The sequence below is a fragment of the Mesorhizobium sp. M0408 genome, from assembly GCF_040321495.1.
GTDB lineage: Bacteria > Pseudomonadota > Alphaproteobacteria > Rhizobiales > Rhizobiaceae > Mesorhizobium.
In genome coordinates, this window is the sequence record NZ_JAMYRO010000027.1 from 1 (window position 1) to 92536 (window position 92536).

The 92536-nt window shown below is 60.5% G+C and carries 72 protein-coding genes and 1 pseudogene; 39 read left to right on the top strand and 34 right to left on the bottom strand.

Features of this window, described 5'->3' with window-relative positions:
• The 3 genes from NKI67_RS25960 to NKI67_RS25970 all read right to left on the bottom strand — a co-directional run.
• Positions 1-1189, bottom strand: a 1189-nt coding sequence (locus tag NKI67_RS25960) for a calcium-binding protein (protein WP_352647561.1), incomplete at its 3' end; no start/stop codon positions are given.
• Between the two features lie 664 nt (positions 1190-1853).
• Complete coding sequence (locus tag NKI67_RS25965) at positions 1854-2963, bottom strand: acyltransferase family protein (RefSeq protein WP_352455315.1); 1110 nt, start codon at positions 2961-2963, stop codon at positions 1854-1856.
• A 94-nt stretch (positions 2964-3057) separates the two neighbouring features.
• A complete protein-coding gene (locus NKI67_RS25970; protein ID WP_084640985.1) occupies positions 3058-3879 on the bottom strand; it encodes a class I SAM-dependent methyltransferase in 822 nt (273 codons plus the stop codon).
• A gap of 425 nt (positions 3880-4304) precedes the next feature.
• Here NKI67_RS25970 and NKI67_RS25975 point away from each other — a divergent pair, with 425 nt between their 5' ends.
• From NKI67_RS25975 to NKI67_RS26010, 8 genes are all read left to right on the top strand, one after another.
• Positions 4305-5015, top strand: coding sequence for an AAA family ATPase (locus NKI67_RS25975; RefSeq protein WP_023675607.1), 711 nt, complete (start codon positions 4305-4307; stop codon positions 5013-5015).
• A gap of 89 nt (positions 5016-5104) precedes the next feature.
• Positions 5105-6388: a hypothetical protein gene (locus NKI67_RS25980; RefSeq protein ID WP_352635871.1), complete on the top strand. Its 1284-nt coding sequence runs from the start codon at positions 5105-5107 to the stop codon at positions 6386-6388.
• A 292-nt stretch (positions 6389-6680) separates the two neighbouring features.
• Complete coding sequence (locus NKI67_RS25985; protein ID WP_023675609.1) at positions 6681-6914, top strand: Trm112 family protein; 234 nt, start codon at positions 6681-6683, stop codon at positions 6912-6914.
• A 337-nt stretch (positions 6915-7251) separates the two neighbouring features.
• Positions 7252-8475: a glycosyltransferase family 4 protein gene (locus NKI67_RS25990; protein WP_023675610.1), complete on the top strand. Its 1224-nt coding sequence runs from the start codon at positions 7252-7254 to the stop codon at positions 8473-8475.
• A complete protein-coding gene (locus tag NKI67_RS25995) occupies positions 8472-9728 on the top strand; it encodes an O-antigen ligase family protein (RefSeq protein WP_023675611.1) in 1257 nt (418 codons plus the stop codon). Before NKI67_RS25990 ends, NKI67_RS25995 begins: the two co-directional genes overlap by 4 nt.
• 4 nt (positions 9729-9732) lie before the next feature.
• A complete protein-coding gene (gene asnB, locus NKI67_RS26000; RefSeq protein ID WP_023675612.1) occupies positions 9733-11730 on the top strand; it encodes an asparagine synthase (glutamine-hydrolyzing) in 1998 nt (665 codons plus the stop codon).
• A 1-nt stretch (position 11731) separates the two neighbouring features.
• Positions 11732-13951 carry a GumC family protein gene (locus NKI67_RS26005; RefSeq protein ID WP_352647563.1) on the top strand — a complete coding sequence of 740 codons (2220 nt, stop codon included), beginning with the start codon at positions 11732-11734 and terminating at the stop codon, positions 13949-13951.
• Entirely contained in the window at positions 13948-15525 is a 1578-nt protein-coding gene (locus NKI67_RS26010; RefSeq protein WP_352647565.1) for a lipopolysaccharide biosynthesis protein, read from the top strand. The genes NKI67_RS26005 and NKI67_RS26010 overlap by 4 nt, the downstream gene beginning before the upstream one ends.
• 149 nt (positions 15526-15674) lie before the next feature.
• Here the strand turns inward: NKI67_RS26010 and NKI67_RS26015 are convergent, their stop codons facing one another.
• Both NKI67_RS26015 and NKI67_RS26020 read right to left on the bottom strand, forming a co-directional pair.
• On the bottom strand, positions 15675-16787 hold the full coding sequence (locus NKI67_RS26015) for an NAD-dependent epimerase (RefSeq protein WP_352576395.1): 1113 nt from the start codon (positions 16785-16787) through the stop codon (positions 15675-15677).
• A gap of 245 nt (positions 16788-17032) precedes the next feature.
• Positions 17033-17743, bottom strand: a complete 711-nt coding sequence (locus tag NKI67_RS26020; protein ID WP_023675616.1) for a helix-turn-helix transcriptional regulator — start codon at positions 17741-17743, stop codon at positions 17033-17035.
• Positions 17744-18029: 286 nt separating this feature from the next.
• Between NKI67_RS26020 and NKI67_RS26025 the strand changes: the two genes are divergently transcribed.
• Entirely contained in the window at positions 18030-19769 is a 1740-nt protein-coding gene (locus NKI67_RS26025; protein ID WP_023675617.1) for a PAS domain S-box protein, read from the top strand.
• A gap of 183 nt (positions 19770-19952) precedes the next feature.
• Here NKI67_RS26025 and NKI67_RS26030 read toward each other — a convergent pair whose 3' ends face one another.
• A complete protein-coding gene (locus tag NKI67_RS26030; protein WP_023675618.1) occupies positions 19953-20630 on the bottom strand; it encodes a LuxR C-terminal-related transcriptional regulator in 678 nt (225 codons plus the stop codon).
• 511 nt (positions 20631-21141) lie between these two features.
• Here NKI67_RS26030 and NKI67_RS26035 point away from each other — a divergent pair.
• The 5 genes from NKI67_RS26035 to NKI67_RS26055 all read left to right on the top strand — a co-directional run bounded on the left by NKI67_RS26035 (position 21142) and on the right by NKI67_RS26055 (position 26142).
• The gene (locus NKI67_RS26035; protein WP_023675619.1) at positions 21142-21864 is read left to right on the top strand and encodes a nucleotidyltransferase family protein; all 723 of its coding nucleotides are present in this window, start codon (positions 21142-21144) and stop codon (positions 21862-21864) included.
• A 47-nt stretch (positions 21865-21911) separates the two neighbouring features.
• Positions 21912-23048 (top strand): DegT/DnrJ/EryC1/StrS family aminotransferase, encoded by a 1137-nt coding sequence (locus NKI67_RS26040; protein ID WP_023675620.1) that lies wholly within the window; start codon positions 21912-21914, stop codon positions 23046-23048.
• Positions 23045-23719, top strand: a complete 675-nt coding sequence (locus NKI67_RS26045) for a sugar transferase (protein ID WP_023675621.1) — start codon at positions 23045-23047, stop codon at positions 23717-23719. The genes NKI67_RS26040 and NKI67_RS26045 overlap by 4 nt, the downstream gene beginning before the upstream one ends.
• Before the next feature lie 74 nt (positions 23720-23793).
• Positions 23794-24798, top strand: a complete 1005-nt coding sequence (locus tag NKI67_RS26050) for an SDR family NAD(P)-dependent oxidoreductase (RefSeq protein ID WP_352647567.1) — start codon at positions 23794-23796, stop codon at positions 24796-24798.
• An 81-nt stretch (positions 24799-24879) separates the two neighbouring features.
• Positions 24880-26142, top strand: coding sequence for a polysaccharide biosynthesis/export family protein (locus tag NKI67_RS26055; RefSeq protein WP_023675623.1), 1263 nt, complete (start codon positions 24880-24882; stop codon positions 26140-26142).
• Positions 26143-26166: 24 nt separating this feature from the next.
• On the opposite strand, the gene NKI67_RS26060 is transcribed toward NKI67_RS26055, so the two are convergent.
• Together NKI67_RS26060 and NKI67_RS26065 are read right to left on the bottom strand one after the other, a co-directional pair.
• Positions 26167-27465: an HlyD family type I secretion periplasmic adaptor subunit gene (locus NKI67_RS26060; RefSeq protein WP_352455326.1), complete on the bottom strand. Its 1299-nt coding sequence runs from the start codon at positions 27463-27465 to the stop codon at positions 26167-26169.
• 242 nt (positions 27466-27707) lie between these two features.
• Positions 27708-29459 carry a type I secretion system permease/ATPase gene (locus tag NKI67_RS26065; RefSeq protein WP_352576401.1) on the bottom strand — a complete coding sequence of 584 codons (1752 nt, stop codon included), beginning with the start codon at positions 29457-29459 and terminating at the stop codon, positions 27708-27710.
• A 404-nt stretch (positions 29460-29863) separates the two neighbouring features.
• Between NKI67_RS26065 and NKI67_RS26070 the strand changes: the two genes are divergently transcribed.
• Positions 29864-30556, top strand: a complete 693-nt coding sequence (locus NKI67_RS26070) for a N5-glutamine methyltransferase family protein (protein ID WP_023675627.1) — start codon at positions 29864-29866, stop codon at positions 30554-30556.
• Positions 30557-30655: 99 nt separating this feature from the next.
• Here NKI67_RS26070 and NKI67_RS26075 read toward each other — a convergent pair whose 3' ends face one another.
• From NKI67_RS26075 to NKI67_RS26110, 8 genes are all read right to left on the bottom strand, one after another.
• Positions 30656-30922 (bottom strand): acyl carrier protein, encoded by a 267-nt coding sequence (locus tag NKI67_RS26075; protein ID WP_023675628.1) that lies wholly within the window; start codon positions 30920-30922, stop codon positions 30656-30658.
• Between the two features lie 56 nt (positions 30923-30978).
• A complete protein-coding gene (locus NKI67_RS26080; RefSeq protein WP_352569014.1) occupies positions 30979-32535 on the bottom strand; it encodes a class I adenylate-forming enzyme family protein in 1557 nt (518 codons plus the stop codon).
• Positions 32532-34553 (bottom strand): asparagine synthase (glutamine-hydrolyzing), encoded by a 2022-nt coding sequence (gene asnB / locus NKI67_RS26085; protein WP_023675630.1) that lies wholly within the window; start codon positions 34551-34553, stop codon positions 32532-32534. Before asnB (NKI67_RS26085) ends, NKI67_RS26080 begins: the two co-directional genes overlap by 4 nt.
• 3 nt (positions 34554-34556) lie before the next feature.
• Entirely contained in the window at positions 34557-35540 is a 984-nt protein-coding gene (nadE, locus tag NKI67_RS26090; protein ID WP_023675631.1) for an NAD(+) synthase, read from the bottom strand.
• The gene (locus NKI67_RS26095; RefSeq protein ID WP_023675632.1) at positions 35537-38275 is read right to left on the bottom strand and encodes a non-ribosomal peptide synthetase; all 2739 of its coding nucleotides are present in this window, start codon (positions 38273-38275) and stop codon (positions 35537-35539) included. Before NKI67_RS26095 ends, nadE begins: the two co-directional genes overlap by 4 nt.
• Positions 38276-38528: 253 nt before the next feature.
• Complete coding sequence (locus NKI67_RS26100) at positions 38529-38777, bottom strand: hypothetical protein (protein WP_156937305.1); 249 nt, start codon at positions 38775-38777, stop codon at positions 38529-38531.
• 486 nt (positions 38778-39263) lie between these two features.
• The gene (locus NKI67_RS26105; protein WP_023675634.1) at positions 39264-40163 is read right to left on the bottom strand and encodes a proline iminopeptidase-family hydrolase; all 900 of its coding nucleotides are present in this window, start codon (positions 40161-40163) and stop codon (positions 39264-39266) included.
• A 173-nt stretch (positions 40164-40336) separates the two neighbouring features.
• Entirely contained in the window at positions 40337-41062 is a 726-nt protein-coding gene (locus NKI67_RS26110; protein ID WP_245274646.1) for a LuxR family transcriptional regulator, read from the bottom strand.
• Between the two features lie 298 nt (positions 41063-41360).
• Here NKI67_RS26110 and NKI67_RS26115 point away from each other — a divergent pair, with 298 nt between their 5' ends.
• The 7 genes from NKI67_RS26115 (at position 41361) to NKI67_RS26145 (ending at position 49119) form a co-directional block, all read left to right on the top strand.
• Positions 41361-43034, top strand: a complete 1674-nt coding sequence (locus NKI67_RS26115; RefSeq protein ID WP_352635886.1) for an ABC transporter substrate-binding protein — start codon at positions 41361-41363, stop codon at positions 43032-43034.
• 107 nt (positions 43035-43141) lie between these two features.
• A complete protein-coding gene (locus NKI67_RS26120) occupies positions 43142-44170 on the top strand; it encodes an ABC transporter permease (RefSeq protein WP_352635888.1) in 1029 nt (342 codons plus the stop codon).
• Positions 44170-45144, top strand: a complete 975-nt coding sequence (locus NKI67_RS26125; protein WP_023675638.1) for an ABC transporter permease — start codon at positions 44170-44172, stop codon at positions 45142-45144. Before NKI67_RS26120 ends, NKI67_RS26125 begins: the two co-directional genes overlap by 1 nt.
• Positions 45134-46159: an ABC transporter ATP-binding protein gene (locus NKI67_RS26130; protein WP_023675639.1), complete on the top strand. Its 1026-nt coding sequence runs from the start codon at positions 45134-45136 to the stop codon at positions 46157-46159. Before NKI67_RS26125 ends, NKI67_RS26130 begins: the two co-directional genes overlap by 11 nt.
• Positions 46156-47148: an ABC transporter ATP-binding protein gene (locus NKI67_RS26135; protein ID WP_352449665.1), complete on the top strand. Its 993-nt coding sequence runs from the start codon at positions 46156-46158 to the stop codon at positions 47146-47148. The genes NKI67_RS26130 and NKI67_RS26135 overlap by 4 nt, the downstream gene beginning before the upstream one ends.
• Before the next feature lie 110 nt (positions 47149-47258).
• Complete coding sequence (locus NKI67_RS26140; RefSeq protein ID WP_352569024.1) at positions 47259-48140, top strand: branched-chain amino acid ABC transporter permease; 882 nt, start codon at positions 47259-47261, stop codon at positions 48138-48140.
• A 1-nt stretch (position 48141) separates the two neighbouring features.
• Positions 48142-49119 (top strand): branched-chain amino acid ABC transporter permease, encoded by a 978-nt coding sequence (locus NKI67_RS26145; protein WP_352647571.1) that lies wholly within the window; start codon positions 48142-48144, stop codon positions 49117-49119.
• 19 nt (positions 49120-49138) lie between these two features.
• Here NKI67_RS26145 and NKI67_RS26150 read toward each other — a convergent pair whose 3' ends face one another.
• The 4 genes from NKI67_RS26150 to NKI67_RS26165 are packed head-to-tail and all read right to left on the bottom strand — an operon-like array spanning position 49139 to position 53168.
• Positions 49139-50314, bottom strand: coding sequence for an ABC transporter ATP-binding protein (locus tag NKI67_RS26150; RefSeq protein ID WP_352647574.1), 1176 nt, complete (start codon positions 50312-50314; stop codon positions 49139-49141).
• Entirely contained in the window at positions 50307-51449 is a 1143-nt protein-coding gene (locus tag NKI67_RS26155) for an extracellular solute-binding protein (protein WP_023675643.1), read from the bottom strand. The genes NKI67_RS26150 and NKI67_RS26155 overlap by 8 nt, the downstream gene beginning before the upstream one ends.
• A 22-nt stretch (positions 51450-51471) precedes the next feature.
• Entirely contained in the window at positions 51472-52293 is an 822-nt protein-coding gene (locus NKI67_RS26160; protein WP_352647576.1) for an ABC transporter permease, read from the bottom strand.
• Positions 52290-53168, bottom strand: coding sequence for an ABC transporter permease (locus tag NKI67_RS26165; RefSeq protein WP_023675645.1), 879 nt, complete (start codon positions 53166-53168; stop codon positions 52290-52292). The genes NKI67_RS26160 and NKI67_RS26165 overlap by 4 nt, the downstream gene beginning before the upstream one ends.
• A gap of 249 nt (positions 53169-53417) precedes the next feature.
• Between NKI67_RS26165 and NKI67_RS26170 the strand changes: the two genes are divergently transcribed.
• From NKI67_RS26170 to NKI67_RS26195, 6 genes are all read left to right on the top strand, one after another.
• Positions 53418-54344 (top strand): ArsR/SmtB family transcription factor, encoded by a 927-nt coding sequence (locus tag NKI67_RS26170; protein ID WP_352576412.1) that lies wholly within the window; start codon positions 53418-53420, stop codon positions 54342-54344.
• Between the two features lie 184 nt (positions 54345-54528).
• Positions 54529-56040 (top strand): arabinosylfuranosidase ArfA, encoded by a 1512-nt coding sequence (gene arfA, locus NKI67_RS26175; protein ID WP_352647578.1) that lies wholly within the window; start codon positions 54529-54531, stop codon positions 56038-56040.
• 49 nt (positions 56041-56089) lie between these two features.
• Entirely contained in the window at positions 56090-57181 is a 1092-nt protein-coding gene (locus NKI67_RS26180; RefSeq protein WP_352569030.1) for an ABC transporter ATP-binding protein, read from the top strand.
• Between the two features lie 19 nt (positions 57182-57200).
• Positions 57201-58118: a carbohydrate ABC transporter permease gene (locus NKI67_RS26185; RefSeq protein ID WP_502894499.1), complete on the top strand. Its 918-nt coding sequence runs from the start codon at positions 57201-57203 to the stop codon at positions 58116-58118.
• Positions 58115-58963 (top strand): carbohydrate ABC transporter permease, encoded by an 849-nt coding sequence (locus NKI67_RS26190; RefSeq protein ID WP_352569032.1) that lies wholly within the window; start codon positions 58115-58117, stop codon positions 58961-58963. The genes NKI67_RS26185 and NKI67_RS26190 overlap by 4 nt, the downstream gene beginning before the upstream one ends.
• Before the next feature lie 94 nt (positions 58964-59057).
• Complete coding sequence (locus NKI67_RS26195; protein ID WP_352569033.1) at positions 59058-60377, top strand: ABC transporter substrate-binding protein; 1320 nt, start codon at positions 59058-59060, stop codon at positions 60375-60377.
• Between the two features lie 182 nt (positions 60378-60559).
• Here NKI67_RS26195 and minE read toward each other — a convergent pair whose 3' ends face one another.
• From minE to minC, 3 genes are read right to left on the bottom strand one after another with little or no spacing between them, the layout of a single operon-like run.
• On the bottom strand, positions 60560-60832 hold the full coding sequence (minE, locus tag NKI67_RS26200; RefSeq protein WP_023677151.1) for a cell division topological specificity factor MinE: 273 nt from the start codon (positions 60830-60832) through the stop codon (positions 60560-60562).
• Positions 60829-61644, bottom strand: a complete 816-nt coding sequence (minD, locus tag NKI67_RS26205; protein ID WP_023677152.1) for a septum site-determining protein MinD — start codon at positions 61642-61644, stop codon at positions 60829-60831. Before minD ends, minE begins: the two co-directional genes overlap by 4 nt.
• Positions 61645-61663: 19 nt before the next feature.
• The gene (gene minC, locus NKI67_RS26210; RefSeq protein WP_352587357.1) at positions 61664-62383 is read right to left on the bottom strand and encodes a septum site-determining protein MinC; all 720 of its coding nucleotides are present in this window, start codon (positions 62381-62383) and stop codon (positions 61664-61666) included.
• Positions 62384-62621: 238 nt separating this feature from the next.
• Here minC and NKI67_RS26215 point away from each other — a divergent pair, with 238 nt between their 5' ends.
• Positions 62622-63482, top strand: coding sequence for an alpha/beta hydrolase (locus tag NKI67_RS26215; protein WP_352647581.1), 861 nt, complete (start codon positions 62622-62624; stop codon positions 63480-63482).
• 94 nt (positions 63483-63576) lie between these two features.
• On the opposite strand, the gene NKI67_RS26220 is transcribed toward NKI67_RS26215, so the two are convergent.
• A complete protein-coding gene (locus NKI67_RS26220; RefSeq protein ID WP_352569036.1) occupies positions 63577-64683 on the bottom strand; it encodes a glycosyltransferase in 1107 nt (368 codons plus the stop codon).
• 8 nt (positions 64684-64691) lie between these two features.
• Positions 64692-66242: a GumC family protein gene (locus tag NKI67_RS26225; RefSeq protein WP_352647583.1), complete on the bottom strand. Its 1551-nt coding sequence runs from the start codon at positions 66240-66242 to the stop codon at positions 64692-64694.
• Between the two features lie 167 nt (positions 66243-66409).
• Here NKI67_RS26225 and NKI67_RS26230 point away from each other — a divergent pair, with 167 nt between their 5' ends.
• Positions 66410-67720: a VpsF family polysaccharide biosynthesis protein gene (locus NKI67_RS26230; RefSeq protein ID WP_352455347.1), complete on the top strand. Its 1311-nt coding sequence runs from the start codon at positions 66410-66412 to the stop codon at positions 67718-67720.
• Between the two features lie 19 nt (positions 67721-67739).
• Here the strand turns inward: NKI67_RS26230 and NKI67_RS26235 are convergent, their stop codons facing one another.
• A complete protein-coding gene (locus tag NKI67_RS26235) occupies positions 67740-69182 on the bottom strand; it encodes a glucosamine inositolphosphorylceramide transferase family protein (RefSeq protein WP_352569039.1) in 1443 nt (480 codons plus the stop codon).
• A 201-nt stretch (positions 69183-69383) separates the two neighbouring features.
• Here NKI67_RS26235 and wecB point away from each other — a divergent pair, with 201 nt between their 5' ends.
• The 3 genes from wecB to NKI67_RS26250 are packed head-to-tail and all read left to right on the top strand — an operon-like array spanning position 69384 to position 72662.
• Positions 69384-70538 (top strand): non-hydrolyzing UDP-N-acetylglucosamine 2-epimerase, encoded by a 1155-nt coding sequence (gene wecB / locus NKI67_RS26240; RefSeq protein WP_352541699.1) that lies wholly within the window; start codon positions 69384-69386, stop codon positions 70536-70538.
• Positions 70531-71862 (top strand): UDP-N-acetyl-D-mannosamine dehydrogenase, encoded by a 1332-nt coding sequence (wecC, locus tag NKI67_RS26245; protein ID WP_352569040.1) that lies wholly within the window; start codon positions 70531-70533, stop codon positions 71860-71862. The genes wecB and wecC overlap by 8 nt, the downstream gene beginning before the upstream one ends.
• Entirely contained in the window at positions 71859-72662 is an 804-nt protein-coding gene (locus tag NKI67_RS26250) for a WecB/TagA/CpsF family glycosyltransferase (protein ID WP_031211886.1), read from the top strand. The genes wecC and NKI67_RS26250 overlap by 4 nt, the downstream gene beginning before the upstream one ends.
• 44 nt (positions 72663-72706) lie before the next feature.
• Here NKI67_RS26250 and NKI67_RS26255 read toward each other — a convergent pair whose 3' ends face one another.
• Positions 72707-74146, bottom strand: coding sequence for a lipopolysaccharide biosynthesis protein (locus NKI67_RS26255; RefSeq protein WP_352647586.1), 1440 nt, complete (start codon positions 74144-74146; stop codon positions 72707-72709).
• A 169-nt stretch (positions 74147-74315) separates the two neighbouring features.
• On the opposite strand from NKI67_RS26255, the gene NKI67_RS26260 reads away from it, so the two are divergent.
• Positions 74316-75434: a glycosyltransferase family 4 protein gene (locus NKI67_RS26260; RefSeq protein ID WP_352647588.1), complete on the top strand. Its 1119-nt coding sequence runs from the start codon at positions 74316-74318 to the stop codon at positions 75432-75434.
• On the opposite strand, the gene asnB (NKI67_RS26265) is transcribed toward NKI67_RS26260, so the two are convergent.
• The gene (gene asnB, locus NKI67_RS26265) at positions 75408-77333 is read right to left on the bottom strand and encodes an asparagine synthase (glutamine-hydrolyzing) (protein WP_352647590.1); all 1926 of its coding nucleotides are present in this window, start codon (positions 77331-77333) and stop codon (positions 75408-75410) included. The two genes, NKI67_RS26260 and asnB (NKI67_RS26265), sit on opposite strands and share 27 nt — an antisense overlap.
• A 168-nt stretch (positions 77334-77501) precedes the next feature.
• Positions 77502-78743, bottom strand: a complete 1242-nt coding sequence (locus NKI67_RS26270; RefSeq protein ID WP_352647593.1) for a glycoside hydrolase family 5 protein — start codon at positions 78741-78743, stop codon at positions 77502-77504.
• A 116-nt stretch (positions 78744-78859) separates the two neighbouring features.
• On the opposite strand from NKI67_RS26270, the gene NKI67_RS26275 reads away from it, so the two are divergent.
• From NKI67_RS26275 to NKI67_RS26285, 3 genes are all read left to right on the top strand, one after another.
• Entirely contained in the window at positions 78860-80788 is a 1929-nt protein-coding gene (locus tag NKI67_RS26275; protein WP_352647595.1) for a heparinase II/III family protein, read from the top strand.
• 237 nt (positions 80789-81025) lie between these two features.
• Positions 81026-82021, top strand: a complete 996-nt coding sequence (locus tag NKI67_RS26280; protein ID WP_352569046.1) for a sterol desaturase family protein — start codon at positions 81026-81028, stop codon at positions 82019-82021.
• Positions 82018-83187 carry a GNAT family N-acetyltransferase gene (locus NKI67_RS26285; RefSeq protein ID WP_352647597.1) on the top strand — a complete coding sequence of 390 codons (1170 nt, stop codon included), beginning with the start codon at positions 82018-82020 and terminating at the stop codon, positions 83185-83187. The genes NKI67_RS26280 and NKI67_RS26285 overlap by 4 nt, the downstream gene beginning before the upstream one ends.
• A 118-nt stretch (positions 83188-83305) precedes the next feature.
• On the opposite strand, the gene NKI67_RS26290 is transcribed toward NKI67_RS26285, so the two are convergent.
• The 5 genes and pseudogenes from NKI67_RS26290 to NKI67_RS26310 form a co-directional block, all read right to left on the bottom strand.
• Positions 83306-83617, bottom strand: coding sequence for a UBP-type zinc finger domain-containing protein (locus NKI67_RS26290; RefSeq protein WP_036238601.1), 312 nt, complete (start codon positions 83615-83617; stop codon positions 83306-83308).
• Positions 83614-85305: an FAD-dependent oxidoreductase gene (locus tag NKI67_RS26295; RefSeq protein ID WP_352647599.1), complete on the bottom strand. Its 1692-nt coding sequence runs from the start codon at positions 85303-85305 to the stop codon at positions 83614-83616. The genes NKI67_RS26290 and NKI67_RS26295 overlap by 4 nt, the downstream gene beginning before the upstream one ends.
• Before the next feature lie 358 nt (positions 85306-85663).
• Positions 85664-86590: an NADP-dependent oxidoreductase gene (locus tag NKI67_RS26300; RefSeq protein ID WP_352647601.1), complete on the bottom strand. Its 927-nt coding sequence runs from the start codon at positions 86588-86590 to the stop codon at positions 85664-85666.
• A 113-nt stretch (positions 86591-86703) separates the two neighbouring features.
• Positions 86704-87141 carry a CBS domain-containing protein gene (locus NKI67_RS26305; RefSeq protein ID WP_352647607.1) on the bottom strand — a complete coding sequence of 146 codons (438 nt, stop codon included), beginning with the start codon at positions 87139-87141 and terminating at the stop codon, positions 86704-86706.
• Positions 87142-87639: 498 nt separating this feature from the next.
• Positions 87640-88643: pseudogene (locus NKI67_RS26310) on the bottom strand (AraC family ligand binding domain-containing protein).
• A gap of 71 nt (positions 88644-88714) precedes the next feature.
• Between NKI67_RS26310 and NKI67_RS26315 the strand changes: the two are divergent.
• The gene (locus NKI67_RS26315) at positions 88715-90181 is read left to right on the top strand and encodes an alpha-glucosidase/alpha-galactosidase (RefSeq protein WP_352647603.1); all 1467 of its coding nucleotides are present in this window, start codon (positions 88715-88717) and stop codon (positions 90179-90181) included.
• 120 nt (positions 90182-90301) lie between these two features.
• Positions 90302-92386, top strand: a complete 2085-nt coding sequence (locus tag NKI67_RS26320) for an ABC transporter substrate-binding protein (RefSeq protein WP_352647605.1) — start codon at positions 90302-90304, stop codon at positions 92384-92386.
• Positions 92387-92536 lie beyond the last annotated feature (150 nt).

A 92536-nucleotide genomic window follows, 5' to 3' on the forward strand; every position in this document is an offset into this window, starting at 1 on the left:
GACTGCCATCGCTGGTGGTAGCGCCGGAGGCGGCGGTAGTAGTCGAACTGCCGTCGCTGGCGAGGAGGGGCGACAGCGCGGTCTTACCATGACTGCCATCGCTGGCGGTAGCGCCGGAGGCGGCGGTAGTAATCGAACCGCCGTTGCCGGCGAGGAGATGCGAAAGCGTGGTCTTGCCATGATTGCTATCGCCGGTGGTGGCTTCGGAAGGGGCGGTGGCAGTCGAGGTGCTGCCGCCGGTGATGGTCTCGGCCGGGGCTGTGGCGGTCGAGGTGCCGCCGCTGGAGGTGGCTTCGGAAGGGGCGGTGGCGGTCGAGGTGCTGCCGCCGGTGGTGGCTTCGGAAGGAGCGGTGACAGTCGCGGTGCTATCGCCGGTGGTGGCCTCGGAAGGGACCGTCGCCGTAGAAATGGGATCGGTGGCCGCAGCTTCGGAAGGAGCAGTCCCGGCGGTGCTGAGATTGTGTTGCCGGAAAACGGCCTGCAGTTCCGGGGAGCTCTCAAGCGCGGTGTCGCCTCGCTGTGAACCCCAGGCGTACGCGTACTCGAAGGCGGGTGACGGAACCAGCTTGGCCCAGTGGTCCATCATGGTTTCCATCTGGGCGGCGGTGGGCACGACATATTTGCCACCCATGTCGGTGTTATAGTCGCCACCGCCAAACGTCTGGTAGCCTGGAATGATCTTGCTCGTCGGGATGCCCGATGCCTGAGCGGCGGCAACGAATTTATCGATCATGTTATAGTCGACCGCGCCATCCGTGCGGACAGGATAGACATCCACGCCGTAGTAATCGATACCGGTATTGGCGGGATTGTACGTGTTCGAAAAATCCGGATTCGCGGACGTCCCCAAGCTCATCATCGTGATGTAGGTCTTGGCGTCCGGCACATTGGCGTGAATCCAGTCGGATTCTGCCTTCAGATTCGCGGCGGAGGCGTAGGTGCCCCATTGGCCGGTGGGATCCGGCTCGTCGACAAGGAAGAATCCGAACAGCTTCGGATTGCCGATGAAAGGCGTGATCTTGTCGATAAAGGACGACGTCGCTCCGTCGGTTTCGTTGAGGTAGACCAAGCCCTTCATACCGTCCGGCAGCGCATTGAGTTGGTCAACAGATGAAACGTCGGCCAGATTGAATCCGGCTTGCGAAATTTCCGTGCCCGATCCACCTGACGTGTAATGCAGAGTTGTCATCCAATATTCCTTTTTCTGTTTCGACCGTGCCTACTTACAGACGGCGTATATTAGCGCCAAATCACATACCGACACCCTCTGACAGAAATATTGAGGTTTGAAGTAGGATTGAGCGTTGGAGGGGCGCTCCCTTCGAACTCGTTTCCGCAACGGTATCGACGACCAGCCAAGGATGGTTCTATTCGGGATAAGACTCGGCTAACTTGATCCGACCGTGTGGAGCTTGGCTCGAATGGCGCGGTCGAGAAGCCGTCCGACGCAGGACGGCCGGGAAATCTGAAAACCAGACCAAAAACAAAACCCGCCTAGCGGCGGGTCGTCAGTGCGAATCTGCACCGTACCCAAATTACTAGCATAGCTGCCGGCACAAAGCAAGAACAAAATGTGACACAATCGACGAAGCTGCCGATCTAGACGGCGCTTCTCCGAAATGCGAATGCGCCTCGCAGCCGGCATTGCCGCAACAGCGGTGCCGTGCAACATCGGCGGCTTGGAAGGAACCCCGGTGCTGTCTCGCCTGATCGCCGGCCTGCTGCTCGCCTGCGGATTGACCCACAGATCATGTATTCGCTTGCGCAGGCGTCGTGGGGCTACCCAGTTGCCTTTTCCGCGAGGCGACGGTTGGACTCAAACATCTTCTGCGGCATCCGCCGAAAGCTCCTGATCATGACGTTCGCGCGGAAGAGGTTGGCCGGATTGGCCGCGAGGCTGGTGCAAGGCGATATATCCCAGACACCAGGGCGCGGACGAGCGGCTTGCGTACCGGCGTCTCGATGAAGCGCCAGACGATAAAAGAGGCAAGGAGGACCCCGGCCAACACGACGAAGAATGCGGCGTTCTTGCCGACATGAGGCGCCAGCGCGTTAAGCGAAATGTAGCCGATATACTGGTGCAAAAGATACAGCGGATAAGTCAACCCTCCGAGCATCATGATAGCCTTGGATGGAGCAATCACGGAGCGGAGCAATATCGCGCCAGCGAAGACTCCGTAGACCACCATGTTGGCGGTGAAGAGAGCAGGATACGAAATGGCTGCGCCAAAGTGCTCCTGCATCCAGTTATGAGAGAACATTGCGGTCTGGCAAGACACCAGGAACGCGACGGCAAGAAACAGAAACGCAGCCGGTGAACGGCCCCTTGCAACGATGTCTTCCGCGAGGATGCCGGCGGCAAACAAAGGCGCATAGTTTGTAATGAAGAGAATGCGTATCACCGGGTTCCCAAAGAAGAACTCGTTGGTTGCCGAAATTGCGAGCCAGATGGCCGCGATGGGTATTTTCCAGCGCTGAAAGGCGCCGGCAAAGATCAGCACTGCAACCCAGCCGTAAAACAGGATCTCGAGCATGATCGACCAGTAGACGCCATCCATGGACGGCCTGCCGAAGAGGCGGGCGAACATGGAAAGATTGGCTACATAGGTTGGAACATCGGTCGGAAAACGCTGATCTTTGGCGACGACGAGAACAACAAACGTCGCGGTCATGCAGACGAGGAATCCGGGATAAAGCCGGGCGAAGCGGGCGACCGCGAATTCCTGCCAGGTTCGACCTTCGGCCGACCACGCGATGACGAAACCGCTGATCAGGAAAAACAGATTGACGCCGAGATAGCCGTAGATGGCGTAAGGTGCTGCGGCAGGATATTCCACGTCGAGATTGCCCGCGATCGCGCCGCCAAAAAGATAGTGAAAGAGCACGACCGCGAGGGCTGCAGCTAGGCGCAGCAGGTCGAGTGATGCCATGCGCGCCGGAATGGCCTTGCCTGCCGGTTCCACAGCTACCTCCCGCAGCCGTTTCAGCTTTTGACAACCATCAGCGGCCTGATCCGCAATACCAGTGCTAACGCGAAGACTGCAAACCGGCGGCAGGTCAAGCCTTTACCTTCTCAAGTACGAACAGCTGCTCGCAGGACAGGAACCGCAGGACGCTAAAAGAGCGTACCAGCTTGAGCCCCGCCGCCGCGAAATCCTGTCGTGCAACGGTGAGATTGACGGGATGAGGCGCCGACATCCTTCCGGTGATCAACTTCCGCAGCCTTAGCCGTATTCTCTGGAGGCGGGTGCCAAGGCCGTAGGATACGATCAGGCGACGGCTGGCAACGCGCGCGAGCTCAATGATAATGTCGCGCCTGAGATGTGGCGGGATAAGGTGAATGAGGCGAAGGCAGACCACCGTATCAAAGCTTTCGTCGGCGAACGGCAGCTGCGTCACGTCACATCGGATGAATCCCCGAAATCCGGATTGACCTTCATATGCTGATTTAGCCAAGGCCATCATTTCCATTGAAATGTCTGCAGCCAGCACCCGACAATTATGCTGGCCCAGCACGCCGGCCAGCTTCCCGGTTCCGCATGGGATATCGAGCACCTGAGATGGAGGCGGGCTGCACCTCTCCAGCGCCTTGGCGATGCAGCGTTGCTCCCGTCGCGCAATGACGTATGACGCAACGGTGGACAGCTTCAACCGGCCTGCATAGCCGTTCAGGTACCAGCTCGCAAAACTCGGATCTTGATATCTCTGTTTTGTCGGGAGCTCATAGGCCGCGACTGCCGCGACCTTGGCGTTGTAATTGGCAGGTATAGCCGTATTTGCCGCTGCCGTCTGATGTGGCTCGAGGTTCTCGCTCATATGCCTGCTTTCATACGATTTCTCCTGCAGATGAGATCGAAGATTTTTGTCCGACACGTTCATTGGATAGCCGACCAAGCTGCCCTATTGGCGATAGAGGGGATAAACGGCCAGTTGGCTGCGTCCATCACAGAGAAGGTTTCCAGAAGGCTGGGTGTCTCGCATCCCTCGAACGGATGAGACATGCCGAACTCATGACTGCCGCGCCCGCGCGGAAGTGTGCTGGGGAATAGGGCTACTGCACATCCCTTTCGGAGACGGAACGGTAAACGGACGGTAGGCAATCCGGAAGGATAGTCACCGAAACGCACTCCTTCCGTTCACGATTTTGGCGTCCGTCGATATCCTAACGTGACCACACCGTCATTCATACGGATGGCGCGGATTCCTGGCTCGTCGGCTAGACATCCCAGGAAGAGATGGGCGTTCGCTTCAGCAAATGGACATGACGTCACTGCCAGTAGGCTTCCCTCAGTCTGGATTGAAAGATGATCTTGGAGCTATTTGGGCCGTCCGGTGCTGGTAAGACGACGTTAGCGTCCGAGCTGGTGCACGTTTTGCGAGCTCAGGGCTACTGTGTTGTTTTGCAGACCGGTGACCGCCGACATCCGGTTAGAAGGGCCGCCTTCAAACTGGTCTCCGGCTTGCATTCAAAGTGGATCGGACAGCGTTCTCTCGGTGCAGAAGTGCTTAAGATTCTTCCACCCAAGAATGAGCTGTGGGCGGCTCGCCTGAACTGGCATCTTGAAGCTCTTCTTCAAGCTTGGCGCGCGGCAATAGCGTCCAATGACACGATCTCAATTTTTGACCAGGGTATGGTGCAATTCGTATGTTCACTGGTTTTGTTCAGCGGCGTAACGGATCGTGAAAGGGTGTCGCGCGCGCTCGAGCTTCTACCCAAACCGGATCTGCTTGTCCGATTGCAGGCGCCAAGGGAAATTCTAGAGGTCCGTCTGAAGGAACGCCGGCGTAACCTCGGTATCATTCAGAAGTTCCTCGAAGTCGATCTGCAGAGCAGTCTTGATCATATTGACCACGTTAATCTCATTGGGGAACAACTTGGATCGTTTCCCGTGCCAACAACTTGCGTCGAAAGTTTAGATTCGAACGGGCTCACAGCTGCCACAGAAATGATAGCGCGTGGAGTAATCGACAAGTTCGGCGCGGCGCGGGCGAAATTTAAAAGAGTTGAAGCTTAGAGAGATGCGGTTTTGAAGCGTCGACAAGAAGATATCCAATAATATGGAAAATCGAATTATTGAAAAGAAACCGCGCGAGTTGACATGACATGCGCTTTTCTCGCTACCAGACTGCCTTGGCGTTGACGTTAGCTGCTGTCAGCGCGATATCCATAGTTATCCACGGGGCGGTGAGTGGAGAGGACGTCGCATCGACAAAGTTCGTCGCGCCGGTAGCCATGGACCTGCCGGATTACCTGCACGCCGCGAAGGATGCGGCATTTGGCACAACTTTCACCCGAATAACCAAACCCGGAATCCTCGGCGCCGGCATCGCATGCGGGAGCAAATATTGCAGCCACCGCTATTCGAGCGCCCAGGCCTGGAATTCGGATCAGAGCCTTCTTGTCATCAGCAACGGCTGCGGCGGCTTATGCTTCCTGGATGGGCGCACCTACGCCCCGCTTTTTCGCCGTGATCGATCGACCGAATGCGAATGGCATCCTCACGATCCCGACCTGATGATCTGCGTCGGTGGTCGGAAAATCTCGACCTGGGCGCCACGCACCAATCATGAGGAGGTCCTGTTTGTTTCGACTGACAGTAGCAATCTCCAGTTCGGGCCATACAAAGGTAATCCAAGCCGTGATGGCAGCCGTATTGCCGTACGCGCGGTTCGCCGGGACGGCAAAGCGGTCGTCTTTGCCTACGATCTCAGACAGCGGCGGAAATTTCCGGAAATCGATCTCGCACAGCTTGTCGGAGCCAACGGCGCCTGCTCAATCTCGCCGCTGGGCGTCAACATCTTATGCATTCAGAACCTGAAAGACGACACTGAACAGACGCTCATCTTTTCTGTTGACGGCGTTCTGCGCCAGAAATGGACTGAGCATCATCGGCCTGGCCATGGCGACATGACCGTCGATGCCGACGGCAGCGAAATCTATGTGGGGATCAGTAAGTCCGATCCAGACATATACCAGGTGATCAAGCGAAGGCTGTCAGATGGGAAAGTCACCTCGCTCATGAGATATGGTGAAGCACAGCATGCATCGCTCAGGTCGCTGGACAGGCCCGGTTGGGTGTTCCTTACCTATTCGGGCAATCCGGACGAAGTATCGAAATATCCGGCTTGGGCGCCGTATGCGCGGGAAGTCATCGCGTTGCGCATCGACGGCAGCGGAGAGGTCCGGCGCATTGTGCAGACGAAGAACGTTCCATTCGACTACTGGAGTGAGACCCACGCCTCGCCGTCCCCGGACGGTTCACAGGTGATCTGGTCAAGCAATTGGGGAGTACCCGGCGGCCCGGTTTACGATTTCGTCGCCCGTATTGACTGGCCGGAAGGATCAGACACCGGCTCGAGAGCATTAGCCGCGAGCGGTCTTCAATAACAAAACCTTCCGGTCGCCTATGGCGATATGGCCGATCGTGCTTGCTCCATTCACGCTTTTAACGCCTCACGTTCAACTTCGCCGCCATACGGCTCCGTTCGATGTCGATTCATTCAAACGGACGACGACAGTGGCCAAGCCTGCACCTAGCGTGATTGTGCAGTTTGCAAGGCTTATGACACTTGCCGGAATCCTACGAATTACAGCGATGACGTCGGGTGACGGCTTGTATCGCCAAGGGCGCTCGCGCCGGAGCTCACTGTTGATGTCACGGCCGAGAAAGGAATAGCAGATGGATACGGATAAGCGAGCCGAAGAGAATGCCTCTTTCAACCCTGAGTTGTTAGAATGGTTGGTATGCCCAATGACCAAGGGCTCACTTGCCTGGGATTCGGATCGCGATGAACTCGTTTCGAAGAGCGCAGGACTTGCCTATCCGGTTCGCGACGGCATTCCAATCCTGCTAGCCTCGGAGGCACGGACGATCACCTCCCGCGTGGTCAAACTTCGCGCATCCAGACGATGATGGGAGCCGCGCTAAAGTAGGCGGCTTTCCGACGACAGCCAGCAATGACAGGAAAGTGTGCCGCGGAGCGCGAGCCGTTTGTCTGCGGACCACTCTGCGCTCGGCACCCGGGCAGTGCCGACCTCTTTGATGCAACGCGCGGCGACCTGAACCGGCTGGGTACGGCGGCCCGCTGCCGGGACAGGGTTTGCGTCATTTAAACAGACGAGGACAGTGGCAAGACCTGCCCCTACCGTGACCTGGGCGAGATGGGTAGCGAAACCAACACCATGAAAGCAAATTCAAGGGCCGGCCACTTCGCGCGATCGGGCTACAGCGAACGGTCAGGAGACGCAGGATGAATCCGCATCTGGTGTGTGTCGGAGGCGAGGATCATGCCCTGCGAATTCCGTTCTTGATGTCGCTGCGAGAGAAGGGATTCCGTGTTACTGCGGTGTCGAGCGGCGGTGAAGCCGCATTCCTGCGGCATGGCATTCCGCATCGCAGCTACGGTTTCGACCGATTTTCCAGCAGCAGCGGAGAATGGGCCGCCATCAGAACCATTCGAAAGCTGATGGCGGAACTCCGGCCGGACATTATCCAAAGCTTCGACACCAAGCCCAACCTGGTGACGCCACTTGCGGTGCGCGGAAGCGTTCCAGTCGTGCGCACTATCAACGGTCTGGGCTGGACGTTCTCGTCCCTGGAACCGCGCGCCCTTGCCCTGCGCCCAATCTTTTGCGGACTGCAATGGCTTTCGTCGTTATGGACGGCGGCTACGGTGTTCCAGAATCGGGACGATCAGGCATTCTTTGAACGCTACCGACTGATCGGACGCGGCAGCGGACGAGTGATCCGCAGTTCTGGAATCGACGTCGATGCGTTCGCCATGGCAAGGCATCTTGCCCCGTCGGCGATGAAAATGCGCGAAGAGCTTGGGCTCCAATCCGCCGAGATCGTAATTTTTGTCGGCCGGCTAACGCGCCAGAAAGGCATCCCGACACTCCTCAAGGCAGTCCCTCGCATCCTGTCGGAAAGGCCCAATGCCCGTTTCGTGCTTGTCGGCCCATTGGAATCCGAGGGCCCATTTGCAGTGGACAAGGCTGAGATCGATCGACATGTGCCGCATGTCATCGCCTTGGGTCCACGACGCGACGTTCCTGCCCTTCTTGGCATGGCCGATCTGTTCGCCTTTCCAACACAATACCGAGAAGGGATTCCGCGCGTCCTGCTGGAGGCAGGGCTCGCGGGATTGCCTATCGTCGCCTCGATGATGCCTGGTTGCAATGAGGTGGTCGAGGACGGATGGAACGGCCATCTCGTCCCCCCGCACGATGCGAACGGCCTTGCCTCTCGAATTATAGAGGTCCTGTCCGACCGCCGGAAAGGACGGACCATGGGCGCTCGCTCTGTCGAGCTCGTCCGGACGCAGTTCTCGCTGCCCTGGGTGGTCGAGCAATATTGCGATCTCTACGACAATGTCCTTAGTGCCAAATCCCAGGGCGGCTTCGCTCGACCGGCATCGCCGGTGTTGCTTGAAGAGCCTGCTGCAAACCGCGGATCGGGTGGAGCGCGCCGATGATCCGGGACGCGATCCTGGCCTGCGGCGTGGCCATGTCGTACGCGGCGCAGCTCTCAGTTCCGGGCTTGCCCTTCGGCTATGGCGAATTGTTTCTCGCGCTTTGGATCATGCTGTCGATCGGGCGGGTGCTCGCCGGCGGTCACTTGGTAGTCAGGCCCGCCCTGATCCGTGTTGCGGGCTTCTGGCTGATCATCACGCTCGCTCTGGGTATTGGCACCATCGTTGGCTACCTGACCACGGTACTGTATCTGTCGGTGGTGATGCACGATGGGGTAGCCTACCTGCTGCTGATCTGCGTCACCTGCCTGGCCGCCGCGGAGCCCGACGCGGATCGCCGTCTGCGCAGTGCTGCCTGGTGGGTGGTCGCGATTGCGAATGCATGCTTTATTGTTCAGCTGGCACTTGGATGGGGTTGGATCCACCAATCCGGCGTCGATCCCTGGTACTGGGATCGCTTCCGAGGCTGGTCCGAGAACCCCAACCAGCTCGCGCTCTATTGCGCACTCCTTGGTCCGCTCGCCTTGCATCTTGCGACGACTACAAGCAAGCCGTGGGCGAGGTTGGCCGGGCTCAGCAGCCTTATCCTGATCATCTATGTCGGAAGGCTGACGAAGAGTGATACCTATCTTTACACGACGGTCCTGGTCGGCCTGATATTTCTTGGGCTGCGGGTTCGGACATGGCTCGCAGCCGGTGACGGCAAGGTCAGCCTGTCCCGGCAAGTTACCCTCCTGCTGATGATTGGCTTCCTTCCGTTGGCCATGTCGATGACGCCTTACATCGTCACGGAGGTGGGCAGCGTCGAACAGTTCGCCTTGAGTCTTACCAAGGACAAGGGCGGCGAAGCGACCGCCGAAACCGCTGCACTTCGAATCCATCTCTGGGGAGATGCATTGGGCAAGGGCCTAACGTCAGGATCCCTGGGCCTTGGTCCTGGCCCGCATCTGGAGCGCCCGCCCATTTCCTACAGCCAATTTCTGCCCCGGCCTTTCGAGGCTCACAACACGATTCTCGATCTGTACACTCAAGGTGGTTTGGTTGCGGTCCTGGCCCTGGCCTGGATTGTCGGCGCGGCGGCTTTATGCGCATGGCGTGCGAAGCTCGATGCCCTGTTCGTGCTGGTGGTGTCGATCGTCATCTTCGGAATGCCACATCTGATCATCCGCCATCCAATCGTGTGGTTTGCGCTTACCATTTGCCTTGTTGCCGGAACGCCGCGAACGATTTCGGCAACCTCTAGCGACCTGAGGTGATGGCATGTGTGGGATTACCGGAATTCTCCTTGCACCCGATGCCGCCAACATCAAACCGCTCAGGGCAATTGGCCAGATGACGACGGCCCTTCGTCATCGTGGGCCTGATGGCGAAGGCTTCTGGATCAATCGCGAAGCCGGCATTGCCTTCGGCCACCGACGTTTGGCTATAGTCGACCTATCGGAAGCAGGACGCCAGCCGATGCATTCGGCAAGTGGCCGATATGCCATTACCTTCAACGGCGAGATCTACAATTTCCGCGATCTGCGCCGCGAGCTTGAAGACGCTGGCCATCGGTTCCGTGGCGCCAGCGATACCGAAGTGATGCTGTGCGCAATCGAGAGCTGGGGTCTCGACACCGCACTCACGCGCTTCGCTGGCATGTTCGCATTTGGATTGTGGGATCTAAAGACCAGGACCCTCCATCTCGCCCGCGACCGAATGGGCAAGAAGCCGCTCTATGTTGCTGCAACGCGCGATGCGCTCGTTTTTGCCTCCGAGTTGAAGGCAATCCATCGTTTTCCAGGTTTCTGTCAGGAGCTCGATCTCGACGCGGCCGCGACAATGCTTTCGAAAGGATGGGTACCGGGAAACTGTTGCATCTGGCGAGGCGTGTTCAAGCTACCTCCGGGCTCGGTCCTGTCTGTGACGGCGGCGGATTTTGCCGAGGCGCGCAGCGCCGCATCCCTTTCGCAACGCGCCCGACACTGGTGGTCGCTGTCTGAAATCGCCGCGAACGGTCGACAGAATCCAATCGCCGGTACCGACGAAGAACTGACCGATGGACTCGACGATCTGCTTCGACTTGCCGTCCGGGAACGCATGATAGCCGATGTGCCGCTGGGTGCCTTTCTGTCTGGTGGCCTCGACAGCTCCACGGTTGTGGCGCTGATGCAGGCCCAATCGCCAAAACCGGTGCGCACATTCACGATCGCTTTCGGAGAAGGCGGGTTTGATGAGGCTCCCCACGCGGCGGAGGTCGCGCGGCACCTGGGCACCGATCATACTGAACTCCACCTTTCAGCAGCCGCTGCGCGTGAAGTCATTCCGGAACTGCCGCGGATCTGGGATGAGCCGTTCGCCGATGAATCGCAGATACCGACTTTGCTCGTGGCGCGGCTCGCTCGCCAGCACGTTACGGTGGCGCTATCAGGCGACGGTGGCGATGAATGCTTCGCCGGTTACGCTCGTCATTTCATGGCTGCGCGGTTGAAACGACAGCATGCGCTGCCGTCGCCGCTGCGTCACGCGCTTGCTGCAGGGGTCGGATTGCTGGCCCGTGCGGCGCGTCACGATTTCGTCGGCAAGCTGCCGCTTTCGGCGAGTGGACGGCACGCGCTGCGGAGCGACCGGCTGCATCGCCTCGCTCGGCTGCTCGCTGCGCCAGATGAGGACGAATTGCATCGACGGCTGACCGGAGCATCGACCGGGAGCCTCGCACTCCACACGCCGCCCACATCAATTCAAGGGTCCCCCCGGCTTGATGGCCTGCTGTCCCGTCTCTTGTACGACGACATGGCCGGTTACCTGCCCGACGATATATTGGTGAAGTTGGACCGCGCCAGCATGGCCAATAGCCTCGAAGGCCGGTGCCCGCTTCTCGACCATCGGGTTGTCGAATTCGCCTGGCGGCTGCCGGCACATGCGAAGGTCCGCAATGGCAAAGGCAAGTGGCTTCTTCGTCAGCTGCTTAGCCGCTATGTTCCGCAACGGCTGATCGACCGGCCGAAGCAGGGTTTCGATGTTCCCATAGCAGTCTGGCTGAGCGGCCCGTTGCGCATCTGGGCCAGCGATCTAGTCGCCGATATACGCCTCTCCGGAGATGGGATCTTCGACTTTGCGAAGGTCGAAACCTGCTGGCGCGACCATCTTGACGGAAGACAGGATCATTCTCGCGATTTGTGGCCCGCGTTGATGTTCCAGGCCTGGCGCAACGAGGCCGGGCGGTCCGCCGGGCCGGCAACGGGCATGTCCACAGCGCTCGAACTGACAGGAGTATGAGATGGAAGGTTCCATAGTCAGCCGAATTCACCTTCCGCGCGCCACTGAAATGCACGTGCCGACGCGCGAGATCAATCCGCGCATGAGGCCATTCCTGCGCGAACAGGTCGACGCGCAGACCCCCTTCCATCAACTCCTCATTACCATCGCGAGGAGAAAATGGTTCCTGCTTGCAATGGTGATTTTGGGCGGAGTGTTGGCTGGGCTTGCGGGTTTTGTGCGTCCTGTCCTGTTCGAGGCGACCGCACAGGTGATTGTCGATGCTCCTGGCAGGAACGCGGCTCCCGGAGGTGCGGATTCTGCTCAGGAGATGCTGGATGCGAGCATTGATGACCACTTAACCATGCTCTCTTCGCAGGGGCATCTGCGTCGCCTGGTGGCAGCCCTACGCGAGACAAAGATCGGCAACATTGCTGAGCAAGGTGATGATGTCGGAAATTCCCGCGCCGCCCCGGTAGGCGGCAACCTGCAGAACATACGCACCTTCGCAGCTGGTCTGCTAGAAAGGATTTGGCCGCAGGGCGGGCCGGAGGCGGCCGATGCAGCCGAACTCAAGGCATTGCGCAAGGGCATGAGGGTTGGACAGGAACTGAGATCAAGGGTGATCACCGTCGGCTTCACCGACGACGATCCGGCGCGAGCCGCCCTGGTGGCCAATACGTTCGTCCAAGTATACATCGACGATCTCGCACAGAAGCGCAGGGCGTCAGACAGGCTGGAACTCGCCTCGATCGTCGCCAGCCTGCCGGTCGTACAAAGCGACTTGGCGAAAGCGACCGACCGCCTGGAAAAGTATCGACTGAGCCATGGCGCGGTCGATCAGGGTGCGGCGGATAACGCTGCCAAGGAGACAGCCGAACTTAGTCAGCAGATATCCTTGTCGAAAGCGGATCTCTCAGCGACGGAATCTCGCCTTCAGCACATCGAGGCTTTGCGAGAGGAAGGAGCATCGGTCGCGGCGCTCGCCGAAGCGATCGGGTCTCCGGTATTGGCCGACATGGCGGCCCGCCAAGCCAACGACAATGCGGATGCGGGCCTTAGCACTGCGATCAACGGCGAGATCGAACAAGGCACTGCTCGCATTGCGGCGGAGGGGAACATCTACCGTGCCCAGATCGCTGCTCTGGAGGGCCGTAAGAATGTACTCGATGCGGTGGTGGCCGACACAGCCGGCCGGCTTTCCGGCTTGCGTGCGCTCGAGCCGCAGGTCAGCATCCTGACGCAGCGATACAACCAGCTTCTCACCCAACAACAGGATCTGGTGCAGCGCATCGCAACTCCCTTGCCCGGGGTCTCGATCCTTTCAGCGGCATGGCCGCCAACGAATCCAAAAACCCTGCCGCCCATCTTTCTTATTCCGCCCGGCATGATCGTGTTTGGCCTCATTGGCGGGGTCTTCGTCTTGGTCCGCAGCCGTCTCAATCAGACCTTGCGCGGCGGGGCCGAAGCTGAAGCCGCGCTCAGGGTTCCGTGCCTGGGGCTGATACCGGAAGCGCCCACAATACACGCGAAACGACTACAGCAGCTGGTTCTCGGCCAGCAAAACTGCAGCTACAGCCGAGCCGTCACTTCTCTCCTTGTCACCGTGGCTCTCAACAAAGCGAGAGGCCGTGCGTCGCACGTCATCCTCGTCACGTCCAGCGTCCGGCATGATGGCAAGACCGAGCTCGCATGGAGCCTCGCCTTGGCAGCTACCCGACTTGGGGGACGAGTGCTTTTTCTCGATCTTGATGGCACGGGCGCCCGCCTCACGAACGAGTTTCTGAACGAATTCGGTGCGTTCAAGCCGCATAAATCCTTTGGAGACTATATGAGCGACCGTTGTCCGCTGCACGACGCGGTCACGGGAATGCCTGAAATTGGAATCGACTTCATGGCACTCGCACCATCAGAGGATCTGCTGCCGCAACTGTCCATGATCGACGGGTCCCTGGTCACAGATGAGCTGCGCTCGATGTACAGCATCGTCATCATAAATGGACCGCTGGGACTTGGAGGACCTGAGGCCAGGCTACTGACGGGCTGGGCTGACGCAGTTCTTTTTGCTGTTCGCTGGGCCAGGACGCGTCGCAGCATCGCGCGTGGTGTTCTGCAGTTGCTGACGGAGGACGAGACGGCTCAGGTCCCCGTAGGCAGCGTTCTCACGCAGGTCAATCTTAGGAAACACGCCGGCTACCGGTTTGGGGACAGCGCGGATCTCTTGCTCGAGAGAACATCATGAATGTCACATGCGGGATTCCGCGTAACGACCGCCACGGCATTCGACCTGTCGAGCGGAAGATAATATCGACGATCTCGCAGTCCGGAGCAGGGTCCGCGGCCAAAGGCGATCAAGGCGATGAAATGCGCGACGCCGGCGCAAAAGACATCGACGATTTCAGCGATCCGAAGCTCGCCCGCTTCCCTGCGGCCTCCGTTGCTCCAACGAATATGGTTTTGCCGCACAAGGAGGACACGGGCCGGGGTCTCGGCTATGCCAGCATCTTCGCTCTTTTGGTCTATATCGGGGGTGCGGGCTTGACCAGCTTGGCGCAGTTATTGATTGCGCGCATCGTTGGCTCCACCAGCTATGGCATCTACTCCTATGTTCTGGCCTGGACCTCGGTGCTTGCCTATCTTGCAACGCTTGGTTTCCACGTATCCTTGTTGCGTTTCGTCTCCGCCTACAGTGCCAAAGGGCGGCTTGACCTGGTACACGGCGTAATCAGGTTTGCTCTGCAGAGGTCGCTGGCGGCGGCGACACTATTCGGCATCGTTGGCGCCGCCTTGATCTTTTTCTTTTCAGATCCTTCTCACAAGGAGCTTCAAATCAGCCAGCTGCTAGGCATGGCAGCAGTGCCTTTGGTCACCGCCTACGCTTTGGGCGCAACACTTGTTCGTGCTTTCGGCGGCGGTGTCTCGGCCCTCCTGCCGGAACGCATAGTGCGCGACGGCCTCTTGTTGACGTTGCTGGGAATGGCGGGCTTATCCGGATCATGGACCCCCAACGCACCCTTGGTGATGCAGGCGGTGCTGGCAAGTTCAGCCATCACGGTCGGCCTGGTGTTCGTCATGGCGACAAAATTTCAGCCGCCTGGCTTGCGGCAGGTTCAGCCAGGCGACGAGTCGCGGGAATGGTGGTCCGCGGTTCCGCCAATGATGCTCATGGCTGGGCTCGATGTTTTCATCAGCCGGGCCGGAGTCATGGTGCTGGGCTGGACGCATCACATTCGCGAAGCAGGCATTTTCGCATTGGGATTGAACGTCGCCTTGCTTGTGAGCCTTTCCCTGGTTGCCGTCTCTACGATGTTTGCGCCGACAGCGGCTGCCCTTCATGCCCGAGGCGATCGGATGGCTCTGCAGCAGCTGTTTTCACGGGCCGCCCTACTTTCCTCTGGTGGGGCTCTAACGATGGCCATCCCGATGCTTGCGATTATTGAACCTCTGTTGAGCTGGTTCGGCGGGGATTTCAGTACCGCGGCACCCGTCGCGCGGATACTCATTCTCGGATATGTCTTTGTCGCGCTGTGCGGACCCCAGATGCTCCTCTTGATGATGACCGGAAACGAATGGGCGGCAGCCGCAACCATGATCGTCGGCGCTGCGGCCAGTATCATAGGCTGTGCCACAGGAATTGCGCTCTACGGCGCGCCGGGCGCCGCAGTGGGCCTCGCGCTTGCGTTGGCGATTTGGAATGTGGCGATGTCGATCTACATCAGCAAACGGCTGAAAATTATCCCTGGGCTGATCTTTGCGCTAACATCGTTCAGAACGCACGCAGTCGAAGGCCAGCGGCGACATTGGTTCCTGCGCTGATTTGAGACCGTCGCGCCCCGATACGCGACGGCATCAGCGTTCAGGAATTTCGAGTCCAGGGTTGTGTCGGATAGAGGCTGGCGAGTGCGGCTTTGTGGCCGACGCGTTACACGCCGAGTGGCAGATCATCGCCCGACAGGGCCCGCGGCCTACACGGTGGCCTCATTCACCAACGTCTGTTGCCGTACGCTGGCCGCGGCATCCGTTCCATGAAAGTCCCGGTACCATTCGACAAAGCGTCGCACTCCGTCCTCTAGCGGTGTTGCCGGGGCGAAGCCGACGGCCTGGCGAAGATCGCTGACGTCGGCGCGCGTCTCCAGAACGTCGCCAGGCGGCAACGGCACATCCACGCGAACTGCCCGGCTGCCAAGAGCGGTCTCGATGATCGAAATCAGCCGGTTGATCTCCTCGGGCCGGTCGTTGCCGATATTGTAGACGCGATACGGCGCGGAACTTGTGGCAGGGTCGGCGGTGCAAGGGTCCCAATTCGGATCCGGCTGCGGCGGTGTAGCAAGTGCTCGAACCACGCCCTCAGCGATATCGTCGATATAGGTGAAATCTCGCCACACGCGGCCGGCATTGGCTACTTCAATTGGTTTGCTCTCGACGATCGCGCGCGTGAACAAGTAGACGGCCATGTCGGGCCTGCCCCAAGGGCCATAAACGGTGAAGAAGCGCAGTCCGGTCACGGGCAGGCCGAACAAATGGCTGTATGAATGCGCCATGAATTCATTCGAACGCTTGGTGGCGGCGTAGAAGCTGACGGGATGATCGGCGCCGTGATTTTCGGAAAACGGTATGGTTCGATTCAAGCCGTAGACGGAGCTCGAAGAGGCGTAGACGAGATGACCGACGCCATGATGCCGGCAGCCCTCAAGGACGTTGAGAAACGCCACTATATTCGATTGCACATAGGCGTGCGGGTCAACAAGTGAATGACGCACGCCGGCCTGAGCCGCGAGATGGACGAGGTGTGAGGGGCGAACGTTTGAAAACAGCAACTGAACGCGCGCGGCATCCGCCAGATCCATTCGTACCGGCGTGAACTTCGCCTCGCTACAGAGGCGTGCAAACCGCGCTTCCTTGAGCCGCAGATCGTAATAGGGCGTGAAATTGTCGACGCCCACGACTTTGACACCAAGACGCAAAAGCCGTGAGGCCACGTGAAAACCAATGAAGCCTGCGGCGCCGGTGACGACGATCGGTCCTGTCCGTGCAAGTTTCTTCACCGCGCGGTCCGAACGGGATCGAGCGATTTCCATCTTCTCCGCTGCGGCAAGGACAGAATCGCTGCATAGATCGTTGTCCACTTGTCGCCTTTCGAAATCCGTTCGACAGTACCGAATAGCCGGTCCGGGATTGCGGCTTCCGATATTTACGCTGGCGCATCGAACCTAGTGGAGTGCGCAATGCGGTGCACGACCTGCCAAGTCATGACACGCCAACTTGCGTAGTTTGAATCCCGGGCGGATGCCGACGTCCGGCGATTGGATCTAAGTGGCCGGCCTTACGGCAGGACCGAAATACGCCCAAGAAGGGCCACCAGTTCCGCCTGGCGTTTTGTTTCGGTCTTGGCGAACAGCGAGGCAAGCTGGGAACGGATCGTGGTGCGGCTGAGACGCCAGCTGCGAGCGATCTCCAAAGGTGCGTCGCCCTGGGCCAAGCGCAAGGCGAGGTGCGTTTCTGCGCTCGTCAAGCCAAACATTCTTTGCAGCGTCCGAGGATTTGGCCCCGACCTGTTGTCGCGATCCAGCAGCGCCACAATGCTCGTTCCGTCGGGAGCGATAACGCCGTTCTCGTTCAGTATCACCGGTCGGTCGCCCCTGCTGCGGATCACCACCCAAGACAACGAGCCCGGCAGGAATTGGCCCGGAACATTCGCGATCAGCCGCCTTAGGGCGGCCGTAAGTCCGCTCGCCGTGTCGGCCGCTTCGCCCTGGCGCTCAAGCGTGGTTTGGGCGGCTGCGTTCCACTCGACTACTTTTCTTTCGCGATTCAGCACGAGATAGCCACAGCCAATGCGATCAAGCACGCCGGTTATGGATTCCAGACTGCGGCCTTTTGGTTCGGCGAACCTTGCGTCCAATGGATCCGATGCGCGATCGGGAAGGTGACCAGAAGAGGGCCGCGTATTCCGCGCTTCAAAATCATACTTGGTCCTCGTAACAATGTACCGATTGCTCGAAGAAGCATCGACCTGTCTATCGATCAGATTCATTTTCTACCCCTAACCCAAAGTTTCACACGCCCGAAATAAGTATTCGGGATTCATGTAGTCTTCTATGTGTAGCTGGATTCTAGTCTTCTATGCGCTGACGGATAATACGTTCATCACCACCTTGAAAACTTAATATGATCCGACAGTTCTAAGGCAGCTCTTAGGCCCCGCTGCGTCCGATAAAATGCGCGCTATGATAGCGGTATGGCAATCCGGCAGTGGTACTAAGCTGTACGTTTTTTGCTCTAGTCTCGACGGGCTAGTCAGAAGGTTGTAGTCTGTGTCCATGAGCTCGCAGTCGCGCAGGTCGAATTCGAACCCGTCGGGCAGATTGCTAACTCATATTGCCTCTGCATCGGTGTTAGCTGCCACACTGATATTTGAAATAAAATCGTCAGCCTATATTGGGCAAGGCGCCAGTTTTCTGGAATTTATTCCGGCTATTATTATTATCGCCTATCTCGAAGACCGCGTACCGGCGCTCGCTGCGACCATTCTGATGGTGGCTGTCGGGCTGTGGGCACGAGGACACGATCAGATTTCAAGTGGAGATTGGGCACGCGCAATCCTGCTTCTGGTTTCGGGTGGCGTGATTGCCATGACCTTCCATCGTCTGCGGCAGGACTTGCGTGAGTTGCTGGAAGTCGCGGAGGCCAGGCTCGCTGCCGTCGAGGCGACCGAAAGCCGCTATCGTTGGGCCTTCGAACGTGCTGCCATGGGATTCGCGAACACCAACAAGAAAGGTGAGTTGCTGCAGTCCAACAGACGCCTTTGTGAGATGACCGGGTACAAGGAGGAGGAGCTTGCCCAACTGCAGCTCGATACGCTCGCCCATCCGAACGACCGGGATACCTTGGCGCAATTGCTGGCGAGGCTGGGCAATGACATTTCTTCGTTCGTTTCGGAGGTGCGTCTGTCACGAAAGGACGGTACGGCATTCTGGGCCAGGCTAACGCTTTCTTCGTCCGTGCCCGAGGGTGGCCTCTCGGAGAGCATCTTCGTGGTGGTCGACGATATTTCGGAACGACGCGCTGTTCACGAAGCGCTTCGGGCCCAGAAGGAATGGCTGGACCTCGCTCTGTCTGCTGGACGCTTGGCCACGTGGCGCATAGACCTTAAAGGCGGGATAGTCACGGGCTCGGACACGTTCTGGGACATTCTCGGCCTGGCCCAGGCCAATAGCCGCAGTTTGGAGGAGCTGTCAGCTGTCGTTCATCCGGCGGACTGGCCAAAGCTGGCGGCATCGAGAAAGGCCGCACCATCGGTCACGAATTACGATGTTGAGATACGCGTCCGCCGACCGGACGGACATATCCGCTGGGTTGCGCTGCGCGGAAGGGAGGAAAGACATGATGATGGTGGACAGCGGCTTGGAGTGGCTGCCGACCTGAGCGAGAGACGACAAACCACGCTGCTGCGCGCCGCGGCAAAGAAGCGGGAGCGCATCATGCTCGAACAGCGTCACAGATTCGGCAACGTTTTCGCGGTGATCACGGCGCTCGTGAAAATGGTCGATGTTCCCGGAAACAACGTCGCCAAATACAAGGAAATGCTGATCGACCGGATACGCGCGCTCGAGGCAACCCATCTGCTTCTTTCACGCAACGGCAGCGTATCGGGGGCGATAAACGATCTCGTTGCGCAAGAATTGCACCCATATATTGGAACACGTGCGATATCGGTCAGCGGTCCTTCCGTGGCGATGTCGGGAGGCGCCGCCGAGAGTTTTGCAATGATCGTTCACGAGCTTGCCACCAATTCCATGAAATATGGAGCGCTTGCCGATCCAAAAGGCCGGATCGACGTAAGCTGGACGTTCGCACCTGAAGAAACAGGCAGCGATATCGTGTTCGAGTGGGTGGAATCGGGGCGGCGTAGGACCTCAAGCGTAGTCCGTCATGGCTTCGGTTCCATGATAATCGGAGTGGATGGAGCGCCGCTTGTCGGTCACTCTCCCAGGCTGGAAATATCGGACCAAGGGTTGCGGTATTCGCTGCGGCTGTCACGCAAGGAAATCGGATTGTAGTGCAGTGCTCCAATCGGAAAGCAGATATCTAAAGGCGGGTCGCGCTGAGCGGCCTTTGAGATGCGCAGGGTTCCTTCCAAGAATGTCGTCGGCCCAAAGCTGCGCCGCGGCTTTGGGATATGCAGTAAAATGCATGAGGAGTCTTGGGACGCCGTTTGCACGTCCAAAAGGACGCGCGGCGCTCTAGCTGGCATGTCTCGAAAGCCAAGTCTTCAGCATAACGGCAGCCTCGGTCCGATTGCGTACCCCCAATTCACGCAGAACCGCAGCAGCGTGGATTTTCGTGGTCGCCTCTGCGATTTCCAGATCGCGCGCAATTTCCTTGTTTGAATAGCCTTCCGCCATCAGCTTGAGGACTTCCTTTTGCCTCGAAGTCAGCCTGCCAAGGTTGACGCCAGCGGTACGCCTCTGTGGGCCTTTGTCGTCGGAATGGGTATGCGCGTGGGTTGTTTGCGTCGCTCCCGGGCGTGACAGAAGTGCAGGAACATAGATGCGGCCGGAGAGGATTTCATTGACGGCCAAAACAACCTCTTCGTCCGTCTGCGATTTTACGATGTAGCCGTGAAGCCCGATCGACAGAGCCGTGAGTATTTCCGAGCGTGAATCGTTTCCGGAAACGATCGCAAATCGCGTGTCCGGATAGGCAGACAGGATCCCGCCGAGCACTTCTTGATTGAACAGGCCCGGCATATTCAGATCCAGGATCGCAAGATCCACGAACGACTGCTCTGCCAGCAAACTGAGCACCGCGTCGAAACAGGACGCTTCAAAGATCTCCACACCTGGAATGCCTGCGGTCAGTGCCAATCGCAAGCCGCGACGATACAAGCCGTGATCGTCGGCGATGACGATTCGATACATTGAACTACCCCAACGCCTATCTGAATGGATTGAACGGTAATGGCCTGAAAGTCGTGGCCATCATCTCGTCGATTCATCCAGCCGACGCTGCGGCACCCCCAACACCGCAAACGCCAGATTTCTAATATAATCTTAAATGACGGGAAACGCTCCTCTTTTTTTGCCCCTTGTGAGCGAAACCCGCCGAACGTCGTCGAACATACGTTCTGACCTTTTGGACAGCTGACAGACCGGCCGGTCGTTCAGCAGTGCTATAGGTCTAAAGATATAGAACAGCAAAACGGCTGAATTGTTACCATTCGAATGCACGACGACATCCACCCTGACGGCCACATACCATCCAGATGCAATGTCCGGATCAGGGGACAGTGGAGAAATCTCACCGGTCTTCTACGGGAAATCTCACCGGTTCTTCTGAGGGGACAAGAACGCGTTTCCCGGGTGCTGACCAGGGCAGGATAGCCGGCCCGTGACGATAGCGTTCAGGCCGAATGAACAAGGGAGGACCAGGATGAAAGCGGTTATTCAATGTGGAGGAATGGGAACACGCCTCCGCCCCTTCACTTCGGTCTTGCCGAAGCCGCTCATGCCGATCGGGGCACGGCCGGTTCTCGAGATGCTTCTGAAATGGTTGCGACGCAACGGCATTCAGGAAGTTTATATTACAACCGGGTATCTCGGCCACTTGATCCGCACCGTGTGTGGAGATGGCTCGCAGTGGAACCTGAAAATTCGATATACGCAGGAGATGGAGCCGCTTGGCACCATCGGGCCACTGTCTTTGATCAGGGATGAACTGACGGAGCCATTCATCGTTCTCAATGGCGATGTCCTCACGGATCTAAGCCTCAGTCGATTTGTAGCAGCGCACCGTAAGCACACCGATCCAGTGACGATCGCAACAGCCTGTCGCCTGATCAAGATGGATTTCGGCGTCATCGACGAAGTCGACAATACCGTGCAGGTCTTTCGCGAGAAGCCGACGCTTTCGCATCTGGTCAGCATGGGAATTTACTGCATGAACCCGGATGTTCTGCAGTTTATCCCATCCGGCATACCCTTTGGGTTCGACGACCTGATGCTGCAGATGATGCAGAACGGCACAACCGTGCACGTGTACAAACATGAGGGTCTCTGGCTCGATATCGGGCGCGTCGACGATTTTCAGAACGCACAGACCATTTCCTGGGAAGACCAGTCGGCCTCGATCGAGGTCACTGCGACGGCTGCATGATGAAGTCACGAGCCCGGTTCCCACAGTTATCAGTCTAGGAGGTTGTGATGCTCTTGGTCAGTGCCCCGATCTTGGGTGTGCCGGAGAAGACTGCTTTGACCAAGGTCATCGACAGCGGCTGGCTGACCATGGGGGAGCAGGTACGAGCCTTCGAACAAGCTTTTGCCGACGTTCATGATGCGGAGGATTGCGTCGCGGTCAGTTCTTGCACCGCAGCGCTTCATCTCATTTTGCACGCACTTGGCATCGGACCGGGCGACGAGGTGCTGGTGCCATCCTTGACGTTCGTGGCGACCGCAAATGCGGTCCTCTATGTCGGTGCGACGCCGGTTTTCGTCGACATCGAGTCAGCCGACGTGCCGCTGATGTCGATCGTGGAAGCCGAAGCGAAATGCACGGCCCGCACCAAGGCAATCATTCTCGTTCATTTCGCCGGCTACCTCGCCGATCGGGAACAATGGCAGAGGCTCGCCCGTGCCCGGGGGCTGCACATCGTCGAGGACGCGGCGCATGCGCCGGGCTTGAAGGAGGTGGGGACATTTGGTGCCGCAGCCGCCTTCAGCTTCTACGGCAACAAGAACATGACCACGGCGGAAGGCGGGGCTGTGATCGCCAGGGATGCCGGTCTGCTCGAGACAATCCGCCAGGCGCGTGGACATGGGATGACCACCGGGACGCGTCAAAGGCTGAACAGCCGCACCCCTCAGTATGATGTCACCATGCTCGGATTCAACTATCGCATGGATGAATTGCGGGCTGCGATCGGACTGGTCCAGCTGCAAAATCTGCAGGAGTGGAATGAGATCAGGCGTATCCTGGTCATGCTGTATCGCCGTCTCATAGCGAAGCATTGCCCGGCCGTGACCATCCCGTTCCACGAGCCGCGGACGTCGGCCTACCACATCATGCCTATCCTTTTGCCACGTTACGCCGACAGGCAAGACGTCATCGACGCACTGCGCGGGCAAGGGATACAAACCACTATCCACTACCCGCCGGTGCACCAGATGACGCTCTATCGTGAGCTCATTCCCGGTACTCACTTACCGCGCACTGAAGATTTCGCGCAGCGCGAACTGACTGTACCGCTGCATCCGCAGATCACCGCGCCATTGGTCGAATCGGTAGTCGTCGCTCTTGCCGCGGCGGTCAATAATTGCGCTCAGACAGGAACAGCCGCATGAATGCCCTGGACCTAGCCATTCACCGGTCTAACGTCTCGAGCGCCGCCCATGGGTCTGCGAGACGAGCAATCGATCTCGTCATTGCGGCAGCCGCGGCGATCGTCTTCGCCCCGCTGATGCTGCTGATTGCCGTGGCGCTGCTGCTGGAAGGCGGTCGGCCCATCTTCTTCACACAGACCCGCGTCGGGGCCGGTGCTCGCCCATTCCGCATGTACAAGTTCCGCAAGTTCAGCGTGCAATGCGACCCCGGTGGCTTGGCTCTGACCATGGCCGATGACAGCCGCATGACGCCGATAGGACGGTTCCTCGCCGTCACCAAGTTCGACGAACTGCCACAGCTTTGGAACGTCTTCAGAGGCGAGATGGCAATCATCGGGCCACGCCCGGAGAGCCTTGCCTTCGCCGATTGTTTTCGCGGGGGCTTCGAAGACGTTTTACAATACAAGCCAGGCTTGCTGGGTCCAGCCCAGGTTCTCTTCCGGCATGAAGCCCGTTTCTATCCGCGATCGGTGGACCCGCTACTGTTCTATCGCCAGGTTCTGTTTCCTGCCAAAGCCAGGCTCGACCTTTCCTATTATCCGCAGCGCACGATCGGCTCCGATGTTGTGTGGATGGTGCGCGGCTTGCTGGCGGTGCTTGGCGTGGTTTCGCCGCCGCCGATTGGACCTTGAGAGCAGGTGGGACATCCGCGCTCTCGTGGATTTGCAACGTCAGTGCCTCACGTCATAGGGGGAACGCTTGGGTCATGGCATACAAGGGCAGGAAAGTTCTGGTTACGGGTGCCGACGGGTTCATCGGTTCTCATCTCACCGAAGCACTCGTCCGCAGCGGCGCCGACGTCACCGCGCTGGCACTCTACAATTCCTTCGACAGCCACGGCTGGCTGGACGATTTGCCCGACACCATACGACGCCAGTTGAATCTCGTCCGCGGCGATGTTCGCGACAGCGCGTTCCTTAACCGGATCGTGCGTGGCCAGGCGGTCGTGTTTCATCTCGCCGCACTGATAGCTATCCCGTATTCGTATGCCGCTGCCCAGTCCTATGTGGAGACCAACATCCTGGGCACGGTCAACGTTCTCGAAGCGGCGCGCCAATGGGAGACGGAGCGTGTAGTGCACACTTCGACAAGCGAGGTCTACGGCACCGCGCTGACAATGCCTATCAGCGAATCCCACCCGTTGCAGGGACAGTCACCATATTCGGCATCCAAGATCGGCGCGGACATGATGGCGGAGTCCTACGCCAGATCGTTCGACATCCCCGTGGTCATCATGCGGCCCTTCAATACGTACGGCCCGCGCCAGAGTGAGCGGGCCATCGTAGCGACCATTATACGCCAGGCTCTCGACAAAAAATGCCCGGCGATCATGGTGGGAGACACAAGCCCGATCCGCGATCTTACTTTCGTGGAAGACACCGCGGCGGCGTTTTTGACCGCAGGTTCCGCCGAGCTCGAATTTGGCCATGCCTACAATGCCGGAAGCCAGCGCGCTGTGACGATCTCGGACATATTGGATCTGGTGATCGAGTTGAGTGGCTGCAAGAAACCAATCCACCGGGACGAGCGCCGCCTGCGGCCGCAGAATTCCGAGGTGCGTGCCTTGCTGGCCGATTCTTCGCTCCTCGAAAGCAAGACTGGATGGCGTGCCCAGACCAGCCTGCGCGAAGGCTTGGAGCGGACCATCGAATGGTGGCAAGGGCGCCTCAGCGAAGGCCGGGTGCGACACGAAATGGGTTACATGACATGAGCTTTCGCCCGGGAGGATTGGCTCCGCTGTTGATTGCGGCCGCGGTATCGCCGGATTCGAGCCAGAAGGAGATTGTCGCCCATGGTCCTCGCTGATCGAATCCTTATTGTCGTGCTCGGCATGCTGGCTGCCATGGATACGGCTGCTGCAGCGGAACCGCGGGTCGCCTATCGACTTTCTGCCGGCGACACCGTCGAGATCGGAATTGCCTCCATCCCGGAGCGAACGCAACGTGCGGTGGTCCAGATGGACGGCACGATCGCGCTTCCCGAAGTCGGTATGGTTTCGGTGGGCGGCTTAACTCCGGCTGAACTGCAAACGCGCATGCAGACGATCTTGCCGACCAAGATATTCCACCAGCGTCTGCCTGATGGGCGGGAGCAAATGATCGTCATCAAGCCGACAGACGTGACCGCCGTGGTTGCGGAGTACAGGCCGATCTATGTGACCGGCGACGTGCTCACTCCCGGACAGCAGGCCTACCGCCCGCTGATGACCGTGCGGCAGGCGATTGCCGTGTCAGGCGGTTTCAGCCTTTTGCGGTCCCGGGCAAACCAGGTTGGCCCAGATCCGGTGGATCTGCGGCGCGATTACGAGTCGCTTTGGGGGGAATATACCAGAGATTATTTTCATAGCGCCCGCATCCGCGCCGAACTTCAGGACAAACCGACTTTCGACATGCAGCCACCACAAGGATCTCCCTTGCCGGCAAGTTTTGCGTCGGCGATCGCGCAGGCTGAAGCGGAAGGGCTGAAGCTCTCGTTGGACAACTTCCAGCAAGAGCAGGGCTTTCTGGATAAAAGCGGCAAGGATGCCGCCGCACAAACCGAGACCTTGCTCAAACGCGAGCAGGCCGAAGCGGATGGGGTGAAGGCGGACGAAGACGATCTGGCGCGCGTAAGGAAAGCGTTTGAGTCCGGAAATCTCACCAACAACCGGCTCGCCGACGTCCGGCGCGCTTTGGTTCTCTCTTCCAGCCGGGCACTCGAAACGTCGGTTGAGCTTATGAGAGCACGACGTCAGCAGGACGATTTTGCCAGACAGCACGAACGCAATGACAACCAAAGAAGGATGGGTCTGCTGATCGAGTTGAAAGATACCAACGTGCGCCTTGCCGACGTCAGCGCAAGGCTTCGCGCCGCCAGCCAAAAGTTGCAGCCCACGGGAGCTGCCGCACTGCCGTTGCCGGTTGCCGGCGAGAAGGTCCAGGCCGAGGTCACGATCATTCGCAAGGTCGGCGAAGAATGGCGAAAACAGCTTGCCCAAGAAGACACCGAGGTCATGCCGGGAGACACGATCGAGGTCAGATTCAGCAGCGCTCTCGAAAATGCGGCGACCCGATAGATCGGGCCGCGTTTCGCAACCGCTTTACTGCCTGAAGGCCCTGGAAAACTGGTCGGTAAGGGGCTTCATCAAGTAGGACCAGACACTGCGCTCGTCGGTTCTTATGTGGACTTCGGCGGGCATGCCCGGTTTGAGTATTTTCTCTCCTGTCAGGCACGTCGCTTCATTCTCGACGTCGATGCGCGCCGAAAAAAAGGAAAGCTGGCGTTGCTGATCCTTGATCAGATCCGCTGAGACGCGCTTGACCGAGCCTTCGCAAGCAGGTGTGGTGCCGGCGTCGAACGCTGGAAAGCGGATCGACACCTGCTGTCCGGGATGAATCTCATCGATACGCGACGGAGGAATGGAAGCGTCGACGACAAGGTTGTCGGAATCGGGCACAATCATCATGAGCACCTCTCCTGCGCCAATCACGCCTCCTACGGTATGGACCGAGGATTCTTGTACTGTGCCCGATTGCGGGGCACGAATGTCTGTCCTGCTGAGTTCGTCTTCGGCCACCACCTTGCGCTCACTGAGTTCGGTCTGCTTGGCTTCCGTTTCGCGAAGTTCGTTGGTCACGTCGCTCCGCATTTGTTCGTCGAGCTGAAGCACCTGCAGGTCCGTTTCACTGATGTGAGCTTGTACCTCTGCTATCGCTGCGACAAGGCGCCCCGATTCGCCGCGAGCCCGGGTCTTGTCCAGGCTGACATTGCTCAACCTCTCCTTGGACACCAACTTCTTTGCGTAGAGAGATGCGACATCGGCAAGGTTCTTGGTCAGCAGATCCAGAGACTCGTCCGTTGCAGACTGCTGCGATTTGAGGCCATCGATCTGACGTTCCAGCTGCTTCGCGCGGCTTTGTAATTGTGCCTTCTGGCCAGCCAGCGCCGCAGCACGGCTTTCAAACAAGGCACGCTCGCCACTGACAAGTGCCACCACTTGCGGGTCGCCCATTTGAGCGCGAAGGTCGGGCGGGATCTGCATTTCCGGCAGACCCTGGCGCTCGGCCTCCAGTCGGGCCAGACGAATGGTGGCGCGATTGAGGTCCTCGGTGATTATCTGCAGGTTTGCTCGGGTCAATGTGTTGTCCAGCCTGACCAACACATCGCCGGCCTTCACATGATCGCCGTCCTGCGCGAAGATTCCGCCGATGGTGCCGCCGGTTTGATGCTGGACTTTTTTAATGTTACTTTCGACCACCACGGTTGCGGGCGCAATCACCGCGCCGGCAATCTTGGTCAATCCCAACCAGAGCCCTCCGCCAAAGATCAACAGCAAGCTGGTTGCCAGGCCCAAGAGCAGATTGGCCCGGATGCCATCCGGCTCTGGCTTCGTCTCCAACGAACGGCTTTCGCCACCGGCTGCGACGTATGACGACACGGCAACAGCAGAGCGATACCTCGCATATGCCCGGCTGCACCTTTGTGCGGCGGAACGACAATGTGCTGCTAGGCTCCGGACCAGAGTACCCCAGGGTAGATTGGCTCGAATCCCATCCGGCTCCGGCTTCTCCCCGGTCGGCTGGCCTTCGCCGCCAACCGCAGCATATGACGACATGGTCACGTTAGACACTAAGCAATACCTCACGCATGCCCGCTTGCACCGTGCTGCAGCGGAACGACAATGTTTGGCTTGTCCGGGCGCGGGAAGGGCCGGATCACATTTGCCAGAACGTCTTCGCGCGAGCCGAACGAATGGAGCATCCCGTTCGACAGGACGAGTACCTGATCGATGTTGACGAGAGCGGAGGGGCGATGCGCAACGACGATCACGATACCGCCGCGCTGACGCACTGCCAGGATTGCGCCGGCCAAAGCAGCATCACCGTCTGCATCCAGATTGGAATTTGGTTCGTCAAGAACGACGAGGAATGGATCGCCGTAAAGTGCCCTGGCAAGCCCGACGAGCTGCCTCTGCCCAGCCGAAAGGGCCGCGCCGCCTTCTCCGATGCGTGTTTGAAAACCCTGCGGAAGACGCATGATCATCTTGTCCACGCCCGCAGCCTTGGCAGCTGCCAGCACGCCTTTTGCGTCGCGCTTGCCGCCGAACCTCGAAATGTTGTCGGCGATCGTCCCGTCGAACAGCTCAACGTCCTGCGGAAGGTAGCCAATATGAATGCCGAGCAGTTCTGAATTCCACTGATCGAGCGAGGCGCCGTCCAATCTTACCGTGCCACGAAGCGGCTTCCATGCCCCGACCAAAGCGCGCACGAGCGTGGTCTTGCCGGAGCCGCTCGGGCCGACGACCGCCAACCCTGCGCCTCTCGCCAAGCGGAAGCTTACATTGAAGATGGTGGGCTTCTGCAGGCTTGGTGGCGCGACGGTCAATTCCTCGACCGCAAGCTCAGCCTTCGGGCCGGGCAGTTCCATTGGCTCTTGCTGGCTATCAAAAGCATCCAGGGCTGCCGACAGCTCGGTATAGCTTTTGCGGGTTGCCAGAAACCCTCTCCAGTTTGCGATCGCCACATCGACCGGCGCCAGCGAGCGGCCCAGCAATATGGACGATGCAATGATCACGCCAGGCGAGGCCTCGCCGCCGATCACAAGGTAGGCACCAAGCCCTAGCACACATGATTGCAGGGCCATTCGGAGCGTCTTCGACAGTGAGCTTGCTGCGCCGACGACGTCGGAGAGCCGTTCCTGGTTCTTCAGATAAAGATGACTGACCTCGTTCCAGCGCCGGCTAAGCGGGGCGGAAAGGCCCATCGCCTGAACAACCTCTGCGTTGCGGCGGCCGGAGTCGGCCAGAAGCCGCTGCGCTACGAGTGTCTCAGATGCACGAGCCGCAGGTTTGCGGCCGATGATCTCGGCAACCACCGTCAAAAACACAACGGCACATGCGCCGAGCGTTGCCAGCACGCCAAGCGCGGGATGCAGCAGATAGATGACCACCATATAAAATGGTATCCAGGGAGCGTCGAATAAGACTGTCGGCCCGAGCCCGGAAAGAAAGCCACGTAGCTGGTCCAGATCACGAAGCGGGTGTACCCGGTTCGCATCCGGCCCGGCGACGAGGGGCAGGGAAAGCGAGGCTGCGAACGCTTTTTGCTGCAGATTTCTATGCAGGCGGCTGCCGATGCGGACCAACAGGCGAAGCCTCACGAAATCGAGGAGCCCATAGGCCGCGTAAAGTCCCAGCATCCCGACTGTAAATCCGACAAGAGTCGGCACGCTCTGCGAAGGCAGCACGCGGTCATAGACCTGGAGCATGTAGACGGAGCCGGTCAAGGCGAGGATATTTATCAATGCCGAGAAAATGCCTACGCCGACGAGGCCGTGCACACAGCCGAACATTGCGGAGCGGAGATCGAGCGAGCGCCCTTTGGTCGACTTCATGATGTGCGCTCGTTGACGCGAAATTGCCGCGCAATCTCGTCGATTCTTTCGATGAGGGACAAACTTTAACCTTCCGGGAAGCAGCAGCCCCGCCCCGCTGCTGAACATTACGAATTGCTTACATACGTGCCTTCTTTGATTAAAATGTAGCAAAATCGTGACGCCAGGCTGAGAATTCGGCAACTGGCTCGCCAGGCTGGGGATAACCGGGTCGAGTAAGGAGATATTCCTAATCATGACACGGCGCAGAAGCTTATGGTCATCTTTGTAGCATCAAGGCTTCAAAGCGTCTGGGGAGGGATCGGTTTTGATTTTGTCGATCGAGAGTTAAACGGTTTTGAGATACACTTCATCGGTACGCAATTGTCGGCCACCAACGCCGGCTAAATCGGGAGGCGAGTGTCGTGAGCGAAGAGATCAACGTTGCCGATGCCTACGGCAGGGGGCGCAGCACCTTCATGGGATTGCAGTTGCTGGTCTCGCCCGGTGCGCTTGTTCCTCGGCCGGAAACGGAACTGCTCGGCAAGGCCGCTCTCGATGTCCTGAGCCAACTGAACCTGCCGGTGCCTCGCGTTGTCGACATGTGCTGTGGGGCGGGCAATCTGGCGTGCGCCATCGCGCACCACGCTCCCACCGCGCGCGTGTGGGCAAGCGATCTTACCGACGGATGCGTGGAGGTCGCGCGCCGCAACGTCACCCATCTTGAAATCGAGGACCGGGTAACGGTGCTTCAGGGCGACTTGTTCAGCGCCTTCTCAGGCTTGGAGCTCGATGGCACGATCGACGTGATCGTTTGCAACCCGCCCTACATTTCGGAAAAACGGCTCGAGGGCGACCGTTCGCATCTGGTCGAGCTCGAGCCGCGTGAAGCATTCGCAGCCGGCCCCTACGGCCTGAGCATCCACATGCGGGTGCTCAAGGAGGCGCCGCGCTATTTGCGGCGCGGAGGCATCCTGCTTTTCGAGGTGGGGCTTGGCCAGGACCGGCAGGTCATGAGTTTGCTCGAGCGTTCCAAGGCCTATTCGAGTATCCGGGCAGTCACCAACCAGGCCGGTGAGGGCAGGGTGGTTGTGGGACATACGAGGGCGCAGGCGTAAGCATCGCAGCCGCGGCAGGTAGACGCGCTGTCGCGGCTAGAAACGGCCGGGAAGTTGAAACAGAGTTGCGCGAGATTTCGGCGATCAGTTTCTCTTGCGTCAGTTTCTCTTGCGCATGACGTATTGCGCAATTCCCTCGATGGAATCGAGATTCTCCGGCAGCAGCTCGCTGTCTTCGACCGTGATGCCGAAGGTCTCCTCGATGAAGCCGATAACCTCGAGCACACCCGTCGAGTCCACGATGCCCTGGTCGAGTAGCGAGGTGTCGCTCTCCAGGCTCTCGGGATCGGCTATATAGAAATTCGAAGCCAGGAAAGCGCGAATTTGTTCGCTGCAGGTATCGGTTCTATCCTTGGTAGATAACATTGATTTCGCCTCCGGTACAAAAGATGAATGCTGATCAACTTCGCCCTGGTACCGACTCATGACAGGGCCGTTTTTTTGAGCTTACCCGTGTCGGTCATCGGCAGACTGGGTACGATGACGATGGACTTCGGAACCATGAAGTTTTCCAGCCGTCTCTGGCACTCTTTCTGCAACTGCTTTTCACCGATCATGCTTCCCTGCTCCATCACGACAAATGCCTTCACTGCTTGCCCGAGCAGCTCGTCCGGAACGCCGATGACCGCGGCTTCCCGTACGCCCGCAATGTTCATCAACACGTTTTCCACCTCCTTCGGCGCTATCTTCTCTCCGCGCGATTTTATGATCTCGTCGCCGCGACCGACGAAGTAGAGATAGCCCTCGGCGTCCATCCGGCAGTAGTCGCCGGTGTATAGGACCTGCTCACCCGGCAGCGGGCCAGGCTTGAGCTTCCTGGCTGTCGCCTCCGGCTTGCCCCAATAGCCCTTCATCACCGTCGCTCCGCGGATGACGAGCTGACCAACGATGCCGGGGCCGACCCGCCTGTCATGCTCGTCGACAATCCACATTTCCGTATTGGGGATGGCGATCCCGACGCTCGACGGCTTTCGCTCCAGATCCTCCGGCGGCAGGTAGGTGCAGCGCTTGCATTCGGTAAGGCCGTACATCGAATAGATGCGGGCGCCAGAAAACAGCTCCTGCAGCAGGAGAATGTGCTTGAGCGGCAGGGCGGCCGCAGTGTTCGTGACGTAGCGAATACTCGAAAAATCCTGATCCCTGAGAGACCTGAGCTCCCCGAGTGCGGCGAAGATGGTCGGTACGCCGGGAAAACCCGTCACCCTTTCTTGCTTGATCAGCCCAAGGATCTGCGCCGGGAAGGCGAACGAGCGCTCAAGCACCAGCCGGGCGCCCGCGCCGAATGCCATGATCATCTGGTAAAGACCGTAGTCGAAGGCGAGCGGCAGGACATTGAGGATCACCTCGTCTTCGGCAAGCGCCAGGTATGAGGAAATCGAGGCGCACGCGGCGATCATGTTTCGATGCGTCAGCATCACCCCCTTGGGCTCGCCCGTCGAGCCGGATGTATAAATGATCGCAGCGAGATCGATGTCGATGCAGCGGCGCGAGGGCGGCGTGCTGCGGGCTGCCGCGACCGCGGCGTCCCAGCGCACAGCATGCGGCAATTCTTGCAGGTCGCTGTGTTCGATCGGCCCGGAGACGATCATGCGGCGCAACGATGGGCAATTCCGCGCCGGCTCCCTGAAAATCGAGTGCAGGTGTTTGTCGGTGATCAGTGCCGTCGGGCGGCAATCGTTGAGCAGATAATCAAGCTTGTCGCTTTTGGTGAGCGGATTGACGATGCACACCACGGCGTTGGCCTTGAGCACCGCCCAGAACGCAATGACGGCCTCGACAGTGTTGTCGGCGAAGACCACCACGCGATCGCCACGCGCAATTCCGGCATCGGTCAAATGGTGCGCTATGGCGTTCGAACGCATATCGAGATCGCCATAAGTGACACGTTGATTGCCGCACACCAGGGCCACCTTCTCGCCGAGCCGGCTGGCAGAGTGGGTGAGATAGTCATGCAGGAGCGGTACGGCGCCATGCATCATGCGAGCACCTCTTCGCGGTGTTCGCGGTCGATATCGATGCTGAGCTTGAGCGTGCGAGCCCCACTTGGAAGGCTCGCGATAAATTGCCGATGAAGAAGCTGCGTCGACAGCACCCCGACAAGCGCCATATTGTCGGAGTTGGACAGGTCGCCGTCGCCGGCGCTGGCCTGGCACTTGTTCAGGAGCCGGGTAACCGACTTGGGATCGAAGACGTTCGCTTCGCGCAGCGCCGCCTCCGAAAGTGCTTCGCGAATGTAGGCCGGAGCGCCATCTGCGACAAAGCAGAGCGCGTTGGGGGCCCGGTAAGGCTGCTTCTTGCGGGTGACGATTTCCGACGGCACGATCGGTTGCGCTACGCGCTTCAGCACATGCTTTTCATCGAGCACGCGCAGCTTGTAGGCGGCAGGAAGCGAATTCGCGAGTCTCACGAGTTCATGATCGAGGAACGGGAAGCGCCCCTCGACGGAATGAGCCATCAGCATTCTGTCCCCTTGTGAGGAAAGCAGGTATCCCGACATCAGCGTCTGAATCTCTATATACTGGTCCTGCGCAAGAGAGCCCCATCGCGAAAACTCCGGCGGCAGGCGGGCAAGCAGCTCGGACACGGCGTTGCGGCGCTCCGTTTGGGCGCGCATGTCTGCCGAAAACAGCCGCTTGATGGCGCTTGTGGTACGCCAGCGCGTGCCATGCGCAAAACCAGGCGCGTCACAGGCGTGGATGTCGCGCCCGAAGAACTGGCGTGCCATCGCCTGCTGCTGCACCGGCGAGCGGCTGAGATAGGGATAGAGGCGCTCCAGCAGCCGCGAGCGTCGCGTCGAGGCGGGCTGGCGTCCCCAGAAGCGGCGGACCTTGCCCTCGCGGAACAAATCGTAGCCGGCGAACATTTCGTCGGCCCCTTCGCCGGTCAGCACGACCTTGATGCCGTGCTGGCGCACCAGTCTCGAGAGCAGGAACAGCGGCGCCGGCGCGGTCCTGAGGATTGGCCGCTCGGTGTGGTAGATCACCTCAGGGAAGATGCCAGCGATATCGCTGCGCGAAACAACCACCTCATGATGGTCACTGCCGGCCACGCCGGCAACCAGGCGCTGGAAATGCGTCTCATCATACTCGGCGTCGGCAAAACGCAGCGAGAAAGTCTGGAAGCGCTCGCCCGCGAAGCGTCTCCCCAGCGTGGCGACCAGCGAGCTGTCGAGCCCGCCGGACAAATAGCAGCCGACCGGCACGTCGGCGCGTACTATCCTGAGCGCCGTCGCGGCTTCCAGGGCGCTGCGCACTTCCTCCACCGCGTCATCAAGCGAGCCGGTGAATTCATCATCGCCGGGTCCGTCAACCTCTGGATAGTCAGGCTTCCAAAAAGCCCGCTCCCGGACGACGCCGCTGTCATAAATGCGGACATGCCCCGGCGTGAGTTCGCTTACTCCTCCAAACACGCCTTGTGGCGGCGCGACAGTCCAGAGTGTGAAAGTCTGATCGATGCCGGCTGGATCGAAGGCGCGGGGTATATCCGCATCGGCCGCGAAAATGGCCTTCACCTCGCTGGCGAAGTAAAGCCGTCCGCCATGCTCGCAAAAGTGCAGCGGGCAGATGCCGAACCGATCCCGCGACAAGACGAGACGACCTGCCACGGAGTCCCAGATGGCGACTGCCCACTGCCCATTCATTCGCTCGAAGGCGGCCTCGCCCCAGGCATGATAGGCATGGACGATGACCTCGGTGTCGCTGCGTGTGCGAAAGCGATAACCGAGCGCGACCAGGTCTTGTCGCAGCTCGACGTAATTGAAGATTTCGCCGTTGAAGACGATCCACATTGTGTCGCCCGCGCCGGCGAGTGGCTGCTGGCCGCTTGCGAGATCGATGACGGACAGGCGGGCATGCGCCAATCCCGCACGTCTGTCCCGGTAAAGGCCGCGTTCGTCCGGGCCGCGATGCGCCAGCGCGCCCGCCATGCGTATCAGCGCATCGCGGGAAGGGGGCGCCGCTGCGGCGCTCAGCGACACAATTCCGGCGATGCCGCACATCGCCTAGCCCTCGCCCATTGAAGAGGACACCAACGGCCGCGCGTGAAGATAACGTGCGGCGCGCCGCTTGCTGTCGATATCCTTGAAAACCTTCTGGACCTGCATCACGGTGAGGCCGGTTGCCTCGGCGACGTCTTCGTCGGCGATCCCATGGTTCAAGCCGTAGAGGCACAGATCCATCAGATAATAAGGAAGCGCGAAGTAGAACTCCTCCTGACTCTGCGCCATCGAGAAGGTGTCTGTGGTGGGCGGTCTGCGCCGGACCTCTTCCTCCACCCCAAGATATTCGGCCAACTGGTAGACCTGGGTCTTGTAGAGGTGGACGATTGGCATCAGGTCGGCAATTCCGTCGCCCTGCTTGACGAAGAAGCCCTGGTCGTACTCCAGGCGGTTCGGCGTGCCCGCTACCGCGTAGTTGAGGCGGTCGGCATGGTAGTATTCGGTCATCTTGCGCAGGCGCTGCTTGTAGTTGGTTGCAGCGACGATCTGCAGATAGGCTGCCGACGGCAGGCGCACCGTGTCGGTCCTGCCCTCGGGGTCCTGAACCGTGAGGCGCGTGATGTTGAGACCGTTGCTCTCGAGAACCGAGGCGAGCACCAGCTTGCATTTCCAGCCGTCCCCATATTCGGGAACGACGGTCTGGATTGCTTCGGTCTGCCGTCTATAGGCGCCGATCGCTTCCAGGGCCGGCGTTATATCCTCCAGGATCGTTTCGATACCAAGGTGTGCGGCGACAATGCGGCCGAGCCTCAGTGAGTCGCCGGAGGAATGGCGCTCCGGCATGAATATCCCGAGGACCTTGCCTTTCCCAAAGGCGCGAACACACAACGCCGCAACGACGGAGCTGTCGATGCCGCCTGAGAGGCCGACAACCACCCCTCGACGTCGCAGCGTGCCGAGGACCTGCTGGCGCAAGATCTGGACGATGCGATCGACTTCCGCGCCAGCGTCGAGCACCAGGGCGTCTTTGCCGAATGTTGAGATCAGGTCGATGGCTTGTACTCCAGTTTGCGAGACTCGATTGGCGAATAGGTTTTCGCCACCGCTTTCTCGATAAGGGGACGATTGGTGGTAAGGTGAGGCTCTACAACCAGATCGATGTGGCTGCCGACGATCGGAATCACGTCCAGATGGGCGAAGACGCTATCCCAGCCGATTGCCAGAGGCATTCCGGGTCGAGCACAGCGGAACAGGGTGCCTGTGATCGGCAGAGCCGGCTTTGGCTCGGCCACCCACTGGAAGAAGGCTTGCGCGCGCAAAACCTCTTGCAGTTCCAGTTTGGTTCTAAAGCTCGTCGCGTTGAACTGTCCTTGAGCGAAGCGGTCGAGAAACTGGACCAGTTGTGCCTCGCGCTTCATTGCCACGGCGACTTTCGCGAGGGCGCGGCATGCCATCCGGTAAGCGGACACGCGGTTGGTTCGGATTCGATTGAATGTGCGCGTAAACGTCTCCCAGCGGGCGCTTCGCTCCCCGACGAGGCTGGTGTCGAGGATGCCGAGGAACTTTACGGTTCGCCCCGCTGCCAGCAGCCGCGCCGCAACTTCGAAGGCAACAGCGCCGCCGAGCGAATGGCCGAGAAGTCGTACATGGCCCGAGGGTTGGGCGCGGCGGATCTGGTCGACGGCGGCGTCGGCCATATCGGCGAGGCTGTCTTGTCCGCGCAGTATCATAGCCAGGGCCGGATACCTGATCGGGGCAACGCGGGTCACCTTGCCCATCGCTGCTGCAAAGGCTGCAAGGCTCGGGCCATAGCCGACGGACCCCGGGAACAGAAAAAGAATGGGAGGGTCGTGCTTCTGGGCGCGCGCGCTTTGATCGCCTGCCTGGGCGGACACGACCGCCTTGACCATTTGCTCCAGGCTCATCCCGACGGTGAAGGCCTCAAGGCCGAGTTCCTGCCCGATGGCGCTTTCGATTTCCATGACGCAGTGCAGCAGCTTCAGCGAATCTCCTCCGGCGTCATCCCAGCGTCCTGCCGCCACGCGCGTATTGAGAATGCTGGTCCATGCCCGCTGGACAACCTGCTGCGCGGTCAGCTTGCCTCGCGGCTCGAGCGGACGCGCGGTCGCCGCTGTCTCTCTGGCTGAAAGATCCATCTCTGCAAGTGTCGTGATGTCGACTTTGCCGCTCGGCAGACGCGGAATCTCGGCGATCGTGTGCAACCGCAAGGGACGCAGCGGCGGCGGCAGATTGGTCCTGACAAGCTGGCGAAGCTCGTCCGAAAAGGTCGCTTCGGCCGAGCGCCGAGGAACAGCAAAGGCGACAAGCTCATTCGCGGCCGTCACGATTGCCACGGCATCCGCGACAGAGGGTGCACAACGCAGCACCCGTTCGAGTTCGGCTGGCTCGACGCGTCGACCGTTGATTTTTACCTGGCGCCCCTTGCGACCGACGATGTGCAGTAGGCCTTGATCATCAAGTCGAACGAGGTCACCTGTCGCGAAAATCCGAAGGCCTGGATCGTGCGGGTCTGATGTTGCCGGCACAACCGCCCCGTCCTCCCAATGGCCAAGCAAGACATACGGGCTCCTGATCAGAAGCTCTCCGCTGCGGCCCGGTTGAACGCGGCGGCCCGCTTCGTCGACAATTGCGAAGGTGATTCCAGGCAGCAGCCAGCCAACTGGAACCGAATCTCCATGCTCTGGCCAGTCTCGCGGCAGGAACCATTGCGAGCCGGTGGTCTCGGTTGACGAGTAACCGATCTGGATAAGGCACGTATCGGAGACGGCCTTGCGCAGCAGGGCGATGTCGGTCCAGGGCACCTTCTCGCCACCGATCCGGGCGACTCTGAGTGAATGGAACGCTTCTGCAGGTCCGTCTGCCATAAGCGCGCGAAGCAGTGCCGGCACCAGATAGGTGATTGTCACGTCTTCGGATCGCACCAGGCGTTGAACGGCGCGCAGGCCGACCGCTTCGACTTCGACCAGATGCAAGGTGGCGCCGGTGAGAAGAGCAGCAAGAATCTCCCGGCACCCGGCGATTGTGGCGGGTCCGGTCAATGGCAGGAAAACATCATCCGAGTTGATGTGGCACGCATCGACATATTGCTGGACCCGGCACAGCAAGCTGCGCTGGCTGTTAACGATGCCTTTGGGCCGGCCCGTACTCCCTGACGTATAAAGCACGATGGCGGGCGCATCGACCGAGACGGAATAAGAACGAGGCACTTGCCCAGCCTGCGAGGCCGCACTGGTCGACACATCGATCCAACTGACCAGGTGGGGCAATCCATCGGGTCGGACATTGCCCTCGCCCAGGACAGCTGAGAGCCGCGCCCCGGCCACGATTTCAAGGATACGCGAGCTAGGATCTCGCGCGTTGAGTGGCACCGAAGGCCGCCCAGCCGTCATGCTTGCCAGCATGGCAATGGGATACCAGGCCGAGTTGGCCTGAAGAATCCCTATCGCCTGTCCGTCTGGGACGGTCGCCGCGATCTGGTGGGACAGCGTCTCGACTGACCGGAGGAGCTGGGAATAGGTCAGACGATTGGCGCCGTCGCTGATTGCAAGCTTGTCGGGGTACTGGCGGACGACATTTCTCAGGTGATCGAAGGCCGCAATGTTGGTAAAATCGACGCCCAATCTTTGAAATGGGCGCAGTACGGGACCACCCTGATCCAGTGCGTATTGTGGGACACTGGACCAATTATCGGAGGTCGTTGTCTGACAATCCACCGCTAGATCCTGATCCGCGACTTCTGATCCCAAATATGCCGAAGACATGAGTTGCCTACGCTAAGATTAGGGTCACTTATCGCCCCCCGCCCCAATCTTTTCATCGATCATTCTGATGATGCCCTGATCTTCCCTCAAGGGCGCTTGGTTAGTCACTTCGCCTGTTTCGCAAGCCGTCGGCCGAGCCAATCATGCCGGGCTCGCTGGCTGTTGTGGTGCGCATGACACGGACACATGCCAAGGCGGGCTCGAAGACCAAGGTGGGGTCGAAGATGGAATTGCCGCTATTCAGGCATATTGCCTATTCGGTGGTTCTTCCGGACGACACCGGCGATGCTTCGGTGTCGGAATAGCTGCCGGGGACGAAACAATAGGCATAGATCTGTCCCCGATTTTCGTCGGTCACGCGGATCCAATCCTTTTCCCACGTTCGGAAGGTAATACGCCCGCCCGTCATCATAGCTGCGGCTCTGAACGGACTCGGCGCGTTGACAACGCGCACCGAGATAACATCGTCGCCGTCCATACGCTCGACGAGATACGTCTGCATGAAAGCCTCCCCATGCCCCGCTAGATCACCCGCACTTTAACGCCGGCTAATGAATTCGGTTGCAACTGCTTGGCGAAACTTTGGGTCCGATACTTTCCGTACCCACCGGCAACTTGGTCCTCCGTATCCGTCAGGTTTTTCAGCGACGGGATGCCAGTTCAGGGGAGGGCAGGCTGATTGCGGCCATGCCGGCGACATGCCAATCTGCGCCGCAACGTTAGGCCCCTGCCTCCGCGGGCAATGGAAAAGGCGCTCGAATGGGCTCCTTTATGCTGTCCGTGATCTGGCATTCTGCCCGTGATTTGGCCTCATCGGACGACCCTGCAGGCCTTTGCGGGACATCCACATAGCGTGGCGTCGCCATCACCGAGGCATAGCAATGTGCGTCGGCAGAGAAATGGGACGGTTCGAGGTTTTCTGAACCTGCCTCACGACGACTGCGTCGTGTCGACGATCCGTTGGAACAGAAGACCTGGCGCTGGAACGTCAATCGTATTTGGCCAGGAAGCGCCCGACGGCGCTGAGGCAGTCGTACTTTTCCTCCACATGCGGCATGTGGCTGGAATTCGGGAAGACCAGGCCTTCAACGTACGGGATAAGATCCAGAAAGGGCTGGACGCAGGCCTCGGTCGCTTCGTCGTAGAAGCCGCGGAAAACCAGGGTCGGCGCCTCGATCCGATGCAGGCGGTCGACGATGGTCCAATTCCGCATCGTGCCGATGACGTGGAACTCATTGGGACCGTTCATGGTGTGATAGACGGTCGGATCTTCCTCGATTGCCGCAAATGTCCGGGCGACCTCTGGCGGCATCGGAACGACGCGACAGACATGACGGTCGTAGAAAGCCTTCGTCGCCGCAACATATTCGGGGTGATCGGTGGTTCCCGCCGCTTCGTGCCGGTCGAGCGCACTTTGCACATCGGCTGGCAACTCGGTGCGCAATTGCCGGGCTCCTTCCACCCACAGCGCCATCGAGGCCAGCGAATTGGCCAGGATCAATGCCTTGAGCCCCTCAGGGCGGCGCACGGCGTGCTCGGCCGAGAGTATGCCGCCCCAGGACTGGCCGAGCAGGGCATAATGGCCGGCAATGCTGAGATGGGCGAGCAACGCATCGAGTTCGCCCAGGAAGAAATCGACGGTCCAGAAGTCGCCGCCCTTGTCCGGCAGATGGGTCGATTTGCCGTTGCCGATCTGATCGTAGTGGATGACGGCTCGCCCGGTTCCGGCAAGCTCCTTGAATGAGTCCACATAGTCGTGGGTGCAGCCCGGTCCACCATGAGCGACGACCAGGGGCAGCTTGCCCGACCCGAGGTCCCCGGTCACACGGTACCAGGTGCGATAGCCCTTGTAGTCGCTAAATCCTTCGGTGATCGCATGTGCCGTCACAGTCCAAGCTCCGCATCATGGCGCGGCAGGAGCCACTTTGGTGCACCCCTCCCAAGCCTTGTTTGCGGCCGACGGTACTAAGCGGCCCAGCGCATTTACAGCTAGCACTTTTTATAGGTTCGCCGGTTATGGGTTTGCCCGAGGCAAGGCCGATCCCCCGCAGGTCGCGAGCCTCAATGCTCCGGTTCGAGCAGCCGGTAATGGGCGGCGAGCGCGATGGCATGGAAGCGGTTGCGCGCGCCAAGCTTTCGCGTCGCCGCGTTGAGGTGCAGCGTTGCGGTAGGCACCGCGCGGCCAATCTCACGCGCGACCTGCTTGGCCGTCAGTCCGGCAGCGGCCAGGCGCAGGCACTGACGTTCGCGCGACGTCAGATGGACATGTTGGCAGGTGCGGATTCCGGCGTCGAAACCGGCGTAGGCGGAGTCATGCAGCAGATGACCCAGATCTCCGATCTCGGCGATCAAGGGTCTGGCTTCGAGCTCGAACCCGGCCTCCGGATCGGCACGGATCGCGGTGAAGGTGGCGAGATCGCCGCCGGCAAGGCGAATGGGTACGGTGACGCCGCAGGTCATCCTGGTGTCAAGCAAATAGCTGACCACAGGATCGTGCTTGGACTGGAGCACGCGCTGCATGACGGTGCTCTGAACGCCGCTGTGCGACCAGAGAAACGGTCTCGATACGGTGAGCGCGGCCTCCTGCACCGGGTCAAGCTGATAATATCCGCCCTTGCACCAGAGATCCTGCATGTCGCGCGGCACGTTGCGCAGAGCCATCAGCGACGGCGTGATAAGCTCGCCCTTGTGACTGACCGGCACGGGCGTATAGTCGTAGATGAATGCGGTGAAACCGATGGGCTCCAGCACCTCCGTTGCCACCGCCATGGCAGCGTCGATGCTCATTCCGGTTTCGAACCGGCTCTCTAGATCGCCTGGAAGGCTTTGCATCGGGCAAGCTTACCCGCTGATGATTGCTTGTCAAATAGCCATGTCGGCCGGCTGCTCAACAAATAGGCGGGATAAGCCTGTCCGACCCTATCTATCTTAATAGCTATCCCGTCCGGCTTCGCTCGCCGTAGTCTTTTGCGATCGGGCCAAGTAGCGCACACCGTTCGCAAACCCAGACTGTTTCAGTCGCGCAATGGTCGATCGACCGGGTTCAGCGCGGCAAAAGCCGACACGCCTCCATGAGGGAACAAATATGCGACCCCAAAAAGCATTTGCAGCGTTGATACCCTGCCTGGCTCTGCTCGGCGTGACCATGATGTCGCCGGCAAGCAGTGCCTTGGCCACCGAAGGCAAGCCAGGCGGCACACTCCGACTGCTGGCCAATGCCGCGGCAGGCACCGCCGATCCGCACATCAACTACACGCTGCAGTATTTCCAGATCAATTATGTCCTCTACGATGGCCTGGTGACCTACAAGAAGGCCGGGGACAAGACCGGCTTCGAAGTCGTCGCGGACCTGGCGGAAAGCCTCCCGCAGGTCGAGAACGGCGGCAAGACCTACGTCTTCAAGCTGCGCAAGGGCATCAAATTCGCGGATGGCTCGGATGTCACCACGAAGGACGTGGTGGCTTCGTTCCAACGCATCTTCAAGATCAGCGGGCCGACGGCCGGGACCTTCTACAAAGGCATCGTCGGCGCGGATGCGTGCTTGAAGGCCCCCGCTGCATGCACCCTCGAAGGTGGCCTGTCGGTCGACGATGCGGCCGGAAGCATTACCTTCAACCTGGTCCAGCCGGATGCCGAGTTCCTGCAGAAGCTGGCCGTTCCACACGCGTCGATCCTGCCGGCGAGCGCGCCGCTGAAGGACGCCGGCACCGATCCGATCCCGGGTACCGGACCGTACATGATCGCCAGCTACGACCCCAACAAGCTAATGAAGATTGTGCGCAATCCTCACTTCAAGGAATGGAGCAAGGAAGCGCAGCCGGCCGGATATCCGGACGAGATCGACTATGAATTCGGCCTTACCGACGAGGCGGCGGTGACGGCGGTCGAGAATGGCCAGGCGGACTGGATGTTCGACCCACCGCCGTCCGACCGTCTCGCCGAACTCGGCACCAAATATGCCGCGCAGGTCACGGTTCACCCGCTGACGGCAATGTGGTATGCGCCGATGAACACCAATCTGGCGCCGTTCAACGACATCCGCGTTCGCCAAGCTGTGAACTTCGCGATCGACCGCGCCGCGATCGTCAAGCTGTTCGGCGGCAGCAATCTGGCGCAGCCGGCCTGTCAGATCCTGCCGCCGGGCTTCCCGTCATTCGCAGCCTATTGCCCGTTCACCGCCAATCCAGGTGAGAAGTGGTCGGCGCCGGATATGGACAAGGCCAAGCAATTGGTCGCGGAATCGGGAACCGCAGGTCAGGAGGTGACGATCATCACCGAGGACACCACGGTCTCCAAGGCGATCGGCGTCTACCTGCAGGATGTGCTCAACCAGCTTGGCTACAAGACGTCGGTCAAGCCGATCTCGCAGAACATACAGTTCACCTACATCCAGAACACCAATAACAAGGTGCAGATTTCGATCTCGCAATGGTTCCAGGATTACCCGGCGCCATCGAATTTCCTGCAGGTCTTGTTCAGCTGTGCCTCGTTCACGCCGGGCTCCGACGCCTCGGTCAATATTTCGGGGTTCTGCGACAAGTCGATCGACGCCTCGATGGACGAGGCAGAGGCAGCCACCATCGCCGATCCGGCCAAGGGCGCGACACTCTGGACCGCCATCGACAAGGCTGTGACGGACAAGGCTCCGGTCGCTGTCCTGTTCACGCCAAAGCGCGTCGATGTGATCTCTTCCAGGCTGAAGAACTTCACCTTCAGCCCGCAATTCTACTGGATTGTCAGCCAGTCCTGGGTGGAATAGCCGACCGGAGCCAATGCGACGGAGTGCCGCTGGCTCTCCGTCGCATTTCCTTTTCCGGCGGATCAGCGCATCTTCCAGGCCGCGATTTTTCCCAGGCAATCCTGTTCATGGTCAATGTCATTGCGGACCAGCCTGCCATCCCGGTTCGCCGGGCCACCGATGGCCCGTGGCGCACCGCTTGGCGCAAGCTGAAAGGCGATCGTTCGGCAATATCTGCCTTCGCCGTGCTCGTCGTCATCGTGATCGCCTCGCTCGCGGCGCCGCTTTATGCGCGATACGTCTCCGGCACCGATCCATTTGTGACCAATCTCAATGGCGAGATCGTCGTCGATGGGGTGACCCAGCCGGTGCTGCAGCCCTCCACCGAAGGCCTTGGCCTCGGCATGACGCCGGTCGGGCCGACCTGGCGCATCGGCCCCTATATGCTCGGTGCCGACAACCAGGGCCGTGACGTCGCGGCGCGGCTGCTTTACGGCGGACGGGATTCGCTGTTGATCTCGGGTGCTGCAGCCGTGCTGTGCCTTGTCCTCGCGACATTCCTGGGGGTCGTTTCCGGCTTCTTCGGCGGCATCGTCGACATCGGCCTGTCGCGCATTCTCGACGTGCTCTGGGCTTTTCCGATTTTCCTGTTGGCGATTTCGTTGTCGATCGTGCTGATTGCGCAGAGTATCCAGATCGGTCCGTTCGAAATCCGCTCCGGCAGCCTGTGGCTACCGGTCTTCATCATCGGCATCGTCTATGTGCCCTATGTGGCGCGGCCGATCCGCGGCCATGTCCTGACCTTAATGCATGCCGAATTCGTCACCGCTGCGATCGGCGTTGGCGCATCGCCCTGGCGCATCCTTTTGCGCGACATCATGCCCAATGTGGTGACCCGCATCATCGTTTTCGTGCCGTTGATCCTGGCGCTCAACATGATGACGGAATCCTCGCTGTCGTTCCTGTCGATCGGCGTGCAGCCGCCGGATGCCAGCTGGGGCACGATCATCCAGGACGGCCAGGGCCTGCTCTATTCGCGGCCGGTCGTGGCACTGGCGCCGGGGCTAGCCATTGTGATCACGGTGCTGGCCCTAAACATTCTGGGCGACGGCGTGCGCGACGCGCTCGATCCGAAATCCTCGCCGAGGGGCGTCTAGTGGTTGCCGCGCTCGGCTTCCGGCTTGGCCAGATGGTGCTGGTTATGTTCGGTATCAGCGTCGTCGCTTTCCTGATCTTCTTTGCGACGCCTGGCGCTGATCCATCGGCGCGCATTGCCGGCCGCAATGCTTCGCAAGAGACGCTGATCCAGGTGCGCCACGATTTCGGTCTCGACCGGCCATTGCCGGTGCAATATGGGCTGATGATGAACCGGCTTTTCGTCAGCCGCGATCTCACCTCCTTCGTCAATCGCGGGCAGCGCGTCATTCCGACCGTGATAAGCGCCATTCCCGTGACGCTGTCGCTGGTCGGCGGCGCGGCAGTGCTGTGGGTGCTCGGCGGATTGATCGTCGGTGTGATCGCAGGCGCAACGCGCGGTACATTCATTGATCGCGCGCTGATGATCCTGAGCCTGGTAGGCGTGTCGATCCCGGTCTTCTGGCTGGGCGAGGTCGCCAACCTGCTGACGCAAAGCCGCTGGCACGACAGCTGGCTGTTTTCCTGGGTTCCTCCGCTCGGCTACATCCCCCTGACCGAGAATCCCTGGGGCTGGTTCAAGGCGCTCGTCATTCCGTGGTTCACGCTGGCAACCCTTTATGTCGGCCTCTACGGCCGGGTGCTGCGGGCAAGCCTGATCGAGATGATGCAGGAGGATTTCATCCGCACCGCCCGAGCCAAGGGGATCGGCGAGCGGCGGGTGGTGCTGCATCATGGCCTCAGGACCTCGCTGGTCGCATTTGTTACCATGTTCGGCCTCGACTTCGGTGCCCTGGTCGGTGGCGGTGCGCTGCTGACCGAAGTGGTCTTCGGACTGCAGGGCGTCGGAAAACTGACCTATGAGGCGCTGCAGACGCTCGATCTGCCGATGATCCTTGCCACGGTGATCTACGCCGCCTTCTTCGTGGTGATGGCAAACTTCGTCGTCGACGTGGTCTTCGTCTTCATCGACCCGAGGGCTCGCGATGTCGGCTGATGCTCCTCTTCTGGTGGTCAAGGACCTCGCCGTCTCCTTCCGCAGCGACGAGGGCCTGGTGCGCGCGGTGGGAGGTGTTTCGTTCTCCGTCGAGCAGCGCGAGATCGTCGGTGTGGTCGGCGAATCCGGTTCGGGCAAAAGCCAGACCTTGCTCGCCATTATGGGGTTGATCGACAGCCCCAACGCTATCGTCTCCGGTTCCATCCGTTTCATGGGACAGGAGTTGATCGGGCTCAAGCGGCGTGCGCTCGATGCCATTCGCGGCCGCCAGATCGCGATGATCTTCCAGGATCCGATGTCTGCGCTCACCCCGGTGCATACGATCGGCAACCAGATCGGCGAGCAGGTCCGCGCGCATGAAAAGGTGTCGGCGAAAGCGGTACGGGCGAGGGCCGTGCAATTGCTGGATGCGGTCGGCATCGCAAATCCGGATCGGGTCATCGACAGCTACCCGCACCAGCTTTCCGGCGGTATGCGCCAGCGCGCGGTGATTGCCATGGCGCTCTCGTGCAACCCGGCGCTGCTCGTCGCGGATGAACCGACTACAGCCCTCGATGTTACCGTGCAGGCGCAGATCCTCGAACTGATCGGACGATTGCGCGACCAGTTCGGTTCCGCTGTGATCCTGGTCACGCACGATCTTGGCGTCGTCGCCGAAGTCGCGGACCGGGTACTGGTGATGTATGGCGGACGCTTTGTCGAGGAGGGCGGCAAGAGCAGCGTGTTCCGGGCGCCGCTGCATCCCTACACATGGGGCTTGTTCGGCTCGATCCCGCCGATGGAGGGACCACGTCCAGCCCGGCTCGCTGCCATTCCGGGAATTCCGCCGTCGCTCTCCAATCTGCCGAAAGGCTGCGCCTTCAGCCCCCGCTGCGCCTTTCGCCACGACGCCTGTCTGGTTCAACTGCCGATCATGCAAGGCGAGAGCCATCGCGCCGCGTGCCTGTTGCCGGAGCCTACGCGCCGACAATTCGCTGCCCAGAGGCCTGGCGGCGTGGTGGAGATGCAACGATGAATGCCATGCCACGCGAACGTCCGCTGCTTCGTGCCGGCGACCTGTCGAAGCGCTATAGCGTCGGCCGCTCGATCTTCCCGGCGCAGCGCCGGACCGTGCATGCGGTTGATACGGTGTCGCTCGACATCTGGCCCGGGGAGACCCTCGGCATCGTCGGCGAGTCCGGTTGCGGCAAATCCACGCTTGGCCGGTGTCTGGTGCGTCTGACCGAAATCAGCTCGGGGTCGCTGGAATTCGAGGGCCGCGACATCAGCGACGCCTCCCAGCGCCAGCTTCGTCCGTTGCGGCGGCAGATGCAGATGGTCTTTCAGGATCCCAGCGCTTCGCTCAATCCGCGCCGGCGGGTCGGCGATCTGCTGGCCGATCCGTTCCGCATCCATGAACGCCTCTCGGCATCGGAAATGGCGGACCGCGTGGCCGAGCTCCTGCGCCGGGTCGACTTGTCGCCCCAGCACGCATCGCGCTACCCGCACGAATTCTCCGGCGGCCAGCGCCAGCGTATCGGCATCGCCCGCGCGCTGGCGCTGCGGCCACGCCTGATCGTGGCCGACGAGCCGGTCTCGGCGCTCGACGTGTCGATCCAGGCGCAGATCGTCAATCTGCTCGCCGACCTGCGCGAGGAGTACAACCTGACTTATGTGTTCATCGCTCACGACCTTTCCGTGGTGCGTCAGATCTCGAGCCGTGTGGCGGTGATGTATCTGGGATCGATCGTGGAGAGCGGGCCGACCGACGAGGTCTTTGCGGCGCCCAGACATCATTACACCGCGGCGCTGCGTTCCGCCGTGCCGATACCCAGCATCGACCGGGCGCGGCGCGGCCGGCTGGTGCTCAAGGGTGACCTGCCCAGCCCGATGAGCCCACCCTCAGGGTGCCGGTTCCACACCCGTTGCCCAGCTGCCACCCCGATCTGCCGCAGCGACCGTCCGCTTCTCCAAAGCATTGGCGAGGGCCGCCTGGTTGCTTGCCATCATCCAGCCGGCGGTTGACGAGGGAATTCTCGTTCAGCGATATCGGATCAGGACCGTTCAGCCGTAATCGTCGCTTCGGCGAGAATAGAGGCCGATCTGGACGCCGCACGATCCGACGCTATGTTGCGATGATCTTCGGAATACCCGTTCAGGCATTCCTCGGCCAATTGCTGGTCGGCCTCATCAACGGCTCGTTCTACGCAATGTTGAGCCTGGGCCTGGCTGTCATATTCGGCCTGTTGCGCGTCATCAATTTTGCCCACGGCGCGCTCTATATGCTCGGCGCCTTCGTCGGGTACCTGCTTCTCACCCGGTTTGGCATCGGCTACTGGCCGGCTCTGATCCTGTCGCCGCTGATCGTCGGCGGCTTCGGCGTCGTGGTCGAGCGCCTGGCGCTGTCGAGGCTTTACGACATCGACCCGCTCTACGGGTTGCTTTTCACCTTTGGCCTCGCGCTCGTGCTCGAAGGAGTGTTCCGTTACTACTATGGCGTATCAGGAAGCCCTTATTCCGTGCCGCCGCTGCTCTCGGGGGGAACCAATCTCGGCTTCATGTTCCTGCCTAATTACCGCGGCTGGGTGGTGGTCGCCTCGATGATCGTCTGTTTTGGCACCTGGGCGCTGATCGAGAAGACCAGGCTGGGCTCCTATCTGCGGGCGGCGACGGAGAACCCCGGGCTGGTGCAGGCTTTCGGCGTCAACGTGCCGTTGCTGCTGACCCTCACCTACGGCCTCGGCGCCGCTCTTGCCGGGCTTGCGGGGGTTCTCGCCGCGCCGATCTATCAGGTGAGCCCGCTGATGGGATCTGACCTCATCATCGTCGTCTTCGCCGTCGTCGTGGTCGGCGGCATGGGATCGATCCTCGGGGCGATCGTCACCGGTTACATGCTTGGCCTCGCCGAAGGCCTGACCAAGGTCTTCTATCCCGAAGCCTCCAATCTGGTGGTCTTCGTCATCATGGCGATCGTGCTTCTGGTCCGGCCAGCCGGCCTGTTCGGAAGGGATGCCTGAGATGGCCGAACTGACACTTCGCGAGACGTGTGCCAAGAATTCGGCACGGCTTGAATGGGCGCTGGTCGGGCTCGGCATCCTGGCGCTGCTGGTGGCGCCTTTCTTCGTCTATCCGATCTTCCTTATGAAGATGCTGTGCTTTGCGCTGTTTGCCTGCGCGTTCAATCTTCTGCTCGGCTACACCGGGCTGTTGTCCTTCGGCCATGCGACATTCTTCGGCGGGGCGGCCTATTTCACCGCATACGCGGTCAAGGTCTGGGGCTGGCCGCCGGAAGCGGGCATCCTGCTCGGTGTCCTGGGAGCTGCGCTGCTCGGCCTTGTGATGGGCTTCTTTGCCATCCGCCGGCAAGGCATCTATTTCGCCATGATCACGCTGGCGCTGTCGCAGATGTTCTTCTTCTTCTGCGTGCAGGCGCCGTTCACCGGAGGTGAGGACGGCATCCAGGGCGTGCCGCGCGGCAGGCTGCTTGGAATGCTCGACGTGAACGTCTCGATGAACATCTATTATTTCGTGCTGGCGGTCTTCCTGATCGGCGTGTTCGCCATCTGGCGCATCATCAACTCGCCTTTCGGCATGATCCTGCGTTCCATCCGGGAAAACGAGAGCCGGGCCATTTCGCTCGGCTATTCCGTCGCCAACTACAAGCTGGCGGCTTTCGTCATGTCGGCAACATTGGCCGGGCTGGCCGGCGCGCTCAAGGCGATCGTTTTTCAGTTTGCCACGCTCACCGACGTCACCTGGCAGATGTCGGGCGAGGTGATCCTGATGACGCTCCTCGGCGGCATCGGCACCATGGCCGGGCCGATCATCGGCGCCAGTCTGGTCGTCGGCCTGGAAAACACGCTCGCCACCTCGAACTTTCCGGTGACCATCGCCACCGGCCTGACCTTCATGGTCTGCGTGCTGGTTTTCCGGCGCGGTATTGTCGGTGAGGTCTATGCGCGGTTTCTCGGGCCAAAGGGTGACGCGAAAGACTGAACGGCTCAGTTCCGCCTCGCTAGGCGATGCGTAAGCCTTGCGCGTCGAGAAGCACGCAGCCCAGCTGGTCGAAGCAGACATCGACCGCTTCGCCTTCACGCAGCGGCTGGCCGTCGATCAACGTGTTGGCGCGCACCAGCGTGCCGGCGCCGATGTCGATCTCGTAGACCGCATTGCCGCCGAGATAGGAGGTCGAGACGATCCGTCCCGCCAGCCTGTTGGCAGCACCGGCGGTACCGACGGTAAGCTTCTGCGGGCGAACGACGACGGTGACCGCGCTGCCGGTCGCGAGCGCCTTCGGCGCGGCCGCCTTTACGACATGGCCGGTGGCCAGCGCGATCGTCGCCATCTTGCCGTCCATCACGGTCACGCTGCCGGGCAGCATGTTGGCCTTGCCCAGGAAATTGGCGACGAATGCGGTGGCCGGCTGGTCATAGACCTGCGCGGGGGAGCCGATCTGCTCGATCAGGCCGGCGTTCATCACGACAATGTGGTCGGACATCGACAAGGCTTCTTCCTGGTCGTGCGTCACGAAGATAGCGGTGATGCCCGTCTCCCTCTGGATTTTCTTGATCTCGACGCGCATGTCCTCGCGCATATTGGCGTCGAGCGCCGACAAGGGCTCGTCCAGCAGCAGCACTTCCGGCTCGAAGACGATGGCGCGGGCCAGTGCGATGCGTTGCTGCTGGCCGCCCGAGAGCTGTGACGGCAGCTTTGTCTCACTGCCGGGCAGCCGCACCATATCCAGCGCCTTCTTGACCCGGCGCACGATTTCCGGTTTCGGCACGTTCCGGTATTTCAGGCCGAATGCGACGTTGTCGAAGACGTTCTTGTGCGGAAAGAGCGCGTAGTTCTGGAACACCAGACCAATGTTGCGCTTGTAGATCGGGATGTCGTCGACCCGCTTTCCGCCGATCGAGATCTGGCCACCGGAGATGTCGACCAGGCCCGCGATCGAGCGCAGGATCGTCGTCTTGCCGCACCCGGACGGCCCCAGCAAGGTGACGAAACTACCCTTGCGGATCGCCAGTGAAAAATCGCGCACAGCGGCGAACTTGCCGTAGAAAATATCGATGTCGCGAAACTCGACCGCAGGCTTTCCTATCGGCTGCCGCTCGCTCTGGGCGAGCGGGTCGCCATCAGCCCCGGCCGAAGCCGGCCGGGGCTGCTGGTCGTGGCTGTTGTCGTCATGCACCTTTCGACACCCTGTCCCATTGCTTGGTCCAGGCGTCTTCGTTCTTCGCCCAGTAGAGCGGATCGGCGAAGGTCAGCGATTTCATCGATCCAGTCGGGTCGAAGGCCGGAAGCGCCGCGATCTTGTCGGTCAGCTTCACCTTGGTCGGGTCAAGCGATGGCGGATAGTTCTGGCCCTCGGCGACGGCGATCGACGTGGCCGGATCCAGCATGAAATTGATCAGCTCCTCGCATTCGGCCATGGGCGATCCCTTGAGCACCAGCATGTCCTCCATCCATGCGTATGAGCCGGCAGGGTCGAGATAGCCGATCGGCTGGCCCTGCTGCTGCAGGGCGGCGACACGTCCTGACCAGGCGTCAGTGACGACGATCTCGTTTCGCGACAGGAGGTCCATGAGTTCCGCGCCGGAACTCCAGAACTTCTTGGCCAGGTCGCGGGTCTCGCGAACCTTGGCCCAGACCGCATCCATGTCCTGGATGTTGTTGGGGTCCTGTTTCGTCTGCAGTGCCGCATACCAGACGCGCGTCGTCATATCGGCGTAGCCGCCGATCTTGCCGGCATATTTCGTGTCGGTAAGCAGGTTGGCGCCCTTTTCCTTGGCTTCTTCCGGCGAGATGACCTTGTTGTTGTAGGCGATGCCGGTGGTGCCGTAATCATATGGCACCGCCGACAGCTTCGGCGTGATCTTACGGAACGGCTCGATCATGGCGGTCAGCACATTCGCCATGTTCGGAATGTTCGCCTCGTTGATCTCGGAATTGAAACCGCCATTGACGTATTTGATATAGTAGTTGACGCCGGAAGAATGGACGATCTGGAAGTCGCCTGGTTTCGACGTCTTGATCTTGGTGATGATCTCGTTCTCGTCGCCAAAGGTGCCCTGGACGACCTTGACCTTGGACTTGGCGGTGTAAGGCTGGAACGCGTACTTATCGATCGCCTCCTGCACCACGCCGCCCCATCCGTCGAAGCGCACTTCCGAAACCGCGGCGAGCGCCCGTCCCATCCAGGGCATGGAAAGCCCGGTGGCGGCGGCAGCGGCGGCCGTCAGCGTCAGGAACGATCGGCGGCTGATGTCGCCATTGGCATAGCGTTCGTTGAGCCGTTCCAGTCGTTTGGTGGTTGTCAGTTTCATTTCCATTCTCCCATTTTAATCTTCACTTGCCTGCCTTGAACCAGGTGAGGCTTTGCAGGACGAGCCCGCCAGCCAAGGGAATGCCGACCGTCAAAAGGATCATGACGGTTCCGAGCGCGTTCACCTCGGGGCTGATCGAGATCTTCAGCATCGAAAGGATTTGCGTCGGCATGGTCTCGACGCCCGCCGGCCGCCAGAAAAGGCTGGCCGAGGTGTTGTCGAACGAAATGGTGAAAGCGAGCAGAACACTGGCAAGCACTGCGGGAATGAGCAGCGGCAGCGTGATTTCGCGGAATGTCGACACACGCGGCGCCCCGAGCGACAGCGCCGCCTCCTCATAGGAACGTTTTATGCCGACCATGCGCGCCTGGACGATCAGCACCACGTAGGGGAGCGTGAGCAGAATGTGGCCGAGCACCAGCAGCGTCATGCTGCGCGGCTGGTCGACGGCTTTGATCATGACCAGCAGGCCGACGCCGAGTATCGTTTCGGGGACCAGCGCGGGAAGAATGACAAGCGTGTTGATCGCCTGCTTGCCACGGAACTCGAAGCGCACCAGCGCCAATGCCGCCATGATGCCGAGCAGCGTCGTCACCGTTGCCGTCACCAGGGCAATCCACATCGATGTCCGGAAGGCGTCGAGAACCGGCTCGTTGGTGAGCAGCTTTTCGTACCATCGCAGGCTGAAGCCGGTGAGGGGAAAGCCGCCGAACATCGAGGCGTTGAAGGAAAGCACGACCGTGGCGAGGATCGGCGCAAACATGAAGAGGTAGACGCACACCGTGATCGCGCCGGTCAGCCGCCACACCCATCTGCCTTCGCGATTGGGATGATCCGCTCTCATGCACTGAGGCCCTTCATGATCTGCGATAGGCCCATATAGCGGCTGTAGGCGGCCGCGGCCGCGCCGAGCAGAACGAACAGGACGATGGAAAGCGTGGCGCCCATCGGCCAATTGAGCTGCCCCATGATGGTGTCGTAGATCAAGTTGCCGAACAGCGCATCGCGGCTGCCGCCGAGCAGCTGCGGCGTCACATAGGAGCCGGCCGCCAGCACGAAGCAGAGCAGCAGCCCGGCGCCCAGCCCCGGCATCGATAGCGGCAGGGTCACTTCGCGAAACGCCTGCGCGCTGGTACAGCCCATCGAGCGGGCGGCGGCGATCAGCGTGCGGTCGATGCTTTCCAGGCTGACATAGACGTTCAGGATCATATAGGGCAGCAGAAAATGCAGCAGCCCCATGATGACGGCGCCCTCGGTGTAGAGCATCGGCAACGGCTCGTTGATAACCCCCAGCCTGATGAGCACGACGTTGATCAGCCCCTGTTCGCCGAGAATATGGATCCACGAGAATGTCCGGATGGTGAAGCTGATCCAGAACGGCACGATGAGCAGCAGCAACAGCAGCCATTTGTGCCTGAAGGTCGTGGCCCAGATGAAATAGGCGGGGAAATAGCCAAGGATCGCGCAGATCACAGCGGTGATGGCGCCGACGCGAACGGTCTTCCAAAGAAAACCGTGATAGTAGCTGTCGGTGAGGAATTCCTTCCAGTTGTCGAAGGTCAGCACCGCCGATTCCACCCCCGCGGTGACGAAGGTGAAAAACGTGTAGACCGTCATCATCGCGATCGGCAGCAGCAGAAGCAGGGTAAGCAGTAAAAGCACAGGCGCGACGAGGACCCAGGCCAGTCGCTGATCGTATAATTTCCACCCTTTGGTCACGACCCGTCCAACCACTCTATGTGCAAGCCGCCATCACCGGGCTCGGCTCCGGACTAGATTGGGCGATCGGCGTTCAGGTGTCCACTCTGCATATGGCTCCTGCACAAATTCTGTGCAGGGCCACCGCGCGACCCTCGCCCTGCCGGATTCAACAAATTGCCCGGCGTTCCGCCTGCACATTGATTAAATCAGATATCCCGATATACAGGGTAATTTCGGATATAGATTTTACATGGGCCGGGCAATTTCATGAGTCGCAATTTTCTGGTGATTGAACCTGAGGAAGGCATTGCCGTGCTCAAGGGGCTTGCCTCCTCGGCGCGGATCTCGATGCTGAAACTGCTGCATGAGAAGGGGCCGATGAATGTCAACGAAATCGCCGCCGTGCTGTCGCTGCCGCAGTCGACCGTCTCGACCAACATCCAGGTGCTGGAGGATGCGGGGCTGATCCGCACCGAGAACCTGAAAGCGAAGAAAGGCAGTCAGAAAATCTGTTATCCGACGGCCGAAGAAGTGCTCGTCGTGTTCAAGAGCGAATATCGTGCGGTCAAGAACGACGCGATCGAAGTGTCGATGCCGATCGGGCTTTATACCGGCTTCGAGGTTACCGCGCCCTGCGGCCTTTGTTCGCCGGACGGCATCATCGGTCTGCTCGATGTTCCCAACACTTTCCTCGATCCGGACCGCATGAAAGCCGGTCTGCTATGGTTCACGCGCGGTTTTGTCGAATACCAGTTCCCCAACAATGCCAAGCTCGCCAATGCCGAGATCACCGGACTCGAAGTTGCGATAGAGCTGTCTTCGGAAGTGCCGGGCACCAGCGCCGATTGGCCCTCGGACATCACGCTGACGATCAATGGCGTCGATGTCGGCACCTGGACGTCGCCGGGGGATTTCGGCGACAAGCGCGGCGTCTTCACGCCCTCCTGGTGGAAGCTCAAGGGCTCGCAATACGGTAAGCTGAAGAACTGGCGAATTGCCAATGACGGCACCTATGTCGACGGCCTCAGGATTTCCGAAACCGGCGTCGCCGCACTCGATCTGAAGAGCCATCATTCAATCCGCGTCCGTATCGGCGTCAAGGACGACGCCAAGCGCCCTGGCGGGATCAATATTTTCGGCAAGGGCTTTGGAAATTACGATCAGGACATCCTGCTCAGGATCAAAACTGGTTGATATCATGAAACCGGGTTCTGAAGATAACGCAGCAATTTCAACTATCTGGCTTTCTGCTGTGCCAAAGCGTTCGTCTAATTGTCCTACATTTGGGTATTTTGGCTTGACGAAGGGCTGCTAATTCCTCTTTGATATCGGGCAAGATGATTTAAATCATCGTTTGTGATATCGATGGGAGGAATGCATGAAGGCAGCCGTTACGGCTCATCCGCATTATGTCGTCTCGGAAATCGATCCGAGGCTCTACGGATCCTTCATCGAGCATCTGGGGCGGGCAGTTTACACCGGCATCTATGAGCCCGGCCATCCGACAGCGGATGCCAACGGCATGCGTCAGGACGTCATCGATCTCGTCAGGGAACTCAATGTTCCGATCGTCCGCTATCCCGGCGGCAATTTCGTCTCGGCCTACAATTGGGAAGACGGCATTGGTCCCAAGGAACAGCGCCCAGTGCGCCTCGACCTCGCCTGGCACACATCGGAAAGCAACGAAGTCGGCCTGCATGAATTTGCCGATTGGTGCACCTGCGCCAACACCGAGATGATGCTTGCCGTCAATCTCGGCTCGCGCGGCCTCGACGAAGCCCGCAATCTGCTGGAGTACGCCAACCATCCCGGCGGCAGCAAATGGAGCGACAGGCGCATCGCCAACGGCCGCAAGGAGCCCTTCGACGTCAAGCTCTGGTGCCTCGGCAATGAAATGGATGGCCCCTGGCAGATCGGTCACAAGACCGCGGACGAGTATGGCCGGCTGGCGCATGAGACGGCCAAGGCCATGCGCGCCTTCTCCAAGTCACTCGAGCTGGTGGTCTGCGGCTCTTCGAATGCCAAGATGCCGACCTACCCTGAATGGGAAGCGACGGTTCTCGACCATACCTACAACGAGGTCGACTACATCTCGCTGCACATGTATTTCGACAACGACGCCAACGACGCTCCGAACTATCTCGCCATGAGCGAAAAGCTCGACGACTACATTGTCTCGGTCGCCGGCGTCATCGAGTATATCAAGGCCAAGAAGCGCTCCAACAAACAGGTCTACATCTCGTTCGACGAATGGAACGTCTGGTACCATTCCAAGGAGCAGGACAGGAAGATACTCGGCGGCAGCAACGGCTGGCCGTTCGCCCCGCCGTTGCTCGAAGACATCTATAATTTCGAGGATGTGCTGCAGGTCGGCCTGATCCTCAACACCTTCATCCGCCGTTCCGATGTCGTCAAGATCGCCTGCCTGGCACAACTGGTCAATGTCATCGCGCCGATCATGACCGTTCCGAATGGCCCGGCATGGCGGCAGACGATTTTTTATCCCTATCTGTTTGCTTCTAACTATGGTCGCGGCAATGCGCTGGATCTCAAGGTGGAAAGCCCGACCTACAAATCCAGCGTTGCGGGCGACGTCGCCTATGTCGATGTTGCCGGCGTGCACGACAGGCAAACCGGCCACGTCACCTTCTTCGCCGTCAACCGCCATTCGAGCGAGGCAATCGAAACAGTGGTCGACCTCACCGGCTTCGGCGCGGCGGAGATCGTCAATCACCAGGTGATGGCACACGCCGATCTGAAAGCCGTCAATTCGGCCGAAAACCCTGGCAATGTCGGCCCCAGGAAGGGTGAGGGCGCCTCGCTCGCCGGCGGCAAGCTGAGCCTGTCACTGCCGGCCTATTCCTACCAGGTCATACGCCTGAGGCTCTGAGTTCAGGCGGATCATCGAGAAAGCGCAAACGCTGAGGAGGAGCGTCGACGTGACGGCCGATATCGAGATCAGGAACGTAAGCAAGCAGTTCGGTGCCATGACGGTGCTGGATCATCTGTCGCTCTCCATAAGGGCACGCGAATTCATCGTGTTCCTGGGCCCGTCCGGCTGCGGAAAATCGACGCTTCTTCGGATGATTGCCGGGCTCGAAGCTGTCGATAGCGGCGAGATTGCGATCAACAACGAGCGCATCGATCATCTGCCACCGGGCAAGCGCGGCATTGCCATGGTGTTCCAGTCCTATGCGCTTTATCCGCATATGACGGTGCGCGACAACATGGCCTTCGGCCTTGCGAATATCGGCGTTCCAGGCAAGGTCATCGAGGCGCGCATCAACGAAGCCGCCCGCATCCTCGAAATGCCGCATCTGCTCGATCGCAAGCCGGGCCAGCTCTCCGGCGGCCAGCGCCAGCGCGTCGCCATCGGCCGTGCGATCGTCAAGGAGCCGAAGGCCTTTCTGTTCGACGAGCCGCTCTCCAATCTCGATGCGGCGTTGCGCACCCGCACCCGCATCGAGCTTGCCCAGCTTCACCAGCGGCTGCAATCGACGATGATCTTCGTCACCCATGACCAGGTCGAGGCAATGACGCTGGCCGACCGCATCGTCGTCATGAACAATCGCAAGATCGACCAGATCGGTACCCCGATGGAGATCTACGAGCGCCCGGCGACCAAATTCGTCGCGGGTTTCGTCGGCGCGCCGGCGATGAACTTCGTCGATGCGACGCTTGACAGATCCGGCGAGAACGCCACGGCCAGGTTTGCGGACGGCGTCTCGGTGCAGACCGAGATCGCCTCCAGCCAACTGACCGATGGCAAGTACACTTTCGGCATCCGTTCTGAAGACGTGCGCATCGTTGCCGCCGGACAGGGCAATGCCGGCGGCGTGGTCGATGTGCTCGAGCGGCTCGGCGAACGCACCCTGATCTACGCGCGGCTGGGCGATGGCCAGCAGATCGTCGGCTCGGATGCCGGCAACAGCCGCGTCGCCGTCGGCGACAGAATCGGGCTCGCCTTTGACGGCCAGAAATCGCATCTGTTCAACGAAACCGGCCGCGCCTGGCATGCGAGGGGGGCCTGAGATGGCTGACCGGCTGGCGATGTCCCCGACCGCGACGCTTGCTGGCGGCGTCAGAGCCCCTACCGCCGACATCTATGCGCCGCAATGGCGAAACGTCATTTTCGTTGCGCCATTCTTGTTCTTCTTCACCACGTTGCTGCTCTTCCCGCTGCTCTGGGGGATGTGGCTGAGTTTCCACAAGGCCGACACGTTCTCGTCCGGAAATTTTGTCGGTCTCGGCAATTACTCCAGGCTGTATCACGACAAGGTCTTCCTGCAATCGATCTGGAACACCTTCTATTTCGTGCTTCTGACGGTGCCGACGCTGGCGCTGATCGGCCTTTTCCTGGCGCTTTGCCTCAACCGCCGCACGCGCGCTGCCGCGGTTTTGCGGACGCTGTTCTTTTCCTCGTCGGTGCTATCGGTCACCATCGTCACGCTGATCTGGCGCATCGTCTTCATTCCGAATGTCGGCCTGTTGTCGACGATCTACGGATGGTTCGGCGCAACGGCTCCGGCCTTCATTTCCGATCCCAGCCTGGCGATGGTCGGCATCGCCATTGCCACCATCTGGTGGTGCATCGGCCTGCCGATGATGCTCTTTCTCTCAGCACTCCAGCAGATCCCGCAGGACATTTACGAGGCGGCAGCGCTGGACAATGCCAATCGCTGGCAGACGCTACGGTCGATCACGCTGCCGTCGATCAAGCGGACCTTCATCCTGGTGATCATCATCCAGATCGTGCTGCAATTCCAGCTCTTCGGCCAGGCCTGGCTAATGACGCGCGGCGGTCCGAACAATCTGACCAAGCCGATCGTGCTCTATATCTACGATACCGCATTCCGTCGCTGGGATCTCGGCCTGGGTGCCGCTGCATCGGAAATCCTGTTCATCCTCATCCTGGTCGCGGCCATGGCCCAGTACCTGGTGACACGCAGCAGGGGAGACCAGGCATGAGCGCCCCAGCAGCCTCCATCAAGGGCCGGGCATTTGGCGACCATTTGTTATTGGCCCTGGTCATCCTGCTTTCGATCGTCATGATCGCGCCGGTTCTGTGGGTCATCGGCCTGTCACTCAAGGACAATACGGAGCTGATGGCCGATCCGAACTCGGTGTTTCACGCACCCTATACGCTGAAGAACTACATCAACACCGTCGGCACCTCGTCCGTGTTCATCTGGGTGCGCAACAGCATCATCGTCTCGGGCGGATTGACGCTCGGCACGTTGATCCTGTCGTCGCTCGCCGGCTACGGTTTTGCACGGCTGAATTTCCCCGGCCGAGACGTGCTGTTCGTGATCGTGCTGTTCGGTCTGGCGGTCCCGGAACAGGCCGTGCTTGTCGCCCGTCACCAGATCTTCAGCATGCTGAAGTTCCACAACACCTATCAAGGGCTCATTCTGCCGGGCCTTTCGGCTCCGTTCGGTGTCTTCCTGATGACCCAGTATTTCAAGGCCATCCCGAAGGAGCTGGACGAAGCCGCCATGCTCGATAACGCCAGCCGGCTCAGAATTTTCTGGAAGGTGCTTCTGCCGCTCACGCTGCCTGCGCAGGCGACGCTCGGCATCTTCACCTTTCTCGGGGCCTGGAACGACTACTTCTGGCCGCTGATTTCGGCGACGAGGAAGGACATGTTCACGCTGACGGTCGGCATGGCCTCGACCCAGACCAACTTCGCCCAGTCCGAAGGCATCGGCTTCCTGATGGCGCAGGCGGTGTTCGCCGGTGCACCGATCCTGATCGTCTACCTGTTCTTCCAGAAATACATCGTCACGGCGGTCTCCGGCGCTGCGGTGAGATAACGAAGATTGCCTGACGGCCGGGGGAATGCGCAGCAATTGAAGCACGAAAGCCAATCCAGGGTGGAGCGGCGGAAACTCAGTAGGAGGAACTGATATGAAACTGAAGAAAATACTGTTTGCCGCAGTCTCTGCGGGCGCAATGATGCTCGCAAGTCCAAGCTTCGCGGCCACGGAGCTGAGCGTGCAGCGCTTTTTCGGCGCCTGCGATGCCGATTTCGGCACCAACACCGATGCCACCAAGGCCGTTGGCGAATGTGGCATCATCACCTCGCTAATCAACAAGTTCAACGCCGACAATCCCGATGTCCATGTCAACGTCACCACCGTGGAATGGCCCGGCTATGATCAGCTGACCGCGCAGTTCGCTTCAGGCGACGCTCCGGACATCGTCACGATCCATGAATCCGTACTGTCGGATTATCAGTCGAAGGGCCTGTTGATGCCGCTCGACGATCTCTTGAAGTCGGTCGGCGTGACACCCGACGCCTTCACCGACGCGGCACGCAATGGCGCCACCAAAGACGGCAAGGTCTATGGCCTGCCGATCGACAGCTGGACGATGCTCTATCACGTCAACATGGATCTTTTCAAACGAGCCGGCCTCGTCAATGCCGACGGCACGCCGATTTTTCCAAAGTCGCCCGAGGAACTGCTCGCCCAGGCCGAACAGTTCAAGCAGAAGACGGGCAAGCCTTATTTCGTCCAGAACCTGACCAATGAGACTGCACTCTACACACGCAACCTCTACACCTATCTTTTCCAGCAGGATTCCGATTTCTTTGCCGATCCGAAGCACGTGAAGTTGAATACGCCGGAAGCCAAGAAGGTCGTCGAGATGTACAAGGCGATCTTCGAGAAGGGCTACACCACCAAGGATCTCGATTATGGCGGCTCGATCAACGCCTTCCTTGCCGGCGAGGGTGGCGTCCACCTTAACGGCACCTGGGTGGTCGGCGATTACAACGCCCAGTCCGAGACCAAGGGTACGGCGCTCAACAAGGGCGGCTATGCGGTCTATCCGTATCCGCAGCTGTTTGGCGGCGCCCATGCGCAATATGCCGACGGCCACACCTGGGCCGTTTCGCAGAAAGACCGCACGCCTGAACAGATCGCGGCTATCGGTAAATTCCTGAAGTTCTTCGCCGACAACGACTTCGAATGGTCGCGCACCGGCCACTTGCCGGCCTACAAGGCCGTCATCACCTCGGACGCTTTCAAGGCACTGCCGCATCGCAACACGATCTCTGCGGTCGCTGATCTCGGCAAGCCGCTGCCGTCCGCCGTACAGCGTCAGTTTGCGATCCAGGACATTATCGGCGAAGAGATGAGTGCAGCAATCAGTGGCCAGAAGGACGTCGATACCGCGCTTGCCGACATGGAAAGCCGCGTCAACGAATTGCTCGCCAACATTTGATCACGGGTTTCGAAAGGCCCTCCCAAGGCCCCCGCGGCTGGAAACGGCCGCGGGGTTTTGGTGAGGGAGTGGTTATTGTCCTCGAATTGCGAGAACTTGCCGGTGGCGACCGGGTCAAACACGCCAACCACGGCGCCGCAACCTCGGCAGCAGCCGACGCAAGCCCTGGCCGGAGGATTCCGTTAGAACGCCGCGGCCATGGGCATTGCGACCTTGTTGGGGATCTGGATGTCGATCTCCAATCTCGACGTCGTTTCGCCGTGATCCATGCTCACCTGCAGGAAATCCTGGTCGACCTGAACATGCCGGGCGATCACCGCCATGATCTCCTCGCGCAACACCGAGACGAGATCGGGCTGGTTGCGGCTTCGACGCTCGTAAGCCAACAGCAGTTGCAAGCGTTCGCGCGCCACCGGCGCGCTGCCGCGGCGCTTGAAGATATCGAGCAGGTTCATGCTGCCCTCCTTCCCAACAGCCGGTCGAGGAGGCCCCTCCGCTCGAAAGGCAGAATGACCGGCAGGTCCTCGCCCTCGAGTCTTCTTGCCGCGTCGATATAGGCGCGTGCGGCGGGGTTGGTGTTTTCGCTGAGCGTAACCGGCGCGCCCACATTGGATGCGCGCAGCACGTCCTGGCTCTCGGGAATTATTCCCAGCAAGGGCGTCGACAGGATCTCGAGCACGTCATCGATGCTCAGCATCTCGCCGCGGGCAGCGCGCGCAGCATCGTAGCGCGTGACGAGGACGTGTTTGACAATCGATTCACCTTGCTCGGCTTTCATCGTTCTGGAGTCGAGCAGGCCGATGATGCGATCGGAATCGCGGACCGAGCTCACTTCCGGGTTGGTGACGATTACCGCCTCGTCGGCAAAGCGCATGGCAAGTTGCGCGCCCCGCTCTATGCCGGCTGGGCTGTCGCAGAAGACGTAGTCGAAAACCGATCGCAGCTTGTCGATGACATCGGCGACGCCTTCCTCGGTGAGAGCATCCTTGTCGCGCGTTTGCGAGGCCGGCAGCAGGAACAGCGTTTCGAGTCGCTTGTCACGGATCAGCGCCTGCGAAAGCTTGGCGGTTCCCTGAATGACGTTGACGATATCGAAAACAACGCGCCGCTCGGCACCCATGATCAGATCGAGGTTGCGCAGGCCGACGTCGAAATCGACGAGAGCCACCCGCTTGCCGGTTTTCGCGACCGCGGCGCCGAGAGCGGCCGTCGAGGTCGTCTTGCCGACACCCCCTTTGCCGGATGTGACAACCACTACCTTGCCCATATTTGTGCCTCCAATGTTGTTAGTTGAGCGGTGCGACGCAAAGTGCGCCGTCCTCGAGAAAGGCCTGTACCGGCCTTCCTCGCGAGGAGGCGTCCATCTCCTCGGCAGTGCGGTACCAGCCGTCCACCGCCAGAAGTTCGGCTTCGTTTTTCCGGCAAAAGATGCGAGCCGCGGAATTTCCCGTGGCGCCGGCGAACGCACGTCCACGCAGCGTGCCGTAGACGTGGATCGATCCTCCGGCGATGATCTCGGAACCGGAACTGACGGAGCCGACAATGACCACATCGCCATCGGGATGAAAGATCGACTGGCCGGAGCGGATCGGTGCCTTGATCATCAATGAGTTCGGCGCCTGCGGCTCTTCCGTCTTGGCCTCAGCTGCGGCCTTCGGGTGCGGCTGCACGTAAAGCGCGTCGGCGGTGGCCTCCTTGGCGCCAACGAGGAGCGGCGGCAGATCGGCATCGAGAGCTACATTGCCATCGGCCTCGATCGCGTAGATGCGAATCCCGCGCTCCGCGAGTTGTAAGACCAGATCCCGCATCTCGCCCACCTCGGGCTTGAGTATATTCAGATCGAGCACGACCGGGCGGCCGGCAAAGAAGCCGGGAGAGTTTTCGGTCCAGTGATCGAGGCTTTGCAGCCATTCCCCTAGCGGGGCCTCAGGGGTGAGGGTGAAGGCTACAAACGAGCGCGCTCGAAAGCGTATGGACTTGTTTTGGATGGGAGAGACGCAGGTCACAGAGGCGAGTCCTTACTGATTGGTTAAGGCTAGCCCGGCATGGTTAACGAAAAGTTAATGGCGGCTTCCCGAGGCGTTGGCGGAGGCATTCTTTTTGCCCCTGATCGCCCCGCCGGCGCCCTGCTTCCGATGCACGACGAGGTCCTCCTCGCGGCTGCCTGGAGGCGCCTCCAGTTCACGAGGTCGGCCGACCGGTATATTGTTGCCGGAATGCCGGGCCTATTAAGGAGTTATCGATTTGACAAGCGTTGCCAAGGGGCCTGTCGCGGATCGCGGTCGCGCTACCTATGACCTTGGCGCGACCGCCATCTTTGCTTCCAAATCAGACCCGCGCTTTCACTATTGCCTGTATGTGCCTCCCGCGGTTGGGGAAGGGGCCAAAGTCGATCTGATGGTCGCTGTCCATGGCACCGGCCGCACCTCTTTTCTTGGATTCCGCGATGCGTTTTCCGAGTTCGGACGCTGGAACGGCTGCGCCGTTTTGTGTCCGCTGTTTCCAATCGGCGTTCTCGGGGATGATGCCCGCAGCGGATACAAATATTTGCTCGAGGGCAACATACGCTACGATCAGGTGCTGCTCGCCATGGTTGAGGAGGTCAGCGCCAAATACAGTCAGGATTGGAGCCGCTTTGCCATGTTCGGATTTTCCGGCGGCGGGCATTTCACGCATCGTTTTGCTATTCTGCATCCCGACAGGCTCTGGGCGGCCTCAATCGGCGCGCCAGGCTCGGTGACCTTGCTCGATCCGACGCGTGACTGGTGGGTGGGCATTCGCGATCTGCCGGAGAAGTTCGGCATCACCTTCGATGCCGCAGCGCTGGCAAAAGTGCCTTTCCAGATGATCGTCGGCGACGCTGACCTGGAGACTTGGGAAATCACTCATGTCCAAGGCAGCACCCATTGGATGCCGGGCGCCAACGATGCGGGGCGGACACGGCCGGAACGCCTCATGGCATTGTGTCGATCGTTCGAGGAGGCGGGGGCGCGCGTGCGCTTCGATTTGCTGCCAGGCGTATCTCATGAACGGGATGCGGTTCTCGATTCGGTCAAGGATTTCCTCGCCCAACAACTCAAGGAACGAGGGAATGTCTCACGATAAATTCGTTGCGCCCCAGCCCGTAAAGAGATTATCGCAATCAAAGCCCGACCACGTCGACCGCATCCCACCGCGATCTACTGGCAGTGCGTAATGACTAGAGCAACGCTTCGTATTGATCGCCAATCTTGTCGACTGTGAAATCCGCCGCCCTGTTTTTCAGCACGGCAGCAGGGGTGGGGTGGTCCAGCATCTCGGCCATCGCCTTCGCCAGGGCCGCGGCGTCACCGACCGGCACCAAGGTGCCGAAGCGGCCGTCACCGAGTATTTCGCGCGGGCCATGCGGAGCATCGGTGGAGATTACCGGGACACCGGCGGCCATGGCCTCGACCAGCACATTGCCGAAGCCCTCGCTGGTCGATGACAGAACGAACAGATCAGCCGCGGCATAGCAAGCCGCGGGATCGTTGACATAGCCGGCAAAGAGCACGTCCCCGTCTATGCCGGTCTCTTCGGCATAGGCGTGCAATTCGGCAGCCAGCGGACCTTCGCCGAAGATAACAAGCCGGGCGGGGCGGCCGGCGCGCAAGGCAGCGAAGGCCCGCAGCAAAGTCCGGTGGTCCTTGACCGGTACCAGGCGCCCGGCGGTGGCAATGACCGGCACATCGCCCATCGCCGCCAATGCTGCCTGCCAGGCATAAGAATTCCCCTGCGGTGCTTCAGCCGGCGGCAGCGGGTTGTTAATGACGACGACCTTGGATTCGGGAAAGCCGCGGGCGATGATGTCACGGCCGACACCCGCTGAAACGGCGATGGCTTTGGTTGCACGCGCTGCAACCAGCGCGGAAAGCCAGATCGCCAGCCTCGCGCCGAGGCCGCTGGCAGGCAGCGAGGCGGCGGCATGGAAACTTGGAAAGAATTTTGCCCGGCTTCTGGCCAACATGAGTGACAGCGCCATCACCAGATTGGCGAATTCCGGGGCGCTATAGACCGCATCAGGATCAAGGCGGCGGAACAAATTTGCGCTTCGCACTATGCCTTTCAGCGTCGCCGACTTGGCGTAACCCTCGCCGCGCAAGAGAAGGCCGAAGTCGACCAGATGCACGGCAGCGGAACGCAGCGCGGCGTTAGGGCCTTGCGCGTTCCAGGTAAAAAGCGTGACCTCGTGGCCACGCGACGCCAGTTCATTTGCCATCAGGACGAAGACACGCTCGGCGCCGCCGCCCCTCAGGCTGGCGATGTGGAAAACGATGCGCTTCACCATGCCTTGCTTCAGGCTCGGCCGGCGGCAAGGCCTGATCGGTTCGGCGGCCGGCGCATGTCCCGGATGATGCCCATCCCGATGGCCAGCAGCATGCCCAGGGCAAAGCCTGCGAACGCTCCTGCGCCTGCCACCAGGACAGTGCGCGGGGGCCATGAGCGCGCTGGCGGGGGCACCGCGGTCGAAATCACCTGTACGTTTGTGGTGTCGATCTGCTCGCGCTCGCTGATTTGGCGCGCACGTGACAGGAAGCTCTCATAGACGGCTCTCTTCGAGGCGGCATCGCGTTCAAGTTCACGCAGGGCGACTTCGGACTCGCTGTCGGTGAAAACATTGCTCTTCAGATCGTTCATCCTGGCGTTGAGAGAAGCCAACGAGGCCCTGGCCTTGTCCAGGCTGGCCTTTGCCGTGCCGATGGTGCGGGAGAACTCGGCCCGGAGTTGCGAGTTGACGGTCTCGAGTTCTGTCCGGAGCCTGACAATCGTCGGGTGGCGAGGACCGAATGTCATCGACTGTGAATCGATCTGCTGCCGCAGGCTGTTTGACCTGTCGCGCAGCGCTGCGAGCGCTTCCGAAACCGTGGGGTCGGGATTGGCTCCATTGATACCGGAGGCAACCAGGGCGTCGTAACTTGCCTGCGCGGCGATCACGCGCGATTGCGCATCGACGATTTCGCCGTTGAGCTGCGTCAGCGTCTGCGAACTGACGAGCTGGCCATTGCTGGACGACAGGTTGTGGCTGCGCCTGTAGCTCTCGACCTTCTCTTCGGCTGCCTGCACGTCGCTCTTGAGTTGGCCAAGCCGGCTGTCAAGGGCAGCCGCGGCACGGCTGGCGCCGGCAGCTTCGGCCTTGGCCAGTTCTTCCTGGAAGTTTTTGACTATGGCCTGCGAGATCAGGATCGCCTTGGCGGTGGTTTCCGCAGATACCGAGAGGGTTGTGACAAACGAGGTCGGGTCCGCGATGGCGTCTACCCGGTCCGCCAGGTTCTTCAAGGCGATGAGCCTCGGGTCGGGCTTCGCCACAGCGCCAGATGAGGATGTGCTCCGGTCCGGATCGAAAAACTCCGGATCGTGAGTCAGATTCAGTTCGTCCACCACACGGGAAAGCACGTTGCCCGAGGTCAGGATGCGCTGCTTGCTGCGCGTGCTGAGCAGTTGGCTATCGACCTGGCCCGGTTGCGAGTAGAGGTCGTTTTCCACAACCTGCAAATTGGATGGGTTGATGAGAACCTCGGTCGTGACGGTGTAACGCTGCTTGCTCAGCAATGCATACGCGCCACCGACAATGCCCCCGATTACCGCCAGCATGAAGGCCAGGGCGAGGCCGGCCCGCAGCCACACGAACAGGCGTCGAAAATCGAGCTCGAGGAAATCGCCGATCTTGTCCAGGGTCACAGTCGCGACAGGCTCTGGAGGTTGCGGCGTCACCGGCGCGGAGCTTAGCGCCGCGACTGGGCCATGCTGTTGCAGCAATGCCCTGCGCCGTGCATTGGCGATGCGCTCGAATGCACTGTTATTGGAAGCCGTTGCGGAGATAGGGGGTGTGCCGGAACCGGCAGACATGGTGACAACCCTTGTTAAATCATTACGCTTGGCCTGCTCTACAGAAACATCGTTAACATCTTATTTTCCAAGTTGGCCCATTTTGCCGTTCACACGGTCCGCTTGGCGGACGTTGAAGGGATTTCGTTGCCCAGAATGCCGTTCGAATATCGCCATTTGGATGGGCCATGAGCTATCCCGCTGCCGCTTCGGAACGATTATCGTCCAGCCGAGCGCGCCGTCAGAACGCGCTGTCGCTGCTGTTTTTCCTATGCGCAGCGTTCGCGCTCCTGCTTCGCTTTACGGTATCACCGCAGGTGATGAACATGGTCGTCGACTATACGGCCCAGGGAGGCTCGTTCTACGAGAAGCTGCATTTCGGCACCTATGCGATCATCCTGCTGCTTCCTATCGTTCTTTTCAGCCGGCCGTTTCTGCTGCACGGCGACGAAATTGGAATATTCAAGGCGTTGATCCGCTATTCGGTGCTGATGTTCGCGCTGGTGCCCTATCTGTTCGTTACCGGCCGTGCGGGCTCCTCCGGGTTCATCATCGATACCTATCTGGTGGCCGGCGCCACAGGCCTGTTGATGCTGGCATTGAATGCAGAGGTGCGGCGGGCGCTGGGGGACGTCGTGCTTGGAATGGCGATCCTGAGCGCTGTCATCGGCACCATCGAGGCGGTGACTCAACATCGGCTGTTGCCCTATGGGTTGAACGAACTGCAATTCAGGCCAACTGGCCTGTCGGCCCATCCGCTGGCACTGGGCGCGCTCTGCGCCACAACCATCGGATTCGTGCCGCTGACGCACTGGCGCATATGGGCGCGGGTGATGGCGATCTTCCTGTTGTTCATCGGTTGCGCTGCATCGGGCGCTCGCGCCGCGCTGATGCTCGCCACCGGCGAAATCCTCATTCTGCTGCTGTTCGTGCCTTGGCCGGGCCTGTCGCTCAAATATGAGCGGCAGGCCAAATTTGTCGTGCTGATGTTCACCGTGACGGGTGGCGCGGTGCTCGTAGCGGTACTGTTTGCGGGCGGTCTGCTGAATCGGTTCAGCAACACCATCTTCGACGAAAACTTCATGGCCCGGGTGACCATTTATCAGGTGTTCGGACTGGTCAGCTGGAACGACATCCTGTTCGGCATGAACGTTGACGACCTGCTGGCGATCGTCCGGCAGAAGCTGCATCTGCCCTACATCGAAAGCGCGCCGGTGGTAATTATCTTGCTCTTCGGCCTGCCCATAGCCCTGCTGTTTACAGCGCTGATATTCTGGTTCGTCTTCCGGCTGCTGCGCGGGGCGCCGCTGCCGGCATGGATCGGCACCATAACGTTCTTGCTTGCCGCGCTGTCAAACAACGCGCTTTCGTCAAAAACGCCGGACATGACGATCATCGTGGTGTTGCTGCTTGCCTACAGGAAGCAGCCCCATGGAGGCTCGCTCGAGAGCATGCCTTCGGCTGCTGCATCCAGCCCAAACCCGGCTGGATCTCGTTAAGCACGGACCTCGGATCCGGTCAGCCGGCGCTGTCCACGACCTCGACACCGCCCGCGCGATTGAGCGTGTGAATGCCGGACCGAGCCCATGCCGGCCCGGGATCGATTGAGCGGGGCAGTTCAAAACGGACGTCGAAATCATCAAGCCGATCCAGCCGCATCAATCCCAGGCCGCCGCCATATGCTCTAGACCCGTTTTGCACCGGCAGCAGCAAAGCGTCGCCCTGGCGGATAAAGGCGCCGCCCGGCCGAGTGGCGGAGTGGTCGACTGCGACGGGATTGAGCGCGTGCGCAGCCCACGGCCCACGCAGCGCCGGGGCGGAATAGACGGCCATCGTGTCGGACGCGCTGCCGTGACCGAACCGCTCAGTCCCCAATAGCCAGAAGCGACCGTCGGATTCGAGCAGCGTGGCGTCGTTGAAATCCCTGTCCGTCATCAGCACAGTATCGCGTACCCAGCGATCCGGAAACTGCTCGGCACGGTAGAGCACCAGTTCTCGCGCCGTAGCGCTTTCAGGGATCATGAAAATCTCGCCGGAGTGAGCAAACACCTGCGGATATGACAGGTGATGCGCTTCCTCCAGCACCACTTTCGGCACGCCGAAAGTGCCGTCGGTGCCAAGTTCAGCGACAGAAATCACCCCGCGGCCGGTGGAGTAGGGAAACTCCTCGACAAACAGAAAATGACGGCCGTCGCGCTCGAGAACGAACGGATCGGCGTAGAAGCGCTGCCCGTCATCGGCAAGCACGGTGAACGGCTTACCATCCAGCTGTCCGGTTTCGGCGACGCCTGGACCGTCGATCAGCCGATAAGCAACCTGCCAATAGAAGGGGCGCCGACCACGTCGCAGTTTTTGCACGGCGCGGTCGACCAACCCCCTGCCGAAAAAGGACAGATAGTGCCCGATAAATCCGCCTTTCTGCAGGGGCGGCGCCGGGCTCTCGGCAATCGGCGCAAGTTTGCCCGCGGAAAAGCGGGCGACACATTGGGCAATCAGGGAGATGGCGCCGGCGAGCAGGTCGTTGCTGGTTCGGGATAGCCACAACCGGTCGCTGATCATCGGCCGCGCCGTGGCGACGGCAACGCCGTCGAGGCGCGCGGTGAGTTCGGGCAACCGCCCGCTCGCCAGCATCTCGGTCATGCCCGCGGCAAAGCTGCTTTGGCCGCAAAATTCGAGCGTCAGGACAGGCGTGCCCCGTCGTGCGGCGGTAGCGGTGAGATCGACCATAAGATCGACTGGGCCGGTGTCGCCGGACGGCAACGGCCGGGAACGGCTTGCCAGTGAGGGGCCGAAGCGCCGGCCCTCGAGCGCCAGCACATTGTCCATCGTGCGCGCATTGGGTTCAGGCGTCGGCGCGCGGCAACTCGAAACCGCATGTCCAGCCGCACTCAACCGCGCCAGAAGCTCATTTTCCCAGCGCCGGGATGCGTCGGCGTGGCCGATGATTAAAATATTAGTCAATCCAATATATTCTTTTTCAAGACTACTGCCATAGACTACTTGTCAGCCCAACCTTTCACAAGAGTTAACCCGGGAGAACGCGGCCTTGGTTGTTAATCATATATTAAGAATTGAGATCACGAAGGCGCTTTCCGGCGCTATTATGGCTCTTGCGGGCAATAGTCGGTATGTCCCGAAGGCTGCAGGCGACCAGGATCAGCGATGAACGTCCTTTCACGTCCAAAACTGCCATCCAGGCAGAAACTGCTGATTGTGTTCGGCACTAGGCCGGAGGCACTCAAATGCTTTCCAGTGGCGCGTGCCGCCCTTGCTCATCCAGGCTTCATCACCGAAATATGCATAACCGCCCAGCATCGTGAAATGGTCGACCAGGTTGTCGAACTGACCGGCTTGCCTGTGCACCACGATCTCAACATCATGCAACCCGGCCAGTCGCTGTTCGATGTGACCTCGCGCGTGCTCCTAGGCATGGCCGAGGTGCTGGACAAGGCGAAGCCCGATATCGTCATGGTGCAGGGCGACACCACCACGGCGATGGCCGCGGCGCTGGCTGCCTTCTACAAGCGTATCCCCGTCGCTCATGTCGAAGCAGGATTGCGCAGCCACAACATCAACTCGCCGTTTCCTGAAGAACTGAACCGCAAGATTGCCGGCGACATCGCCACCTGGCATTTTGCGCCGACCGTTCAAGCGCGCGACAATCTCATCGCCGAAGGAAAGGCCGAAAGCACCATCTTCGTGACCGGCAACACGGTGATCGACACGCTGTTGCATTTTTCAAGCGCGATCGATGCCGACAGGCTGATGAACGCGAAGCTCGCTGCCAGCTTCCCCTTCCTCGACCCTTCCAAGAAGATGATCCTCGTCACCGGACATCGCCGCGAGAATTTCGACGGCGGCATCCAGCGCATCTGTACGGCGTTGAAGGGATTGGCGGCGCGCGGAGACGTGCAGATCGTCTACCCTGTCCATCCAAACCCCAATGTGCGCTCGGTGGTCAACGCAGAGCTGGAAGGCGTGCCGAACATCCATCTGGTCGAGCCGCAGGACTATCTGCCGTTCCTGTACCTGCAGAAGCAGAGCTATCTGGTGCTTACCGATAGCGGCGGCGTGCAGGAAGAAGCGCCTTCGCTCGGCAAGCCGGTACTGGTGATGCGCGAAAATACCGAGCGACCCGAGGGGATCGTGGCCGGCACCGCCCGCCTTGTCGGCACCGATGTCGAGAAAATCCTGTTCAACGCCAATCGCCTGCTCGACGATCAGGCTGCCTATCGCGGCATGGCGGAACGACACAACCCATATGGCGATGGCCGGGCCAGTAACCGGATTGTTGAGGAACTGCTGCATCATGGCTGAAATCAAAACCGTTTCCGTAATCGGCATGGGCTATATCGGCCTGCCGACCTGCGCCATTTTCGCCAGCCGCGGGCTCAACGTCATTGGCGTCGATGTCAACGGAGCGGTGGTCGAGAAGGTCAATCGCGGCGAAATCCACATCGTCGAGCCGGACCTTGACGGTCTGATCCAGAAGGTCGTGGCGAACGGCAAGCTCATGGCCTACAGCACGCCGCAGCCGGCGGACGCCTATATCATCGCCGTGCCGACCCCGATGACCCACGATCATAAGCCGGACGTGACCTACGTGCTCGCGGCGGCACGAAGCATCGCCCCCGTGCTGAAGCGGGGAGACCTTGTGGTATTGGAATCGACATCGCCGGTTGGAACCACGCGTATCATGACCGGGCTGCTTGCCGAGTTGCGGCCCGATCTCAAATTTCCTGTCCAGCATGGCGAAGACGCCGATGTGCTGGTCGCCTATTCGCCCGAGCGTGTGCTGCCGGGAAAGGTGCTGACCGAGCTGATCAACAACGATCGCTCGATCGGCGGATTGTCCCGCAAATCGTCGGAGCGGACCGCGGCACTCTATTCGACCTTCGTCACCGGCGACCTGTTCATGACAACGGCCGAAAGTGCTGAGCTGGTGAAACTGACGGAGAACGCGTTCCGCGACGTCAACATCGCCTTTGCCAACGAGCTTGCCGCCGTGTGTCAGGATCTGTCGCTCAATGTATGGGAAGTGATCGATCTCGCCAATCGACACCCTCGCGTGAACATCCTCCAGCCGAGCCCGGGCGTCGGCGGTCACTGCATTGCGGTCGATCCATATTTTATCATCGACGCCGCACCCAACAGCACGCGGCTGATGGCTTCGGCACGCCGGATCAATTCCGAGCGGCCGATGTCGGTGGTCAGGGATATCGAGGCCTTGCTCGACCCCTCCCGCAAGCAAACGATCGCCTGTCTTGGCCTCAGCTTCAAAGCCAATATCGACGATCTGCGCGAGAGCCCGGCCGTCGAGGTGGTGAAGCTTCTGTCCGATAACCCCAATGTGAAGATCATTGCGGCTGAACCCAACACAAATGCGCTGCCGCATGAGCTCGAGGGCAGGGGCATCGTGTTCACCGACGCACTTTCGGCCATCGACAAGTCCGATATCGTCGTCCTCCTGGTCGACCATCGGCAGTTCAATCTGGTCGACCCCGAAGCGCTCAAGGACAAGAAGCTCGTCGATACGAGGGGTCTGTGGACGTGGCGCAAGGCACGCAAGCCCGACGCCCGCATCGAAGGCAAGAAACCAGAGGTCGCACAAGTGACGCTTGCAAGGGAGCAGGCCGCATGAACGCGCACGCCCCGGCATGGGCGCAGCATTCCCTGTTGGCATCACGGCGCCGGGAGTTCCTTGGTGCACCGATCCATGCGCTGACCATGGCCGAGACACTGGCCATCGCCGACGAGGCGATGACCCTGGGGCGGCCGCTGCATCATGTGGTCGTGAACGTCGCCAAGCTGGTGACCATGCGCCAGAATGCCGAGCTGCGCGAGGACGTGGCCGGGGCGGACGTGGTCAATGTCGACGGCATCGGCGTGCTTTGGGGTGCACGTCTGTGCGGCGTCGCGCTGCCCGAGCGGGTGGCGGGCGTCGACATCATGATCAATCTGCTGAGCCTCTGCGCGAAGCGTGGATTCAGGCCGTATCTGCTGGGGGCCGAACAGCACGTTCTCGACGCGGTTGTAGTGAGACTTGCCAAGGACCATCCGAGCCTCGTCATAGCGGGAATGCGCAACGGCTATTTCAAGCCGGAGGACGAGGCCGGGATCGTCGCGGCGATCAACGCCTCGGGCGCCGACTGCCTGCTGGTGGCCATGCCGACACCGCGCAAGGAACGCTTTCTCAAACGCTACCGCGATGAACTCGCCTCAAGCTTCGTGATGGGCGTGGGCGGCAGTTTCGACGTCTATGGGGGCAAGGTTGCCCGTGCGCCGAAGCTGATACAAGCGGCCGGCCTGGAGTGGCTGTTCCGCGTCGTCCAGGAGCCGCGACGCTTGTGGCGCCGCTACTACGACACCAACACTGCCTATGCGGGACTGCTGTGCCGGGAGTTCTGGGAGCGTCGCTGGCGCCGAAACGCCGGTTTATAGTTTCGCGTTCCCCCACAAAACAGGCGTTGACCCTGGACTTCGCTTTACGCGATCCGTAGCCGCGCCCGCAGCTGGGCGACGAATTGCGTCGCTGCCACAGGGTGGAACAACGAGGTCAGCCCGAAGAAAACCGCAGCACCGGCAGTGCCGCCGGCGACAAGCGAGAAGATTGCCGGCACGTCGCCGGGCACCATGCTGGCAAGCTTGGCGGCCACCCCCGTGCTGAGCGAGATGACCACCGAGACACCGATGTCGCGCCATGGCACCGGCACCGGTGTGAGCCGCTCGCTGATGATGATGCAGGTTATGGAGCCCACCACCGAGCCGCCCGCCAGCGCCAAAGCGGCGCCGATCTCCGCCATCGGGGGGATCAACAGCAGGGACAATGCGATTGTTGCCACCGAGCCGAAGAGATTGGCGATGATCAGCAGCCACGGCCGCTTGTGCGCGTGCACCACGACGCCATAGACGAAGCTGGTGAGGTTGGCGCACAGCACGCTGAAGGCAATGATCGGAAACAGCAGGCCGAAGCGGCCGTGATATTGCGAGGGCAGCATAAGCTCGGTGATATCGCTGCTGAGCGCGACCAGCATCGCTGCAATAGGCAGGCAAAGCCGCATCATCAGCGCCATCAGTTGCGACAGCAGCCGGCCCGACGCCGCGGGCCCATCCTCGTCGAACCGGCTGACCACCTCGGGAAAGGCGCCCATGTTGATGGCGTTGGCGACCATGTCGATCGGCTGGCGGGCCAGCGCATAGGCTGCGGCGAAGATCGCCACAGCGCTGGCATCGTAATAGATCTTGAGGAACAGACGCTCCGCGCTGTTGAGCCCGAAGCCTACCAGCGCCATGATGATCAGCGGCACACCGAGCGCAAAGAAGTCCCTGTGGGTGAAGCGCGGCGGACCGGCAACGAGCCGTCGCGATGCCATGATGCCCGCCACGACGCCGGCAATCAAGGCGCCGAGGCTCGAGCCGAGCGACACCGTCAGAAAGCTATCCTGAAAGACGAGGATAGCGCCGATCGGTAACGCGAGTTGCAGCAGGGCACGCAGGGCTTCGAGCATCGAATAGACCGAATGGCGCTGCTGCATCTGCAGCACCGTCAACGCGAAGCGGCTGATGGACCCGGCGACCAGATAGCCGCAGACTGCGATCGCGAACTCGACCCAGCGTTCAGGCACGATCACCGCCGACGCGCCTATCGATATGACCAGCGCCAGTGCCGTGGTGGCAAGCAACACCTGCCCGGCCAGCATCAGGCTGCCGCGGCTGACTTCGCCCTTGCCGCCAAGCCTGAGTAAGGCGATGCGCAGCCAGTTGGTGACGGCAATGTCGGTCATTTCGCCGACGGTCACCACCAGGGTGAGCAGGCCATACTCGGTCTGGTCGATCAAACGCGTCACGACGACCAGCAGGAGCAGCGCCGAAATTCGCGTCAGCAGGATCGCCGGAGCATAAATGAGCGTGGAACGGAGCAGCAAGGGCGTGTCCCTGGAAAACTCACCTTCGACTAGCCGCCGACTGGCGGAAAATCCAGCCCGATGACGCCGAAGGGTGAACAGATTCAGTTTGAACTAAAAGATTTGCCGTAAACCTTATCGGGAACGTTTGCTTTGCAGTTACCCGGTCTGTGTTATTTAGAGTACCATCATGTTGCAGCGCCTCATATCCGATCGAAAAATACATGTCCTGGTCGCGACGCCCTCGGGCGTTTCGGGGCAGGGCGGCATCGACCGCATCATGGGGGCGCTGAAGCAGGAGTTCGAACGGCAAGAAATCGCCGACATCGATGTGTGCTTCCTTGCCAGTCGTGGCCCGGGGCATGTCGGACTTTCGATCTTCTATATGCTCGGTTTTTGCTTACGGATGCTTAAAGCGCGTCTGGCTGGACGCGCCGATGTCATTCATATCAACATCTCAGTTTCCGGCAGCACCTACCGCAAGATGGTGATCGCCGCCTGCGCACGGCTCCTGTCGATACCCTATGTCCTGCATTTGCACGGGGCGCAGTATCAGACATTCTGGAAAGCCGACCGCGGTTTCATAAGCCGCCGTATCAAAGCTCTGTTCGAGCATGCCGATCGGGTGATCGTTTTGGGCAGGCTTTGGCGCGATTTCGTCGCCAGCCGGGCGCCGGGCGCAGCCGGCAATATCGTGATCGTGCCCAATGCGACCGAAGTCCCGTCGCTGGCGCATGTCGGCGGCGGCGACCATGTGCATATCCTGTTCCTGGGCCGCATCGGCGACCGCAAGGGCGTACCGCAATTGCTCGAGGCACTGCACCGCATGAGCCCTGTCAAGAATTGGCGCGCCACGATTGCCGGCGATGGCGAAGTCGAGGCGGCACGGGCAAAGTCAGCCGCGCTGCGGATTGCAGACCGGATCGCCTTTCCGGGTTGGGTGGGACCGGACGATGTCGCATCGCTGATTTCTTCGGCCGATATTCTGGTTCTTCCATCCTTCGCCGAAAATCTGCCGATGTCGGTGATCGAAGGCATGGCAGCCGGTTTGGCGGTGGTGGCGACCCCGGTTGGCGCCGTCGAAGACATAATCACCGACGGGCAATCCGGGCTGCTGGTGCCGCCAGGCGATGTTACAGCGTTGACCGAGGCGCTGAGCCGCCTCGCGGAGAACCCGGCACTGCGGGCAAGGCTTGGTGCCGGTGCAATGGCGGTGCATCGGGAACGGCTTGAGCTCGCCCCGTTTGTCGGCGCAATCTGCGATGTCTGGCGGTCGGCGGCGTCAAGCCGTCAACCGGTCAAGCGCTGACGCCGATGATGAAGGCGGCGCTTCAAGCCTGAATTCGCGGTGGAATATCTCCAAATTCAACAGCGCCCATATCAGCTTTTCGTGGTCTGCAGCACGCGTGGTGTGTTCCGAGACGATTTGATCTAGCTGTTTCGGACTCAGATAGCTGCGGATGACGGAGTGGGGCGAGCAAAGATGGTCATGCACGTAGTTCCTCATCGATCCGCGAAACCATTCGGCGACCGGTACCTTGAACCCGACCTTGCGGCGGCTGAGAATTTCTTCCGGGAGGATATTGGCCATGCTGTCCCGCAGGATCTGCTTGCTGTGCAACCAACCCAGCCTGTAGCGATCGGGCAATTTGCTGACGAATGAAACCAGGTCTCGATCGAGGAACGGCATTCTTCCTTCGATTGAACAGGCCATCATCATGTGGTCGCCTCGTTCCAGGAGATTGTCAGGCAGCCACGATGTCTGATCGAAAAACAGCACGCGGCGAAGATGGGAAGCCGCAGCGCTTGACGAGAACGGAAAGTCGTTGCGCTCATAACGGCGATTTGCGGACGCGCCGATCAGGCAAGCGCGCTGCTGCGCCGAAACGGCTCCAAACCAGGAGACCATCCGGGCGGCAAAGTGCCTTTCGCCCGCGGTGCGGGCAAACGTATCGACCTTGGCCGACGCGCCCGGCATGGCGCGTATCAAAGGGGAAAGGACGTTATCGTGCAGCGAGGCTGGAACAAGCGACTGGTAGATCCCGGCCAGTGATTCCGCGCGATGCTTGGGATAGCCGCCGAGAATCTCGTCGGCTCCTTCTCCGGTGAGCACCATCTTGACGTCCTGGGCGGCGCGCTCCGACATCAGGTAAATTGGAATATCGCTGCTTTGCGAAACAGGTGCACCACGTTGGCGAACCATCGCCGGCAGGTGATCCATCAGATCGCCTGGCTGGATGACAAGTTCGCAATGATCGGTCTTGAAATGATCGGCAACGCGCCGGGCGAATGCAAGTTCGCTATAGGCCGCGTCGTCGAACCCGACGGAAAACGTGCGAATGGGCGTAGCGCTGTGCCTGGCCATCAGGGCGACGATAGCCGAGGAGTCGAGTCCTCCGGAGAGAAAGGCCCCAAAAGGTGCATCGCTGCGCATCCTGATCTCGACGGAATGGTCGAGCAGTTCCAGAAATCGTTTCTTGGCGGTTTTTCCGTCGATCCGCTCGGTCAGGGCCACCTGATCCGGAGGCGTATAGTAGCGCGTTTCCTTGACCACCCCTTGCGACCAGACAGCATAGCTTCCGGGATTGAGCTTGCGGATCTGTTTAAAAAGCGTGCGTGGTCCCGGCACATAACGCCAGTTCAGATACTCGTCCACCGCATCCAGATCGAGTTGCTGCGCATCTTGCAGCGCCGACAACAATGCGTTGATCTCCGAGGCAAACAGCAGCAATCTTTCGCTTTGCATGAGGTAAAGCGGCTTTTCCCCGAAGGGATCCCGGCCGAGGATCAATTCCTGCCTCTGAGCATCCCAGAGTGCAAAGGCGAACATGCCGCTCAGCCGGTCGAACATGGACAAGCGCCACTGATCGTAGGCTCGGAGCAGCACCTCGGTGTCGGAGCGCGTTCGAAAATGATGGCCAAGGCCGATCAGTTCCTGGCGCAACTCGATGTAGTTATATATCTCTCCGTTGAAAATTATTTTGAGACGGCCGTCCTCAATCTGCATTGGCTGATTTGACTCAGGCGCCAAGTCAATGATCGCCAGGCGGCGATGGACCAATGCCAATTGTTCCTCGCCGGTATTCAGGTCCAATATCTCGGTGCCTTCGGCATCGGGACCGCGATGCCGCAATGCGCTTGACATTCTGGCGGCCCGCTCTTGTGGATTTTTAGCCCTTCGACCGATCCATCCGGCAATTCCACACATTGTTCCCCCTAGGCGCGCGCATTCCTCACTTCAGTACAACAAATGTGTTAAACACTTCGTGCCAATACAACCCAACCGGGAGAAAGCTGCCGCGGGCCGTTCCTCGATCGAGCCTGGCGGTCAGGGGTTTGCCACCGGTTGTTCGCTGGTGAGGGCGAGTGACGGCACCTATGGCAGGCCCAATGCCTGCAGCATCTCCGGGTCGGGAACCGGGGGACCATCGGGCGGGATGAGGCTCATCCCATAGGGATTGGAGAACTCCCAGACAGACCATGGGATCGCGAAGCGTTCGGCCTCTCGGCGCACTGCCTTGAGATAGCGCGAACGGTCGGCCTCAAAGGCGCCCATGCGGCCGTCCACGGACATGAGGATAGCGCCGAATTCGCCCATGAAGAGCCGCCGGCTGGGAATGCCGTGGCCTTCAGCCCAGTCGACAGCCTGGCGAAAGCTCGCCTCCAGTTGGCTCTGGCCCCAGTTCTGCTCGAAATAGTTCGCGATTGCTTGGCGCGCGGTGGCCATGTTCATGACCTGCTCGACCCTGCTCAAGCCGGCAGCTTCCATCCGCGCTCTAAGGGTTTCGGTCACCACTTCGGGTGTACTGCTGTCGGCCGGCCAGGGAAGTCCCGAAGCAAAGCTGATCGTGTCATCGGGCCGCTGGTGGGTGAAGCTGTGAGGCTCATACATATGGAAGCTGTAATAGAGGTTTGGGTCATCAAAGCTGGGGCTGAGGTTGACCAATCCGGCAATGCTGCCGCCGCAGGCGCCGGTTGCAACGATGGTAAGTTCGCTGCTGACCGCTCGAATGTCGTGGACGGTCCCTGCCATGATCCGCTGCCAGTGATCGCTGCCGCTCGCATCGCAAGGGTAGTATGCGGGCTCGTTGTAAGGTTCGAGGGCGACTTTGTCGGTGCCGATCTTGACCAGCATGGCGGCGACCGCCACAACCATTTGACGATAGCGGGCAACGCCCTCGCTGTCGGCGCCGCCATAGATCATCTCCATGCTGTAGTCGGGAATCTGAGTGACGCCATGCAGGTCGAAAACCACCTTGAGGCCGGTCGACGTGATCCGCTCGACGGCGGCGGCAAGTATGTCCAGCGCCTGCTGCCGCTTGGCGTCCCCGTTGGCAAGCAGCGGGCCGGGATCGACGCTCAGCCGGACGAAGTCGAAGCCCATCGATCGGATGTGGGCAAACACCTCCCCGGCCGGCCAGTCGGTGAGCGGCCTGCGTTCCGCAAGCCACTCCTTTTCGCTGCGATAGGGCGGCCAAACGTAGGTTCCGTCTTTCTCCACCGGCGACCAGTTGAGCCACTGATGCACGCCAACGCCGCGCTTGAGAGGGATGGGCTCTGCCTCGGCTGCCACAAGCAAGGCGAGCACCCAGGCAACAACATACACCGCTTTTCGCATCGCTCCCTCCGCATGCTCGCGGGAGATATTAACCGCAACGAACGGGAAAGAAGATTGCCGGCCCGCAGCTTTTCGACGGCATGGTATACAAGGACCGAAACGTTGACGGTGCGTGTATGAGAATCGGCTGGTACATCAACCGATTGCGCAGCATGGGACCGGCCGAGGTGTTGCACCGGCTGGGCGAGCAACGTCGAAGGATCGCGTCGCGCCGCCGCGATGATGGGTGGGAGCGCTATCCATCGCCGCAGTTGCACCCAGTGCTGCCCGGATTTCGCCATGCTGCGTTGGCAGCGACCGACGCTCAACGGCAGGCCATAGCGGCGGCCGCGCAAGAGATGCTTCATGGCCGGTTTTCGGCACTCGGGCGGACATGGCCAAAGCGTGAGCCCGATCTTTTGTTTCCTGCTGAGCTTTGGCGTCTTGATCCGGTAACCGGCAGGCTTTGGCCTGGCGCCGAGGCTCATACTTTCGATATCGATTTTCGCGATGGCGGCGACCTTGGCGATATAAAATATGTCTGGGAGGTCAACCGGCTGCAGCAATTGCCAGTACTGGCTGCACACCTGCTCCTCAGCGAGGACAATCGATCCCGGAGTGCCATTGAGGCGGCAATCGGCAGTTGGCATTCCGCCAATCCGCCGTTCCGAGGCATTGGCTGGGCTTCCGGCATCGAAGTAGCGCTGCGAGCCATCAGCCTGATCGTCACCCTGGACCTTATCGGTGACCGGCTTGACCCGGCGACGCTGCGGAAAGCTGGTGAGATACTCGCGGCAAGCGCCTTTTGGCTGCCGCGGTTTCCGTCGCGATATTCCTCCGCCAACAACCATCTCGTCGCAGAGTTGGCTGGCGAATATCTGGTTGGCCTGGCGCTCGGGGCCGAATCCGAAATTGCCCGCAGCGCCCTCTTAAATGAGACGCACAAGCAGATTCTTGCCGACGGCGCCGGTGCCGAGCAAACTCCGACCTATGCAGCCTTCAGCGCCGAACTCATCTTGCTGTGCGCCGCCGCGGCACGCCAGGCGGGAACGCCGTTTCCCTCGGCCGTCGAAGCGCGTCTGGGCGCCTTCGCCAATTTCGTCGGCTGGCTGCCACAGAAAGCCGCCCGCTTCGGCGACGACGATGAGGGCCATGTGCTGAAGCTGGGCGACGAGCCGAACTATATCCGATCCGTCGCGGCCGCCATCCACGGCTTACTGGGGACGCCGGGCAACGCGCCGGAGCCTGACGATTTTCGTTCGCTTTTCTTTGGTGCGCCGTCAGGCCCGGCGCCCGCGGTGCATGGCTTGCAGACATTCACGCAAGGCGGGCTCTCCGTCTGGCGCGGAGCAATGAACGGCCGCAATGTCGAACTGACGTTCGACCATGGACCGCTCGGCTATCTCTCGATAGCGGCGCACGGCCATGCCGACGCGCTGTCGCTCACACTGTGCATCGACGATGAGCCGGTGCTGGTCGATCCCGGCACCTGGCTCTACGGTTCGGGAGGCGCATGGCGCGACTGGTTCCGCTCCACACCGGCGCACAACACGCTGAACATCGAGGGCAAGAGCCAAAGCACCATCGCTGGAAATTTCAACTGGTCGCACAAGGCAGTCGCAGCGCTGGTGGAGAGCGAGCCGGGATCGCGCTGGAGGCTGAGCGCCCGGCATGACGGCTATAGAAGCCGCTTCGGCGTCGTGCATCAGCGCACTTTGGCGCGCCAGGCCGATGGCATCCTCATCACCGACAAACTGCTCGGCGGCAGGCGCCAGTCCGAGATCGTCTTCCAACTGGCCGCCGGCCTCCATGCCGACCGGCACGAAGATACGGTCACGGTATTGCGCGGCGACGAGGTACTGTTGGCCATCCGCTTTCCTGATGCTGCGCTCGATATCGGTGCCGGCGGTGACATGCCGGGCCAAGGCGGTTGGGTTTCACTGCGTTTTGGCACCCGGCAGCAAGCCGAACGCCTCGCCTGGCACGGTGAAGTGGGCGAAGCCGGGATCGATATCCATCTTGCCCCAATTCACCCGCCGCAACAGCAAAAACCAGTGCCAACGTAGAGTTGCCGGGCGAGTTCCAGCCGTATTCGACATTAATTACGTTTGGACATTTAGCGGTTTCGTTACCGTTGATCTGCTAGTCTCGCACCATCCAGCCTGCTTTGCCCGCTGCGCCCGCAACAGCCACTGGTTGCAGGCGGCGTAGCGAGTTTGGCGGGAATTTTGTGCTTTGCTATTCGCCAGATCGCCTTCTTACGACCCCAGACTGCCTTCTTACGACCAGGAGCCGCTGCATCAATGTTTTCCGAATTTGCCAGAGCGATTGTGGAAAAGCTTTCGAACGTCAATCTGACCACGCTCGGCCTGCTTCTCCTCACCGCACTGGGCAGCGCGGTGATCGCCTACTGGCGAACTGCCGAACATAAGTCCCTCAGGGACTTTTTCGACTTCGCCTTCCCACAGGAAGTCATCCTGCACCCGTCGGCGCGAGCCGACGCCCTGTTCTGGATCACGAAACGGGCGATGATGCCTTTCCTGCTTATTCCTGCCGGCGTCACCTTCGTCGTCGCGGTGGGCTATGGCACACGCGAGGCAATTGGCTGGCTCCTTAACATCCACGCGCCGCTTCTCGGCGGCCCGGCGGGACCGGTGACGATCGTCATCTTCACCGCAACCATGCTGGTCGCCTATGATATTTCATACTACCTCTACCACGTCGCCCAGCACCGTTTCCCGTTCCTGTGGGAATTGCACAAGGTACATCATTCGGCCGAAGTGATGGTGGGGATCACCAAGGACCGGGTTCATCCGCTGGACGATCTGATGAACCGTATGTGGGATGGCGTCATCCCGGGCATCTGCTTCGGTGTCTGGAGCCTGATCGCACTCGATCCGGTAGAGGTCGCTATCTTCGGCATCAACGTCTACGTCATCCGCAACATCCTGATGATGGACTTTGTTCGCCATACGCATCTCAAGATATCGTTCGGCCCGTTGAACAACATCATCCTGTGTCCGCACTGGCACCAGGTGCATCACAGCATCGACCCGCGTCACTACGATAAGAATTTCGGCCTGCTTTTTTCGTTCTGGGATCGTCTGTTCGGAACGCAATTTGTCCCGGAGCCGGATGAAGACCTGAAATTTGGCCTGGTCGATCGCGATGTGCGCGATTACCAGTCGATCTTTGGGCTCTACATCCTGCCGCTCAAGAAGATGGCAAGGCATGTCATGCGACTGTTTCACAGACGGCCCAATGTGGTCGCGCAGCCACAGGACAGTTCTCCTTCATGAACACCGCTGTTTCCATCGACGTCCTAGGCGCGGAGCGCCTGGAAATCGTCCGTTCGGCGGATCGCCTGGCTGCGGTCGAGGCCGCTTGGATGGAGCTTTGGCATCGTACCGACGGGCTGATCTTTCAAAGCCATGCCTGGATTTCGGCATGGTGGAGTACCGTACAACGCCGTGACCAGCGCGCGTTGCGGATCGGCCTGGTCTGGAAGGGCGAGAGACTCGTTGCTGTCGTTCCGCTGGCGATCGGCAGGCGCAGGGGGCTGCGGTTTCTCGAATGGGCGGCCGGCAGCTATACCGACTATGGGGATATTCTCGTTGCTCCGGAATGCTCGTTATCGGCGCTGCAGGAGCTATGGACCCAACTCTGCGATGCCGGCGGCTTCGATCTTGCCTTGATCAGTCGTCTCTCGCCGGATGCGGCGGCCCGCAAAATTTTCACGCCGGGAGCTTCCGGCGGCATCAGGCTTCGTCCGTTTCACCGAACGGAAGTCAGCTATCGCGTTGCCGGACAATGGGAAAGCGGAGCGGCATGGTTGGCGGACCAGTCGAAAAAGACGCGCCAGAACTATCGGCGCGGCATCAAAGCGCTGGAAGAAACCGGAGAGGTGAGATTTCGCCTGCTTGCCCCCGACGAGCCGCTGCAACCGGTACTGGAGCGCCTCGCGGCCTTGAAGCGGAAATGGCTGACCGAGCGCATGCGTGAGTCAGACCTGTTCGAAGAGGGCGTGCCGGTACTCGCCGCGCTCGTCGATGCGTTGGCGCGCGCCGGCGTGCTGCATATCTTCGTCCTCGAATGCAATGGCGTGATGGTCGCGGTGTCGATCAACTTCGTCCAGCACGACATGATGATGGCCTTCGTGACGACGTTCGATCCGGATTTCGGCCGGGCGTCGCCGGGTGTGATCCTGTTGATGGATTACGTGCAGTGGTCGATCGATCACGGCTTGAGCATGGTCGATTTCCTCTGTGGCGCAGAGTCGTTCAAACACAAATTCTCAACGCAGTCGGTTACGCTGGAATCCGTCATCGGGACGCGCACGGCACAGGGTGCGCTTGCATCTCTTGCCGATCGTGTCCTCCAGACCGTCAGGCATATGCGCGAGCGTTCATCGGCACCACCAGAGGGACGCGATACGCCCACTCAAGCCGAAGCAGCCTTGGACTAGAACGGTCCATCGTTTCACGGAAACGCCGAACAGCTCCATCTTTTGTTTTGACGCAATTCCGGACGAAAACCGTTCACACTTTTCCTGGAATTGCTGTAGCGGCCCGCTCGCAAAAAGCTCAAATGAAGCGCGGTATCGGACCGTTTTGCGGCGTGGTGCGGTCGCCGAGGTCGAGGAAGATCTCGTCGATGTAGCACCATCCCCAACCTTCCGGCGGATCGTAGCCTTCGATGACAGGATGGCCGGTTGCCCGAAAATGCTTGGTGGCATGACGGTTGGGCGAGTCGTCGCAGCAGCCGACATGGCCGCATGTGCGGCAGAGCCGCAGATGCACCCACTGCGAACCGCTCTTCAGGCATTCCTCGCAGCCGAGCGCGCTCGGTGTCACGTCGCGAATGTCCCCGGCGTGCCTGCATTCGTCTGCCATCATACGCTCCTGACCAGTTGTGGCGCCACGGCGAGACTGCCGTTTCGCGCGAGATATGCATGCAGCGCTGCAACCACCTGGGCGCCTTCGCCGACGGCAGCGGCGACGCGCTTGATCGAGCCGGAGCGCACGTCGCCGATGGCGAACACCCCGCCGCGGTTCGTCTCCAGTGCACCACGTTCCTGGCCAATGTCAGGCCCGGTGCGAACGAAGCCCTTCGCGTCCAACGCCACGCCGCATTGCGCCAGCCAGTCGGTGTTCGGATCGGCGCCGATGAACAGGAAGAGGTGGCGGATCGGACGTGCTGTCTCGGTGTCGCGGTTGCGCCAGCGCACTTTGCCAAGATTGCCGTCGTCGCCTTCCAGTGCCGCAATCTGCGTCTCAGCCAGCACTTCGATGTTCGGCTGTGCCCTGACGCGCTCCACCAGATAGCGCGACATGCTCGCATCGAGGCTGCTGCCGCGCGCCAGCAGCCATACCTTCTTCACATGCGCCGCCAGGTAGACGGCAGCCTGACCAGCCGAATTGCCGGCGCCGACAAGGGCTACCTCTTGCCCGGCGCAAAGCCGCGCTTCGATCGGCGAAGCCCAGTAATGCACGGAGGTTCCCTCGAATTGCGCCAGGTTTGCCATGTCGAGGCGGCGATAGCGCGCTCCGCTGGCGATCACCACCGACCGTGCCCGCACGGTCTCCCCGCCGCCGACGGCGAGCGTGTAGTGGGCACCGGACGTGTCGCTTGCGCTGCACAGCAGCTTCGCCTCGTCCGGTATCACCATCTCGACGCCGAATTTCTGCGCCTGGTTGTAAGCGCGCGCCATCAGCGCCATTCCCGAAATGCCGGTCGGAAAACCGAGGTAGTTCTCGATGCGCGAGGAGGCACCCGCCTGTCCGCCGAAGGCACGGCAATCGAGCACGATCGTCGACAACCCTTCGGAAGCCGCGTAGACGGCCGCCGCGAGGCCGGCCGGTCCGGCGCCGACAATGGCCACGTCGTACAGCTTGCCGGCGTCGATCGGCCTCACCAGGCCGATGCAGCGGGCAAGCTCGTTCTCTCCGGGATTGAGCAGCAGCTTGCCGTTCGGACAGAGCACGATCGGCAAATGGTGGATGTCGACATGGAAGCGTTCGATCAGCGTCCTGGCGCAGGGATCAGCAGCCGAATCGAGAACGCGATGCGGCTGACCGCTGCGAGCCAGAAAACCTTGCAGCCTCAAAACGTCGCCGCTGTCGACCGGTCCGACAATGATCGGGCCTGCTGTGCCGCTCTCGAGCAGGCCGACACGGCGCAGGATCAGCGCCCGCATGATGCGCTCGCCGAGGTTTGCTTCCTGCACCATCAGGTCCCGCAGCCTTTGCGAGGGGATGACGAGCGCCTCGACCGGCTCAACCGCCTCCACATCCACCAGTGAGGGTCGGGCTGAAAGCTGCGCCAACTCGCCGACGAAATTGCCTGCACCGTGCGTGACGATTGTTTCGCGCCGGCCGAAGCTGCCGCCCTGGATGATATCCACCTTGCCGGACAGGACCACGATCAGACCGGGCGCCAGCTCGCCGGCTTTGACGATCTGTTCGCCTGCAGCATAGGACACGGCTTCGCCGAAACGGCCCATGCGGTCCAGGTCCGCCTCAGCCAGCACTGGAAACATCTGATCGCGACGGGCAATGGAGATCGGATTGGCGGGTTGAGACATGGTTCGAACCTATCGCCCGTTTCCGACAGTTTGAAGCGGTTTTTGCGGCTTGCGGCCGGTAGGAACCTAGCCCGCTTGTCGGTAAACGGTGTGCCCTTCGCTTCGCAGTTAACTGACGGCGGCCGTGCGACGGTGTCGTCGCGACGTGCCTCACAATCCGTTGCATCTCCTTGATTTGTTTGATTTGCGCATCCCGACAAACCCGGCGCATGCTGCTTCAGCCGGCACCTGCCTAAGCCGGCCAGGCCCGGCGGGCCGTCCTGTGTCAAACTCTCGGCCGCCGGGCTTCTGGACAGCAGAAACGGCCTGTGTCCGAGCACTCCGCAAGCTGGCCTGCGGCCTGTTGTTCGGCGAGTGCTCAGGCAGCTACCTGAAGCACAATCTTGCCGCGCGTGTGCTGCTTCTCGAGCTGTTCCTCGGCCCTGGCGACTTCCTCAAGAGGATAGATTGCCTGCACGAATGGCCTGACCTTCCCGGCGTCGATGAGGCGGCTGATCTCGGCAAGCTGCGCCGCGTTCGGCTTGGTCAAATATGAAACGCCGCGAGCCCGATGCAGGCGGGCCTTCTCCGCCGACGGTTCGGAAAGCGTTGAGACGAGCGTCCCGCCGGGCTTGAGCACGTCCCACGAGCGGTCCTGTGTTTCACCCGCTACCAGGTCGAAGACGAGGTCGACGTCCTCGACAACCTCCTCGAAGCGCTGGTTCTTGTAATCGACCGCCTGGTCGGCGCCAAGCGCGCGGACGAAATCGAAATCCTGCGCGGAAACGGTCGTCGCGACAAACGCGCCCGCGGCCTTTGCGAACTGCACCGCCAGATGACCGACGCCGCCGGCGCCGCCATGGATAAGGACCCGCTGACCGGATTTGAGGCCGCCGTGATCGAAAAGGCCTTGCCACGCGGTAAGGCCCGCAAGTGGCACGGCGGCGGCTTCGGCGTGGCTTAAGCGTTGCGGCTTCGCCGCCGCCTCCGTTGCCTTGACGACGACATATTCGGCGTTGCCGCCGCGGTCGTTGCCGAGCATGGCATATAGCGGATCGCCCTTCTTCAGCGTATGGGCCCGCGTGCCGCACAGTTCCACCACGCCGGATACGTCGCGGCCGAGCGTGACGGGCAGATCCGCGCCCGAAGAGCCCTCGCGAACCTTGTAGTCGACGGGATTGACGCTTGCCGCGTAGACCTTGAGCGTGACCTCGTCGTCATGCGGCTGAGGCAACGGAACCGCGTCCAGCGAAAGAACCTCCGGCCCACCAAAATCGTGGATACGGACGGCCTTCATCGTAATCATGGCTTGCTCCTCGTCGGGTTGCAGTCCAGTTCGCTCTGAACAGTTTCGCCGGCAGGCCGGCGTCTATCCAGCCGGCGGTTCGGTCGTAGCAAATGCCGGCCGGTGGTGCGCCGTCAGTGTATCGTTTGCGAATGCTCGCCGCCGGGTTGCGAGATGCCGCTCAGCGCTTCACCTGCTGTCGCCGTCTCGCTGTTGGTGGCGAGGTCGCCCAGCGAAACGATGCCGACCAGGCGCTTGTCGCGGTTTAGCACCGGCAAGCGGCGCACTTTCAGGTCAGCCATGTTACGCAGAACATCCCGCGCGTCTTCGTCTTCGAAGCAATACCTGACCTCGGTGCTCATCACTTCCCGTACCTTGGCGTCAGGTGTCTTGCCTTGGGCGACGCCGCGGATTGCGATGTCGCGATCGGTTACCATGCCGACAAGCCGATCGTTCTCGCCCACCGGCATTGCGCCGGCGTCGAGGCGACCCATCATTTCTGCCGCATCGCGCAGGGTTTGCTGCGGACTGGCGATCTCGACGTCCTTTGTCATGCAGTTGCCGACTTTCATTTTAACCTCCGTTGGTTGCAGGCCCGCCGCCGGTTTCCATGATGAAAGGGTGAATGAGCGCCAGCGCAAAACGTTCCATGGCAAGACCCGTTTCGAGCGCTTCGCCGAAATCACCCTTGCCATCCTCCACCCGACCGCCCTTCCGGCGGTCGGCCCGGGAAAGGTCGGTTCGGAAGGAATTTCGGAAGGCGTGCCGGGAGGAACTCCGATCGGCTCCTGGTCCGGCGTCGGAATTGGATCCGGCGAGGGCGGGGGTACGCCTGGAGGTTCTCCCGGCGGAGTCTCCGGCGGGGCAGGCGGCCGGGCCGGCTCCGGATTGGGATTGTCCGGCAGTGGATTCGGGTTATTCGGATCGGGATTGTTCATCGGTCACTCCCCTGACAACTGTGACCTGATCTCCGCCAAGAGCGGGTTGCCGCAGCGGCGATCAGGCTCTCTTGTCCTAAACCAAGGGGAAGCAAAAGCGTTCCCGCTTCCGACGCCACGCGCGGTGCCAATCTATCGGGCGGTTCCCAGGCTGGCATACATTCCGTTGGTGCGGAATTGCGTCGGGTTGATGCCGTAGAGGCGGCGGAAGACCTTCGAAAAGTAATTGGCATCCTCGAAGCCGCACATGATGGCGACTTCCTTGACCGGCAGGAAATCGGCCTTCGTGAGCAACTTCGCCGCGCGCTGCAGTCGCTGCTGCAGCACGAATTCGGCGGGCGGAAGACCTTCACTCTCGGCGAAGCAGCGCGAGAAATGCGCGCGGCTCAGGCCGCTGATCTCAGCGAGATCGGCAACGCGGAGCGGCCTGTCGAGATTGGCCCTGATGTGATCGATGACCGGCTGCATGGCGCTCTTGTCGTCGGTGACGGCATGCGAGCCGAAGACATCGTCGTAGAGCGCCATGGCTGCTTCATAGGCGACGGCCGAGGCGGCTCCCGGCGAGACCGCGCCCGTGATAAGGCGCACACTGCAATCAGCCAGATGATCGATCGTCGAGGGCTGCAGCCGCAGCACCGGACCGACGGCGGCAAGGATCGACTTGTGGATGCGCAGTGCCTCCTCGCCGTTCATCGATATCCAGAAGAACTCCCAGCGCTCGCCCTTGGCCAGCCAGTAACGGTGGTTGTGCGGCACGAGAACCAGCAAAGTGTCGCCCTTTTGCAGGCGGTAGTTCCGGTTCTCGTAGCGCAATCGGCCGGTGCCGCTGATCGTATGCTGGAGCACGGTAAACGGCGTCAGGCCGCGCTTGCGCCCATCCCAGTCGTAGACCTCGTTCTCGCGCACTTCATAGCCGGTGCTTGTCGGCATGGTGTGTAGGCGCTGGCGCCCGCGCGGCAGCGATACCGTCCTGCCCGCCGGCCCGATGTCGATCAAGTTCCGCAGCACAAAATTACCCCTAAAAGCATAATCCTTCTCTGGTCGCGTGCCGAATAAGGCGCATAATCCCTCGAGAAAAGCAAAAGAAACCGCGGTCAAAGAGCGGAGGGGAGGAAGTGCCGGATTCCAGCCTGCATAGCGTGGCAGGCGGGGCAGGCCTCTTTTCGCCGCCTTTGCCCTAGCGTTCGATCAGGTCGAGGTGAGGCTGATGAGTTTCAAGATCGCTATCATCGGTGCGGGAAGCGTCGGGTTCACCAAGAAGCTCTTCACAGACATTTTGTGCGTTCCTGAATTCAGGGATGTCGAATTCGCATTGACCGATCTCAGCGAGCGCAACCTCCAGATGATCAAGTCGATCCTCGACAGGGTCGTCGAATTCAACAGGCTGCCGACCAAGGTTACGGCAACGACAGACCGCCGTGCTGCCCTCGAGGGTGCCCGCTACATCATCAGCTGCGTTCGCGTCGGCGGTCTCGAAGCCTATGCGGACGACATCCGCATTCCCCTGAAGTATGGCATCGACCAGTGCGTCGGCGACACGATCTGCGCCGGCGGCATCCTCTATGGCCAGCGCAACATTCCGGTGATCCTCGATTTCTGCAAGGATATCCTCGAAGTCGCCGAGCCTGGGGCGAAATTCCTGAACTACGCCAATCCGATGGCCATGAACACCTGGGCGGCGATCGAATATGGCAGGGTCGATACCGTCGGCCTCTGCCACGGCGTCCAGCATGGCGCCGACCAGATCGCCGAAGTGCTCGGCGCCAAGTCGCGCACCGAGCTCGACTACGTCTGCTCCGGCATCAATCACCAGACCTGGTTCATCGACCTGCGTCTCAACGGCCGCAAGATCGGTAAGGACGAGCTGGTTGCCGCCTTCGAGGCGCATCCGGTCTATTCGCAGCAGGAAAAGCTGCGCATCGATGTCCTGAAGCGCTTCGGCGTCTATTCGACCGAAAGCAACGGCCATCTTTCCGAATACCTGCCCTGGTATCGCAAGCGGCCGGACGAAATCACCCGCTGGATCGACATGTCCGACTGGATCCACGGCGAGACCGGCGGCTACCTTCGTTATTCGACCGAAACACGCAACTGGTTCGAAACGGAGTTCCCGCAATTTCTGGAATCCGCCGCCAGGCCGATAGACCCCGCCAAGCGCTCCAACGAGCACGCCAGCCACATTCTCGAGGCGCTGGAGACGAACCGCGTTTATCGCGGCCATTTCAACGTCAAGAACAACGGCATCGTCACCAACCTGCCGCAGGACGCCATCATCGAGTCGCCCGGCTTCGTCGATCGCTTCGGCATCAACATGGCTGCAGGCATCACGCTGCCGGAGGCCTGCGCCGCTACTTGCACTTCCTCGATCAACGTCCAGCGCATGTCGGTTCATGCGGCGATCTCCGGCGATATCGACCTGCTGAAGCTCGCCGTCCTGCACGACCCGCTGGTCGGCGCGGTTTCGACGCCGGAAGAGGTTTGGCAAATGGTGGACGAAATGGTCGTCGCCCAGGCTCGCTGGCTGCCTCAATATGCCGATGCGGTGCCGGCCGCGAGGGAGCGGCTTTCGAAATCCAGGGTCAAGACCCGCGAATGGGCCGGTGCGGCAAGGCGCGACGTCCGTTCGATCGAGGAATTGCGTGCGGAAAAAACGGCTCTCAAGCAGGCCGTCTGAATTTCGCCAGGACGGATCGCGGCGAGCTTTCGGGAGGATTTTTCCGCACCCGTCTGTACATTCGTTCGAGGAGAAATGGAGCGGCGTCAACGCGCTCCTGAACAACAGGGAGGAGAGACGATGAGGAATTTTCGAAACATTGGCATTCTCGCCGGGCTGGCGCTTAGCGTCTCGGCCTCGGCGCTGAACGCGTATGCATCCGAGCCGACCGTGCCGCCGGTGCCCGCGCAATTTCCCGCCGAGGGAAAGATCAAATACGTCGCGCGCGACTCCATCCTGGAGTTCAAGGCACTTCCGGAATACCACGAACCCGATTGGGTCACCGACAAATACGTCAAGGCAGGCAAGCTGCCGCCGGTCAAGGACCGGCTGCCGAAGGAGCCGCTGGTCTTCAAGACCGGCAACATGCCGGATGGCATCGGCGTTTACGGCGATACGATGCGCCATGTCATCGGCGGCCGGCCGGAAGGCTGGAATTATGGCGCCGGCCAGACGCAAGGCTGGGGCGGCATCGACATCGGCCTTTCCGAATGCCTGACGCGCACCGCGCCGCTTTTCCAGGTCGAGGCCAAGGACACGGAGCCGCTGCCGAACCTCGCCAGGAGTTGGGACTGGTCCAAGGACGGCCACACGCTGACGATGCATCTGGTCGAGGGCGCGAAATGGTCGGACGGCGTTCCATTCAACGCCGACGATGTGATGTTCTATTGGGACGACGAGGTGATCGACCCCAATGTGTCGCCGCTGAACGGCGCGACGCAGGAGACCTTCGGCGTCGGCACGACGTTGAAGAAAATCGACGACTACACCGTCGAGTGGACGTTCAAGGACGCCTTTCCGAAACAATACCTTTACGCCATGGCTTACGGCACCTTCTGTCCGGGCCCGTCGCATATCCTCAAGCCGCAGCATCCGAAATATTCGAAGAACACCTACGAGCAGTTCAAGAACGCGTTCCCGCCGGAATATATGAACATGCCGGTGATGGGTGCCTGGGTGCCGGTGGCATACCGCCCCGACGACATCATCGTCATGCGTCGCAATCCGTACTATTGGAAGGTCGACGAGAAGGGCAACCAACTGCCGTATCTCAATGAACTGCACTACAAATTGTCGACCTGGGCCGACCGCGACGTTCAGGCCGTCGCGGGAGCCGGCGACTTCTCCAATCTGGAGCAGCCGGAGAACTTCGTTGCCTCGCTGAAGCGCGCGGCGCAAAAGGACGCACCGGCACGGCTTGCGTTCGGCGCGCGGCTGATCGGCTATAATCTGCGCATGAATTTCTCAGCCAATGGCTGGGGCAACCCCGACGAGCGCGGACAGGCGATACGCGAGCTGAACCGCAACGAGGATTTCCGCAAGGGCGTCACCATGGCGCTGAACCGCAAGGCGCTCGGCGACTCGCTGGTCAAGGGTCCGTTCACTGCCATCTATCCGGGCGGCTTATCCTCGGGCACGAGCTTCTACGACCGGAAGTCGACGGTCTACTACCCCTTCGATCTCGAAGGCGCCAAGGCGGAACTCGCCAAGGCAGGCCTGAAAGACACGGACGGCGACGGCTTCGTCAATTTTCCTGCAGGTACCGCCGGCGGCAAGAATGTCGAGATCGTGATGCTCGTCAACAACGACTACACTACCGACAAGAGCCTTGCCGAAGGTGTAGTCGCCCAGATGGAAAAGCTAGGGCTTCGGATCGTGCTCAACGGACTCAACGGCACCCAGCGCGATGCCTCGCAATACTCCGGCCGCTTCGACTGGCTGGTACGGCGCAACGATCAGGAGCTGACTTCCGTCGTCCAGAATACCGATCAACTGGCCCCGGTCGGTCCACGAACCAGTTGGGACCATCGTGCGCCGGAAAACGGCGAGGTCGATATGATGCCTTTCGAGAAGGACCTCGTCGACATCGTCAACAAATTTGTCTCGTCCGCGGACAATGACGAGCGCGCCAGCCTGATGAGAGAGTTCCAGAAGATCTCGACCGAGCACGTCTACAATGTCGGCCTGACGGAATATCCCGGCGCGCTGATCATCAACAAACGCTTCTCCAACATCCCGCAGGGCACGCCGATCTTCATGTTCAACTGGGCCGAGGATTCGATTGTCCGCGAGCGGGTCTTTGTCGCTGCCGACAAGCAGGCCAAATACGAGCTGTTCCCCGAAGAGCTTCCCGGCAAGCCCGGAGACAAGGGCCCGATGAACTAGGTTTACCTCCCCTGACTGAGAACTCCGGGGGGCCCCCCGGCGGGGGGGGGCGGCCAAAAAACACCCAAACCGCGAAAAAAGCGCCCGCGGGGAGACATCCGCAGCGCCCCCCGACGTGTGTGGTGTAGAAAACACGCAAAGAAATGAGGG

Coding starts and splice junctions, on each gene's coding strand:
- NKI67_RS26065 (WP_352576401.1), bottom strand. CDS start 29,459: ATGAAGTCGACCAAAGGGCGCTCGCTCGATCTCCGCTCCGCAATGTTC.
- NKI67_RS26315 (WP_352647603.1), top strand. CDS start 88,715: ATGAGTTTCAAGATCGCTATCATCGGTGCGGGAAGCGTCGGGTTCACC.
- NKI67_RS26260 (WP_352647588.1), top strand. CDS start 74,316: ATGTTGCAGCGCCTCATATCCGATCGAAAAATACATGTCCTGGTCGCG.
- NKI67_RS26275 (WP_352647595.1), top strand. CDS start 78,860: ATGAGAATCGGCTGGTACATCAACCGATTGCGCAGCATGGGACCGGCC.
- NKI67_RS25985 (WP_023675609.1), top strand. CDS start 6,681: ATGGATACGGATAAGCGAGCCGAAGAGAATGCCTCTTTCAACCCTGAG.
- NKI67_RS26285 (WP_352647597.1), top strand. CDS start 82,018: ATGAACACCGCTGTTTCCATCGACGTCCTAGGCGCGGAGCGCCTGGAA.
- NKI67_RS26050 (WP_352647567.1), top strand. CDS start 23,794: ATGGCATACAAGGGCAGGAAAGTTCTGGTTACGGGTGCCGACGGGTTC.
- NKI67_RS26160 (WP_352647576.1), bottom strand. CDS start 52,293: ATGAGAGCGGATCATCCCAATCGCGAAGGCAGATGGGTGTGGCGGCTG.
- NKI67_RS26030 (WP_023675618.1), bottom strand. CDS start 20,630: ATGTATCGAATCGTCATCGCCGACGATCACGGCTTGTATCGTCGCGGC.
- NKI67_RS26100 (WP_156937305.1), bottom strand. CDS start 38,777: ATGCAGACGTATCTCGTCGAGCGTATGGACGGCGACGATGTTATCTCG.
- NKI67_RS26300 (WP_352647601.1), bottom strand. CDS start 86,590: ATGATTACGATGAAGGCCGTCCGTATCCACGATTTTGGTGGGCCGGAG.
- NKI67_RS26120 (WP_352635888.1), top strand. CDS start 43,142: ATGGTCAATGTCATTGCGGACCAGCCTGCCATCCCGGTTCGCCGGGCC.
- NKI67_RS26190 (WP_352569032.1), top strand. CDS start 58,115: ATGAGCGCCCCAGCAGCCTCCATCAAGGGCCGGGCATTTGGCGACCAT.
- NKI67_RS26045 (WP_023675621.1), top strand. CDS start 23,045: ATGAATGCCCTGGACCTAGCCATTCACCGGTCTAACGTCTCGAGCGCC.
- NKI67_RS26110 (WP_245274646.1), bottom strand. CDS start 41,062: ATGAGCATCGACGCTGCCATGGCGGTGGCAACGGAGGTGCTGGAGCCC.
- NKI67_RS26145 (WP_352647571.1), top strand. CDS start 48,142: ATGGCCGAACTGACACTTCGCGAGACGTGTGCCAAGAATTCGGCACGG.
- NKI67_RS26040 (WP_023675620.1), top strand. CDS start 21,912: ATGCTCTTGGTCAGTGCCCCGATCTTGGGTGTGCCGGAGAAGACTGCT.
- NKI67_RS25975 (WP_023675607.1), top strand. CDS start 4,305: ATGATCTTGGAGCTATTTGGGCCGTCCGGTGCTGGTAAGACGACGTTA.
- NKI67_RS26320 (WP_352647605.1), top strand. CDS start 90,302: ATGAGGAATTTTCGAAACATTGGCATTCTCGCCGGGCTGGCGCTTAGC.
- minD (WP_023677152.1), bottom strand. CDS start 61,644: ATGGGCAAGGTAGTGGTTGTCACATCCGGCAAAGGGGGTGTCGGCAAG.
- NKI67_RS26305 (WP_352647607.1), bottom strand. CDS start 87,141: ATGAAAGTCGGCAACTGCATGACAAAGGACGTCGAGATCGCCAGTCCG.
- NKI67_RS26170 (WP_352576412.1), top strand. CDS start 53,418: ATGAGTCGCAATTTTCTGGTGATTGAACCTGAGGAAGGCATTGCCGTG.
- NKI67_RS26055 (WP_023675623.1), top strand. CDS start 24,880: ATGGTCCTCGCTGATCGAATCCTTATTGTCGTGCTCGGCATGCTGGCT.
- NKI67_RS25980 (WP_352635871.1), top strand. CDS start 5,105: ATGCGCTTTTCTCGCTACCAGACTGCCTTGGCGTTGACGTTAGCTGCT.
- NKI67_RS26025 (WP_023675617.1), top strand. CDS start 18,030: ATGAGCTCGCAGTCGCGCAGGTCGAATTCGAACCCGTCGGGCAGATTG.
- NKI67_RS26295 (WP_352647599.1), bottom strand. CDS start 85,305: ATGTCTCAACCCGCCAATCCGATCTCCATTGCCCGTCGCGATCAGATG.
- asnB (WP_352647590.1), bottom strand. CDS start 77,333: ATGTGTGGAATTGCCGGATGGATCGGTCGAAGGGCTAAAAATCCACAA.
- wecB (WP_352541699.1), top strand. CDS start 69,384: ATGAACGTCCTTTCACGTCCAAAACTGCCATCCAGGCAGAAACTGCTG.
- NKI67_RS25970 (WP_084640985.1), bottom strand. CDS start 3,879: ATGAACGTGTCGGACAAAAATCTTCGATCTCATCTGCAGGAGAAATCG.
- NKI67_RS26220 (WP_352569036.1), bottom strand. CDS start 64,683: ATGGTGAAGCGCATCGTTTTCCACATCGCCAGCCTGAGGGGCGGCGGC.
- NKI67_RS26115 (WP_352635886.1), top strand. CDS start 41,361: ATGCGACCCCAAAAAGCATTTGCAGCGTTGATACCCTGCCTGGCTCTG.
- NKI67_RS25995 (WP_023675611.1), top strand. CDS start 8,472: ATGATCCGGGACGCGATCCTGGCCTGCGGCGTGGCCATGTCGTACGCG.
- minE (WP_023677151.1), bottom strand. CDS start 60,832: ATGAACCTGCTCGATATCTTCAAGCGCCGCGGCAGCGCGCCGGTGGCG.
- NKI67_RS26075 (WP_023675628.1), bottom strand. CDS start 30,922: ATGTTATCTACCAAGGATAGAACCGATACCTGCAGCGAACAAATTCGC.
- NKI67_RS26280 (WP_352569046.1), top strand. CDS start 81,026: ATGTTTTCCGAATTTGCCAGAGCGATTGTGGAAAAGCTTTCGAACGTC.
- NKI67_RS26130 (WP_023675639.1), top strand. CDS start 45,134: ATGTCGGCTGATGCTCCTCTTCTGGTGGTCAAGGACCTCGCCGTCTCC.
- NKI67_RS26290 (WP_036238601.1), bottom strand. CDS start 83,617: ATGATGGCAGACGAATGCAGGCACGCCGGGGACATTCGCGACGTGACA.
- wecC (WP_352569040.1), top strand. CDS start 70,531: ATGGCTGAAATCAAAACCGTTTCCGTAATCGGCATGGGCTATATCGGC.
- NKI67_RS26095 (WP_023675632.1), bottom strand. CDS start 38,275: ATGTCTTCGGCATATTTGGGATCAGAAGTCGCGGATCAGGATCTAGCG.
- asnB (WP_023675630.1), bottom strand. CDS start 34,553: ATGTGCGGCATCGCCGGAATTGTGTCGCTGAGCGCCGCAGCGGCGCCC.
- NKI67_RS26080 (WP_352569014.1), bottom strand. CDS start 32,535: ATGATGCATGGCGCCGTACCGCTCCTGCATGACTATCTCACCCACTCT.
- NKI67_RS26035 (WP_023675619.1), top strand. CDS start 21,142: ATGAAAGCGGTTATTCAATGTGGAGGAATGGGAACACGCCTCCGCCCC.
- asnB (WP_023675612.1), top strand. CDS start 9,733: ATGTGTGGGATTACCGGAATTCTCCTTGCACCCGATGCCGCCAACATC.
- NKI67_RS26015 (WP_352576395.1), bottom strand. CDS start 16,787: ATGGAAATCGCTCGATCCCGTTCGGACCGCGCGGTGAAGAAACTTGCA.
- arfA (WP_352647578.1), top strand. CDS start 54,529: ATGAAGGCAGCCGTTACGGCTCATCCGCATTATGTCGTCTCGGAAATC.
- NKI67_RS26135 (WP_352449665.1), top strand. CDS start 46,156: ATGAATGCCATGCCACGCGAACGTCCGCTGCTTCGTGCCGGCGACCTG.
- NKI67_RS26270 (WP_352647593.1), bottom strand. CDS start 78,743: ATGCGAAAAGCGGTGTATGTTGTTGCCTGGGTGCTCGCCTTGCTTGTG.
- NKI67_RS26010 (WP_352647565.1), top strand. CDS start 13,948: ATGAATGTCACATGCGGGATTCCGCGTAACGACCGCCACGGCATTCGA.
- NKI67_RS26225 (WP_352647583.1), bottom strand. CDS start 66,242: ATGTCTGCCGGTTCCGGCACACCCCCTATCTCCGCAACGGCTTCCAAT.
- NKI67_RS25990 (WP_023675610.1), top strand. CDS start 7,252: ATGAATCCGCATCTGGTGTGTGTCGGAGGCGAGGATCATGCCCTGCGA.
- NKI67_RS26005 (WP_352647563.1), top strand. CDS start 11,732: ATGGAAGGTTCCATAGTCAGCCGAATTCACCTTCCGCGCGCCACTGAA.
- NKI67_RS26230 (WP_352455347.1), top strand. CDS start 66,410: ATGAGCTATCCCGCTGCCGCTTCGGAACGATTATCGTCCAGCCGAGCG.
- NKI67_RS26155 (WP_023675643.1), bottom strand. CDS start 51,449: ATGAAACTGACAACCACCAAACGACTGGAACGGCTCAACGAACGCTAT.
- NKI67_RS26020 (WP_023675616.1), bottom strand. CDS start 17,743: ATGAATCTGATCGATAGACAGGTCGATGCTTCTTCGAGCAATCGGTAC.
- NKI67_RS26195 (WP_352569033.1), top strand. CDS start 59,058: ATGAAACTGAAGAAAATACTGTTTGCCGCAGTCTCTGCGGGCGCAATG.
- NKI67_RS26185 (WP_502894499.1), top strand. CDS start 57,201: ATGTCCCCGACCGCGACGCTTGCTGGCGGCGTCAGAGCCCCTACCGCC.
- NKI67_RS26250 (WP_031211886.1), top strand. CDS start 71,859: ATGAACGCGCACGCCCCGGCATGGGCGCAGCATTCCCTGTTGGCATCA.
- NKI67_RS26140 (WP_352569024.1), top strand. CDS start 47,259: ATGATCTTCGGAATACCCGTTCAGGCATTCCTCGGCCAATTGCTGGTC.